Source organism: Geothrix sp. 21YS21S-4 (genome assembly GCF_030845995.1).
Lineage (GTDB): Bacteria > Acidobacteriota > Holophagae > Holophagales > Holophagaceae > Geothrix.
On record NZ_CP132719.1, the window covers coordinates 903914 to 1018095 of the forward strand.

95 protein-coding genes, 3 tRNA genes and 1 pseudogene (2 of these 99 running past the window's edge) are annotated in these 114182 nt (G+C 67.8%); 56 read left to right on the forward strand and 43 right to left on the reverse strand.

The window, feature by feature from the left end; all coding sequences use genetic code 11:
• The 6 genes from RAH39_RS04100 to RAH39_RS04125 all read left to right on the forward strand — a co-directional run.
• Nucleotides 1-835: the 3' portion of a S46 family peptidase gene (locus RAH39_RS04100; RefSeq protein ID WP_306591534.1), read on the forward strand. Its footprint begins 1232 nt before the window's first position; only the last 835 of its 2067 coding nucleotides appear in the window; the start codon falls outside the window, past its left edge; its stop codon occupies nucleotides 833-835.
• A gap of 114 nt (nucleotides 836-949) precedes the next feature.
• Entirely contained in the window at nucleotides 950-3037 is a 2088-nt protein-coding gene (locus tag RAH39_RS04105) for a S46 family peptidase (protein ID WP_306591535.1), read from the forward strand.
• Between the two features lie 115 nt (nucleotides 3038-3152).
• Complete coding sequence (locus tag RAH39_RS04110; RefSeq protein ID WP_306591536.1) at nucleotides 3153-3818, forward strand: Crp/Fnr family transcriptional regulator; 666 nt, start codon at nucleotides 3153-3155, stop codon at nucleotides 3816-3818.
• 182 nt (nucleotides 3819-4000) lie between these two features.
• On the forward strand, nucleotides 4001-5074 hold the full coding sequence (locus tag RAH39_RS04115) for an aldo/keto reductase (RefSeq protein WP_306591537.1): 1074 nt from the start codon (nucleotides 4001-4003) through the stop codon (nucleotides 5072-5074).
• Between the two features lie 135 nt (nucleotides 5075-5209).
• Entirely contained in the window at nucleotides 5210-5533 is a 324-nt protein-coding gene (locus tag RAH39_RS04120) for a hypothetical protein (protein WP_306591538.1), read from the forward strand.
• 189 nt (nucleotides 5534-5722) lie between these two features.
• Nucleotides 5723-6127, forward strand: a complete 405-nt coding sequence (locus tag RAH39_RS04125) for a VOC family protein (RefSeq protein WP_306591539.1) — start codon at nucleotides 5723-5725, stop codon at nucleotides 6125-6127.
• Nucleotides 6128-6274: 147 nt separating this feature from the next.
• On the opposite strand, the gene RAH39_RS04130 is transcribed toward RAH39_RS04125, so the two are convergent.
• Nucleotides 6275-7240 carry an IS3 family transposase gene (locus RAH39_RS04130; RefSeq protein WP_306591277.1) on the reverse strand — a complete coding sequence of 322 codons (966 nt, stop codon included), beginning with the start codon at nucleotides 7238-7240 and terminating at the stop codon, nucleotides 6275-6277.
• A complete protein-coding gene (locus RAH39_RS04135) occupies nucleotides 7123-7458 on the reverse strand; it encodes a DUF1153 domain-containing protein (protein ID WP_306590246.1) in 336 nt (111 codons plus the stop codon). Before RAH39_RS04135 ends, RAH39_RS04130 begins: the two co-directional genes overlap by 118 nt.
• Nucleotides 7459-7678: 220 nt before the next feature.
• On the opposite strand from RAH39_RS04135, the gene RAH39_RS04140 reads away from it, so the two are divergent.
• Complete coding sequence (locus RAH39_RS04140) at nucleotides 7679-8263, forward strand: YdeI/OmpD-associated family protein (protein ID WP_306591540.1); 585 nt, start codon at nucleotides 7679-7681, stop codon at nucleotides 8261-8263.
• A gap of 235 nt (nucleotides 8264-8498) precedes the next feature.
• Nucleotides 8499-8849: a DUF2200 domain-containing protein gene (locus tag RAH39_RS04145; protein WP_306591541.1), complete on the forward strand. Its 351-nt coding sequence runs from the start codon at nucleotides 8499-8501 to the stop codon at nucleotides 8847-8849.
• Between the two features lie 268 nt (nucleotides 8850-9117).
• Here the strand turns inward: RAH39_RS04145 and RAH39_RS04150 are convergent, their stop codons facing one another.
• The 5 genes from RAH39_RS04150 to RAH39_RS04170 form a co-directional block, all read right to left on the reverse strand.
• Nucleotides 9118-10566: a di-heme oxidoredictase family protein gene (locus RAH39_RS04150; RefSeq protein WP_306591542.1), complete on the reverse strand. Its 1449-nt coding sequence runs from the start codon at nucleotides 10564-10566 to the stop codon at nucleotides 9118-9120.
• 64 nt (nucleotides 10567-10630) lie between these two features.
• Nucleotides 10631-11767: an imelysin family protein gene (locus tag RAH39_RS04155; protein WP_306591543.1), complete on the reverse strand. Its 1137-nt coding sequence runs from the start codon at nucleotides 11765-11767 to the stop codon at nucleotides 10631-10633.
• Nucleotides 11768-11796: 29 nt separating this feature from the next.
• Nucleotides 11797-13080, reverse strand: a complete 1284-nt coding sequence (locus RAH39_RS04160; protein ID WP_306591544.1) for a hypothetical protein — start codon at nucleotides 13078-13080, stop codon at nucleotides 11797-11799.
• Nucleotides 13081-13363: 283 nt separating this feature from the next.
• On the reverse strand, nucleotides 13364-14185 hold the full coding sequence (locus RAH39_RS04165) for a nitrilase-related carbon-nitrogen hydrolase (protein ID WP_306591545.1): 822 nt from the start codon (nucleotides 14183-14185) through the stop codon (nucleotides 13364-13366).
• A gap of 174 nt (nucleotides 14186-14359) precedes the next feature.
• A complete protein-coding gene (locus RAH39_RS04170; protein WP_306591546.1) occupies nucleotides 14360-15427 on the reverse strand; it encodes an NAD(P)/FAD-dependent oxidoreductase in 1068 nt (355 codons plus the stop codon).
• A gap of 122 nt (nucleotides 15428-15549) precedes the next feature.
• Between RAH39_RS04170 and RAH39_RS04175 the strand changes: the two genes are divergently transcribed.
• The 6 genes from RAH39_RS04175 (at nucleotide 15550) to RAH39_RS04200 (ending at nucleotide 22830) form a co-directional block, all read left to right on the forward strand.
• Nucleotides 15550-15948 carry a hypothetical protein gene (locus RAH39_RS04175; RefSeq protein ID WP_306591547.1) on the forward strand — a complete coding sequence of 133 codons (399 nt, stop codon included), beginning with the start codon at nucleotides 15550-15552 and terminating at the stop codon, nucleotides 15946-15948.
• Nucleotides 15949-16015: 67 nt separating this feature from the next.
• A complete protein-coding gene (locus RAH39_RS04180) occupies nucleotides 16016-17398 on the forward strand; it encodes a TolC family protein (protein ID WP_306591548.1) in 1383 nt (460 codons plus the stop codon).
• A gap of 10 nt (nucleotides 17399-17408) precedes the next feature.
• On the forward strand, nucleotides 17409-18704 hold the full coding sequence (locus RAH39_RS04185; RefSeq protein ID WP_306591549.1) for an efflux RND transporter periplasmic adaptor subunit: 1296 nt from the start codon (nucleotides 17409-17411) through the stop codon (nucleotides 18702-18704).
• Between the two features lie 139 nt (nucleotides 18705-18843).
• Nucleotides 18844-22167: an efflux RND transporter permease subunit gene (locus RAH39_RS04190; protein ID WP_306591550.1), complete on the forward strand. Its 3324-nt coding sequence runs from the start codon at nucleotides 18844-18846 to the stop codon at nucleotides 22165-22167.
• A gap of 51 nt (nucleotides 22168-22218) precedes the next feature.
• Entirely contained in the window at nucleotides 22219-22455 is a 237-nt protein-coding gene (locus RAH39_RS04195) for a TRASH domain-containing protein (RefSeq protein WP_306591551.1), read from the forward strand.
• Nucleotides 22456-22569: 114 nt separating this feature from the next.
• Nucleotides 22570-22830: a YHS domain-containing protein gene (locus RAH39_RS04200; protein WP_306591552.1), complete on the forward strand. Its 261-nt coding sequence runs from the start codon at nucleotides 22570-22572 to the stop codon at nucleotides 22828-22830.
• A gap of 31 nt (nucleotides 22831-22861) precedes the next feature.
• Here RAH39_RS04200 and RAH39_RS04205 read toward each other — a convergent pair whose 3' ends face one another.
• Together RAH39_RS04205 and RAH39_RS04210 are read right to left on the reverse strand one after the other, a co-directional pair.
• Nucleotides 22862-23497 (reverse strand): NUDIX domain-containing protein, encoded by a 636-nt coding sequence (locus RAH39_RS04205; RefSeq protein WP_306591553.1) that lies wholly within the window; start codon nucleotides 23495-23497, stop codon nucleotides 22862-22864.
• Nucleotides 23494-25713, reverse strand: a complete 2220-nt coding sequence (locus tag RAH39_RS04210; RefSeq protein WP_306591554.1) for a RelA/SpoT family protein — start codon at nucleotides 25711-25713, stop codon at nucleotides 23494-23496. Before RAH39_RS04210 ends, RAH39_RS04205 begins: the two co-directional genes overlap by 4 nt.
• Nucleotides 25714-25919: 206 nt before the next feature.
• Here RAH39_RS04210 and RAH39_RS04215 point away from each other — a divergent pair, with 206 nt between their 5' ends.
• Nucleotides 25920-26702, forward strand: a complete 783-nt coding sequence (locus RAH39_RS04215) for a tRNA1(Val) (adenine(37)-N6)-methyltransferase (protein WP_306591555.1) — start codon at nucleotides 25920-25922, stop codon at nucleotides 26700-26702.
• Nucleotides 26703-26804: 102 nt separating this feature from the next.
• Here RAH39_RS04215 and RAH39_RS04220 read toward each other — a convergent pair whose 3' ends face one another.
• The gene (locus RAH39_RS04220) at nucleotides 26805-28262 is read right to left on the reverse strand and encodes a glycoside hydrolase family 130 protein (RefSeq protein ID WP_306591556.1); all 1458 of its coding nucleotides are present in this window, start codon (nucleotides 28260-28262) and stop codon (nucleotides 26805-26807) included.
• On the reverse strand, nucleotides 28259-30541 hold the full coding sequence (locus tag RAH39_RS04225) for a glycosyltransferase family 4 protein (protein WP_306591557.1): 2283 nt from the start codon (nucleotides 30539-30541) through the stop codon (nucleotides 28259-28261). Before RAH39_RS04225 ends, RAH39_RS04220 begins: the two co-directional genes overlap by 4 nt.
• Before the next feature lie 168 nt (nucleotides 30542-30709).
• On the opposite strand from RAH39_RS04225, the gene RAH39_RS04230 reads away from it, so the two are divergent.
• From RAH39_RS04230 to RAH39_RS04245, 4 genes are all read left to right on the forward strand, one after another.
• A complete protein-coding gene (locus RAH39_RS04230; RefSeq protein ID WP_306591558.1) occupies nucleotides 30710-31453 on the forward strand; it encodes a motility protein A in 744 nt (247 codons plus the stop codon).
• Nucleotides 31446-32120, forward strand: coding sequence for an OmpA/MotB family protein (locus tag RAH39_RS04235; RefSeq protein WP_306591559.1), 675 nt, complete (start codon nucleotides 31446-31448; stop codon nucleotides 32118-32120). The genes RAH39_RS04230 and RAH39_RS04235 overlap by 8 nt, the downstream gene beginning before the upstream one ends.
• A gap of 122 nt (nucleotides 32121-32242) precedes the next feature.
• Complete coding sequence (locus tag RAH39_RS04240) at nucleotides 32243-35884, forward strand: PKD domain-containing protein (protein ID WP_306591560.1); 3642 nt, start codon at nucleotides 32243-32245, stop codon at nucleotides 35882-35884.
• Nucleotides 35885-35923: 39 nt separating this feature from the next.
• The gene (locus tag RAH39_RS04245; protein ID WP_306591561.1) at nucleotides 35924-36622 is read left to right on the forward strand and encodes a hypothetical protein; all 699 of its coding nucleotides are present in this window, start codon (nucleotides 35924-35926) and stop codon (nucleotides 36620-36622) included.
• A gap of 52 nt (nucleotides 36623-36674) precedes the next feature.
• On the opposite strand, the gene RAH39_RS04250 is transcribed toward RAH39_RS04245, so the two are convergent.
• Genes RAH39_RS04250 through RAH39_RS04260 form a run of 3 tightly spaced genes read right to left on the reverse strand, consistent with a single transcriptional unit; the run spans nucleotide 36675 to nucleotide 40374 of the window.
• Nucleotides 36675-38045, reverse strand: a complete 1371-nt coding sequence (locus RAH39_RS04250) for a M20/M25/M40 family metallo-hydrolase (RefSeq protein WP_306591562.1) — start codon at nucleotides 38043-38045, stop codon at nucleotides 36675-36677.
• Nucleotides 38046-38053: 8 nt separating this feature from the next.
• A complete protein-coding gene (locus RAH39_RS04255; RefSeq protein WP_306591563.1) occupies nucleotides 38054-39565 on the reverse strand; it encodes a metallopeptidase domain-containing protein in 1512 nt (503 codons plus the stop codon).
• Nucleotides 39562-40374: a response regulator gene (locus tag RAH39_RS04260; RefSeq protein WP_306591564.1), complete on the reverse strand. Its 813-nt coding sequence runs from the start codon at nucleotides 40372-40374 to the stop codon at nucleotides 39562-39564. Before RAH39_RS04260 ends, RAH39_RS04255 begins: the two co-directional genes overlap by 4 nt.
• Nucleotides 40375-40514: 140 nt before the next feature.
• Between RAH39_RS04260 and lepA the strand changes: the two genes are divergently transcribed.
• Nucleotides 40515-42332, forward strand: a complete 1818-nt coding sequence (lepA, locus tag RAH39_RS04265; protein WP_306591565.1) for a translation elongation factor 4 — start codon at nucleotides 40515-40517, stop codon at nucleotides 42330-42332.
• A gap of 67 nt (nucleotides 42333-42399) precedes the next feature.
• Nucleotides 42400-44556: a protein kinase domain-containing protein gene (locus RAH39_RS04270; protein WP_306591566.1), complete on the forward strand. Its 2157-nt coding sequence runs from the start codon at nucleotides 42400-42402 to the stop codon at nucleotides 44554-44556.
• A 148-nt stretch (nucleotides 44557-44704) separates the two neighbouring features.
• Here RAH39_RS04270 and RAH39_RS04275 read toward each other — a convergent pair whose 3' ends face one another.
• The 3 genes from RAH39_RS04275 to ychF all read right to left on the reverse strand — a co-directional run bounded on the left by RAH39_RS04275 (nucleotide 44705) and on the right by ychF (nucleotide 48372).
• Nucleotides 44705-45871 (reverse strand): response regulator, encoded by a 1167-nt coding sequence (locus RAH39_RS04275; protein WP_306591567.1) that lies wholly within the window; start codon nucleotides 45869-45871, stop codon nucleotides 44705-44707.
• Between the two features lie 112 nt (nucleotides 45872-45983).
• A complete protein-coding gene (locus RAH39_RS04280; RefSeq protein WP_306591568.1) occupies nucleotides 45984-47174 on the reverse strand; it encodes a PilZ domain-containing protein in 1191 nt (396 codons plus the stop codon).
• A 97-nt stretch (nucleotides 47175-47271) separates the two neighbouring features.
• A complete protein-coding gene (gene ychF / locus RAH39_RS04285; protein WP_306591569.1) occupies nucleotides 47272-48372 on the reverse strand; it encodes a redox-regulated ATPase YchF in 1101 nt (366 codons plus the stop codon).
• Between the two features lie 129 nt (nucleotides 48373-48501).
• Between ychF and RAH39_RS04290 the strand changes: the two genes are divergently transcribed.
• Genes RAH39_RS04290 through RAH39_RS04305 form a run of 4 tightly spaced genes read left to right on the forward strand, consistent with a single transcriptional unit; the run spans nucleotide 48502 to nucleotide 49914 of the window.
• A complete protein-coding gene (locus tag RAH39_RS04290) occupies nucleotides 48502-48738 on the forward strand; it encodes an acyl-CoA carboxylase biotin carboxyl carrier protein subunit (protein ID WP_306591570.1) in 237 nt (78 codons plus the stop codon).
• Nucleotides 48739-48776: 38 nt separating this feature from the next.
• Nucleotides 48777-48989, forward strand: a complete 213-nt coding sequence (locus tag RAH39_RS04295; RefSeq protein ID WP_306591571.1) for an acyl-CoA carboxylase biotin carboxyl carrier protein subunit — start codon at nucleotides 48777-48779, stop codon at nucleotides 48987-48989.
• Nucleotides 48986-49129 carry a biotin/lipoyl-containing protein gene (locus tag RAH39_RS04300; RefSeq protein WP_306591572.1) on the forward strand — a complete coding sequence of 48 codons (144 nt, stop codon included), beginning with the start codon at nucleotides 48986-48988 and terminating at the stop codon, nucleotides 49127-49129. Before RAH39_RS04295 ends, RAH39_RS04300 begins: the two co-directional genes overlap by 4 nt.
• Nucleotides 49129-49914, forward strand: a complete 786-nt coding sequence (locus RAH39_RS04305; protein WP_306591573.1) for an enoyl-CoA hydratase-related protein — start codon at nucleotides 49129-49131, stop codon at nucleotides 49912-49914. Before RAH39_RS04300 ends, RAH39_RS04305 begins: the two co-directional genes overlap by 1 nt.
• A 58-nt stretch (nucleotides 49915-49972) precedes the next feature.
• Here RAH39_RS04305 and RAH39_RS04310 read toward each other — a convergent pair whose 3' ends face one another.
• From RAH39_RS04310 to RAH39_RS04330, 5 genes and pseudogenes are all read right to left on the reverse strand, one after another.
• The gene (locus RAH39_RS04310) at nucleotides 49973-51013 is read right to left on the reverse strand and encodes an SPFH domain-containing protein (RefSeq protein ID WP_306591574.1); all 1041 of its coding nucleotides are present in this window, start codon (nucleotides 51011-51013) and stop codon (nucleotides 49973-49975) included.
• A gap of 110 nt (nucleotides 51014-51123) precedes the next feature.
• The gene (locus RAH39_RS04315) at nucleotides 51124-51477 is read right to left on the reverse strand and encodes a hypothetical protein (RefSeq protein WP_306591575.1); all 354 of its coding nucleotides are present in this window, start codon (nucleotides 51475-51477) and stop codon (nucleotides 51124-51126) included.
• Nucleotides 51478-51521: 44 nt separating this feature from the next.
• A pseudogene (locus RAH39_RS04320) lies at nucleotides 51522-52699 on the reverse strand (GGDEF domain-containing protein).
• An 8-nt stretch (nucleotides 52700-52707) separates the two neighbouring features.
• Nucleotides 52708-53763 carry a 3-oxoacyl-ACP synthase III family protein gene (locus tag RAH39_RS04325; protein ID WP_306591577.1) on the reverse strand — a complete coding sequence of 352 codons (1056 nt, stop codon included), beginning with the start codon at nucleotides 53761-53763 and terminating at the stop codon, nucleotides 52708-52710.
• A gap of 65 nt (nucleotides 53764-53828) precedes the next feature.
• Complete coding sequence (locus RAH39_RS04330) at nucleotides 53829-54590, reverse strand: response regulator transcription factor (RefSeq protein WP_306591578.1); 762 nt, start codon at nucleotides 54588-54590, stop codon at nucleotides 53829-53831.
• 270 nt (nucleotides 54591-54860) lie between these two features.
• On the opposite strand from RAH39_RS04330, the gene RAH39_RS04335 reads away from it, so the two are divergent.
• Together RAH39_RS04335 and RAH39_RS04340 are read left to right on the forward strand one after the other, a co-directional pair.
• Nucleotides 54861-59978, forward strand: a complete 5118-nt coding sequence (locus tag RAH39_RS04335; protein WP_306591579.1) for a beta strand repeat-containing protein — start codon at nucleotides 54861-54863, stop codon at nucleotides 59976-59978.
• A gap of 40 nt (nucleotides 59979-60018) precedes the next feature.
• Nucleotides 60019-61131: an OmpA family protein gene (locus RAH39_RS04340; protein WP_306591580.1), complete on the forward strand. Its 1113-nt coding sequence runs from the start codon at nucleotides 60019-60021 to the stop codon at nucleotides 61129-61131.
• Between the two features lie 57 nt (nucleotides 61132-61188).
• Here the strand turns inward: RAH39_RS04340 and RAH39_RS04345 are convergent, their stop codons facing one another.
• On the reverse strand, nucleotides 61189-62109 hold the full coding sequence (locus tag RAH39_RS04345) for a formyltransferase family protein (protein ID WP_306591581.1): 921 nt from the start codon (nucleotides 62107-62109) through the stop codon (nucleotides 61189-61191).
• Between the two features lie 77 nt (nucleotides 62110-62186).
• Here RAH39_RS04345 and RAH39_RS04350 point away from each other — a divergent pair, with 77 nt between their 5' ends.
• Entirely contained in the window at nucleotides 62187-63245 is a 1059-nt protein-coding gene (locus RAH39_RS04350) for a transglutaminase-like domain-containing protein (protein ID WP_306591582.1), read from the forward strand.
• Between the two features lie 3 nt (nucleotides 63246-63248).
• Here RAH39_RS04350 and RAH39_RS04355 read toward each other — a convergent pair whose 3' ends face one another.
• The 3 genes from RAH39_RS04355 to RAH39_RS04365 are packed head-to-tail and all read right to left on the reverse strand — an operon-like array spanning nucleotide 63249 to nucleotide 66207.
• Nucleotides 63249-64061, reverse strand: coding sequence for an alpha/beta fold hydrolase (locus RAH39_RS04355; protein ID WP_306591583.1), 813 nt, complete (start codon nucleotides 64059-64061; stop codon nucleotides 63249-63251).
• 56 nt (nucleotides 64062-64117) lie between these two features.
• Nucleotides 64118-64636 (reverse strand): DinB family protein, encoded by a 519-nt coding sequence (locus tag RAH39_RS04360; protein ID WP_306591584.1) that lies wholly within the window; start codon nucleotides 64634-64636, stop codon nucleotides 64118-64120.
• Between the two features lie 47 nt (nucleotides 64637-64683).
• Entirely contained in the window at nucleotides 64684-66207 is a 1524-nt protein-coding gene (locus tag RAH39_RS04365; protein ID WP_306591585.1) for an acyl-CoA carboxylase subunit beta, read from the reverse strand.
• Between the two features lie 72 nt (nucleotides 66208-66279).
• Between RAH39_RS04365 and RAH39_RS04370 the strand changes: the two genes are divergently transcribed.
• Nucleotides 66280-67476, forward strand: coding sequence for an MFS transporter (locus tag RAH39_RS04370; protein ID WP_306591586.1), 1197 nt, complete (start codon nucleotides 66280-66282; stop codon nucleotides 67474-67476).
• Nucleotides 67477-67587: 111 nt separating this feature from the next.
• Entirely contained in the window at nucleotides 67588-68718 is a 1131-nt protein-coding gene (locus RAH39_RS04375) for an MFS transporter (RefSeq protein WP_306591587.1), read from the forward strand.
• 155 nt (nucleotides 68719-68873) lie between these two features.
• Here RAH39_RS04375 and RAH39_RS04380 read toward each other — a convergent pair whose 3' ends face one another.
• Together RAH39_RS04380 and RAH39_RS04385 are read right to left on the reverse strand one after the other, a co-directional pair.
• Nucleotides 68874-69641, reverse strand: a complete 768-nt coding sequence (locus tag RAH39_RS04380; protein WP_306591588.1) for an SDR family NAD(P)-dependent oxidoreductase — start codon at nucleotides 69639-69641, stop codon at nucleotides 68874-68876.
• Nucleotides 69642-69673: 32 nt separating this feature from the next.
• Nucleotides 69674-71029, reverse strand: coding sequence for an aminotransferase class I/II-fold pyridoxal phosphate-dependent enzyme (locus RAH39_RS04385; RefSeq protein ID WP_306591589.1), 1356 nt, complete (start codon nucleotides 71027-71029; stop codon nucleotides 69674-69676).
• Between the two features lie 142 nt (nucleotides 71030-71171).
• Between RAH39_RS04385 and RAH39_RS04390 the strand changes: the two genes are divergently transcribed.
• The 4 genes from RAH39_RS04390 (at nucleotide 71172) to RAH39_RS04405 (ending at nucleotide 75203) form a co-directional block, all read left to right on the forward strand.
• Complete coding sequence (locus RAH39_RS04390; RefSeq protein WP_306591590.1) at nucleotides 71172-72317, forward strand: acyl-CoA dehydrogenase family protein; 1146 nt, start codon at nucleotides 71172-71174, stop codon at nucleotides 72315-72317.
• A 406-nt stretch (nucleotides 72318-72723) separates the two neighbouring features.
• Nucleotides 72724-73047, forward strand: a complete 324-nt coding sequence (locus tag RAH39_RS04395; RefSeq protein ID WP_306591591.1) for a DMT family transporter — start codon at nucleotides 72724-72726, stop codon at nucleotides 73045-73047.
• Between the two features lie 203 nt (nucleotides 73048-73250).
• Complete coding sequence (locus RAH39_RS04400; protein WP_306591592.1) at nucleotides 73251-73454, forward strand: cold-shock protein; 204 nt, start codon at nucleotides 73251-73253, stop codon at nucleotides 73452-73454.
• 63 nt (nucleotides 73455-73517) lie between these two features.
• Nucleotides 73518-75203, forward strand: a complete 1686-nt coding sequence (locus RAH39_RS04405; protein ID WP_306591593.1) for a tetratricopeptide repeat protein — start codon at nucleotides 73518-73520, stop codon at nucleotides 75201-75203.
• A gap of 8 nt (nucleotides 75204-75211) precedes the next feature.
• Here the strand turns inward: RAH39_RS04405 and RAH39_RS04410 are convergent, their stop codons facing one another.
• A complete protein-coding gene (locus tag RAH39_RS04410; RefSeq protein ID WP_306591594.1) occupies nucleotides 75212-76093 on the reverse strand; it encodes a cyclic di-GMP-binding domain-containing protein, MshE-related in 882 nt (293 codons plus the stop codon).
• Between the two features lie 81 nt (nucleotides 76094-76174).
• On the opposite strand from RAH39_RS04410, the gene RAH39_RS04415 reads away from it, so the two are divergent.
• From RAH39_RS04415 to miaB, 3 genes are all read left to right on the forward strand, one after another.
• Nucleotides 76175-76798 (forward strand): hypothetical protein, encoded by a 624-nt coding sequence (locus RAH39_RS04415; RefSeq protein WP_306591595.1) that lies wholly within the window; start codon nucleotides 76175-76177, stop codon nucleotides 76796-76798.
• On the forward strand, nucleotides 76798-77499 hold the full coding sequence (locus RAH39_RS04420; protein ID WP_306591596.1) for a response regulator transcription factor: 702 nt from the start codon (nucleotides 76798-76800) through the stop codon (nucleotides 77497-77499). Before RAH39_RS04415 ends, RAH39_RS04420 begins: the two co-directional genes overlap by 1 nt.
• A gap of 201 nt (nucleotides 77500-77700) precedes the next feature.
• Nucleotides 77701-79005 (forward strand): tRNA (N6-isopentenyl adenosine(37)-C2)-methylthiotransferase MiaB, encoded by a 1305-nt coding sequence (gene miaB / locus RAH39_RS04425; protein ID WP_306591597.1) that lies wholly within the window; start codon nucleotides 77701-77703, stop codon nucleotides 79003-79005.
• On the opposite strand, the gene RAH39_RS04430 is transcribed toward miaB, so the two are convergent.
• Entirely contained in the window at nucleotides 79002-79874 is an 873-nt protein-coding gene (locus tag RAH39_RS04430) for an aldose 1-epimerase family protein (RefSeq protein ID WP_306591598.1), read from the reverse strand. The genes miaB and RAH39_RS04430 overlap by 4 nt on opposite strands.
• Nucleotides 79875-79929: 55 nt before the next feature.
• Between RAH39_RS04430 and RAH39_RS04435 the strand changes: the two genes are divergently transcribed.
• On the forward strand, nucleotides 79930-80472 hold the full coding sequence (locus RAH39_RS04435; RefSeq protein ID WP_306591599.1) for a hypothetical protein: 543 nt from the start codon (nucleotides 79930-79932) through the stop codon (nucleotides 80470-80472).
• Between the two features lie 4 nt (nucleotides 80473-80476).
• On the opposite strand, the gene RAH39_RS04440 is transcribed toward RAH39_RS04435, so the two are convergent.
• Nucleotides 80477-80560: transfer RNA gene (locus RAH39_RS04440), tRNA-Leu, on the reverse strand.
• Between the two features lie 47 nt (nucleotides 80561-80607).
• On the opposite strand from RAH39_RS04440, the gene RAH39_RS04445 reads away from it, so the two are divergent.
• Nucleotides 80608-81003, forward strand: coding sequence for a c-type cytochrome (locus tag RAH39_RS04445; RefSeq protein ID WP_306591600.1), 396 nt, complete (start codon nucleotides 80608-80610; stop codon nucleotides 81001-81003).
• Nucleotides 81004-81012: 9 nt separating this feature from the next.
• Entirely contained in the window at nucleotides 81013-83307 is a 2295-nt protein-coding gene (locus tag RAH39_RS04450) for an ATP-dependent helicase (protein ID WP_306591601.1), read from the forward strand.
• A gap of 9 nt (nucleotides 83308-83316) precedes the next feature.
• Here RAH39_RS04450 and RAH39_RS04455 read toward each other — a convergent pair whose 3' ends face one another.
• Nucleotides 83317-84234 carry a TIGR01777 family oxidoreductase gene (locus tag RAH39_RS04455; protein ID WP_306591602.1) on the reverse strand — a complete coding sequence of 306 codons (918 nt, stop codon included), beginning with the start codon at nucleotides 84232-84234 and terminating at the stop codon, nucleotides 83317-83319.
• A gap of 80 nt (nucleotides 84235-84314) precedes the next feature.
• Entirely contained in the window at nucleotides 84315-84542 is a 228-nt protein-coding gene (locus tag RAH39_RS04460) for a cytochrome c3 family protein (protein WP_306591603.1), read from the reverse strand.
• 176 nt (nucleotides 84543-84718) lie between these two features.
• Between RAH39_RS04460 and RAH39_RS04465 the strand changes: the two genes are divergently transcribed.
• Nucleotides 84719-86362 (forward strand): NAD(P)/FAD-dependent oxidoreductase, encoded by a 1644-nt coding sequence (locus RAH39_RS04465; RefSeq protein ID WP_306591604.1) that lies wholly within the window; start codon nucleotides 84719-84721, stop codon nucleotides 86360-86362.
• 85 nt (nucleotides 86363-86447) lie between these two features.
• Nucleotides 86448-87920: a polyphosphate:AMP phosphotransferase gene (gene pap / locus RAH39_RS04470; protein WP_306591605.1), complete on the forward strand. Its 1473-nt coding sequence runs from the start codon at nucleotides 86448-86450 to the stop codon at nucleotides 87918-87920.
• A 275-nt stretch (nucleotides 87921-88195) separates the two neighbouring features.
• On the opposite strand, the gene RAH39_RS04475 is transcribed toward pap, so the two are convergent.
• Entirely contained in the window at nucleotides 88196-89023 is an 828-nt protein-coding gene (locus tag RAH39_RS04475) for a pyruvate, water dikinase regulatory protein (RefSeq protein ID WP_306591606.1), read from the reverse strand.
• Nucleotides 89024-89046: 23 nt separating this feature from the next.
• Here RAH39_RS04475 and RAH39_RS04480 point away from each other — a divergent pair, with 23 nt between their 5' ends.
• From RAH39_RS04480 to RAH39_RS04500, 5 genes are all read left to right on the forward strand, one after another.
• Nucleotides 89047-90180, forward strand: a complete 1134-nt coding sequence (locus RAH39_RS04480; protein WP_306591607.1) for a sensor histidine kinase — start codon at nucleotides 89047-89049, stop codon at nucleotides 90178-90180.
• 9 nt (nucleotides 90181-90189) lie between these two features.
• Nucleotides 90190-91896, forward strand: a complete 1707-nt coding sequence (gene nadE / locus RAH39_RS04485; RefSeq protein ID WP_306591608.1) for an NAD(+) synthase — start codon at nucleotides 90190-90192, stop codon at nucleotides 91894-91896.
• 34 nt (nucleotides 91897-91930) lie between these two features.
• Nucleotides 91931-92017 (forward strand) — tRNA-Leu (locus tag RAH39_RS04490).
• 600 nt (nucleotides 92018-92617) lie between these two features.
• The gene (locus RAH39_RS04495; RefSeq protein WP_306591609.1) at nucleotides 92618-93022 is read left to right on the forward strand and encodes a bacteriohemerythrin; all 405 of its coding nucleotides are present in this window, start codon (nucleotides 92618-92620) and stop codon (nucleotides 93020-93022) included.
• A gap of 203 nt (nucleotides 93023-93225) precedes the next feature.
• Complete coding sequence (locus RAH39_RS04500) at nucleotides 93226-96366, forward strand: TonB-dependent receptor (RefSeq protein WP_306591610.1); 3141 nt, start codon at nucleotides 93226-93228, stop codon at nucleotides 96364-96366.
• Nucleotides 96367-96429: 63 nt separating this feature from the next.
• On the opposite strand, the gene RAH39_RS04505 is transcribed toward RAH39_RS04500, so the two are convergent.
• The 3 genes from RAH39_RS04505 to rpsU all read right to left on the reverse strand — a co-directional run bounded on the left by RAH39_RS04505 (nucleotide 96430) and on the right by rpsU (nucleotide 100869).
• Complete coding sequence (locus tag RAH39_RS04505; protein WP_306591611.1) at nucleotides 96430-97983, reverse strand: methyl-accepting chemotaxis protein; 1554 nt, start codon at nucleotides 97981-97983, stop codon at nucleotides 96430-96432.
• A 66-nt stretch (nucleotides 97984-98049) separates the two neighbouring features.
• A complete protein-coding gene (locus tag RAH39_RS04510; protein ID WP_306591612.1) occupies nucleotides 98050-100470 on the reverse strand; it encodes an endonuclease MutS2 in 2421 nt (806 codons plus the stop codon).
• A 192-nt stretch (nucleotides 100471-100662) separates the two neighbouring features.
• Nucleotides 100663-100869: a 30S ribosomal protein S21 gene (gene rpsU, locus RAH39_RS04515; RefSeq protein ID WP_306591613.1), complete on the reverse strand. Its 207-nt coding sequence runs from the start codon at nucleotides 100867-100869 to the stop codon at nucleotides 100663-100665.
• A gap of 147 nt (nucleotides 100870-101016) precedes the next feature.
• Here rpsU and RAH39_RS04520 point away from each other — a divergent pair, with 147 nt between their 5' ends.
• The gene (locus RAH39_RS04520; protein ID WP_306591614.1) at nucleotides 101017-102903 is read left to right on the forward strand and encodes a serine/threonine-protein kinase; all 1887 of its coding nucleotides are present in this window, start codon (nucleotides 101017-101019) and stop codon (nucleotides 102901-102903) included.
• Between the two features lie 98 nt (nucleotides 102904-103001).
• The gene (locus RAH39_RS04525; protein WP_306591615.1) at nucleotides 103002-103232 is read left to right on the forward strand and encodes a hypothetical protein; all 231 of its coding nucleotides are present in this window, start codon (nucleotides 103002-103004) and stop codon (nucleotides 103230-103232) included.
• 28 nt (nucleotides 103233-103260) lie between these two features.
• On the opposite strand, the gene RAH39_RS04530 is transcribed toward RAH39_RS04525, so the two are convergent.
• Genes RAH39_RS04530 through asd form a run of 3 tightly spaced genes read right to left on the reverse strand, consistent with a single transcriptional unit; the run spans nucleotide 103261 to nucleotide 105094 of the window.
• Nucleotides 103261-103506, reverse strand: coding sequence for a hypothetical protein (locus RAH39_RS04530; protein ID WP_306591616.1), 246 nt, complete (start codon nucleotides 103504-103506; stop codon nucleotides 103261-103263).
• Nucleotides 103503-104171: an SMC-Scp complex subunit ScpB gene (scpB, locus tag RAH39_RS04535; RefSeq protein WP_306591617.1), complete on the reverse strand. Its 669-nt coding sequence runs from the start codon at nucleotides 104169-104171 to the stop codon at nucleotides 103503-103505. Before scpB ends, RAH39_RS04530 begins: the two co-directional genes overlap by 4 nt.
• Nucleotides 104168-105094, reverse strand: a complete 927-nt coding sequence (asd, locus tag RAH39_RS04540) for an archaetidylserine decarboxylase (protein ID WP_306591618.1) — start codon at nucleotides 105092-105094, stop codon at nucleotides 104168-104170. Before asd ends, scpB begins: the two co-directional genes overlap by 4 nt.
• A 67-nt stretch (nucleotides 105095-105161) precedes the next feature.
• Between asd and RAH39_RS04545 the strand changes: the two genes are divergently transcribed.
• The 4 genes from RAH39_RS04545 to RAH39_RS04560 all read left to right on the forward strand — a co-directional run bounded on the left by RAH39_RS04545 (nucleotide 105162) and on the right by RAH39_RS04560 (nucleotide 109710).
• Nucleotides 105162-105752: a HutD/Ves family protein gene (locus tag RAH39_RS04545; RefSeq protein ID WP_306591619.1), complete on the forward strand. Its 591-nt coding sequence runs from the start codon at nucleotides 105162-105164 to the stop codon at nucleotides 105750-105752.
• A gap of 65 nt (nucleotides 105753-105817) precedes the next feature.
• Nucleotides 105818-106966 carry an ABC transporter substrate-binding protein gene (locus RAH39_RS04550; RefSeq protein ID WP_306591620.1) on the forward strand — a complete coding sequence of 383 codons (1149 nt, stop codon included), beginning with the start codon at nucleotides 105818-105820 and terminating at the stop codon, nucleotides 106964-106966.
• 40 nt (nucleotides 106967-107006) lie between these two features.
• On the forward strand, nucleotides 107007-107795 hold the full coding sequence (locus RAH39_RS04555; protein WP_306591621.1) for a sulfite exporter TauE/SafE family protein: 789 nt from the start codon (nucleotides 107007-107009) through the stop codon (nucleotides 107793-107795).
• Nucleotides 107796-107877: 82 nt separating this feature from the next.
• On the forward strand, nucleotides 107878-109710 hold the full coding sequence (locus RAH39_RS04560; RefSeq protein WP_306591622.1) for an acyl-CoA dehydrogenase: 1833 nt from the start codon (nucleotides 107878-107880) through the stop codon (nucleotides 109708-109710).
• 72 nt (nucleotides 109711-109782) lie between these two features.
• On the opposite strand, the gene RAH39_RS04565 is transcribed toward RAH39_RS04560, so the two are convergent.
• Nucleotides 109783-110154 carry a hypothetical protein gene (locus RAH39_RS04565; RefSeq protein ID WP_306591623.1) on the reverse strand — a complete coding sequence of 124 codons (372 nt, stop codon included), beginning with the start codon at nucleotides 110152-110154 and terminating at the stop codon, nucleotides 109783-109785.
• A 402-nt stretch (nucleotides 110155-110556) separates the two neighbouring features.
• On the opposite strand from RAH39_RS04565, the gene RAH39_RS04570 reads away from it, so the two are divergent.
• From RAH39_RS04570 to RAH39_RS04580, 3 genes are read left to right on the forward strand one after another with little or no spacing between them, the layout of a single operon-like run.
• Nucleotides 110557-112023 carry an aminotransferase-like domain-containing protein gene (locus RAH39_RS04570; RefSeq protein ID WP_306591624.1) on the forward strand — a complete coding sequence of 489 codons (1467 nt, stop codon included), beginning with the start codon at nucleotides 110557-110559 and terminating at the stop codon, nucleotides 112021-112023.
• A 2-nt stretch (nucleotides 112024-112025) separates the two neighbouring features.
• Entirely contained in the window at nucleotides 112026-112442 is a 417-nt protein-coding gene (locus tag RAH39_RS04575) for a GNAT family N-acetyltransferase (RefSeq protein ID WP_306591625.1), read from the forward strand.
• 52 nt (nucleotides 112443-112494) lie between these two features.
• A complete protein-coding gene (locus RAH39_RS04580) occupies nucleotides 112495-113268 on the forward strand; it encodes a class I SAM-dependent DNA methyltransferase (RefSeq protein ID WP_306591626.1) in 774 nt (257 codons plus the stop codon).
• 82 nt (nucleotides 113269-113350) lie between these two features.
• On the opposite strand, the gene RAH39_RS04585 is transcribed toward RAH39_RS04580, so the two are convergent.
• Together RAH39_RS04585 and RAH39_RS04590 are read right to left on the reverse strand one after the other, a co-directional pair.
• Nucleotides 113351-113441 (reverse strand) — tRNA-Ser (locus RAH39_RS04585).
• A 76-nt stretch (nucleotides 113442-113517) separates the two neighbouring features.
• Nucleotides 113518-114182, reverse strand: partial view of an aminoacyl-histidine dipeptidase gene (locus RAH39_RS04590; protein WP_306591627.1) — the 3' end only. 790 nt of this gene lie beyond the right edge of the window; 665 of the gene's 1455 nt are visible here — the last part of the coding sequence; its start codon lies off the right edge, out of view; its stop codon occupies nucleotides 113518-113520.

Sequence of the window (114182 nt, forward strand, 5' to 3'; positions counted from 1 at the left end):
GCTGGAGGCCCTCAAGGCGACGCTGAAGCGCCAACCCGCGGAGGAAGTGGCCGCTGGGACCCTGGTGCTCCAGATCGCCCTGGCCGGCGCCCTGGACGAGCTGGGCCCGGATCATCCCCTGACCCGCCAGCTGCTCGACGGGAAGACGCCCAAGGCCGCCGCGAAGGCCCTGTCCGCTGGGTCGCGTCTCGCCGATCCCGCCGTCCGGACGGCCCTGGCCGACGGCGATCCCCGCGCGATCCTCGAAAGCGGGGACCCCGCGCTGGTGGTGGCCCGGGGCCTGTCCGCGCGGCTGGAGGAGGTCCAGCGGAAGCAGCGGGCGCTCCAGGCCGTCGTCTCCGAGCACCTGGCGCGGATCGCCAAGGCCCGGTTCGCGGTCTACGGCACCTCGGCCTATCCGGACGCCACCTTCACCCTGCGGCTGTCCTACGGCGCCATCGAGACCTACCCGAGCGCGGGCACCCTGGCCCAGCCCTTCACGACCTTCGCGGGGATGTACGATCGCGCCGCCGCCTGGGGGCCGAAGGCCGAGGGCGGTTCCTGGGAGGTGCCGCAGCGCTGGTTGGCCCGCCGCGCTGCGCTCGACTTGTTCACGCCCTACAACTTCATCTCCACGAACGACATCATCGGCGGCAACTCCGGCAGTCCCGTGGTGGACAAGCGCGGCGAGCTGGTGGGCCTGGCCTTCGACGGCAACATCGAGAGCAACGCCGGCCGCTACTACTTCGACGCCCGCGTGAACCGCTGCCTGTCCGTGGACGTCCGCGCCATCGTCGAAGCCCTCGACAAGGTCTACGACGCCAAGCACCTCGTCGCCGAGCTGACGGGGAAGTGAACCTTCAACCGCAGATGACGCAGAGGGCGCAGATAAGGACAGGTCCTCGATTTTCTATCTGCGAAATCTGCGTCATCTGCGGTTTCCCTTCCTGAATTTGTTTTCGGAGTTCCCATGCGCCTCACCGCCCTTGCCCTGCTCCTGGCCCTGCCCGCGCTGCGCGCGGACGAGGGGATGTGGACCTTCGACAACATCCCCGTGCAGAAGATCAAGGCGAAGTACGGCGTGGCGCTGGAGCCTTCCTGGCTGAAGAACCTCCAGCTCGCCACGGTGCGCTTCCCCAATGGGACGGGGGCGTTCGTCAGCCGCGATGGGCTGGTGGTTACCAACCACCACGTGGGCCGTGACGCCATCGCCCAGATGTCCACCGCGGCGGCGGACCTGGTGCGGGACGGCTTCACCGCCGCCACCCGCGCTCAGGAGATCAAGGTGCCCGGCCTCGAGCTGATGATGCTGGTCTCCATGGAAGACGTGACGGCGAAGGTGAATGGCGCCGTGAAGCCCGGCGCCACGGACCAGGAGGCCCTGACGGCCCGGCGCAACGCCCTGGCGGACCTGCGGAAGGCCGACGAGGCGAAGACCGGCCTCACCTGCGAGCCCGTGACCCTCTACCAGGGCGGCGAATACTGGCTGTACCGCTATCGGAAGTTCACGGACGTGCGCCTGGCCGCGGCTCCCGAGCTGCAGGTGGCGGCCTTCGGCGGCGACCCCGACAACTACACCTACCCGCGCCACAACCTGGACTTCGCGCTGTTCCGCGTCTATGAAGACGGCAAGCCCTACCGCCCCGACGCCATCCTGCCCTTCAGCGCCAAGGGCGCGTCCATGGGTGAGTTGACCTTCATCTCGGGCCATCCCGGCACCACCTACCGCCAGCAGACCCACGCCCAGATGGCCTACGCTCGGGAGACCGGCATCCCCTTCCAGCTGCGCGCCATCGAGCGCCAGAAGCAGGCGCTCCTCGCGCTGTCCGCCACGTCTCCCGAGGCCAGGCGCCTGGCCGCCGAGGCCATCTACAGCCTGGAGAACGGCCACAAGCGCCTGAGCGGCCAGCTGCTGGGCCTCTCCAAGCCCGAGAACCTGGCGAAGGTGGCCGAAGCCGAAGCCGCGCTGAAGGCGGCCGTGGCCAAGGACCCCGCGCTGCAGGCCCGCGTGGGCGGGAGCTGGGACCGTGTGGCCCAGGCCGTGGCGCGCCAGAAGGCGCTGCTCGCGGAGGCCACCTACCTCGATACCGGCCGCGCCACGCTGGTCGGGCGCGTGGCCGCGCTGCGCCACGCCATCGCCCTGGTGCGCCTCGCCGACGAGACCGCCAAGCCCTCCGCCGAGCGCCTGAGCGAATTCAGCGAGGGCAACCTCAAGGCCACCCGGGCCCAGCTGCTCTCCCCCCGGCCCGTGCACAAGGCCATCGACCAGGCCCTCCTGGCCGCGGGCCTCGAAGAGGCGCGGCAGGCGCTGGGCGATGGCCATCCCTTCGTGAAAGCCGTGCTGGGCGGACGGACGCCCGAGGCCGTGGCCAAGGCCGCCGTAGAGGGCACGAAGCTGGATGACGCGGCGGTGCGCCGGCAGCTCGCCGAGGGCGGAAAGGCGGTGCTGGACGCCTCCGCGGATCCCATGATCCGGCTGGCGAAGGCGATCGACCCCTTCAGCCGCGCCATCCGCAAGCAGATGGAAGCCGAGGTCACCGGCGTGTTCAACGAGCAGGGCGGGCGCATCGCCGAGGCGCGGTTCAAGGTCTTCGGCAAGGCCCTCTATCCCGACGCCACTTTCACCCTGCGCCTGGGCTACGGTCCCGTCGCCACCTACGCCAACGGGACGGGCACCCTGGCCCAGCCGTTCACCACCTACATGGGGATGTTCGACCGCCACCTGGGCTGGGGCGGCAACGCGGCCGCGGCCGAAGGCGGCGTGTGGACGCTGCCCCAGCGCTGGCTGGACCGCCAGGTGAAGCTGGACCTCGCCACGCCCTTCAACTTCATCTACGCCTGCGACACCGTGGGCGGCAACAGTGGCAGCCCCGTGGTGAACGTCAAGGGCGAGTTCGTGGGCATCAACTTCGACAGCGTCTACGAAGGGCAGGGCGGGTACTACGTCTACGACGCCGACACCAAGCGCGCCGTCGCCACCGACGTCCGGGCCATCCTCGAAGCCCTCCGCAAGATCATGGACGCCGGGCACCTGGCGGACGAGGCGCTGGGCAAGTAGACGCGGACCGGGCAGGACCTTTCCCGGCGCGGACCCCCTCCGCGCCGGGGAGGCCCCTACCGCGGGAGCCCCGATGGGGCGAGGATGGCGGTGGAAGGACGGAGGAGGTGCCGCCATGCCCGTGCCGATGACGCTCGACCAGATCCGCTCCTTCGCCCTGGCGGAGATCAAGGCCCTGACCCTCGTCCATCCCGAGATCCGGCCGCTCCTCTACCGCGAGGGCGAGTGGCTGTTCCAGGAATCGGACGCCTCCAACAAGGTGTTCATCGTCCTTCGCGGCACCTACGCGGTGGAGAAGGAAGCCTCGGGCCTGGTGCTCGACGAGGTCACCTGCGACGCGGGACATTTCGCCATCGTGGGCGAGATGGCCTACCTGGGCGGGCAGAGCCGCACCGCCTCCGTCCGCGCCCGCACCGAATGCCACGTCCTGGTGTTGGTGCCCGCGCACCTGGAGACAGTTATGGAGCGGTTCCCCATGCTGACGCGCGTCATCTGCCGCCAGTTCGCCCTCCGCTTGAAGGCGGCGAACGAGACCATCCAGGAACTCCGGGCCGACCTCGCCTACCACGGCCACGGCGTCGAGCGCCCCGTGGTGCGGGACGCCAAGGCCCACCTGATCGTCCCCGGCAGCTGGAACCAGAAAGTGGGCCGCAAGGGCACCACCCTCTGCGGCCTGCGGATCCCCAGCAGCGAGTCCCTCCTGAACACCGGCGAACGCGTGGACTACTGCCCCGAATGCGAAGAGGCCCTGGCCCGAGGCGAGCACTGGGGAAAGGTCTGACCTTTCCAAAGGATTCACCACCAAGACACCAAGGCCACCAAGAACTGAATCAAATCTCCTTTTGCCTTTCTTGGTGTCTTCGCGCCTTGGTGGTGAGTTTTTTTCTCTGAATTTCAAATGCCCGGAAAAACCGAGGCCTCCTTTCGGAGCGATACTGGGGTCATCTATCCTCGGAGGCCGCCATGGCCGGCACCACCCGACGCGACCTGTTCAAGCTGGGCGCCGCCGCAGGCGCGGGCCTCGTCGCCGCCCGCCTGGGCGCCGTGGAAGAGGCCCTTGCCCCGTCCCTTTCCCCCGCGCCGGCGGGTGGCGCTCCCTTCAACCCGGCCACCGCCGCGACCATGCCCACCCGCAACCTGGGCCGCACAGGCCACAAGGTGGGCCTTTTCAGCCTGGGCGGCCAGGCGGCCATCGAGAAGCCGGACAACGAGGCGGCCGCCGTCCGGATCATCGAGCGGGCCCTGGACCTGGGCGTGAACTACCTGGACACCTCCGCCCGCTACGGGGGCGACGCGCGGTGGAGCGAGCAGTACTTCGGGAAGGTGATGAAGCGCCGCCGCCGGGAGGCCTTCCTCGCCACCAAGACCCACGACCGCACGGCCGACGGCTCCCTCCGCCTGCTGGAGACCTCCCTGAAGCTGCTCCAGACGGACCACGTCGACCTGTGGCAGCTCCACGCCATGAGCACCCTGGACGACGTGGAGAAGGTCTGCGCCAAGGGCGGCGCCCTGGAGGCCTTCCAGAAAGCCCGTGACCAGAAGCTGGTGCGCTTCCTGGGCCTCAGCGGCCACACCGACCCCGACGTCCTGGCCGAAGCCATCCGCCGCTTCCCCTTCGACTGCGTCCTGATGGCCCTCAACGCCGCCGATGCCTGGCACCTGCCCTTCCAGAAGACCCTCCTCCCCCTCGCCGTGGAAAAGGAGATGGGCATCATCGCCATGAAGATCCCCGCCCGCGGCCGCATCCTTGCCGGCGTCCAGCCTCCGCCCCCCGACCAGCAGCGCGGCCCCGCCAAACACGACCGCCCCGGCACCCTCACCATGCCCGAGGCCCTGCGCTACACCCTCACCCACCCCGTCAGCACCGCCATCATCGGTGTGGACAACCTCGCCCAGCTGGAAGAGAACGTGAGAATCGCTAGAGATTTCTTGCCCCTGAACGCCGCCGAGATGGAGGCCCTGGAGCAGAAGGTGAAACCGGTCTATGGGCAGGCGTCGTGGTACAAGCGGGATGCGCCGGCGAATCCGGGGAAATGAGCTTGTTAGCCACAAATGAGCACTGATAAACGGAGATAAAGCCCCGAGACTACAGGGTGCCGCTTTCAAGAGCGGCCTTTAGATACTGGAAGGGCGCTAAAATCGTCCAACAGCAACATCCGATGGAGGATAGAAATGAAAATTTTAATCCCCTTCATTCTGATTGGGCTTTTTGCCTGTACGGATCATCGGCGCAGTCCGGAGTCGGCTCAGGTCTACGACGCCCTTCAAATCTCGCCTTTGCAGCCGACCATCAAGACCGCTACGACTCAGCAATTCCAAGTCATCGGATTTGCTCCGCTACCAGTTGGAGACTACAACTGGACCAGCGACCACGGCAGCATCACCCCGCAAGGGGTCTATACCGCACCGCCATCCCCAGGCTCAGACAGAGTCATCGCTACTTCCAAGACCCGGAGCAGTGACGTGTATGTTGCCGTCATCACCGTTGCTCCTTGATGGCTTCGCACGAACGCCGTCGATGCCTAACCTCTCGCTCAACTCGGATCCCGCCTGCATTGTCTTCCCCTCACTCTCAATGTCTCGCTACCTCGGCTCCGCTCATCGCCTCGGCGCAGGCGGGGCCGGTTCGCTTCATTCGTTAGGCCGCATCATTATCGTCGCAACTTCCAGGTCAAGGAGATTGGCATGATCAACCAGATTTTCCTTACCCTCCCTGTCGCTGATCTCCAGAGGTCGGTCACCTTCTTCAAGGCGCTCGGATTTACTCACAATCCGCAATTCAGCGATGACACGGCTGCGTGCATCGTCATCAGCGATGCGATTTCTGTCATGTTGGGAACTCACGCCAAGTTCCGTGAGTTCACGCCTAAAGCCGTCTGCGATACCAGTCAGGCCGTCGAGGTTTTGATATCTCTCAGTTGTGAGAGCCGCGAAGAGGTTGATGAATTGGTCGCCAAAGCCCTTGCTGCTGGTGGTTCAACCTACGACAAACCCGAGGATTTTGGGTTCATGTACACCCACAGCTTCGTCGACCTAGATGGCCACGGTTGGGGGGTGCTCCACATGGTTTCCCAGCCTGAATCACAGTGATTTGCATCAACCAAGCCTGGATGTCTTGCGGTCTGACTTCTCGCTCAACTTAGACCCAGCCGCGAGCGGCGGAGTCCTTCTTCCCCTGGCAATCCAGTCGTCTCTTCTTGTAGTGCTCCCCTGATTGTTGGACAAGTTTGAGGGTTATCAGGCAGCGGGTTGGGGGTTGAGGAACGCCTCTCGGGGCGTCCGGTAGGCCAAGGCCTGGTGGGGCCTCTGGGTGTTGAAGTGGTCGATGTATCGGGCGATGACGGCGCGGGCTTCGCGGATGTCCTGGAACCGGTGGAGCCAGGCGCACTCTTCCTTGAACGAACGGATGAACCGCTCGCACAAGCCGTTCTGCTCGGGGGTATAGGGCGTGATGTATTCCTGCTTCAGGCCGTAGTCCTTGACCAGAGCCCGGTAGGCCCGGGAGCCGAACACGAGGCCATTGTCATGGCGGAGGGCGAGGCCCGGCGGTGCGCCGTGGGTCCATCCGAACCGGTGGATCAGGGCTTCTTCCAGAGCGCGTTCCGCATTCTGGGCCCTGGCCGTTCGATCCAGGCTCCAGCCCAGGACTTCGCGGGTGCAGCAGTCCAGGACGGGCACGAACGCGCACCAACCATCAACCCCGCATTCCACCAGGGCGATGTCCGTGGACCAGCGCTGGTTGGGGAACGGGGCAATGGATTTCGACCCCGGCACCCTTGGGCGCTTCCCCACGGCCCGCTGGCGGCAGCTCCAGCCCTTGATCCGCATGAGGCGGTGGATCTTCTTGCGATTGGTGGACTGACCCAGGCGATACCTCAACCAGGCCCATACCCGCCGGATGCCGAAGGTCGGGTGGGCCTGGATGATCTCGTGGACGGTCCTGGCCAGGGCCTCGTCCACCGGGCGATGCAGCTTCTCCACCTTGGGCTGGTGGTAGACCGTGGAGCGCGGCACACCGAGCACCCGGCAGAGGCGAGTCATCGGGATCTCCATCCCCGCCTCCAGCACATCGCACCGCACCGCATTCACGAGATCCCTTCCGGCAAGTCCTTGCCGAGAATGCGATGCGCTTTTTTTAGGATGTCCACCTCCAGCGCCAGCTCGCCGACCTTGGCTTGCAGGCGCTGCTTCTCGGCCTCCCACTGGGCCTCGCGGTCCCGTGGGTGGGTGCGCAGGGCCTCCGTGCCCTGGCTGAGGAAGTCGTCCTTCCACTGCTCCAACTCGGCCACGGTCAGCCCGTGCTGGCGGGCGGCATCGGCGGCCGTGATCTTTCCCTTGATCAGGTCCAGAACGACGGCGGCCTTCCTTTTGGCCGTCCATCGCTGGATATTCCCTTCGGGGAGGGGTTGGGTTTGGGACATAGGGGTTCTCCTGGTGAAGGACCTGAGCCCTCCGGAGCCGCCGCGCCAGGGTGCTTCGCTTCGGTCGGCCTACGGCCTCCCATCGCTTCGCACCCTGGCGGCTGGATATCATCCTTCTCGGCTCCTTATTGCCTGTCCAACCTCAGAGGGGGACGGAATATTCTCCGCTAATCGTCTTCGCTGCGGCTGGTCCGGTTAGCTTCATTCGTTAGGCCTTGCCATGTTACTCACGACCACGCTTGAACCTAAAACTCGGAAGGCTTGGCGCAACTGGCTTGAACAGTATCACGCTAAAGAAAAGGAGATTTGGCTGGTTTTCACAAAAGCCCATGTGGGTCAGCCAGCTTTTTCTTATAAAGATGCCTTGTCGGAGGCCCTTTGTTTCGGCTGGATCGACGGGGTACGCCAGCGAATCGACGACGAGAAGTATGCCCAACGTTTTTCCCCACGAACGAAGTCCTCTAAATGGTCCGCGGTCAATCTCTCGCTGGCCAAAGAACTGCAAGTGGCGGGGCTTCTCGCACCGTCCGGCGTTGCTTCACTCAGCCACGCGGAGTGCTCCCAGGCTGATTCCAGCAATCCCTCTGAACCTTTCCCCCCTGTCTGGTTTATGACCGCCATTCAGGCCGACCCCGTTGCATGGACCCATTTCCAGAACTTGCCTCTCTCCCATCAGCGGCGGTATGTCGGCTGGATCTCAGCGGCCAAGCGCGACGATACGCGAGGAAAGCGGATTTCCGAAGCCATCAGCCTCCTCAGAGAAAACAAGCGCCTCGGGTTGGGCCCAGGGGAAGTGCGGAAATGATTCTCCGGCTCCCGACGGACCTGACCCGGTGCTCGACTTGGGCCCTATCGCTACGCGCCAGTGTCCTCCAACCATTCAGCGCCTGTGTCCCCGCGATAATGGGCCGGTTAGCTTCATTCGTCAGGTCTTGATAAGTAGCGGTAGATCCTGTTCATTCATCATCGGGCTGGAACCTGAGGTGCTTCCGTTCGTTGGAAATCCGGAAACAAGATTTACCCAATCATCTGAGGTTGCTATGTCGACACGCCCCATCTCACAATTGCTGTTCACCACCGTCTATCCGCTCTACGTGCAAAAGGCAGAGCGCAAAAACCGCACAAAGGAAGAGGTGGACGCGATTATCTGCTGGTTGACGGGCTACACCCGTGATGACCTGGTTCGCTATGCGAACGTCAACATCAATTTCCAGGCCTTTTTCGACCAGGCGCCGGCGATCCATCCCAAGAGTTCGGAGATCAAGGGCGTCGTGTGTGGCGTTAGAGTGGAGGAGATCCAGGATCCCATTACCCAAAAAATAAGGTGGCTTGACAAGTTGATCGATGAACTTGCCAAGGGAAAATCCATGGATAAGATTTTGCGCTCATGACCTGCGGCGGGATGGATCGCCTTCCTTCATCGGACGTTGTCGGAGCTTTGCAGCGGCTTCCCAGGTTCAGATCCTAGTCATTCCTGAATGCCAAGGCATCCGTCGGCCGATTCTCGCGCATGGGGAGAATTCGAGCTCCTGATCGGTGTTTATCCGTATTCATCGGCGGCTTATTCTTGCTTTTCAATTTATAAACAATTCGAGGAAGGCTTGGAGGGCCTTCCCCGAATCCTACGCATGTCCCAGTAGACTGATTTTCGGTTGTTGTTTAGATCGCTTCCAAGAACTTGATCAGCGCTGCCCGCTGGCTCTTGGTCATGTTTCGGAAGGCTTCGCGGGAGGCGGTGCCTTCTCCGAAGTGCCAGAGGATGGCTTCTTCGAAGTTCCTTGCGCGGAGGTCGTGGAACATGTCGGTGTGGTTGGCGGCGATCTTCATCAGGCCACGGCCCCAGAGGGGGGTGGTCCGGAACAGGCGGGTGCGGCCTTTGTTCTCCTCGCCCATGTCGTGCATCAGGAGGTCGGTGTAGGGCCAGATCTTCTGGTTGGAGTAGCCGGGCATGGCGGCGTAGGTGCCGGTGGTCCAGGAGGGCTTGTGGCACTCGTTGCACTTGGCGCTGAAGAACAGGTTCTTCCCTTCCTTGACGGTGGCGTCGTCCAGGTTCCGGGCGGCGGGCACGGCCAGGCCGCGGTGCCAGATCATGAAGTCCTTCACGTCGCTCTGGGTGATCTCTTCCGGCTGGTCGGCCAGGAGGTCCGCGGCGCCCGCCGCGTCGACGATGCCCAGCTCCAGCATCTTGTTCACCCACTCGGGCGTGAGGTAGTTCTTGGGCTTGTCCTTCCGGGTGAGGTTGAAAATGCTGTAGAGGGCGTTGATGCCGGGGCCGTTTTCCAGGGTGGCACGGGCGCAGTTGAACGTGAACTTGCCGAGGTGCGGCTTGCCGTCGAAGGGCTCGGTGATCCACGGTCCGTGCTGGCCCTTGATGGAGCCCGGCGCGGCCTGCTGCCGGTCGTATTCGGCCATGATCGTCTCGTCGGCGATGGCGTCCAGCAACGCGGTGCCCGGGATTCCAATGGTCGCTTCCAGGCTGACCCGGTAGTTGTTGGGCAGCGGCAGGATGCAGTTGACCAGGGAGGCGGTCGGGGAGATCAGGGTCCCCTGGTACGGGAGGCCTTCGTTGTAGGGCGTGCCGTCGGGGTACTTGTTGTTGTAGGCGTCGACGAAGAGGTTCCAGGCGACGTCCACGCGCTCCACCGGCGGGATGAAGGGCGCGACGGCGTGGGTCTGCAGCATGTTGGTGAAGCCGGTGCAGATGCTTCCATCGGGGTTGTGGACGAACACGAGGTAGCCGTTGCCGCTCTCCACGTTGAGGTCGGTCTGGCGCCGGCCGCGCCCATAGCCGGGGTGGCAGCTCACGCAGCTCTTCCGGATGTAGACGGGTCCGAGGCCCGAGAAGGGCGTGCCGTTGCCGATGACGTAGGGCGTGTCGAAGAACGCTTCGCCGCGGCGGAAGGCCGCCAGGTCGGTGACGGCGGGGGAGGGCTGCTGATAGCAGCTGGCGGTGGTGTTGAAGACGGTCCCCATGAGCCCGCCCGCGTAGTATTCCTCGGACAGGGCGGCGGGGGGCGCGGCGGGCTTCGCGTCGTCGGACGAATTGCAGGAGACCAGGAGGAGCGGGCCCAGGCACAGCGGAAGCAGAAGGCGCTGATCAAGTTTCATAGCAGAATCCCATCGAGGAAAAGGGAGGGCGGGCCCAGGTTCGGCTCCGCCCTCCTGGATCGCGTTAGATGAGTGCCCGGACCTTGATCAGGGAGGTCCGCAGGTCGTTGCAGGCCGCGATGGCGGCCACCACCTTGGGATCGGTCGCGCTGAGGCGATCCTCGAAGCGGCCCATGGCGCCGATGGCGGTGATGGCGGCGGAGATGCGGGTGCGGATTTCGGCATCCAGCCCCGAGTTCTTCGCGGCCACGAACACGGTCAGCCCCTTGTTGCGGGTGCTTGCGTCCACGCCGCCGAGGTAGGTGTTTTCGACGCTGCGGATGTTGTTCTGGAAGTCGAGGGTGGAGTTCCAGCTGTACCAGGATTCCACGTCGAGGATGTTGCCGGTCGCGGCCGGGCCGGCGATCTTCGCGTTGCCCACTTCCTCGGAGATGTCGATGCAGCCCTGTAGGACGGTTCCCAGGGCGGCCGCGGGGGAGGAGAACCGGCTGACCGCGCTTCCCTGTCCGGCTTTGATCATCTCGTCGCTGTAGGGGAGGCTGGGAATGGAGATGCCCGCCTGGGTCAGGAACGCCTGCTTCTGGGCGGAAACCTTCGTGAAGCCGGCCCAGCTGGCTTCGAGCGTGATGGAGTCGTCCCTCAGCACTTCGGAAACCGCCTTCACGTAGGTGATCTCGGCGGCGGAGGGCAGGCCCGCGTTGGCCGCCGTCCGGGGCGCGCCGTTGCGGAAGAGGACGTACTCGATGGCGTGGAAGCCCTTGAGCGTCTCGTCGTAGTTGTTCCTCACGTAGGCGGCGTTGAAGCCCGTGATGGACCCGTTGGCGATCTTGGCCAATTCCTGGTCCAGCTTGTTCTTGTCCAGAGGCCAGGAATCCAGGGCGGGATCGAGGCTGTAGTAGTCCGCGGGGCCGAACAGGAAGGCCTCGCTCTTCTCCCACTGCTCGCGGGTCGCGGCCCAACGGTCGCAGGCGGTCTGCACGTCGGCCGCGGTGATGCCGGGGCCGAAGGTCTGGCAGGCCGCCGCCAGGGCCGTGGCCTGGTCCGACATGCTGCGGTAGGTGGGGATCACGGTGGTGTTGGTGAAACCATCCAGTAGGGACACGGTGTCGACGGGGGTCTCCGCCGTCTTGGAACTGCTGCTGCAGGCCAGGCCGAACACCAACGAGACTGCGGCCAACGGGGCGAAATAGCGTTTGTGCATGATGAACTCCTTCAATGGGTGAAAAAGGGTTAGAACATTCCTGCGAACATCACTCCAAGCGAAATGGTGTTTTCGGATTTATAGGGTTCTTTGAAAATGCGCTTTGAATATTCGCCCTTCAAAACGATCTTGTCGGTGGCGAAATAGTTGAAGCCGGCGGTGGCGACCTTCCTGGAATAGCGGGAATCCGCGAGGATCCCGGGTTCCGTTTTCTGCATGGAGTTGTAGTACTCGTACCGCACGAAGGGGTAGAGCTGGGAAGGGCCGCGCCCGTAGAACACGTCGTAGCCGGCTTCGATTCCGTAGGTCGTGGCGCCCGACGCCACGTTGTCCCGGGGCGAGGCCGACAGCCCCGGCAGGGATTTGTTGATGGCCGAGATCTCCTTGGAATCCCCCAGGCTTCCGAAGACGGAATTCACCCGCACGATCAGGCCGTGCTTGTTGTACTGCGCGTCGAAGGCGCCGATGGTGACGTTGCCGTCCAGCCCCTTGTACCGGTCGTACTTCAGGCTGTTCGCGGCGCTCTGGCCGGCATACCCGCTGAGCGCAAGGGAGAGGCCGTCCAGGGGGCGGTGCTCCACGCGGAAAGCGGCCGCCCAGCTGGAGGCGATGTTGTATTCGTAGGGCGACCCGCTGCCGCCCTTGATCCACTGGGACGACCCGAAGCCTTCCGCGCGGAGGCCGTTGACCAGGAGGATCTGATATTTGAAATGCTTCGTCTTGCCCCAGAACTCGATGCCGTTCTCGTGCCAGGTGAGGGGCAGGATCCGGTTCTCGCCTTCCGGCCGCAGCACGGTGAAGTACTGGTTCGGCAGATGGTTCGAATTCGTGCGGCCCACGGGGACGACCAGATGGCCGAAGCGGACATGGGCCCGGTCGGAAAAGGTCTTCTCCAGCCAGAACTGCTCCAGCACCACCTCGCCGCCGCGCTCGATCTCGTGTTCGAATTCGCCCGCCTCCTCGTTCTCCATTTCCAGCGCGGAGCCGGAGCCGCCGTGCTCGAATTCCACTTCGGTGGAGAACTTCCAGCTGTTCCCGAAGTCGTAGGAGGCGAACAGCACGAAATGCGGGATATCGGTGATCCCGCGGTTCTCCTTGCCAAACTTTTCCGGGTAGTTGTAGCGGTTCACGTCCGCCGAATAATCGAAGTGCTGGTACACCAGCTCGCCATATCCGCCCAGGATCAGCTTCTTGGCCGGACCTTGCGGTTCGTCCGCAAAAAGGTGGGGAGCGCACAGGAATACGGGCGCGAGCAGCGATAAACGGGCAAAGCGAGTTCTGGGGCCCTCATAAGGGCCTCTCGGCTTTTTCATGTTCAGGTTCCTTCCCAGGCCTTGGATCAGGCGGAATCGTCGTGCGATTGCGGAGGATTTAGGAGGCTGGTCAATAGAGAATGAGACCGAGTCTTAATATCCTCTTGCCGTGTTGGGCATACAAGACCGAGGGGTTGGGATGTGATTTCAATCACCTGATGAATTAAATCTATGGCCCGGCCTTCCCGCCGAGGCGGGCATATCCCGGCGGCCGAACGCGGAAAAGCTCCGGCCCCGCCTCGCGAAAGGGCCGGCTTCCCCGCGTCCGGAAGGCGCGCCGAATTTAGCTCCGGGGCTCGCCCGGGGAAGGGCGCTCCAGCCCCATATAGACTTCCGGCCTCCGGTCCCTCAGCGCCGGGAATCGTTCGCGCCAGGCCCTGAGGGCGGAAAGGTCGATGTCGCCCACCACCAGGCCTTCGGCGGCGTCGCCCTTCGCGACGGCTTCGCCGAAGGCGTCGTGGATGGCGGAGGCACCGGGATAGTCGAGGCCGAGGGCATCGCGTCCCACGCGGTTGGCGCCGCACACGGCCATCTGGTTTTCGATGGCCCGGGCGGCGAGGAGGGTGGACCAGGCGGAGATCCGCCGCGCAGGCCAGTTGGCGGGGATGAAGACGATCTCGGCGCCTTGGGCGGCCAACGCGCGGAAGGGCTCGGGGAAGCGCAGGTCGTAGCAGATCTGGAGGCCGCAGGGGACGCCGTCGAGCTCGAACACGGGGCAGTCGCCGCCGCCGGTGTAGTGCTGATGCTCCTCGCCGTAGGAGAAGGGGTGGATCTTGCGATAGGCCGCCACCAGGGCGCCGTCGGGTCCGGTGACGAAGGCGGCGTTGCGCGGGTGGGGCGCGTGGGCCTCCACCGCGGAGCCCACGAGGTAGAGCCCGAATTCGCGCGACAGCGCGGCTACGGCGTCCGTGGTGGGGCCGGGAATGGATTCGGCGAAGGGCTCCGGCGCCATGGTGAAGCCCAGCGTGAACAGCTCCGGAAACACCGCCACCCGCGCCCCCGCCCGCGCCGCCGCCTCCGCGAAGCCCCGCGCCCGGGTCAGGTTCGCCGCCGGGTTCTGCCAGACCGTAGCCTGCTGGACGAGCGCGACGCGGAGCATGGTCATGGAGAGATCCTAGAGGACAAAGCAACCGCGAAAGACGCGAAAAGGCGCGAAAGGGAAAAAGAAGAAAAGGATCACCGCCAAGGCGCCAAGAACGCCAAGAAATGGCACCGTTGGGGTTCTCGGCAGCCATCCTTTTCTTTTTTTCGCGCCCTTTTTGCGTCTTTCGCGGTTACTTCAGCTTTTGAACCGGGCGGGGTCCAGCGGTCCCGCGGTGGTCTTCCGCAGGTAGCAGTCGGCGGCGAGCTGGCCGACGGCGAGGCCGCTGGTCATGCCGTGGCCGCCGAGGCCGGCGGACCAGAAGAGGCGGGGGTTCCAGGGGTCCCAGCCGATGGCGAAGCGGCGGTCGGGGACGAAGGTCCGCAGGCCGGTCCAGTAGCGGGTGACGGGGCGGTCCGCGAGTTCCGGCGCCAGTTCCCGCAGGCTGGCGTAGAGGCCTTCGAGCACGGTGGGATCCGTATCCGGCTGGCGTCCGCGCGGGGGCAGGGGCGCGGCGGCCTCCTCGCAGGGGCACATCAGGACGCCGCCGCTTTCGGGGCGCAGGTAGAAGGGGCGGTCCACCCACCAAGCCCAGGGATCCTGCTGGGCGTGGGCGGCGGCGCTCCACACCAGGGAGCGGCGGAGGGGCGTGAAGGCGAGCTGCGATTCGGCCTGGGCGCCCAGTTCTCCGGCCCAGGCGCCCGCGGCGATGGCGACGGTCTTCGCGCGAAGGGGGCCGCGGTCGGTGTCCAGGTCGAAGCCGTCTTCCGTCGGCCGCAGGGCGGTGACCGCGCAGCCGAAGCGCAGATCCGCGCCGCCGGCCCGGGCGCCCTCGGCGCAGGTCCGCAGGAGCCCCGCGATGTCGATGACGCCATCCGCGGGGATCGCCAAGTGCTCCGCGGCCTTCAGGCCGGGCAGGGGGATGCCCGCGCCGCGGTGGACCTCCACGCCATGGCGGGCGGCCTCGGCCTCGAAGGCGTCGAGGGGGCCGGCTTCCGCGCTCACCAGCAATCCGCCGCCCTCGGTCATCAGGCCCGCTTCCGCGAGGCGGCGGCGCCCTTCCACCGTGAGGGCCGTGTGCTCGTCCCGGCCGGTGAGGGACCGCGCCACGGCGGCATTGTGCCCGCTGGCGTAGGTGCCGGGCTGATCCTCCCGCTCCAGGAGGACGATGCCGCGCTGGCCCGCCCGGGCCAGGTGGAAGGCGAGGCTCAGGCCGGCGATCCCGCCGCCGATGATCACCACGTCCGCCGATTCCGCCGCGCCCATGCGTTCATCCTAGCGCCCCGGGCCTCTCCCCACGGGACGCCGCGGACCCTGTGACATCGATCAAGGATTCCGTGTTTCCACACGGGTGGCAGGCCTATCATGGGGACTTCGGAGGTTCCTCCGTGCGGTCGATCCTGCGCGCCATCCTGGCCGTCGCGCTGCTCCTGGGCGGCGGGGCGGGGGACTGGGCGCCGGCGGCTTCCCGGGCGGCGCAGGCTCACGATTGCTGCTGCGGAGCGATGCCGCCCGCCGGAGCCGAGGACGCCTGTCCCTGCCCGCGGCCCGAGAATTCCCGCACGCCGCTCCGGGGCGCCTCTTCCGAGCGGTCCACGGTGGCCGTCCAGGCCGCCCTTTCGCAGACGGAACAGGCCGAGCGCCGCGCCGAACCCCGGCCCGAGCCCGCCGGCTGGGACCGTGCCGCCGTGCCGATGGCCGGATCCGCCCTCCTGCCCACGGAGGGTCGGGGGCGCGACCCCGATCTGGGGCGGCATCTGGCCGCGTTGAGCACCTTCCGGATCTGACCGGAACCGAGCGAAGCCATGCCTGCCCGCGGGGCGGGCCGTTCCCTCGTTTCCTCTCGGAGATCCCATGCGCGCCGCGTTGCGCCTGGTCCCGGCCCTGGTGCTCGCCGCGCCGGCCGGGGCGCAGGTCCCCCTTCCCGAATCCCCCTCTCCCGATCCCGTCCTCGAGGGCCTGCTGGCCGAGGCTCTGGGAGCCCATCCCGACCTCCAGAAGGCGGAAGCCGCGGTGCGGATGGAGCAGGAGCGCGTCCCCCAGGCGGGCGTTCTGCCCGATCCGTCGCTGTCCCTGGGCCTCCAGAACGACGGGTTCAAGGAACTGATGATCGGCAAGATGGAGACCAGCTATTACAGCGTGGCCTTCACCCAGCCCTTCCCCTGGCCCGGCAAGCGGGGCCTGCGGAAAGAGGCCGCCGCCCTCGGGGTGGACCTGTCCGAGGCCTCCCGCCGCCGCGTGCAGCTCGGGCTGGAGGCGGACGTGCGCCGGGGCTACGCGGCGCTGCTGCTGGTGCGGGACCAGAAGCGGCTGCTGGACCAGCAGGCGGTGTTCCTGGAACAGGCCGAGCAACTGGCCCGCACCCGCTACGAGGTGGGGCAGGGAACCCAGGGCGACCTCCTCCGCGCGCAGTTGGAGCGCACCCGCCTTCAGCAATCCGCCTGGGCGCTGGAGGCGGAGGAGCGCACCGCCCTGGCGGTCCTGAACCGGCTGCGGCAGCATGAGCCCGCCGATCCCATCGCCACCGCTTCCCTTCTCGCCGACCTGCCGGAACCCGCGCTCCTGGCCCCTGCGGACGTGGAGACCCTCAGCCCCGAACTGGCGGGCGCCCGTGCCGGCGTGCGCCAGACGGAAAAGCTGCTGGACCTGGCGAAGCTGGACCGGCGGCCGGACTTTGCCGTCACCGCCGGGATCATGCCCCGGGGCAGCCTGGAGCCCATGTGGCAGGTGGGGGTGAGCATCTCGCTGCCCATCTACGGCCGCCACAAGCAGCAGCGGGCGGTGGCCGAGCACGAGCACCACCGCCAGGGGCAGGGCGCCGAGGTGGAATCCGTCCGCACCCTCCTCCGCCAGCGCACCGAGGAGCGCGCCATCCAGATCCAGCTCCTGCGCCGCACCCGGGACCTCTACCGCCAGGGCCTGCTGGTGCAGAGCGAGGCCGCTTTCAAGGCGGCGCTGGCCCAGTACGAGGGCGGACGCGGCGCCTTCCTGGGGGCCCTGGAGGCCCTGAACGGCTGGGTGGGCGACCAGGGCGCCTATCTCCAGGCCCTGGCCCAACTCCAGGCCCAGCACATCGCCCTGCGGGAAGCCGCCCTCGGCCCCACCGCGCCCGTCACCGGCGGCGCCCTCGCCTCGGCCAGCCTGACCGGCGCCGCCGCCATGCCGTCCGCTTCCCGATCCGCCTCCGCCAAGGCCGGCCAAGCCTCCGAGGCCGGCCCCGCTTCCATGAAGATGTAGGAGATCCGCCATGACTTCCGATCACCCCTCGTTCGACGCGCCCGCCCGCTCCGGATCCCCCCTCCGCACCCTGGGCCTCGTGGCCCTGGGGCTGGCGGCCGGGGTCGGCGGCACGCTCCTCCTGCGGCCCGCTTCCAGCCACGCCCATCTCCCGGAGGCCGCGGCCGCCCCCAAGAAGCAGATGTTCCACTGCCCCATGCACCCCCAGATCATCCAGGACCATCCGGGCACCTGCCCCCTCTGCGGCATGGACCTGGTGCCCATCGAGGGGAACGGCGAGGCCGGGCCAGGACTGGAAGGCCACGCCGCGGTCACCATCGACGCCGAGCGCCAGCAGTTGATCGGCCTGCGGACCGAGACGGCGGCGGAAGGCCAGGTCGGCGGCGAATTGAAGACCCTCGGCCGGGTGGCCGTGGACGAGACCCGGGTCCGCAAGGTGACCGTGAAGGTGGAGGGCTTCGTGGAGAAGCTCTTCGTGGACTTCGTGGGCAAGCCCGTGGCCAAGGGCCAGCCGCTGTTCAGCTTCTACAGCCCCGAATTCGTCAGCGCCCAGCGGGAGTATCTGCTGGCCCTGAAGACGCAGAAGGCCCTGTCCGGCGGCACGCTCCAGCAGTCGGGGGGCGACCTGCTGGAGTCCGCCCGGCGGCGGCTGCTCCTGTGGGACGTGCCGCAAGAAGCGCTCGATCGGCTGGAGCGGACCGGCGAAATCCAGCGGGCCCTTACCCTCCGCAGCCCCATCTCGGGGGTGGTGACCGCGAAGAACGTGGTGGAAGGCGCGCGGCTCACGCCCGCCGACGTGCCCTTCGAGATCACGGACCTCAGCCGGGTGTGGGTCCTCGCGGACATCTACGAGGCGGAATTGGGGCGCGTGAAGGCGGGGCTCCCCGCGGAACTGAGCCTTCCGGCCGCCGCCGGCAAGGCGCTGCAGGGCCGCATCGCCTTCCTGGATCCCGTGATGGATCCCAAGACCCGCACGGCCAAGGCCCGTCTGGAGTTCGCGAATCCGGGCGGCATCCTCAAGCCCGAGATGTTCGGGGACGTGACGATCAAGGGGCAGGCCCGCAAGGGGCTGCTGGTGCCCCTGGACGCGGTGCTGGACGCGGGCGCCACGAAGGTGGTCTTCGTCGCCCTGGGCGGCGGGAAGTTCGCGCCCCGGGAAGTGACCACGGGCACCACCACGGGCGAGAAGGTGGAGATCCGCTCCGGCCTGGCCGCCGGCGACCAGGTGGTCGTCCGGGCCAACTTCCTGGTGGATTCCGAATCGCGCCTCAAAGCCGCCCTGGCGCAGCTGACGCACAAACACTGATTTGGATCGCCACGGATGAACACGGATGAACGCAGATCCGCGCACGAGATGGATGACATGAACCTTACCGACCTGCTTTTCCATCTGTGTCCATCCGTGTTCATCCGTGGCCCCCGACTCTCTTTCGATGGGACATCCCATGACTAGCCACACCGCCTATGATCCCGAGCACCCGACCTTCCTCCAGCGGATCATCCGCTTTTCGGCGGAAAACCGCTGGCTGGTGATGGCCGCGTCGGTGGTCCTCCTGGCCATGTCCTTCTGGACCATGCGCCACATCCCCATGGACGCCCTGCCGGATCTCAGCGACACGCAGGTGATCGTCTACAGCAAGTGGGACCGGAGCCCGGACCTCGTCGAGGACCAGGTCACCTACCCCATCGTCACCAGCCTCCTGGGCGCGCCCAAGGTGAAGGCGGTGCGCGGCCTGTCCGACTTCGGGTTCTCGTACGTCTACGTGATCTTCGAGGACGGGACGGACATCTACTGGGCCCGCAGCCGTGTGATGGAGTACCTCTCCAAGATCACCTCGAACCTCCCGCCGGGCGTCCAGACCTCCATCGGCCCCGACGCCACGTCGGTGGGCTGGATCTACCAGTACGCCCTGGTGGACCGCAGCGGGAAGCACAGCACGGATGAGCTGCGCTCCCTCCAGGATTGGTTCCTGCGCTACGCGGTGCAGAGCACGCCCGGCGTGTCGGAAGTGGCCACCGTGGGCGGCCAGGCCAAGCAGTTCCAGGTGCAGGTGGATCCGCAGAAATTGGCGGCCTACCGCATTCCCCTGGACGCGGTGATCGGCGCCGTGAAGGGCGCCAATTCCGAAGCCGGCGGGCGCCTGGTGGAATACAGCGGGCGGGAGTACATGGTCCGGGGCCGGGGCTACGTCCGTACCACGCAGGATCTGGCGCAGGCGGTCCTCAAGGCTGAGAACGGAACCCCCGTCCGGCTGGGCGAAGTGGCCACCGTCACGCTGGGGCCCGAGATGCGGCGCGGGCTCGCGGACCTGGATGGGCAGGGCGATGTGGTGGGCGGGATCGTGGTCATGCGCCAGGGTGAGAACGCCCTCAACGTGATCGAGCGGGTGAAGGCCAAGCTCGCCGAACTGAAGCCGGGCCTGCCCGAGGGCGTGGAGGTGGTGCCCGTCTACGACCGCTCCGAGCTGATCGAGAACGCCATCCGCACCGTGAAGCACAAGCTGATCGAGGAAATGATCGTGGTCTCGATCATCATCCTGATCTTCCTGTGGCACGTTCCGTCCGCCCTGGTGCCCATCATCACGATCCCCGTGAGCGTGGCGCTGGCCTTCATCCCCATGTACGGCATCGGGCAGAACGCCAACCTGATGAGCCTCGCGGGGATCGCCATCTCCATTGGCGTACTGGTGGACGGGGCCATCGTGGAGGTGGAGAACGCCTACAAGAAGATCCAGCAGTGGATGGACGCCGGCCGGCCGGGCAGTTTCTACGAAGTGCGGCTCGCCGCATTGATGGAGGTGGGACCCAGCGTCTTCTTCTCCCTGCTGGTGGTGGCGGTGAGCTTCATGCCCATCTTCACCCTCCTCGACCAGGAAGGCCGGCTGTTCAAGCCCCTGGCCTACTCCAAGAATCTGGCCATGGCCATCGCCGCGATTCTGGCCCTGACCCTGGATCCGGCCATGCGGATGCTGTTCGCGCGGGTTGAGCCCTTCCAGTTCAAGCCAAGGTGGCTGGCCTGGACGTTCACCCAGGTGGCGGTCGGCAATTACTACGCCGAGGAGCAGCACCCCATCAGCGTGTTCCTCCACCGGATCTACGAGGGGCCCTGCCGCTTCGTGGTGAAGCACGCCAAGGCGACGCTCATCGTGGCCGTGCTGCTGGTGCTCGGGACCATCCCCGCCTTCGTGAGCCTGGGCAGCGAGTTCATGCCGCCCCTGAACGAGGGGACGCTGCTGTACATGCCGTCGACCCTGCCGGGCCTCAGCCAGACCGAGGCCCAGGGCATCCTCCAGGTGCAGGATCGCCTGATCCGCACGGTCCCCGAAGTCGCCCGCGTGTTCGGCAAGGCGGGCCGCGCCGACACCGCCACGGACCCGGCGCCGTTCTCGATGATGGAGACGGTGATCGTGCTCAAGCCCGAGGACCAGTGGCGCGCGAAGCCCCGCTGGTACAGCTCCTGGGCGCCGGATTTCGTGAAGTCCGCCCTCCGGCCCTTCTGGCGGGACCGCGTCACCCAGGAGGAGATCGTGGCCGATCTGGACCGCGCCGTGCGGCTGCCGGCCATTCCCAACGCGTGGACCATGCCCATCAAGGCGCGGCTGGACATGCTGAGCACCGGCATCCGCACGCCGGTGGGCCTCAAGATCAATGGCGCGGATCTCGCCACCATCGAGCGGGTGGCGGTGGACGCCGAGCGCATCCTCCAGGGCGTGGCCGGGACGCGCAGCGCCTTCGCCGAGCGCACGGCCCAGGGCTACTTCCTGGATTTCGTCCTCAAGCGTGAGCAGCTGGCCCGCTACGGGCTCAGCGTGGAGCAGGCCAACATGCTGGTGATGACCGCCATCGGCGGCGACAACCAGAGCACGGTCTTCGAGGGTCGGGCGCGCTACCCCGTGAACGTCCGCTACGCCCGGGATTTCCGCGAGAGCCCCGATGCCCTGAAGCGCGTGCTCATCCCCACGCCGGCGGGCGCGGTGATTCCCATGGAGGAGATCGCGGACCTGAAGTGGGCCCAGGGTCCGGCCATGATCCGCGATGAGAACGGGCAGATGAACGGCTACGTCCTCGTGGACTTCGACACCGCCAAGATCGACGTGGGCAGCTACGTGCAGCACGCCAAAGCCGCGGTGGAGAAGGATCTGAAGCTCCCCGCGGGCTACAGCCTCACCTGGTCCGGCCAGTACGAGAACATGCTGCGCGTGAAGGAGCGGCTCAAGGTGATCCTGCCCATCACACTCGTGCTGATCTTCGGGCTGCTCTACGCCAACACCCGCAGCGCCTTCAAGGCGTCGGTGGTGATGCTGGCCGTGCCGTTCAGCGCCATCGGCGCCTTCTGGCTGCTGTGGGCCCTGGGCTACAACATGAGCATCGCCGTGTGGGTGGGGCTTATCGCCCTCATGGGGCTGGACGCCGAAACCGGCGTGTTCATGCTGCTGTTCCTCGACCTCAGCCACGACGAGGCGAAGCGGGAAGGGCGCCTGCGGACCACCGCGGACCTGGTGGAAGCCATCATCCACGGCGCCGTGAAGCGCGTGCGCCCCAAGGCGATGACGGTCTTCGCGGCATTCATGGGGCTGCTGCCCATCATGTGGAGCACGGGCACCGGCGCCGACGTGATGAAGCGGATCGCCGCGCCCATGGTGGGCGGCCTCGCCACCAGCTTCCTGCTGGAGCTGCTCGTCTATCCCGCCATCTACTATCTCTGGAAGCGGAAGGACGTCGTGGAGGGTCCCCTCACCCCGGCCTCGCCCGCGCCCGTCCTGCCCTGACGCCCCTCTCCCGGGGCAGCGGCCCCGGGACTTTTTCCCCAAGGAGTTTCCATGTTCTCTGCCCTGCTGACCCTGGCCCTCGTGGCCGCTCCCGGCGCCAAGCCGGCGCCCGCCACCAACGCCACCTGTCCCGTCCTGGGCGGGAAGGTGACGGAGACGTCCAAGACCGTGGTCGTCCGCGGCCGCGAGTACCGCTTGTGCTGCGCCGGGTGCGACACCCAGCTGCTGAAGGATCCCGATAAGTATCTGGATAAGAATGGAATGCCGAAAAATACCAAAAAGAAATGAGCAAAATATGGCGTCTATAGATCTTTCTGCCTAAGCGCGGCGGGAGGGCGAGGGGTATGCTGGGCGGGCCCGCAGGTGATCCAGCCTCCGCGGTCTTTTCCAAAGGAGTCACCCATGTTCCATAGCGCCCTCCTCGCCGTCGCTGTCCTCACGGCCCATCCCCAGACCCAGCCCGCGACCAACACCACGGATCCCGTGTGCAAGATGACCGTGGATGCGCAGACCGGCCAGACCGTCACCGTCCGCGGCCGGGAGTACCGCGTGTGCAGCAAGGCCTGCGCGGACGCGCTTCAGAAGGATCCGGACAAGTACCTCGACCGCGACGGCAACCCCCGCGCATCGCACGACGAAACCAAGCCCCACCAGCACGAGTAACCAGCGGCCCGGGTCGAAAGGGGCGGTCCCGTTAGCGCGGGACCGCCCCTTCCATGCAGGCCTTCAGAACGTCCAGCCACCCCTTCAGGACAAAGGCCGTGGCGCCCCACAGCGGCGCCTGGGGCAGTTCCAGCCGGGGCACGTCGAGGGTGACCCCGTGGCGCGTCAGCCGCTCCACCGTCCAAGGGGCGTCCATCAGGGGCGCCAACGGCAGGAGGAGGGCCTGTTCGAGCTCGTGGTCGAGGCAGAACTTCGGGTGCGGGTCCTCCCAGCGGAAGAACACGGGCGTGAAGCGCACCCGGGCCTTGGCCACGCCGTCCGGGAAGCAGCCCAGCTCCCACAAGCCCTCGGTGACGCCGATCTCCTCGGCGACCTCGCGCCGCGCGGTGGCCGGCAAGTCCCGGTCCCGCAGCTCCGCCATTCCGCCCGGAAAGGCGAGTTCCCCCGGATGGTGGGGCGCGCCGAATCCCCGCTGAACGAGCACCAGCTTGCGGGCGCCGGCCGCGTCGCCCCAGAGGATCACCCCCACGGCGGCCCGGCGGGGATCCTCCGGAATGCGGAGGCTCAGCCGATGGGGATTCGGGCCCAGGTGGGGGCGGCGGAGGCTTTCGGAAATGGCAGGCCACGGAACCGGCGGCGCGTCGTCCGGGGGGCGCCAGGCGCTCACTTGATCTTCCCGAAGACCGAGCCCCTCACCCGCTCCACGGTGTAGACGCCGCGGATCCGGCGGAGGCCGGCCATCAGCTCCACGAGGTGCGCCCGGTCCCGGACCCGGAGGGCGATGTGGAACAGGCCCGCGCCCTCTTCCGTGGCCGATCCGTGGAAGCGCTGGACGTTGATGCCCACCCGCTGGATGCCTTCCGAGATCGCGGCCACCATCCCGGGGCGGTCCTCGGTGGTGAGGGCGATCTCCGTGTCGTAGAGCTCGGTGCCGTGCTTGCCCCAGGCCACGTTCACCCGGCGCTCGGGATGGAGGGTGGCGGTGTTCAGCTGGGGACAGTCCGCCCGGTGGATGGCCGTGCCGCGGGCGCGGGTGATGTAGCCCACCACCTCGTCCCCCCAGATGGGCTTGCAGCAGGCGGCCAGGGCGTAGAGGATCCCGGCGGTGTCGCCGACCACCACGGAATCCATCAGGTTGGAGGTGTTCTCCTTGGGCTTGGCCCGCTGGGGCTCGGGCACCAGGGGATCCAGCAGCTTGTGGACGGTCACCCGGCCGAAGCCCAGGGCGGCGTAGGCCGCGTCCCAGTTGGCCAGCTTCAGTTCGGCCAGCCGGACGTCCAGCTTGGCCTGGGATTCGGGATCGTCCAGCCGGATGCCCCGGTTGCGGGCGTCCCGCTCCAGCCGCTCGCGGCCCAGGGTGACGGCGTGGGCGCGCTCCTCCTCGCGGATGAACGCCTGGATGCGGCTCTTGGCGCCCGCGGACTTGACGAAGCCCAGCCAGTCGCGGCTGGGGCGGTGGTCGGGGCGGGTGAGGATCTCCACCCGATCGCCGTTCTGGAGGGTGTGCTTGAGGGGCACCATCCGGCCGTTGACCTTGGCGCCCACGCACCGGTGGCCCACCTGGGTGTGGATGGCGTAGGCGAAATCGACGGGGGTGCTGCCCTCCACCAGGCTGCGGAGGTCGCCCTTGGGCGTGAACACCTGGATGCGGCCGAAGGTGAGCTCCCCCTTGAGGTTGGCCACCAGGTCGCGGCTGTCCTGGGCGTCCTGATGCAGTTCCACCATCCGGCGGAGGAAGGCCACCTGGTTGATCTCGGAGCGGTTGGCGATCCGGCCGTCCTTGTAGGTCCAGTGGCTGGCGATGCCGGCCTCGGCGTGGAGGTGCATCTCCTCCGTGCGGATCTGGACCTCGAAGATGTCGCCCGAGCTCATCAGCACCGTGGTGTGGATGCTCTGGTAGCCGTTCTCCTTGGGCAGGCTGATGTAGTCCTTGAACTTGCCGGGCACCGGCCGGTACAGCCCGTGGACCAGGCCCAGCGCCGTGTAGCAGCTGGCCCGGTCGGGACAGATGATCCGGTAGGCCAGCCAGTCGTGGATGTCCTCGAAGCCCTTGGCCTGGGCGCCCATCTTCTTCCAGATGCCGTACAGGTGCTTGATCCGGCCGTAGACCTGGGCCGAGATCCCCTGCTGGCGGAGGATGGCCTGGAGCGAGCCGTGGATCTCCTGGATGGTGGCGTGGAGCTTGATCCGCTTGGCCTCGACAGCCGCGCGCAGCTCCTCGTGGGCGACGGGCTCCAGCTGGCGGAAGGCCAGATCCTCCAGTTCGAGGCGGACCGCGCCCATGCCCAGGCGGTTGGCCAGCGGGGCGTACAGCTCCAGGGTCTCGCGGGAGATCCGCCGGCGCTTCTCCTCCTCCATGACGCCGAGGGTCTTCATGTTGTGCAGCCGGTCCGCCAGCTTCACCAGCAGGACGCGCACGTCCTTGCCCATGGCCACCAGCAGCTTGCGGACGTTCTCCGCGTTGAGCAGGTGCTTGTCCGTGAAGGCCAGCTTGCTCATCTTGGTGAGGCCGTCGACGATCTCGCCGATCTCCTCCCCGAACTGGGCCTTCAGCTGGGGAAGGGTCATCAGGGTGTCTTCGACCACGTCGTGGAGCAGGCTGCTGGCCACACTCACGGCGTCCAGCCGCCAGTCCGCCAGGCTCTGGGCCACGGCGAGGGGATGGAAGAAATAGGGCTCGCCGCTCCGCCGGAGCTGGGTGGCGTGCATGTCCCGGCCGATGGTGTAGGCCCGGCGGAGCAGGGCCACGTCGCCGTTGGGGTGGTGCCGGAGGAAGGCCGCCTTCACGCGGTCGAACGCCCCATCCAGGGTCAGGCAGGCGTCGCCTTCGCAGGCCAAACCCTCCCCCTCGCGGAAGATGGGTTCCGGGGCTTTCCCAGACACGGCCATGTCCGAGTGTCGCGCAGAGGCCGGGTCGATGCCAGGCGGAAGTGCGGGAAACAGGAGGGAAGGATTTCGAGTTGGAACCGCAGATGCCGCAGATGGCGCAGATGCGTGAAAGACTCTTGGACATGACGCGCCGCGGGACCCCCGACCACGCCCCCAGCTACAAAGGCTGGGCCCGGCCGGGGCCTGTCCCGCCCGGAGGGATGGAACCGGAAGCCGGCGAGACTCTGGACGGCCTCTGCGGGCATTGGCGGATCTTCCAGCTGGCCAAGGGGAACCGCTTCAGCGTCGACGACCTGGTGACGGCCTGGTACGCCACCACGTGGTGTCCCCGGGCGGACCGCATCGCCGACCTGGGCTCGGGAATCGGGAGCGTGGCGCTGCTGTCCGCCTGGCGTTGTCCCGGCGCGGAGGTGCACACCGTCGAGGCCCAGGAGGCGAGCTTCCGGCTGGCGGGCAAAAGCATCCGCTACAACGGCCAGGCGCACCGGATCTTCCCCCGGCTGGGCGACCTGCGGGATCCAGCCCTGTTCGAGGATCAAGCGCCCTTCGACCTGGTGACGGGAACGCCGCCCTACTGGCCGGAGGGCCAGCGGCTGCCCGCCGCCCATCCCCAGTCCGTTCCCGCCCGGTTGGAGGTGCGCGGGAGCATCGCCGACTACGCGGCCGCGGCCGCGCGGATCCTGGCGCCCGGGGGAATCTTCGCCTGCGTCTTCCCCAACGACCAGCGGGAGCGCGCCCTGGCGGCGCTGGGCGACGCCGGCCTGCTCTGCCTCCATCGCCGGGAGATCGTGTTCAAGGAGGGCGAGCCCTACGGCCTGGACGTCTTCGCCGCCGGCCGCCGGGGCGACTATCCGGCGGACTTCGAGATCCGGGCCGCGTGCCCCGAGGTCGAGGCCCCCATCCTCATCCGCCGCGCGGACGGCAGCGTGGATCCCGGGATCGCGAGGGTGAGGCTCGCGGTGGGATTCCCGCCGGGGCTGTGAGGCGGAGTCGGATCCGAAAAATAAAAGATCACCACCAAGGCACCAAGAAAAGCCGGGATCGATTTCCAGGCCGTTCTTGGGGGTGAGACGGGGCTTTGCCCCTCAGCCTTTCAGCGCCGCCAGGAGGTCGTCCAGGGAGACGCTGGCGATGGTGGTGACGCGGTCGCTCATGGCGAAAGGGAGGATCAACTCCCGGCCGTGGACCAGTCCGCCGCAGCTGTAGACGACGTTGGGCACGTAGCCTTCCCGCGTGGTCCCCTCGGGCTCGATGAGGGGCTCGCGGAGGCGCCCGATGACCTTGGTGGGATCGTGCAGATCCAGGAGGGCGGCTCCGATGCAGTACTTCCGCAGGGGGCCCACGCCGTGGGTGAGCACCAGCCAGCCGGCTTCGGTCTCGATGGGCGACCCGCAGTTCCCGATCTTCACGGACTCCCACATTTCGGCCGGGCGCAGGATGACCTGGGAGTCGGACCAGTAATGCGGATTGTCCGAGAACATGAGGAAGAGGTTCTCGTCGTCCTGGCGGGACAGCATCGCGTAGGTGCCGTCGATGCGGCGGGGGAAGAGGGCCATGCCCTTGTTCTGGATGCCCGCGCCGCTCAGGGTCAGCACCCGGAAGTGGAGGAAGTCCTGGGTCTCGATCATCTGCGGGAGGATCGCCTGGCCGTTGTAGGCGGTGTAGGTGGCGTAGTACATCGACGACCCGTCGTCCTCCACCACCCGGACGAAGCGGGCGTCCTCGATGCCGTTGCTCTCGTTGGTGGAGACCGGGAAGATGATCCGCTCGCTCATGGCCAGGCTGGCCGGGAAGGTCATCTCGTAGTTCGAGTCCGCCAGCCACTGGATGCCGCGCAGCGCGTTGTTGAGGTCCGCCGTGACGGGCCGGACCTCCCGGCGGACGCGCAGCATGCTCCGGCTGAGGGCGCTGCGGCTGAAGCTCTCGCCCAGGGGCGCCATCACGGAGGTCGTGTGGCCGTTGTCGAAGCCCATCTCGTGCAGCTTGACCAGGAATCCAGTCTTCCGGTACGTGGGGTCGGCGTTCAGTTCGGGAAGGGTCACGAAGGGGGAGACGGGATCCAGGCGCACCTCCCCCTGGGGATCGATGAGGCCCGTCCGGAACTCGATGGAGGAGATGTGGCCTTCCCCCGTGGCGCGGAGGCTCATGATGAACCGCAGGCCGCCTTCGGGGACGCCCTCCTGGTCCGGGTGGGGCACCAGCGAGGGGTTGAACAGGGCGGCCGATTCCAGGGAGTACTCCCCGGAAAAGAGCGCGCCGATCAGCAGCTTCCGTTCCCGGGAGAGGGGACGCTGGGTGAACACGTGGGGCAGCACGCGCTCGTAGTTCCCCATCAGCGCGGCTTCGAGGCCCAGGTGGCCGGGGGAGAACTCCGCGAGCATGGCCTTGAGGGTGCGCGCGGTCTCCTCCTCGCTCAGCGCCAGGGCCCGCCCGATGATGGCGATGAGGCGGTGGGTGCTGGAGGGGATGAAGGGGCGGACGATGACCCGTCCGCTCTGGGGGACGAGCAGGATGTCGTGGCGACGGATGCGGATGGCGCTCATGGGGCCCTGTCGGGAAGGACGCCGGTCAGGTGGCCGGCGAAGGTCATCTCCGCGCGGGAGAGGTGGAAGGCGAGGGTGGATTCCGCGCCCTGGTTCTCGTTGGCCCGGTCCGGGTGCAGGCCGTCGCTGCATCCGCCGCTGCCCGAGTCGTAGACAGTGATGCCGAGGTCATTGCGGCCCAGGAACCACTCGAACGCCCGCTTCGCCTCGCGCAGCCACAGGGTGTCGTGGGTGGCCCGGTAGGCTTCCAGGCACGCGGAGATCATGGCCTGGGCCTCCACGGGCTGCTGGTCGAAGTAGGCGTGGGCGCCTCCCCTTTCGTAGAAGCCGCGGTTGCCGATGGGGCGGAAGTGGCCCGCCTGGGTCTTCTGGATCGAGGCCAGCCAACGGAGGGACTGGAGCCCGATCTCCATGGCCTCGGTGTGCAGGGGGCCCTGCCCGCCCAGGAACAGGGCCTGGCACAGCCGCGCGTTCTCGTAGGTGGCGGCGGGCTCGAACCAGGGCCAGTCCTCGGAGGCGCAGCCCTTCCACAGGGCGATGAGGCGGCGCGTCAGGAGGTCGCGGGGGCCTTCCAGGTCCGTGCGCTCGGGGTGGAGGCGGAGAAGTTCGTGGATTCCCAGGAGGGTGAAGGCCCAGGCCCGTGGGGAGGTGAACCCTTCCACCGCGCCCAGCCCCGCCTCGAAGAGCTGCGCGGACAGTTTCCGGTGCCCCTCGCTGCGGGAGCGGCAGGCCCCGGTGGCGGTGGCCCACAGCGCGCGTCCGTGGCAGTCCTCGCTTCCCACCTCCTCCATCCACTGCCGGCCGTGGCTCATGAAATTGCGGAAGCGCCCGGTCTTGCGGTCCAGGGCGGCCGACAGGAAGGCGAGGTAAGTGGTGGCGAGGCGGGGCAGGTTCTCCAGCGAGGACCGTCCGCCCAGTTCGTCCAGCAGGATACACAGGAGGAACGCGCGGGCGTTGTCGTCGGTGCAGTAGCCCTCGTGGAAGTTCGGCACGTTGAAGGTGGCGTGCTGCAGGATGCCGGTGGAATCCGTCATGTCCACGATGTGGTCGAACCGGAGCGGCGGCAGGTCGTAGGGCCGGCTGGCGAGCGTCCACGCCGCGAACGCGGAGCGGGACTTGGCCTTCCGGTCGATCCGCGCCCGCCGGAACGACTCCAGGTAGCGCTCGGCCACCGCGGACCAGATCATCTCGCGCCCCCGCCGGTGGGCCGCCTCGCCGGTCTTCTGCAGCCGGACGGGATCGTCGAGGTAGGCGCACACGCCCTCCGCGATGGCGGTGGAATCGCGGAAGGGGACCAAGATCCCCCGCCCGTCGGCCAGCAGTTCCTGGGCGTGCCAGTAGGGCGTGGACACGACGGCCTTGCCCGCGCCGAACACGTAGGACAGGGTGCCGGAGGTGATCTGGGCCTCGTTGAGGTAGGGCGTCAGGTAGATGTCCGTTGCCCCGATGAATTCCTTGAGGTCGTCCAGCGATACGAACCGGTCGTAGAAGATGACGTGTTCCTTCACCCCGCAGTCCTCCGCGAGCCGCTCCAGGCGGAGGCGGTAGCTCTCGCCGTCGCGGGCCACCAGGTGGGGGTGGGTCGCGCCCAGGATGAGGTAGACCACGTTGGGGTGGCGCTTGACGATGGTGGGCAGCGCCTCGATGGCGTATTCGATGCCCTTTCCGGGCCCCAGCAGCCCGAAGGTGAGCAGGACCGTGCGGCCCTCCACCCCGAACTGCGACTTGTAGAAGCTGGAGTCCGTGAAGGGCATGTCGGGGATGCCGTGGGGGATGATGTCCAGCTTGCCCTCGGGCACGTCGTAGACCTCCCGCAGGATCTCCGCGCCCTTCTGGGCCATGACGATCAGCCGGTCGCTGCGCTGGATCAGCTCGTCCATCACCCGGCGCTGCGCGGGATTGGGATCCCGCAGGATGGTGTGCAGCGTCGTCACCACCGGCATCCGGATCTCCCGCAGGAGGGTGAGGAGGTGGCTCCCGGCCGGTCCACCGTAGATTCCGAACTCGTGCTGGATGCACAGCACGTCCGCGTTGTTGAAGTTCAGGAAGTCGGCGGCCCGGCGATAGGAATCCAGGTCCTTCTCCTCCACCTCGAAGCGGACCCGCGGCGGATAGCGGTAGGGATCGGGCTGGTCGTTCATCGCCCCGGCGAAGCACAGGGACGACGGCGCCGCCGCGGCCACCGCTTCGCACAGGTCGTGGGTGAAGGTGGCGATGCCGCACAGCCGGGGGAGATAGCCTCCGAGAAAGGCGATTCGTTCGGGCGGAGTGGAATTCATCAAGCCGTTCCTCTCGTTCGATGCAGGGCCGCACGACGCGCAAATTGTATAAAAAAGATGCTATCACATTCAAGGGGCGCGGTCGGGGAGCAAAGTTGGGCCGGGTCGGGGCCCCGTCCGATAAGCTCAGCCAGAGGCTGATCCATGGATCGAGGGAGTTTCCTGGGAGTGTTGCTGGGGGTGACGCTGCTGGCGGTGGCCATCGGCATCGGCCCGAATCCCCGCATCTTCTTTCATCCCGCCAGCACCATCGTGGTGGTGGGGGGCGTGATCGCCGCCACCCTGATCCGCTTCCCGCTGGAGCACGTGAGCTACGCGTTCTCCATCGCCAGCCGCGCCTTCTTCACCCGGGCGCCGGAGACCCAGGCCCTGGTGAACCAGATCGTGGGCCTTTCGCAGCGGGCGCGCCGGGAAGGGCTGCTGAACATGGAAAAGGCCATGGACGTGGAGGGCTTCCTGGCGAAGGGCCTGCGGATGGTGGTGGACCGCGCCGAGCGGACGCACATCCACGCCGTCCTGGCGCAGGAGCTGCGCGCCACGCAGGACCGCCACCACCAGGGGCAGGAGATCTTCCGGTTCATCGCCCTCAGCGCGCCCTCCTTCGGGATGGTGGGCACCCTCATCGGGATGGTGCAGCTGTTCGCCAGCATCAAGGACCCCTCCAGCATCGGCGGGGCCATGGCCCTGTCCCTCCTGTCCACCCTCTACGGGGCGGTGATCGCCTACCTTCTGGCCATCCCCATCGCGGGAAAGCTGGAACTGCGCAGCAAGGAGGAACTCCAGCTCAAGCAGATCATGCTGGAAGGCGTGATGGGCATCGAGGCCGAGATCCATCCCTCCGCCCTGGAGGCGCAGCTGTCGGCCTTCCTGGCCCCCAAGGAGCGGGGCGCGGATCGGCGGATGCGTGGGTAACCAGGCCCCCGTCCGGTTCGCCCGCCGGAAAGCGGATCTCGAATCCCTCTGGCTGGTGACCTTCGCGGATCTGATGGTCCAGCTGATGGCCTTCTTCGCGCTGCTGTACTCCTTCTCCGTATCCGATCAGGCCAAGCTCCAGCAGGCTCTCCAGTCCGTGCAGAAGGCCCTGGGGGTGAAGCCCGTGGCGGGGGACGGAATCCTCCCCGGCTCCACGGGACTCGATCCGGCCCGGGCCGCCGACCTGGAGAAACTCCTCAACGACGCCCAGGCCGTGGACGGTCCCGAGGTGGGCACGCGCCTCCGCTTCGTCAGCTTCCGCGGCGCGCTGATCTTCGGAGAGGGCAGCGGCGTCCTGGCGCCGGGCAGCGACGTGCTCCTGGTCCGCCTGTCGGAACTGGCGAACCGCTACCAGGGCTTCACCCTCGTGTGCGAAGGCCACGCCGCTCCGGGAGAGCGGAGGCACGGGGGCGGGGATGCCCTCGACCTCAGCGTCCAGCGGGCCCTGGCGGCCCAGCGCTACCTGGTGGATCTGGGGGTTCCGGCGGCCCGGGTGACGTCCGAAGCCCGGGGCGACAGCCAGCCCGAGGGGGACGGCAGCACGCCGGAGGGCCGCGCCCTCCAGCGGCGCGTCATGTTCCGGTTCCAGCGCGTGGCCGAGCGGTAGGCCTCTCCCGAGGCGCCGCGTTCTTATGGACCCAGCTAGGTTCTCGGCCTAAAGTGGCTTAAACCGTTCGTCGCATGTTTTCCGGAGCCCATCCGAAATCCCCTGCTGTGTGGAGGCCCCCGATGCTCAATCGCAGGTTTTTCTATTCTCTCGCCGTGACGGCAGTGGGCATCGTCGGAATGGGTTGCGGCGGAGGCGGCAAGGGCGGCGCCACGCCTGGCTCCGGCCAAGTGCAGAACAACGCCCCGACGGTCAGCGGGTTCACCTGCGCTCCCGCCGACGCGACCCTGAACCCCTACATCAATTATTCGTTCACGGCCAGCGCCTCGGATCCGGACATCGGCGACAGCGTGGCCGTCTACACCTGGGATTTCGGCGACGGCTCCGCCCAGGTCACCAGCGCTTCCGCCACGGTGGCTCACGCCTTCAACAAGGGCACCCTGGATCCCGCCGTCGGCGGCTCCGTGGCCGTGAAGGTCCGGGCCACGGACACGCGGGGATTGAGCGGCGACTGGGTCACGAGGCCTTTCATCGTGACGGGCCAGACGTCTCCGGTGACCGTCACGTTCCTGTCGCCCGCTTCCGCCGTGTCGCTCCAGGTGGCGAACACGGGAACGGTCTCCCAGGCCTTCCAGATCCAGGTGACCGACACCGCCGGCGGCACCGTCAGCGCGTCCGGCATCGCCTTCCAGGTGGGTGATCCCGTGGCCGGGGCCTCGATCGTCAGCACCACCGACGACGGCGGCGGGAAGTTCACCATCACCGCCCAGTATCAGCCCGGCGTCGTGGGAACGAGCCGGACCGCCACGCCCAGCGTGGTGGTGACGGACTCCAACGGACTGTCGAGCCCCTCCGTGACCGGCCCGGTCGTCACCCTGGCGACCACCGGCCCCAACACCGTGCCCACGGTGGCCGTGACCGCCCCCGTTTCGCCCACCACGGCCGTCTATTCCAGCGTCAAGGCGGCCCTGAGCTTCACCCTCACGGACCTGGACGGCGATCCCGTTTCCTATTCCGTGAACTGGGGAGATGGGACCACGGCGGACGCGGGCACCGCCACCACGGGAACCGCCGCCGGCGCCCCCATCAATTTGACCCACGCCTATCCCGACACTTTCACGGCCACCACCCGGAACGCGGTGGTCACCATCGCCGCCCAGGACAACCGGGGCGGCGCCGCGACCTCCCAGACCCGCACCTTCGCGGTGACCTACAACACCTATCCTGTCGCCATCGTGTCGTCGCCCCAGGCCAGCGGCACCTTGCCGAGCCAGACGGAGTTGCCCAGCAACGCCTCCACGGGTCTTTATAACCCCGCCACCAGCACCAGCCCTGACTTGGTGGTGATCCCCGCCGGCGGCAGCCTGGCCTTCAGCGGCTCCGCGACGACTCCGGCCAGCGGCGGAACGATCAGCTACCAGTGGAGCTTCCCCGGCGGCGTGCCCTCCAGCTCCACGCTGGCGACCCCGACCGAGGTGGTGTATCCCGGCGTCGCCGGCCAGATCACGCCCTACCTCGCGACCCTGACCGTCACCGACGACCTCAGCCGCGCGTCCTCCGCGGGATCCCCCGCCAACCTGGCTCCCCCGACCCCCAAGAGCTATCAGAAGTGGGTGATCGTGGACGGGTCGCATACCCAGAACTTCAACCTGAGCTTCCTTTATCGCCAGCGGGTGGAGACGGGATCGGACGTCTTCGCGCCGGCCACCCTCGCCGCCAACGGCTACGGCGCCACCGTGCAGATCTTCCAGGACGGCCAGTTCACCTCCGTCGCCGTCAAGGACCAGACCAGCCACGCCGTGGTCCAGATCCCCGTCCGCTCGAACCTGCCCTTCTACGTCAAGGTGCCCGCCTTCGGTTCCGACACCCACGGCTACCTCGTGCGGATCCCCAACGCCCCCACCGGCCCCTACGCCGATGCCTCCCTCGGCACCACCCTGGGTTCGGGCTCGACCTTTGGCTTCGGCGACGCCGGATCCACCAGCGGACCGTGGAATCCCACGCTGCGGGTGGTGACGGCGCAGGGATTTGGGACGGAAGTCTCGGCCGTGGGGCAGCGGCGGATGCAGGGCAGTGTCCAAGGAGGAGGGCCATTCGCCTTTAATCTGCTCGGGGCCCCGGGCCCGGTGGCACCCAATGTCCGCTGGATGGACCGCCTCTCCATTTCCGGCAGTGACGCCACCGGGGCCACCCAGTGGGTCCAAAACTCCAACAACGCTGGCGCCTTCAGCGGAATCCCGGCCTACCAGGAATTTAGCGAGTGGACCCTCTTCCCCAAGACGTGGACGGACGCGTCGGTGGCGCCCAAGCTCCAGAATTTCGACACCACCCCCGGCACGCCGACGGACATGGGCTTCATCGTCGACTACCCCACCTATTCCGCCACCACGAAGACGTCCGATGCCTATTCGGTCACGGCATTGCAGGCCTTCCGCGTCCCTGCAAGTACCTCCGACCCCTATGACTTCAATGCCGGTGCCAATCCATTCAGCGATCGGAGCCATGAAGTGGGAGATCCGGACGGGCCTCCGACGGGGGGCCTGACCGTGGGCTTGAATGCGACCGACTACACCACGGTGGGTGCAGGGGCGGTTCCCTCCTTCCTGAATGCCATCGTCCATGGCTTTCAGGGCACCGTGCCCCTCGGGGGCGGCATTCAAGGATTTGTGGTTCCCTTCGATGCCAATGATCCGAACCGATTACCGGACAAGAGCTTGGTGGGGAGCTTCAATAACATCATCAGTGTTTTCTCCTACGCGGACTACCTCTGGTCCCGGGTGTGGGCGCGGCCTTTCCCCTTGAACCGCGCTTCTCTCAACGCTTCGGCCACCTATTCCGGGATGGCCGGATTCAGTGGCTTCCTCTACGCCAATCCGCGGGATCCGAATGGCGATCCGATATGGCCGAAGAGCCTTACGGCTATCAGTCCCGACAACAGCAGGATCGACCTCACCGCGAACGGCTACACGACCTTCGACGCCTCTCAGGCGCCGGTGGGGATCGGGGGCACGACACCTTCTTCCGCGGGTGTGGGCCATTTCTACTGGACGGCGTACACGCCCTTCTACTCCGCAGCCGCTGGCTCCGTCATCAGCCGCACATGGCTGGCGGACGGAAATGGCTTGTTCCCTACCGCCTTCGCGGGCGCTTCCACCAACGGGGATGCGCTGAGCGCCTGGGGCTTCACACCGCCCATCAACCTGGTGGTGGACAAGCGGGGCCGCGATGCCACGGGCGCCCTGAGCGGCCAGTCCTCCGGCGGCTACCGCATCACCTGGTTCAACCCCACCAAGGACGCGGGCGGGAACGTGGTGCCGCCCGACTTCTGGGTGGTGGACATCCAGGCCAACGGCGCCACCCAGGACTTCATGCTGCCCGCCAACTACCCCACCACCCAGCTCGTGAGCAACTCGGTGCTGACGGACGCCCGGACCTTCCTGCCGTCCGGCGCCGCCACCTATCAGAGCGGCGATACGGCGGGCCCCGGCTACTGCTGGTTCGACCTGCCTGTTGAGCTCCGGCCGACCAGCGGAACCGCCGTTATCACGGTCTTCGCGGTGAAATCCCTCCACACCAATGCCAGCGTCAACTCCGCCCAGCGCGCGCTCAACCGGACCGACTGGATCGAGGCGGTGAAGACTGCCACGCCCAACGTGAAGGTCCTGACGCTCTCCGGCGACGTGTCCTTCGGCCACAAGATCGTCTTCAACTATCCCTGGGACATCGTGGTCGCGAACAGCGCCCAGACCTTCGTCGCGCCCTGATTCCATCCCATTTTTCTTCCACCGTCCAACGGAGGATCCGTGAATCATTCGAAGTTGCTCGCCTGCCTGTTTGCTGCCGGGGTCCTGTCCGCCCAGACGCCGGGGGAGGAGATGGGGAAGATCCAGGTGTTCGTCGATTCGACGTCGTTCCAGGCCTATGACCTCGCCAGCGTGGGCGGCTACACCTTCTCCGACAAGGCGAAGGAGCAGGTCGGCGTGGGGCTGCGCCTGATCATGCCCTTCCCGGAGGCTCCCAACTGGGATCTCGAACTGGGCGGGCGCTTTCCGGAGAAGTCCAAGTTCCAGCTCAACGCCACCGGCGGCGGGGCCTCCGTGAATAACACCAGCACGGATCTGCACTATTCCTGGTGGGGCGTGGGCGTGGGCTATTCCCTTCGTCCCTCGGCGGCCTTTGAGGTGGGCTTCCATCTGGAAGGTCGGGGCGAGAATCTGAAGGTGGCCGGCACGACCTACGCCACCAACGCGGGAATCCCATCGACCTACCCCGCTGCGCAGAGCGTGACCTTCTGGCGGCCCTGGGCCCGGATCAGCGCGGAATTCGCAATACCTACGCAGAAGACCTGGACGCCCTACTTCGGAGCCGATGTCTCGGGCGCCCTCAAGAAGACCGACCAGAAGGGCATCCAGCTCCTCACCGACAGCATCCACGACGACACGACCCTCAAGTCCATGGCGCCGCGCTGGAACGCCTCCGTCTACGCCGGCCTGCGGTTCTAGAAGCAAAGCTCTTTTTGTGGAAACGAAGGCCTCCGTTCGGAGGCCTTCGTTTCTATTGGAACCTGACGTTCGATTGGGCCAGGGCGTAGGCGAAGGCCGCCAGGGCGGCGGCGTTGTGCGCCAGGTCGTCCTTGTCCACTTTGTCCAGCGTGTCGGCGCGGCTGTGGTGGATGTCGAAGTAGTGGGCGGCGGCGTGGCCCACGCCGATCCCGGGGACGCCTTCGGCCACCATGGGGCTGATGTCGGCGCCGGATCCGCCCAGGCGGAACTCGATGGGGCCGAAGGATTCGAGAGCCGCTCCGACGCCTTTGAGGGACTCCAGCGCGGCCTGCTTGGCTTCGGGCGTGGCTTTCCGCAGTTCCAGGCTGAAGGATTTGATCCGCTCGCTGCCGGAATCGGTTTCGAAGGCGGCGACGATGTTTCCCAGCTCCGCCCGGTGGGCGTCGCGATAGGCCTTGCCGCCGCGGAGGCCGTTCTCTTCGTTGGTCCACAGCACCACGCGGAGGGTGCGGCGGGGCTGGAGGCCGAGGGTTCGGAGGAGCCGGGCGGCTTCCATCACCATCACCGTTCCGGCGCCGTCGTCCTGGGCGCCCTGGCCCACGTCCCAGCTGTCCAGGTGGCCGCTGAGGATCACCACTTCCTCGGGCTTCTCCGTTCCCCGGATCTCGCCGACCACGTTGGCGGAGGGCGCGTCGGGAAGGGTCTTCGCGCCCATCTCCAAGTGGAGGGAGATCCGCTCCCCGCGGGCCTGCATCCGCCGCATCTGGGTCGCGGCTTCCAGGGTGACGGACGCGGTGGGGATCTTGGGGAAGGCCGGATCGTAGTCCATGGCGCCGGTGTGGGGCGTGTCCAGGCTGACGGGCCCCACGGATCGCACCAGGGCCGCGACGGCCCCGTGCTTGGCCGCCCGGGCCGCGCCGTCGTGCCGGTAGACCACCGTGCGGCCGTAGCCCTGGTAGGGCACGTCGAAGAGGACGATCTTCCCCTTCACTGCGGCCCCCAGGCGGTCCAGGTCGTCGAAGGAATCCACCACCACCACGTCCGCCGTGAGCCCGCCCTCCGGCGTTCCCACGCTGCCCCCCAGGCCCAGGATGTTGAGCGGCTGGGGCAGGGGGGAAAGCATCCGGGCGGATTCCTCCCCCCGCACCCAGTGGGGCACCATCGCCGGCTCGGCATGGACGTTCGACAGGCCGGCGGCTTTCATCCGGTCCTGGGCCCAGGCGATGGCTTTGTCCAGCTGGGATGAACCAGACAGGCGATGTCCAATGTGATCGCACAGCCACGTCAGGTCCTCGTGGGCGCCATGGGTGCGGAACGCCTCCGTCCGCAGCCGCTCTGCGGTGGCTCGACCCGCGTCCGGTGCGGGCTGGGCGCCGAGGGTGACCGCGGCGAGACAAAAGAAGAGGCGGTGGGAAAAGTTCATGCCTCATCTTACTTGGTAGTTCGTTCCTTTCCCACCAACTGTAGCTTCACCCGCATGCGGCCGCGGGCGTCGGTCTCCAGGACTTCCCACGCCAGGGGTCCGCTGCGCCCTTTGGGATTCTCGCCGGGGCCGAGGTTGAAGGCCGCGTCGTCGAGCTGCCACAGGCCCAGCGGAAAGCGCGGCTTGGGCGGTTCCGGGGTTCCAGGGTGGGCATCCACCACCCGCATGGGGCCTCGCGGCACGTCGGGGCTGAGAAGAGCGGGGTCGACCAGCGCCACCAATAGCCCTTCGTAGCCGGGACCGAAGCGCCCGCCCACGCGACCCCGCTCGAAGCCCCAGGGCCGGCGGACCTCCAGGCTGAAGAAGCGGCCCTTCTTCCGAGGGTCGGGCACCGTCACCCACTGCGGATCCGCGCCCGGCGCGCGGGAAGCGGGAGCGATCCAGCCCTCCCAGACGCGTCCCTTCAGCGTGACGTGGGGAACGGTGCCGCGGAAGCGGCCGCGGTACCACAGGTCCGACCGCACCCAGGCCGTGGGATGCGAAGGGCTGTAGCCCGTGTCCTCCACCCAGGGCCCTTCGGCGGGATGGGAGCGGTCCCAGCCGCGGTACTGCCCCGCGTCCATCAGGTCCCAGATCCCGGCGGTGAGGGGGCCGCCGTCCTCCAGGTAGAGGTCGTCCACGCGATGCTCGCCCATGGCGTGGAAGGCCTCGTGGACGATATTGCCCAGGGGCACTTCCTCGGTCATGAACAGCAGCGGCCAGCGCCGCATGCGCGCCCAGGGCAGGGGAAGGAGGAGGCTGCCGGCCTTGAGGTGGGCGTCCTCCGCGGTGATCGACTGGGGCGCACCGGGCGTGATGATCCACAGGTGGTCGGGCTTGCCGTCGGGTTTCTCCGCCCCCGTGCGGTTGTCGAGGCGGTCGCAGGCGCCCAGGGCCTCGCCCCGCAGCCGCTCCAGGACCCACTCGGCCATGGCCGCTTTCCGAGCGTTCGTCCGGGGGCCCGGGAAGTCCGCGCTGCGCAGCTTGAGCAAGCGGCCCTCCACCAGCGAAAGGGCGCCCTTGCTCACTTCGTAGAGGTAGTTCGCGGCGCTGGCGACGCCTGGCCGGCGGGAGAAGAGCAGTTCCCGGAGGGCGCCGTCCGGCAGCTTCGAGGGCTCGTCGGGGAAATCGAGGCGCACTAGGAGGACGGCCTCCTCCCGGTGGTCGGGCCGCGGCTGCAGAACGATGTCTTCGCCCCACTCCGCCGCGGGAACGAGGTCGCGCGTCCAGCCGTCCTTCTCCACCACCAGCACGCCGTCCCCGGGATCCAGATCGAGGCGGAAGCGCCCGTCCGGGCCACTGAGGGCCACGGGGAGATCCCCCGCGGGCGAGATCCGGGGCTGGCGATCCGGGTAGATGCGGACGTCCGCCAGACCCCGATGCCCGTCGGTGATGCGGCCCTCGCGGACGGCGGCCTGCGCGACCGTTCCCCAACCCGCGGCGAGGAGCCCGAAGGCGGCCGCCCGCAGGGCGCGGTTCATGCTCCGCCGGCGAGCTGCTGGAGGTGGGCGAGCTTCGCCAGGAGGCCGACGCGGCGGCGGGTCTCCGGCGCGGCCAGGGGCTTCTCCAGGGCATCGGCCAGGGGTGCCTCGGCGCGGGCCCAGGTCTCCAGTTCGCCGGGGCTGTGGAGGAGCAGGATGGGAATGTCGCGCAGGTCCTCGGCTTCGTGCATGGCGACCGCCAGGGCCTCGGCGCTGCCCTCAAGCAGGTCCGTGTCCAGGACGAGGACGTCCGGCCGGTGGGCCAGGATCTGGGCGCGGGCCTGGCTTTCGCCCTGGGCCTCCAGGAACGCGGCCAGATCCTTCCCGAAGTGGTTCTGGACCTGGGAGCGGACGAGGGCGCTGGTGGAGACCACCAGGACCTTGGCCTTGGCCGGAGGAAGCGGCGCGGCGAAGCTCCGCGACAGGCCGCGGATCCGGAGGTGGGTCTGGACCCGCACCTGGAGCAGGAGCGTGTTGGCGGGCTTGCGGAGGAAATCGTCGGCGCCCGCCGCGTAGCTGCGGTCCTTGGCGTCGCGGCTGAGGGCCGTGAGCACGATGACGGGAATGTCGGCGGTCGCCGGGTCGGCCTTGATCAGCTCGCAGGCCTTGAACCCATCCATGGAAGGCATCACCGCGTCCATGATCACCAGGTCGTAGTCGCCTTCGCGCAGGCGGTCCAACGCCTCCTGGCCGTTGGCCGCGGCCTCCAGCCGGTGCCCGAGGGGCTGCAGCTGGGCCTCGATCTGGCGGCGCTGAAGGGCGTTGTCCTCCACCATCAGGATGGTCATGGGGGACGCGAACTGGGACAAGCTGGCTCCTTGTTCTCGTGACCTTCGAGGGTAAAGGACGCCGGGGTTGGGAGCAACCGCCGCCTGGGCCGAGATGCCGGGAAAACCCCGAAGACAGCGGGACTTCTCAACGGTAGGATGGAGGGTTCGAGGTTGCCCTAGTGTCCGATCCAGCGCTCATCCGCAATTTTTCCATCGTCGCCCACATCGATCACGGCAAGTCCACGCTGGCGGATCGCCTGCTGGAGTTGACCAAGACCGTGGCCCACCGCGACATGCAGGCCCAGATCCTGGACGACATGGATCTGGAGCGGGAGCGCGGGATCACCATCAAGGCCCACGCGGTGACCTTGAAGTACCTGGCCCAGGATGGAAAGACCTACACCCTGAACCTGATCGACACGCCGGGCCACGTGGATTTCACCTACGAGGTGAGCCGCAGCCTCGCCGCCTGCGAGGGAGCGATCCTGGTGGTGGACGCCACCCAGGGCGTGGAGGCCCAGACCCTGGCGAACACCTACCTGGCCCTGGAGAACGGGCTGGAGGTCTTCCCGGTGCTGAACAAGACCGACCTGCCCAGCGCCGACCCCGAGCGCGTCCTGGAGCAGATCGACACCGTGATCGGGCTGGTGGACACGGCCCACGCCGTCAACGTCAGCGCCAAGACCGGCGCGAACTGCGAGCAGGTGCTCGAGCAGATCGTGAAGTGCGTTCCGCCGCCCCAGGGTGATCCGGCCGCGCCGCTCCAGGCCCTGGTCTTCGACTGCTACTACGATTCCTACCGCGGGGTGGTGAACCTCATCCGGGTGGTCAACGGCACCCTGAAGGCCGGGGACCAGATCCGCTTCATGTCCACGGGCAGCGAGCACCGGGTGGACGAGATCGGGATCTTCGATCCGAAGATGGACAAGCAGGATTCCCTGTCCGTGGGCGAGGTCGGCTACCTGGTGGCCAACATCCGGCAGCTCGCCGACGTGAAGGTCGGCGACACCGTGACCCACGCTGTGACCCTCACGACCAAGCCGGCCACCGAGATGCTGAAGGGGTTCAAGGAGATCCAGCCCGTGGTGTTCGCGGGGATCTTCCCCACCTCCAGCGACGACTTCGAGAACCTGCGCAACGCCATGGACAAGTTGCGGCTGAACGACAGCAGCTTCACCTACGAGCCCGAGACCTCCACGGCGCTCGGCTTCGGCTTCCGGTGCGGCTTCCTGGGCCTGCTCCACATGGAGATCGTGCAGGAGCGGCTGGAGCGGGAATTCGACCTGGATCTCATCACCACGGCCCCCAGCGTGCGGTACCACGTCCACTTGACCGACGGCACCGAGACTTCCGTGGACAATCCCTCCAAGCTGCCCCCGCTCCAGAAGATCGCGAAGATCGACGAGCCCATCATCGAGGCCACGATCCTCACCCGCACGGATTTCGTGGGCGGCCTGATCAAGCTGTGCGAGGAGCGGCGCGGCATCCAGCAGAAGCTGGAATACGTGAGCCAGGATCGCGTGATGCTGGTCTACGAGCTGCCCCTCAACGAGGTGGTGCTGGACTTCTACGACAAGCTCAAGTCCATCTCCAAGGGCTACGCCAGCTTCGACTACCACATGAAGCACTACACGGAGTCCGACCTGGTGAAGATGGACGTCCTGGTGAACGGCGAGGCCGTGGACGCGCTGTCCATCCTCGTCCACCGCACCAAGAGCCAGTCCCTGGGCCTCGCCCTCTGCCAGAAGATGAAGGAAGTGATCCACCAGCAGATGTTCGACGTCGCCATCCAGGCGGCCATCGGCAGCAAGATCATCGCCCGCACCAACGTGAAGGCCCGCCGCAAGGACGTGCTTGCCAAGTGCTACGGCGGCGACATCAGCCGTAAGAAGAAGCTCCTCAACAAGCAGAAAGAGGGCAAGAAGCGCATGAAGTCCATCGGCAGCGTGGAGATCCCCCAGGAGGCCTTCCTGGCGATCCTCAAGGTGGACAGCTAGGAGCCGACCGGTCCCGGAAGCCGCCTTCCGAACTGGACTGACGCCGCTTTTCGGCCGATAGGGATCCATGCGGGAACGACTGGGGAAATTCCACGTGGTGCGCCTTCTGGGGAAGGGGACCATGGGCGAGGTGTACCTGGGCCGGGATCCCAAGCTGGGGCGGGAAGTGGCCCTGAAGATCATCTCGAGCGGAACCGCTTTCGGGGAAGAAGCCCAGGCTCGGTTCGAGCGCGAGGCCCAGGCCGCGGCGATGCTGAACCATCCGCACATCGTCACCGTCCATGAATTCGGCGAGGACGAGGGCCTCCACTACCTGGTCATGGAATACATCGCGGGGGAGGACCTCGACGCCCTCATCCGGCAGGGGCAGGTCTCCAAAGCGGAACTGCTGGAGGCATTGGCCCAGGTCTGCGAGGGCCTGGGCTACGCCCACGCCCAGGGCGTGGTCCACCGGGACATCAAGCCGGCCAACATCATGGTGGCGCGGCATGGGAAGCGGTTGCAGGCCAAGCTGATGGACTTCGGCGTGGCCCGCATGGGGCCGTCGGGCCTGACCCAGGCGGGCACCTGGATGGGAACCGCCAGCTACATGGCGCCGGAGTACCTGGATTCGGGAGCCGCCTCCGCGGAATCGGACCTATTCGCCCTGGGCGTGGTCCTCTACGAGATCCTCGCGGGCGGACGGAAGCCCTTCGAGGGCGAGACGCCCACGGCGGTCCTGAACCGGATCCTGCTCCATCCCCCCGATCCCCTCCAGCCGTCGGACCTGCTGGGCCTTCCCGAAACCCTCGCCGAGGTGGCGGAGCGGGCCCTGGCCAAGAGTCCGGCGGCCCGCTACGAGGGGGCCGAAGCGCTGGGGGCGGCCATCCGCCGCGCCCTCGCCACCCATTCACCCGCTCCGCCCAGCACTGGATCCGAGACCCCCGCTCCGGTTCCCCGGCCGGAGAGCAGCGGCCCGGGGCTTCGGGTGGGCAAGGCGGGGCAGGGGCAGTGCCTCAGCTTGAAGGTGGCGCTTCGCCAGGTCCCGCCCGGCGGCGAGATCCAGATCCTCCCGGGGGTCTATCGCGAATCCGTGGTGGTGGACAAGGCCGTGACCCTCGCCTCCCTGGGCGGTCCCGGGGAAGTGGTGCTGGAGGGCCATGGCGGCCCGGCGGTCCGGATCCAGGCGCCGGACGTGGTCCTGAAGGGCCTGACGCTCCGGGCCCCGGAGGGCGAGGCGGCGGTGCGGCTCACAGGAGGAACCTCAGCCCTGGAGCACTGCGTCCTCGAAGGAGGAGGGGCGGGTGTGGAGATGGAGGGGCCGGGGACGTCAGCCGTCTTCCGGGAATGCGCCTTCACGTCGGGCGCGCGGGGACTGGCGATCGGCGAGGGCGCCCAAGCCCGCGTCGAAGGGGGGAGCTTCTCGGGATTCCGGGAAGTCGGGCTCCTGGTGGGTTCCGGCGCCCAGCTTGCCGCGGCGGGGGTGGACGTGGGCTCCGACGATGGCGTGGCCGTCCGGGTCCAGGCCCGGGGCCGCGCCGCGCTGGAGGCGTGCGGGTTGTCCGCGCCCGCGGGCTCCGTGGAGGTGGAGCCGGAAGGCGACGTCCAGTTGACCCGTTGCCGGCTGATGGGCAGCCGGTTCGCGGGCCTGCTGGCCCTGGAGCGGAGCCATGCGGTTCTGGAGGATTGCGATTTGGGGAACCACGCCTGCGCCGGGGGCCACGTCCTGGCGGGGGCCAACGTGGTCTTTCGCGGGTGCCGGTTGGCGGAGAACGCCGGCTTCGGGCTGTCGGTGATGGATCGGGGCCTGGCCACGCTGGAGGGCTGCGCCGTCCGCGCCAATGGGGGCGCGGGCCTGCTCATCCACCACGGGGCCACGGTCCAGGCGCGCGGATGTTCGTTCTCGGAGGGCCAGTCCCTGGGGGTGGACTGCGCGGAAGGCGGCCAGGGTGTGTTGGACGGGTGCGAGATCCTGGGGAACGCCGGCGCGGGCGTCCAGGTGGAATCCGGCGGCAGCCTGCTCCTGGCCCGCTGCACGCTGAAGGACGGGCGGGACACGGGCCTCCTCCTCCTGGAGGATTCCCAGGTCACCCTGGAGGAGTGCGTGGTCCATCGCAACGCCCGGGGCGGCGTCCTGCTGGCCAAGGACGCGGCGGATCCCGTGATGCGGGGCGCCAACCGGATCGAGGACGGCTTCCAGCGGGTGGACGCCCAGGGGCAGGTCGTGAAAGTCGCGCCCCTCTGATTACCCCGCGGCTCTCAAGAGCTAAAGCACCTGCTCACCACCAAGACACCAAGGGCTCCAAGAAAAGCTGTCGGGACCCGACGCTGCTCTTGGGGCCTGGGTGGTGATCTTTGCCTTTTGAGGGCAGACCCCTCGGAGCACACCGACCTCACCGCCCGAAGGTGTCGCTCCAGCGCCGCGCCATTTCTCCCAGGCCGATGGAATCCAGGTAGAGCTCGTCCATCTTGGCGGTGCCGAACAGGGCGTGGTACGCGTGGCCCCCGGAAAAGCTGTCCGCCAGGTGGACGGCCACCGTGGGGGTGAAGATCCGGGAGCTCTCGAAATTGGGGAGGTGATGCCACACCACGGGGCGGATGACCTCGTCGGGCAGGCCCCACATGCTGAGGAGGTAGGCCCCCACTTCCCCGTGCGACACGCCGAAGACCTCGTACTCGGCGCTGGAGAGCAGCAGCCCTTCATCCTGGATCAGCGCGCTCACCCGCTGGTATTCCTCGGGGAAGCGAGAGCCCATCACCAGGATTCCCGCGTCGTGCAGCAGCCCTCCCGTGAAGGCGGCCTCCTGCACTTCCCGCGGGGCGCCCGCGAGGACGGACAGCTGGCGGGCGGTCTGGGCCACGTGGATCGTGTGGGCCCACATGTGGTTCACGTTGAAAGGAGTGGATTCGAAGCGGCCCAGCCCCTGGAAGAGGCCGGTCTGGAGGAGCAGCCCCTTGAGGGCCTCGGTCCCCAGGTGCATGACGGCGTCCGGGATTCCCACCACCTTCTTCCGCAGGCCGAAATAGGAGGAATTGACGACCTTGAGGATGGCCGAGGCCATTCCCGGGTCCTTCTCCACCAGCCGCCCCAGTTCCTCGGGACCCGCGTCCCCATCCTCCAGGCGGGCGCACACGTCCCGGTACAGCGGCGGGAGGGCGGGCAGGTGGTCGATGCCCGCGGCGAACTCGGCGACGGCCTGATTGGCAAGGGCGTCCCCCAGGGTGCTGGTTTGGATCAGGACGTGCTTCAGGAAGTCGGGGTTGCAGGGCTTGGCGATGAACTGATGGCTCACCCCGACGCATCGGAGGGCCGAGCTGTGGTCCAGGTTGCCGGAGAGGACCAGCCGCACCGTCCCGGGATGGTGCTCCATGACCCACTTCAGGAATTCGGGTCCCTCCATCTCCTCCATCCGGATATCCGTCATCACCACGTCGAAGGGCTCGCGCTCCATCCGCGCCATGGCCTCGCGGGGGGTGGAGACGAACTCCATCTCCCACTGGTGGCGCAGGCCGCGGAGTGCCCGCTGGAGTCCCTGGAGGGTCAGGGGCTCGTCATCCACGATCAGGAATCGCCTTTTCCGGATGGTCATATCCCTGCTTATCGGTAATAGCCGGGTTTGCCAACCCCCCAAATCGCTTTTGACATCCTTCATGCCTGAAAAAGCGGTCCGTTCAGAACCCCGCGAGCTCATCCAGCACGAGCAGCCAGGCGGTTTCGGCGGCGGCGGGCCACTCCACGGGGCGAAGGAAGGGCTCCGCCGTTTCCGGCAGGGGAGCCTCGCGATGAAGGAGCGCGATGCCCAGATCCCCGCGGTCCCCCAGCAGCGCACGCAGCTCCTCGAGGGGCGGTGCGCCTTCCGCCGCTTCCACGAGCAAAAGCCGGCCCGGAGCACCCTGGTTGGCCCGGAGCAGGTCCCGGGCCGCATCGAGGGAGGCCGCGACCTCCAGCCGGAGGTAGCCGGCCCCGGCCAGGACTGCCAGGAGGCCTTCTCGGTCTGTGCCCGGCCGCAGGGCGAGGATGACGGGCGCGCTCCGCCGTCGCAGGCGGAGGAGCGCGTCGGGCGTGAGGGCGCCCGCGGGATCCATGCGGGTGGCGGGCCCCTGGGCCACCTCCGCCTTCGCTCCCGGGCGCGGCGCCGGCGCGGAGGGCCCGGAGACGCTGGAGGCCTTCTGCATCTGCTCGCGGATGGTGATCACGTCCTGGAGCAGCCGCAGTTCCGAATCCTTCAGGTCCATGAACTGGACGCCCACCGTGATCTCTCCGTCCCGTTCCCAGGCGTTGGCCACTCGGCCTCGCCCCTCGAACAGGGGGTGCTTGGGAAGGTCCCGGATCTTCAACTGGGGCAGTTCCTTCCCGCGCTCGAAGAAGCCCGTGCCCGGCGTCACCCGCAGGTGGTCGTCCAGCCGCAGGATCCGGTCCACGCGGAAGGCCAGGCCGCCCAGGGAGAGATTCACGAGGGGCCCCGCCAGCCCGTAGCCCGGCCAGCCCGCGTCCTGGGCCGTGACGTAGGCCTTCTCCCGGGGGCGGAAGGGGTAGCGCTTGTGGGCGCGCCGGTCCGACTGGACCATCTGGGTGGGCAGCGTGAAGCGGTACAGCAGGTAGGATTCCCGGCCCATGAACGTGATGGGGGCCTCGAACCGCTGGTCCCCCAGGGCGAACAGCATCTCGAAGGGCGCCCCGGCCGCCATTTCATGGGGCAGGGGCCGGATGAGCCGAAGGTGGAGCAGCCCATTTTCCTGATCCAGGTGCTTGACGGACGCGGTGTAGGGGAGGGTATGGGTGCCCTCCACCTTGATGGGGAACTCCGCCTCGGCCTGCAGAAGATCGAGCAGAGCCTTGCGGATCTGTGCGGGGTCATCCACGGGGGATCCCCGCCGGGCCTCACCGCTCGATTTGGGCTGATTCATCGATTCCTACCCGCTTTCCAAGAGATCGGGTGCGGGAGAGGGCGGAATGAGTTCAGACGTTGAACAGGAAGTGCATCACGTCGCCGTCCTTCACGACATATTCCTTTCCCTCGGTCCGCATCTTTCCTGCGTCCTTGGCGCCCTGCTCCCCCCGGGCCTGGATGAAATCGTCGTAGGCGATGACCTGGGCCCGGATGAAGCCCTTCTCGAAGTCCGTGTGGATGACGCCCGCGGCCTGGGGGGCCGTGTCGCCCTTGCGGATGGTCCACGCGCGAACCTCCTTCACGCCGGCGGTGAAGTAGGTCTGGAGTCCCAGGAGGTCGTAGCTGGCGTGGATCAGGACGTTGAGGCCCGGCTCCGACAGCCCGGCTTCCTCCAGGAAGAGGGGACGGTCCTCTTCCGGAAGATCCTGGATCTCGGCTTCCAGCTTGGAGCAGATGGGGATGCAGGGGGCGTGGCGCGCGGCGGCCAGTTCCTGGAGCTTCCGGTAGTGGGCATTGCCTTCGGGGTTCCGGATGTCCTCTTCCCCGATGTTCCCCACGAACAGGGTGGGCTTGAGGGTGAGCAGGCCGTAGGACTTCACGAGGGCGCGGTCCTCCGCGGAGAGGCCCGCGGTGCTGGCCCAGTTCCCGTCGTTCAGCGCGGCGTAGAGGCGCTCCAGGACGACCACCAGCGCCTGGGATTCCTTGTTGCCGGTTTTGGCCACCTTGCGATGCCGCTCCAGGCCCTTCTCCACGCCATCGAGATCCTTGATCACCAGCTCGGTTTCGATGATCCCCAGGTCCCGCTCGGGGTTTACGCCGCCCTCCACGTGGGTGACGTTTCCGTCCTCGAAGCAGCGCACCACCTGCACGATGGCGTCCGTCTCCCGGATGTGGCCCAGGAAGGCGTTCCCCAGCCCCTCGCCCTTGCTGGCGCCCCGCACCAGGCCCGCGATGTCCACGAATTCCTGGGCCGCGGGCAGGATGCGCTGGGGCTTCACGATGTCGGCGAGGGCCGCCAGGCGCGGATCCGGCACGTCCACGACGCCGGTGTTGGGCTCGATGGTGCAGAAGGGATAGTTGGCCGACGCCGCGCCCGCGCGGGTGAGGGCATTGAAAAGGGTGGACTTTCCCACGTTGGGTAGACCCACGATGCCACAGGCGACAGCCATGCCTTCCTCCAAGCCCTCCAGTATCCCAGAGAGCAGATGTGACGAAAAGAACGGGTTCCAACCCTTGCGCCGGGCGCGGGGCCGCCATACTCTCCCGGCCAAGGTCGCGGCAAGGCGGAAGGGGGCAGCATGATCGTGCGGGCGGAATGGCCGGGGTATGTGGTGGACGTTCTCGTCCGGCCCGGCCAGGAAGTGGAGGAGGACGAGCCCCTGATGATCCTGGAGGGGACGGACGTCTCCCGGACCTCCTTCTACATCAACGCTCCCGAGGGCGGAAGGGTGCGGGAAGTCCTCATCGAAGAGGGGGATTTCGCCTACGAGGATGACGATCTGGTGGTGATCGGCGACTCCGACAAGGACGAATAGCGGGCTAGACTGGGCCATCGTCTGCGAAGAGGTGACCGATGGCCGTGGTGCGAGCCGAAATGGCGGGCAAAGTCCTGGAAGTCTGCGTCGCGCAAGGCGATGCCGTGTCCGAGGACCAGGATCTGGTGATCATCGAGTCCATGAAAATGCAGATTCCGGTGGGCAGTCCCCAGGATGGAACGGTCCAGAAGGTCTTCGTGGCCGCCGACCAGTTCCTGAATGAAGGGGATCCCATCGTCGAACTTTCGTGAGGCTTTTCGTGCGCGGAATGCTGGATGCCGAGAAGATGCGGATCCCCGTGGGCAGCCCCCAGGAGGGAACGGTCCAGAAGGTCTCCGTGAAGGCCGACCAGTTCCTGAACGAGGGGGATCCCATCGTCGAGCTTTCGTGATGGAAATCCGGGTCGAAGCCCTGGCGGGAGCCGACGCGGGGATCGTTCTTCTGGGCCTCGACCGTCCGGCGGCGAAGAACGCGCTGGGCCGCCAGCTCCTGGCCGAATTCCGGCAGGCCCTCGCGGGCTTTCGCGCGGATCCCGCTGTCCGGATCGTTCTCGCCCATAGCCTGGTTTCCGGCGTCTTCTGCGCGGGGGCGGATCTCAAGGAGCGAGCGGAGATGTCCCCGGAAGAGGCCGCGGCCTTCGTCCAAGGCCTGCGCGACGCCTTCACGGAGCTGGAAGACCTGCCCATGCCCGTGATCGCCGCCCTGGAAGGCGCCGCTTTCGGCGGGGGATTGGAACTGGCGCTGGCGGCGGATCTGCGGGTGGCGGGTTCGGCCGCGAAGTTGGGACTGGTGGAAACCTCGCTCGCCATCATCCCGGGAGCGGGCGGCACCCAGCGTCTCCCGCGGCTGATCGGCGCCGCGCGCGCCAAGGAGCTGATCTTCACCGCCCGGCGCCTGGATGCCGAGGCTGCGGGTCGGTTGGGCATCGTAGACCGCGTCGTGCCCGCGGGCGAGGCCCTGGCCGCGGCGCTGGAATTGGCGCGGGAGATCCTTCCCAATGGTCCTGTGGCCCTGCGGATGGCCAAGCGGGCCGTGGACCGCGGGATGGACCTGGACCGCGACGCCGCCCTGGCCTGGGAGCGGGAATGCTACGCCCAGGTGCTGCCGACGCGGGACCGGCTCGAGGGGCTGGCCGCGTTCCGGGAAAAGCGGAAGCCCCACTACCGCGGGGAATGAGTTCCTAAACGGCCGGGGCGGCTCGCGCCGCCCCGGAACCGAGTGGAATTGGGGGTCTTCAACCCATTCCGTGCTTCTTGAGAACCGCCGTCCGCTGGGTGTCGTACTCGGCCTGGCTGATGAGCTGCCCGTCGAACAGCTCCTTGAGGTCCGTCAGTTCCTCCTTGAGGGACTTTGCGGGTGCCGCCGCCGCGGTCGAGCTTCCGGCGGGGAAGGTCTGCTGCCCCATCTGCTGCTGGGCGCCGGCCATCTGCTGGCCCATCATGTTCCCCATTCCGAAGCCCACGCCCATGCCCATTCCCAGGCCGGCGACGCCGCCGGGGTTCTGGGCGGCGAGGGGGATGCTGTCGGCCACCTGCATCTGGGTGTAGGCGCCCATGACGGGAGCCATCATCCCCACGCCGGTGCGCTTGTCCATCATGGCTTCGACTTCTTCGGGGAGGCTGACGTTCTCCACGAAGAACTTGGACAGCTCCAGGCCCATGGTTTTGAACTCGTCCTGGAGCCGCTGGCGCACCAGGTCCGAGATCTCGTCGTACTTGGCCGCCAGGTCGAGGGCGGGAATCTTGGCCTCGCCCAGGGCATCGGTGAAGCGGCTCATGATGGTCTTGCGGAGCTGCTCGGAGATGTCGGGCACCGTGTAGACGCCGTTGGTGCCCACCAGCTGGCGGATGAAGGTGGCGCTGTCCACCACCTTGATGGAGTAGATCCCGAAGGCCCGGATGCGCAGCATCCCGAAATCGGCGTCCCGCATCATGATGGGATTGGACGTGCCCCACTTCAGGTCGTTGTAGAGCTTCGTCGAGATGAAGTAGACGTCGCTCTTGAAGGGGCTCTCAAAGCCGTACTTCCAGCCCTTGAGGGTGGCGAGGACGGGCAGGTTCTGGGTGGTGAGCCGGTGGGTGCCGGGCTTGAACACGTCCGCGAGCTGGCCTTCGTTGACGAAGACGGCCTCCTGGCCCTCCCGCACCACGAGCTGGCCGCCGTTCTGGATCTCCTGCCCCCGCATGGGGAAGCGCCACGCGAGCGTGTCGTTGGAGTCGTCCAGCCATTCGAGAATGTCGAGGAATTGGGCTTTGCCCCAGTCCATCAGACCCATGTGTGGTTCTCCCTGTGGCATCGGCCACATGTACGATTCTAGGGGGCCCTTCAAGGGGCGCAGGGGCCCGATGCGGAAAAACCGGCGAACGGCCCGCGGGGATCGGCGGTCTACCGGGTTCCCCGGAGCGACCGGATCGGACTTTCTTCCCGGCTTCCGCCCGGCTGGTCGATCCGCGTCTTGCTGTGGACCATCCGGGTATCCGAGTCGAGGACGCACCGCCAGCCGCGCGTTTCGCCCGGGACGCGGAGATCCACCTCCCAGCCGCCGGAGGCCCCATTCAGCGGAATTCGGCGGGCCGTGACCGCCCGGCCCCCGGTCTCACGCTCGGCGATGGCCTTGGCTTCCTTGGCGCTCCGGATGGTGCCGGTGTTCTTTTTGGGGGATTTGGCGGTGCCGGCGCACAGGATAAGGGAAGGGACCGACGCCAGGAGGACGCCGAGGGCCAGGGAACGGGATCGCATGAGGAGCTCCGGGGATTTGGGAGCATGGTACGGCGGATTTCGTCCTATTCGGCGAAGGAAAAGGTCTGCGTTCCCATCACCTGGTTCCGGCCTTCGGCCTTGGCGCGGTACAGGGCCTGGTCCGCCGCGGCGAGGAGGGTGGGATAGTCCGCGGGGCCGTGACCCTCGTAGACGGCCACTCCGAGGCTGACCGTGAGGGGAATGGCCGCCCCATTCCACGCCACCGGTTGCCGCGCGAGCAGCTCCCGCAGCCGTTCGCCGGCGACGAGCGCCGTGGACTCGTCGGCTCCCGGCAGAAGGATGCAGAACCCTCCCCCCCGTAGCGGCCGAACAGGTCCGAAGGGCGCAATTGACTGCCGGCGAGGGCGGCGAAGTGGCGGAGCGCGGCGTCTCCGCCGCCATGGCCGTGGGCGTCGTTGAAGTCCTTGAAGTGATCCAGGTCGGCCATCAGGATGCCGCAGGGAATGCCCTGTCGTCGGCAGGTCCGCAGCAGCTTCTCCGCTTCGGCGTCGAGGGTCCGCCGGGTGAGAAGCCCCGTGAGGCCGTCCGTCCGCGCCGTCCGGCGGAGCTCCTCCACCAGGCGGTGGCTGAGGAGGATCGCCAGCCCCAGGGACTCGAAGGGCCCGAGCATCAGGGCGACGAAATACTGGGCGATGTGCATGCCGTGGAGCAGACTTTCGTGCCCCGGCCTCGCGGCCATCAGCCCGGCGGCGAAGAAGCCCGCTCCCAGGCAGGCGTCCGCCAGGAACAGGATGGACACCAGCCGCGTGCTGGCGGCCAGTCCCTTGGGCGCGTGGCGGTGGAGGGTCCAGGCCGTGGCGAGGCTCCAGAGGCTGCAGGTCACGATGACGTTGAGGGTGCGGATTTCGATGGATGGCCAGCCCCACAGAAAGAGGGCCTGGATGCCGAGAAACACGGCGAGAATCCCCGCCACGGAGACTCGGCGGCGCCCCGGGCGGCCGCAGAACTCCCGGACGCCGAGCCACGTGAACGCGTTGCCGAGGCACACCAGCCCGTTGCCCGCCACGACGGGCACGGCGTCCAGCACCGCGCCGCGCAGGCCGAGGAGGACGGTGGCGCCGGCGAGGAGCCACAGCGCCTGGATCCACTTCCGGAGGCCCGGTTGATCCCCCAGGAAGGCGCCCATGGCCGTGAACGCCAGGACGAGGGCCACGCTCACCGTGAAAGCGGCTGCCGCCAGGGTTTCCAGATGGAAGGTCATGCCGGGACTCAGGCGCGGTAGAGCGCCGCGCCCCAGTGGAGGCCGGAGCCCAGGGCCGTGAATGCCACCAGCATTCCCGGCCGGATCTTTCCCTCTTCCCTGCACTCGTGGAACAGGATGGGCAGCGTCGCGGCGGTGGTGTTGCCGTAGCGCTCGATGTTGTGCGGGACCTTTTCGGGCGGAAGGCCCAGGGCTTTCTGGACGCCTTCGATGATCCGGAGGTTGGCTTGGTGGACCAGGACCAGGTCTAGCTCCTCCACGGCCACGCCCGCCTCCGCGCAGACCGCCCGCACCGCCTGGGGCATGAGGGTGACCGCGGACTTGAACACGTCCTTCCCGGCCATGAAGGGGAGGGTCTCCCCCGCCGCGATCTGCTCGGGCGTGACGAAGGGCCGCCGCTTGAAGCTGGCGCCCGTCATGGTGAGGACGCCCGCTCCCGTGCCGTCCGTGAAGAGGCGGGTCTTGAGAAGGCCGGTGCCTTCCTCCCGGGTTTCGATCACCACGGCCCCCGCTCCGTCCCCGAACAGGACCGTCCGGTCCCGGCTCAGCGTGTTCTCGGCGCGTTCGGCGTCGGTGATCTCGCGCGGGGAGCGGCCGATGAGCGTGTCCCATCCCAGGTGCCAGGGCATGAAGGGCGAATGCACCTCCGCGCCCACCAGCAGGATCCGGCGGTACCGACCGCTCTGGAGGAGCACGTCCGCCAGCTCCAGTCCGTAGAGGAATCCGCTGCACTGCTGGCGGAGGTCGAAGGTGGGGATGTTCGGGAGCCCGAGGGCTGCCTGGAGCAGAGGACCGTTGCCGGGAAGGAGGTAATCCGGCGTCATGGTGGCGAAGATGACCGCGTCGATGTCCTCGGGCCGGAGGCCGGCATCGGCCAGGGCTTGGCTGGCGGCGAGGACGCCCAGATCCGTCGAGCCCTGGCCGGGGTCGGCATAGCGCCGCTCCTCGATGCCGCTGCGGACGCGAATCCACTCATCCGAGGTATCCATCAGTCGGGACAGGGCCTCATTGGTGACGACGTGCGGAGGCAGGCCGATCCCCGTTCCTGTGATGACGCTTCCCATGCGGGCTCCTGGCGTGAGGCAAGAGCCCAGGATAACGGAAAGGGAAAGGCCGCCTGGCTGGGGCGCTATCGGGCGGTTTCGCAGGCTTCCGGAACTTCCCCGACGAAGGCATAGCCTTGGCCGTGCCGGGCCTGGATCGGAAGGGGGACGTCGGGGCTGGCCTTCCGGACTTTGGCGCGGAGGCGACTGAGCATGGTTTCCATCCGGCGCATGGCGTACATGTCCGGAACCTGCTCCAGCGCCCGGGACAGCCGCTCCCGCGGGATGACGGTTCCCGGTTCCTGGAAGAGAGGGGCCAGAAAGCGGAGTTCGTTGTCGGTGAGCGCCACGCTGGCTCCCGAAGGCGTCCGCAGGGCGGATCGCAGGACGTCGAGCTGCCAGTCGGCAGAGGCCGGGGCCGATCGATTCAATCGGAGCCGCCGCTGGAGGCCCCCCATGGCCGAGACCAGTTCGCGCAGGTCCACCGGCTTGGTAAAGTAGAGATCGGCGCCGCAGTCCAGGCCCTGGATCCGGTCGTCCATCTGGTCCCGGGCGGTGAGCATCACGATCCCGAGATGAGGGCGCTCCCGATGGAGGCGGGCCGCGATGGAATAGCCGTCTTCGCCGGGAAGGCCGATGTCCAGGATGAGGATGTCGGGGTCGTGCGAGGCCAGATAGGCCGTGAGCGCCGCGCCATCGGGCACGCCGTGGACCCGGATGCGATAGGTCCCCAGTCCCGCCACCAGGTGATGGCGGGTGAGGGCGTGGTCCTCGCAGACCACCACGGACAGCTCCTGGTCCGGAGTGGGGCGGGAGATATCGGGTTGAGGTTCGCGGGAGGTCATCATGGCCGGCTCTTCCATCGCTGGGCCTGGTCCGGGCCGTTCTGAAGTGTACCAATCTCTCTCTTATTCGGGCGGGAGGGCCTGCGGGGCATCACGGTATTTTACCGTTTTCTATCCTGACTCTTACCTCTTCAGTATAAACGCAGTAAACGCGAAGATTGGCGTTCTGCCTGTGAGAAAGTGTGAGGAAAAGGTGATCCCGAATTACCCAAACTAAAAAAGTCCTACGGCCTTTCCGATCGAGATGCATTGCGCTACGTCCAGGAGCACCCCATGCGTTTTCCCGCCAAACCCCTGCAGCTGACTCTCGCTTTGGCCCTTTCCGCTTCGGTGGTGGGATCCCTCGGCTGCACGAGCAGCTCGTGGTGCGCCGACTGCGACAAGGCGACCCCCATCATGGGGCTGAATTATCAGCCCACCAATACCTACGGAACGGGCACGGCCATCGCCGTGAATCCGCCCAATCCCTCCGGGGGAACGCCGGCGCTCTATGAAGTGGTGTCGGGAACCCTTCCCCCCGGTCTGACGCTGGACCCGGCCACGGGCCGGATCACCGGCACCCCGACCGCGCCCGGCGTCTACGCCATCACCATCCGGGCGACCAACGGTGCCAACGTCGCCACCCAGACCATCGAGATCGTCGTCGCGTCTTCGCTGCCGCTGGTCGTGGAATATCCCACGCCCCAGACCTTCCCCGCCGCAGCGGCGATCGATCCCCAGGCCCCGATCCTGGTGGAGGGGACGCCTGGCATCAGCACGTCCTACGCCGTGACGGGGGGGACCCTGCCCGCGGGTCTCATGCTGAACGCGGATGGCAGCATCACGGGAACGCCCACCGCTCCCGGCATCTATTCCTTCACTGTGACAGCCACCAACGGGGCCCGCACGGCTTCGGAGACGCTCGCCTATACCATTACCCCCGCCGGCAGCCTGGGTCTCGCCTATGGGACGCCCCGCACCTTCCTCGTGGGGACCGCGGTGCCCACCCAGCCCGCCACCCTGATCAATCAGACTCCCGGGATCACCAGCAGCTATGCCGTCACTTCGGGCAGCTTCCCGGCGGGACTCACGCTCAACCCCTCCACCGGCGACATCACCGGAACGCCCAGCGCCATCGGCTCCTATACCTTCGTGGTGACGGCGACCAACGGCAGCCGCTCCATCCAGTCGAGCGTCACCTACATCGTGACTCCGACCGTCGCCGTCACGCTGAGCTATCCCACTCCGCGGACCTTCATCGCCGCCACGGCCATCTCCGCCCAGGCGCCGACCCTCACCAACCTCACCCCGGGTGTCGTCACCACCTTCGTGGTATCGGGCGGCACCTTGCCCGCTGGACTGACGCTGAATGCCGACGGCACCATCAGCGGCACGCCGACCACGCCGGGCGTGTCCACCTTCAGCGTGACCGCCACCAACGGGGCCCGGACTGCGGTTTCCAGCCAGACCTACATCGTGACCTCCGCATCCGCGATGACCGTGAGCTATCCCTCGCCCCAGACCTTCGTCGCCGGGACGGCCATTTCCGGTCAGGCGCCCACCCTGGGCAATGTCACCCCCGGACTCACCACCACGTATGCATTGACCTCCGGCACGCTGCCTGCGGGCCTGACGCTCAATGCCGACGGCACCATCACCGGCACGCCCACCACTTCCGGCGTCTACAGCTTCACCGTGACCGCCACGAACGGCGCCCGGACGGCCGCCATCACTCCGAGTTACATCGTCACTCCCGCCGCGCCTCTGACGGTGGACTACGGCACCCCTGGCCCCTTCACGGCCGGCGGACCCATCAGCCTCCCAGCGCCCGCCGTGACCAACCCCACTCCCGGACTGACCACGACCTACGCCGTGACCTCGGGCACCCTGCCTCCGGGAGTTACGCTGAACGCCGACGGCACCCTCACCGGAACGCCCACCACCCCCGGCGTCTACAACTTCACCGTGACCGCCACCAATGGAGGCCGAACGGCGACTTCGACGCTGAGCTTCGTGGTGCCTCCTGCGGCGGCTCTGACGGTGGGCTACACCACGCCCCAGACCTTCACGGCCGGAACCCCCATCACCGCCCAGAGCCCCAGCGTCGCCAATGAGACGCCGGGAGTGACCACCACGTATGCAGTGACCTCCGGGGCTCTGCCGGCCGGGTTGACGCTCAACGCCGATGGCACCCTCACGGGAACCGCGACGGCAGCCGGCGTCTACGCCTTTACCATCATGGCGACCAACGGGACCCGCACCGCCACCGCCAGCCCCACCTATATCGTGACCCCTGCAGCGGCTCTTGCTGCAAGTTATTCCACGCCTCAGACCTTCACGGCGGGAACGCTCATCACGGGGCAGATTCCCAGCGTCGCCAATGAAACTCCCGGCCTGACCACCACCTATGCGCTGACTGGCGGGGCTCTGCCCGCAGGGCTGACGCTGAATGCCGACGGGAGCATCACGGGGACGCCCACGGTTCCCGGCGTCTACAGCTTCGCCGTGACCGCCACCAATGGCGCTCGGACAGCCCTCGCTTCCTCGAGCTACACCGTCACGCCCGCCGCGGCATTGACGGTCAGCTACACCACGCCCCAGACCTTCCCCGCCAACACCATGATCGCCGCCCAGTCGCCCACCATCGGCAACGCCACACCCGGCGTCAGCACCACCTATGCGGTGACCAGCGGTACCCTCCCGACCGGCCTGACCCTGAATGCCGACGGCACCATCACGGGGATCCCCACTGCGCCGGGTACCTACGCTTTCACTGTGACCGCGACCAACGGAACGCGCACGGCGACGGGCAATGCGAGCTACACCATCAATGTGGCGGCTCCCACCTCCGTGAATTACGCCACTCCCGTCACGTATACCTCCGGATTCGCCATTCCGCAGAATTCCCCTTCGCCTTCGGGCGGAACGCCCAGCAGCTATACGGTGGGGGGCGGCAGTCTTCCGCCGGGGTTGACCCTCGATCCCAATACGGGCGTCATCAGCGGGACTCCCACGGCGTCGGGTTCCTTCTCGGTCACCATCAATGCCACCAATACGGCCGGCGGCGTGAACCAGACCTTGTCCATCACCGTGCTCCAGGCGATGTCGGCTTCGTTCTCCGCGAACCCCTCCCTCGTGTCGGTGGGCCAGTCCTCCTCCCTCACGCCGCTTTTCTCCGGCGGAACCGGGACGGTGGATCAGAGCATCGGTGCAGTCACGTCCGGCGGTGGTATTCCCACCGGCGTCTATTCCGGCACCGGCACCTACACCTACACGCTGACGGTGGTGAATTCCGCGGGCGCCACGCTGACCCGCACGGCCGTCGTCACGGTGGTGAACGCTCCAGTGAATTCCGTCGACATCAACGTCCCCAGTGGGGGAACCACTACCACCGTCAACAACCCCAGTGATCCTCTCAATGGCCTCACCGTGACCGTGCCCAACCAGGGCTCGGCGGTATGCAATCCCACCACCCTCACCGTCACCCGCGAGGTCGGCCAGTCGCTTCCCGGGTCGCTCGCCACGGGCGTGATCGCCGTGTCCGATCCCTGGACCTTCAGCAGCACGGTCGGCTATCCCTTCCGGATTCCCATCACCGTCACGCTGCCCTACGACAACAGCTCCCTTTCGGGCAGCGACCTCCCCGTGCCCTTCTATTGGGACCCTGCCTACGCCAAGTGGGTGTCCACGGGCTTCAAGTCCATCGATACCACCAACCACCTCGTGACTTTCACGACCCTCCTGCCCGGTCAGTACGCGGTTCTCGCCATTCCCGGCCTCAGCGGTGCCCTCTCCACCCAGAGCCTCGGCTTCGCCAACGGGACGGACAGCTGGTTCCAGCCCAACCAGGGTGTCTTTGACATCCCCGGCAGCGCGGGCCTTGGCATGAGCTCCTTCGCCTCCTGGTATTTCAACTTCAAGAAGAGCTCCAACGGGAACGCCGGACTCTTCTCGCAGTTCCTCCAGGGCGTTGCGAATTCCGCGGCGGACGACGTCAACGCCCGCGCCCTCATCAGCCGCCTGGGCAATGGCACCCTGGAGAGTTGGAACCAGCTCTGGACGCAGGGCGCCTATTCCCTCACCAACGTCCAGACCGGCCTGGCGCTCATCACCGGCCTGCGGGTCACCGGTCAGCCCCAGATCTTCTTCATGAGCGAAGCCCGTCCCGCGACGGACAACGCCATGGCCACCCTCATCACCGGTTATGACCTTTCCACGAACAAGTTCGGGGTGCTCGATCCCAACTATCCCGGAATGCCCCTCACCATCACCTGGAACAGCGGCACGGGAGCCTTCACTTCCTACGATCGCGCCGCCGGTTACGTGCCCACCTTCACTCAGTACGCTTTCGATGGCCAGACCAGCATCCACCGCCTGTCCGACTATGAGCGGGTGTTCAACGGCACCAACGAAGGCTGGACGAACCCGCCCTACGCCACCATCGCCGTCGCGGACGTCTCCGCGGTGACGACGCCCACCAGCGGTACCTACAGTGTTCCGAGTGCCTCCAACGTGACGGTCAGCGGTTCGGTCACCAACGGGGACATTAACGCGAGCCACATCTACTGGAGCCAGAACGGCGGCGCCAAGACTCCGGTCGCACTTTCCTCCGGGGCCTTCAGCTTCACGATTCCCGCATTGGCGGATCCCTACGGCACCCGCATCTCCCTGGAGACCACGGCCAATCCCTGCGATCCCACCTTCGCGTCGACGGGCTATACGGAGTTCAATGCGAAGGAGACGGGACGGACGCCCTGGTTCCCCAACATCTGCTTTGAATCAGGATCCACCAATCCCTGGACTCTTCAGCAGGGTGGGAACTCTGGTATAGGCTATCCCGCTTCGGTGTCGTGGAATCCTTCCGGCGATCTCAACAACTATGCGATCAGTTGGACTGGTGGCAGCGTCGATAGCGCCATTGTGAACGTAGGCAATGACGCCAATGTGCCCTCCATCTCGCAGGTCTACGACGGCACCAGTGCGTTCCGTGTGAACAACGCGGCGACGGGGGCCCACATCAGCCGCCTCTATCAGACGATCACCGTGCCCATGGACGTGAGTTGGCCCAAGCTCAGCTTCTTCTGGGCCGCCGTCATGCAGAATGCGGGACACAGTGCCGACCAGCAGCCCTTCGTGGACATCCTGGTGGAGGACATGAGTGTCACCAGTGGGGGCATTCCTGAAGTGGTCTACTACAAGCACTTCTATGCCAATGATCCCAGCTATCCGGGATGGATTCCCGGGAACGGTGCCGGCGCCACGCAGTGGTATGGCATCAACTGGCAGCAAGTCACCCTGGCCAACCTCATCGCTCGGAAGGGACACAACCTCCGAATTCTCATCATGGCGGCTGACTGCAACCAGGGCGGCCACGGCGGCTATGCCTACCTCGACGGCGTGAGCTGCAACTGATCCTTCCGACGGACCACTCTTTCGATTCCCAGGAATTCCCATGAAGAACCTGATTGTCCTGTCCTGTCTCGCCGCTCTGCCGCTGTCGGCGGACCCGGCCCCGCCGCTGGAGCGCTTCGGCTGGGCACAGGTCCAGGGGGCCTTCCTCTCCCAGGAGAACTCGGCCTGCGTCAAGGACGCCACTGGCTTCGGCCTCGGCATCGGCCACTGGGTCTCTCCCCGCTGGGGATGGGAACTCAGCTACCTGAACGCCCGGCTGGAGCGGGAAGGCAACCTGTGGAAGGCCAAGGAGGATCACCTCGACGCCACGGCCCTCTTCCGGCCCTTCCTGGCGACGGGTCGCTGGATTCCCTTCCTGCGGGCGGGGGCCGGTGCTTCCCGCTTGGAAAGTCCTCTGTCCCTGACGGATCGTGCCACCACCCGGCTGAACCTGATGGCCGGCGTGGGGACCCAGGTCCTGTTCGGCTCCCAGGGACTCGGCAGCCTCGAAGTGCGCGCCGTGACGGTGGAGACTTCCACCCGCCGCCAGGAATTCCAGGCACTGGTGGGATTCGGCGTGCGGTGGGGCGCCCCCGTTGCCGTGGCGGCTGCGGTGGTGCCTGCGGCTCCGCCCACTCCTGAGCCCGCTCCGGCCCCCGCGCCGGAACCGGTCGTGGCTCCCGCGCCTCCGCCGGCTCCCGAGCCCGCTCCCGTGGTGCCTGCCCCTGCGCTGGTGGTCGCCCCCGAACCCGCGCCCCTGCCCGCGAAGATCATCCTCGGGGACGCGGTGCTCCACTTCCCCAACAACGGCGATGCCCTGGGAGTGGAAGCCGAGGGCGCCATCCAGGCGGTGGCGAAGCAGCTCAAAGCCTATCCCGGCGACTACACCCTGGTAGTGACGGGCCACACGTCCAGCCTGGGGAGCAAGGCCCACAACAAGACTCTCTCCCTCCGCCGCGCCAAGTCCGTGGCCAAGATTCTGGTGGCGTCGGGCATCCCCGCCGCGAAGATCACCACCGAGGGCGTGGGCCCCGACCAGCCGGTGGCGGACAACGCCACGCGCGAAGGTCAGAGCCGCAATCGCCGCGTGGAGATCGAGGTCAAGACGCCCCAGCCCGTGGAGAAGATCCGCCTGGAAACGGGCGTGGTCGATGCCCCCGCAGCCCGTCCCTGATTCCTGCGGGCTCCATGCGAACGCCAGCTCCGGTTTCCCCGGGCTGGCGTTCGACGTTTAGGCCTCCGGAAGCCTGAGGTTCCGCAGAATCGCGACGTGCTCGCTCGGGCGATCCGTCCTCACGCCGTCGGCCCGGAGGGCGTGGAGCCTGAGGGCGCCGTCGGAGAAGCCCACCAGCACGCCCTCGCCATCGCTTCGGAAATGGCCGGAGGGGCAGGACGCAACGGCGGGCAGGGCCCAGGCGATCCGGACGGTGCCGTCGGGGGTCTCCAGGAAGGCATTAGGCCAAGGATCGGCCACGGCCCGGATCTGGTCGAAGGCCTCCTGGACGGTCATGGCGAAGTCGAGCCGGGAATCCGCGGGCTTCCGCCCTCCGAAATAGCTGGAGGGGCCGAGGGTCCTCTGGTCGACGAGAGACGTGGAGCCGTCCACCAGGCCCGGAAGGGCCTCGCGCACCAGCTTTCGGCCGGCTTCCGCGGCTTTCAGGGTGAGGCTGAGGGCCGTTTCGTCCCACTCGATGGGCAGGTGGGCCTGGGCGACGATGTGGCCGTCGTCGGGCTTGGGCGTCATGGCGTGGAGCGTGACGCCGGTTTCGGCCTCCCCTTTCACCAGCACCCAGTTCAAGGGAGCCCGCCCCCGGTAGCGGGGAAGCAGGCTGCCGTGCAGGTTGTAGGCGCCCAGTCGCGGCACGTCCAGGAACCGGGCCTGGATCATCTCCCGGAAGTAGAAGCTGAACAGGAAGTCGGGCCGCAGCCCGCGGATGGCCTGGAAGACGGCCTCCTCATTGAAGGAGGGCGCCATGTGGATGGGGATGCCGTGGGCTTCGGCCACCGCGGCGGGGGGCGTGAACCACTGTTCGTCGGGTCCCTGGGCATAGGTATAGAGGGCCTTCACGTCGACGCCGGCCTCCAGCAGGCCCTCGAGCGCGGCGGTCCCGACGCTGGAATAGGCGCAGACGACGGCGGTTGGCTTCGGCATGGTTCCCTCCTTTCCCAGGATCGCATAAGCCGTTGAATTCCCTGTCCGTAGGCCTATCGTGGTCCCGGGGGTGGTCCGTGCTCCGTCGCGTCCTTCCTTTCCTCCTCGGCGCCGTCCTGCTGGCGGGGGCGGAAGATCCCTTCGAGCCGCCGCCCGAGCTGGCGGCCTACACCCGCCAGCGGACCTTGGGGCAGCAGGGGAACGCCGGGAAAGTCGCGGTCCTGCTGCGGTCCTTCTTCGCCCCGAAGGAAGAAGGCGGACTGGGCATCGAATACGACAACGCCTATACCCGCACGCCGCGGGAGACCTGGCGGGACCGCAAGGCCAACTGCCTCAGCCTGACGGCCCTTTACGTGGCGGCCTGCCGGTCCATCGGGCTGGAGGCCCGCTACGGCGAGTCCCTGCGGATCAGTCGTTGGCGCCGGGTCGGAAGCACCGTCCGCTACGAGCGCCACGTGGTCGCCGTCGTGGCGGGGGGCACCATCGGGCAGGAGCTGGTGGCGGATTTCCTGCCGGAGGTGCGGAAAGGGGCGCAGCTCATCGCGTACCTGGAGCCCAGGCGCGTGGAGGCGCTCTTCTACAGCAACCGCGCAGTGGAGCTCCTGGCGGAGAGCAAGCCCGAGGAGGCCCTTCAGGCGGCGCATCGGTCCATCGAGGTGGATCCCGGGCTGGGAGTGGGCTGGAACATCCTGGGCGTGGTCCAGCGCACCCAGGGGACCGATGCCGAAGCCGAAGCCTCCTTCCGGAAGGCGCTGGAGGCCGATCCCCGGGATGGCGCTCCCTGCGGGAATCTGGAGAGCCTGATGCGGGCCCAGGGGCGGGATGCGGAGGCGCAGACCTTCCGGGAGCAGGGACTGGAGATCCGCAAGCGCGATCCCTTCTTCAATGCCTTCCTGGCCGAGGAAGCGCTGGGGGACGAACACTGGGCCGAGGCCGACAAGCGCATCCGGCAGGCCATCCGCCTGCTTCCGCAGGAGCCCGAGTTCTACCTGGTCCAGGCCCGGATCCACCTGGCCCAGGGCCAGACCAAGGACGCCATCAAGGCCCTGGAGAAGGCGCGGAAGTGGTCGCTGCCGGACATGCAGTCCCGCTTCGACAGCAAGCTGGCGTTGCTCAAGAACCTGAAGCCGGCCTAAGGATCAGCGTCCCAGCCCCGCCTCGAAGGCCCTGAGAGCCGTCAGGAAGGATTCGGGCGCATCCCACATGATCCAGTGCCTGGCAGAGGGGACATGGATCGCCCGGAAGGTTGGCAGGCCCTTGAATCCATATTGGGCGAGGGTTTCCGCCTCTTTGGCCGGATCGGCCTCCCGGGGGCCCGCCGCCAGGTGGAGCACGGGCAAGCGCAGCTGGGCTTGGCGCGAGGCGAGGGGATCCCGGGTCATGGCCCGCAGGTAGGCCTGGAGGGCCGGCGTGGGCACCAGCTGGGCCTCGGCCACGAGGCGCTGGGTCTGGGCGGGACCGGCGGTCATGCGGCCGAAGAAGGCCGTCAGGGCCGGGGCGGGATCCTTCGCCAGCGCCACGGCGAGCGGTTCCATGTAGGCCTCCGGGACGGCGCCGAGGAAGCTATCCACCAGCAGCACGCCGCGGAAGGCGCTGGGATCGTCGAGGGCGGCGCGGGCCGCGAGGGGGCCTCCCATGGAGTGCCCCACCACCAGGCACGGCACGAGCCCTTTCTTGCGGACCAGGGCGGCCAGGTCCTTCGCGATCGCCCCCATGTCCGCGCGACCGTCCGTCACTGCGGGTCCGGGCGTTCCGCCGCTTCCCGGAAGGTCGACGCTCAGAACCGTGTGATCCCGAGCCAACTCGCCGGTCACCCCCGCCCAGACCTCCTTGTTCCCTCCGAAGCCGTGGATCAGCAGGACACCGGGACCCTGGCCGACCTTTCGGAACGACGGGACGGCGGCATCCAGGCACAGAGCGGTGCAGCACAGCACAAGCGCACGGAACAGCACGGGAGCCTCCGACAGACGATCCAAGAATGGTTTCGGTGGGCTTCTGGACCCGGGGATCAGACCCGCGGAGCCTCCATCCCGAATCCGGCCCAATCCTCCTTGGCGGGGCCGTAGAGGCCCGGCACGCGGAGGCCCGCCTGCCGCATCAGGACGGTCATCTGGCCGCGGTGGTGGGTCTGGTGGGTGACGAGGACGAACAGCGCGAAGGCCCCGGTCCAGGTTTCGCCGTAGAGGGTGAAGTTCCGCCCCAGTTCGGTGTTGCTCCAGCTTCCCAGATGATCGAGCAGGGAATCGCTCACCGCGCGGTAGGCTGCGATGATCTCGGCCATGGTCGGCGGAGGCGGGGCGATGAACCCGTCAGAACCCAGTTCCACGGGACCCTTGACCTTGAGTCCCAGGTTTTGCGGAAGTTCCAGGACCGTCTCCACCAGGTGCCACGCCATCCGCCGCAGGTCGCGGTGCTGGGGATCCACTGCCTGGTGGGCGGCGGCGTCGGGAATGGCCGCGAAAACCGCCAGGGTCTTGTCGGCCTCCTGCTGCCAGATGGTCTTGAAGTCGTCCACGCGACGGAACATGGGGTCTCCTGGGGGGTGCGAAAAGAATAGCGCGCCCGAGGCGGGCTTCAGACGGGTGTGACGCTCCGCCGCTTGAGCGGCCATGGATCGCGGCGGCGGGCGCGGGCGAGGCGGGCGGCGAGTTCGGCGCGGAGGCCCGCGGGGTCCACGATGGCGTCCACGTGCAGCTCGGCGCCCAGCTTCTTCAGGTCGATGTCCTCGTTGTATTCGTCCCGGAGCTGCTGGACGTAGGCGGCGCGCTCGTCTTCGGGCTTCTCGGCGATCTTGTTGGCGAAAACGGCGTTCACGGCGGCCTCGGCGCCCATGACGGCGATGCTGGCGGTGGGCAGGGCGAGGGTGGCGTCAGGATCGAAGCCGGGTCCGCTCATGGCGTAGAGGCCCGCGCCGTAGGCCTTGCGGACGACCACGCAGAAGCGCGGGGTGCTGCATCCGGCCATGGCGCTGATCATCTTGGCGCCGTGGCGGATGATGCCCTGTTTCTCGACGGCGCTCCCGATCATGAAGCCGGGCACGTCGCTGAGGAACACCAGGGGGATCCCGAAGGCGTCGCACAGCGTCATGAACCGCGTGGCCTTGTCCGCGCTGTCCACGAACAGGACGCCGCCCTTGACCCGCGGCTGGTTAGCGAGGATGCCCACGGGCCGGCCGTCCAGCCGCGCCAGGCCGGTGATGATCTCGCCGGCGAACAGCTTCTTCACTTCCAGGAAGCTGCCTTCGTCCACCAGGCCTTCGATGAAGTCCTTCATCTGGAAGGGCGAGTTGATGTCGCGGGGCACGAGGTCGCCGAGGGGCTTGGCCTTCGGCGATACGGCTTTCGGATCGGCCAGGGGCAGCGCGGCTTCGCAGTGTGCGGGGAAATAGGCCAGGTACCGCCGGCACAGGTCGATGGCCTCCTGTTCGGTCTTGCACAGGAAGTCGCCGCAGCCGCTGACGGAGCAGTGCATCTTCGCGCCGCCCAGGTCCTCCAGGCTGATCTTCTCGCCGATGACCATCTCGGCCATGCGGGGCGAGCCCAGGTACATGCTGGCGTTGCCCTCCACCATCACCACCACGTCGCAGAAGGCGGGAATGTAGGCGCCGCCGGCGGCGGACGGTCCGAACAGCAGGCAGACCTGGGGCACGAGGCCCGACAGGGCCACTTCCATGTGGAAGATGGTCCCGGCGTGGCGGCGGCCCGGGAACATGTCGAGCTGGTCCGTGATCCGCGCCCCCGCGCTGTCCACGAGGTAGAGCATGGGGACCTTCATCCGGAGGGCCGTCTCCTGGATGCGGATAATCTTCTCCACGGTGCGGGCGCCCCAACTGCCCGCCTTGATGGTGCTGTCGTTGGCCATCAGCGCCACGGGCCGGCCGCCGACCAGCGCCGTGCCCGTGATCACGCCGTCCGCCGGAAGATCCTTCTGGAGCGCGTTGGCGAACAGCCCGTCCTCCACAAAGCTGCCCTCGTCCACCAGCAGGCGGATGCGCTCCCGGGCGAAGAGCTTGCCGGCCTCGGCATTCTTCTCGTGGGCCTTGGCGGAGCCACCTTTCCGGATGCGCTCGGCCTCGGAATGGAACTGTTCCATCTGCATGCGGACCTCGAAGGAAGGGGATCCCCAGGATAGCGAGGGCGCCGCGCGCCGACGGCGTGCGATCCTGGGAAGGTGCATGACGCGGGCGAATCGGAGCGGGCCGGGTTCCTGACGGGGGCTTTTCTCGTGGTCTGCGCGTTCTACTTTCTGGTGTTCGCCGCGGGCTACCAGCTCTTTCCCGTGGTGCCCCTGCGCCTGCGAGAGTTCGGCGCCAGCTTGGCGGAGAGCGGGCGCTTCCAGACCGCGTTCATGCTGGGCTCGGGGTTCGGCGCCCTCGTGACGGGGCCCCTGGCCGATCGTTTGGGCCCGCGGCGGGTACTGCGGACGGCGTCCCTGGCGGTGGTGGGCATCCTGGTGGCCTACGCGTTCCTGGACGTGCGGTGGATGTTCTACGTCCTGGCGCCCCTCCACGGCCTGCTGTGGTCGGCGCTGCGGACCGCTTCCGTCGCCAAGGTCGGCGGGATCCTTCTGCTGAAGCACCGCGCCCAGGGGCTGTCGCTGTTCGGATTGACCGGTCCCGCAGGGGTGGCGGTGGGGCCGCTGGCGGGGCTGTGGCTCATGCCGCGCGTGGGCTTCTCCTGGATGTTGATCCTGCTGGCGGGCGTCTTCCTGTCGCTGCACCTGCTGATCGGCGTGCTTCCGGCCGAGGCGCCGCGCGAGATCGAGGCCCCGCGCCTGTTCCAGCGGCCCGATCCCCACGTGTGGGGGCCGGTCGCCGGAATGATGCTGCTGGGCCTGGGCTTCGGGCCGCTTCCGCCGTACAGCGCCCAGGAGGCGAAGGTCCTCGCGCTGGCCTGGCCCTCGGCTTTCCTTACCTGCTTCGCCCTGGGGATGATGGCCATCCGCGGCCTGCTCGCGCTGACGGGCATGGGCCGGCGCCCCGTGGCGCTGCTTCCCGCCATGGCGGCCCTCGCCGCCGGGGGCTACGGGCTGCTGGCCTTCCTGCCTGGGGACCTGGGCCGGCACGTGGCGGCGGGCCTGGTCTACGGCGCCGGCTACGGGATGGTGCACACCCTGATGCTCACCCACCTGATGGAGACCACGCCGCCCCACCGCCGGGGGGCGGCCACCGGCGCCTTCTTCTTCGCCTTCGACGCCGCCACGGCGCTGGGGGCGCTCGGGCTCGGCTGGATCATGGAGCACGGCGGGTTCCGCAGGGGCTGGGCGGTCGGCGCGGGGGTGATGCTCCTGGCCGTGCCCGTGGCCCGCCGCATCGCGCAGACCGGCGGGGCGACCGCGCCGGAGCCCTCTGCCATCTTGGAAGGATGAAGGATCTTTCCCAGACCCGACCTCGCCTTCTCACTCGCAGCTTCGTGCTCGTCTGGGCCCTGACGTTCGTGACGTTTTTCTTCGCCCTCCGGGCTCAGAGCTGAATCGCCCATGTCCCGACCCCGCCTCCTCACTCGCGGTTTCCTGCTCGTCTGGGCTCTGACGTTCGTGACGTTTTTTGCGGCGTTCCAGCTCTTTCCCACGGTGCCGCTGCGGCTGCGCGAACTGGGGGCGAGCCTCGCGGAAAGCGGCCGGTTCATGAGTCTCTTCACCGCGGGAAGCGCCCTGGGGGCCCTGTTCACGGGAGCCCTGGGCGATCGTCTGGGCCACCGCCGCCTCGTGGTGGTCTCGGCGCTGCTGTTCGCCCTGTTCCTGGGGGCCTACGGAGGATTGTCCGTGCGCTGGGGCTTCTACGTCCTGGCTTTCCCCCACGGCATCGTGTGGTCCGGACTTCTCACGGCCACCATGGCCTCGCTGTCCCAGGTGCTGCCGGAGGATCGGCGGGCGGACGGCCTCAGCCTCTACGGTCTGGCCAGCCCCGGCGGCGTCATCGTGGGTCCCGTCCTGGGACTGTGGATCCAGCAGCGGTGGGGCTTCGCGCCCATCGGATGGTATCTGGCGGCCCTGTTCGTTCTGCTCGGTGCGCTGGGCAGCGTTCTTCCCAAGGATCATCCCCACGGCCGGGCGAAGGGCTTCCAGTGGCCCGGGAAGGCCGTGCTGATTCCCAGCCTGGTGTTCTTCTGCGTGGCCCTCGGCTACGGCGCGCTCGGGAGCTACACGGCGCAGGAGGGGCTGGCCCTGGGACTGCCGCTGCCTTCGGCTTTCCTCTCCTGCATGGCGCTGGGCATGGTGCTCATGCGGGTGATCATGCTGCGCCGGGGCTTCGGGACGCGTCCCATCCGCCTGCTTCCAGCGATGCTGAGCACCGCGCTGGGGGGCCTGGTGCTGCTGGCGCTTCTTCCCGGCGGGACGCTACGGCACGTCGCCTCCGCCCTGGTCTACGGCGCAGGCTACAGCATGATCCACACCCTCATCAACGCGAAGCTCCTGGAATCGGCCGATCCCCAGCGCCGCGGCTCGGCGTTCGGCGCGCTGCTGTTCGCGTTCGATTCCGGCATCGGCCTCGGCAGCTTCGCCCTGGGCTGGGTCATCGGCCACTCGGGCTATCGGGCGGGGTGGGCCCTCGGGGCCCTCGCGGTGGCCGCGTCCCTGCCTTTGGCGCGGCGGCTGAGCCGGAGCTGATGAGGCGGGAAACCGCGAAAGAGCTAAAGATCACCACCAAGACACCAAGACACCAAGGGCGCCAAGAAAGGCCAGGTCAGGTTTCGACGAGGCTCCTGGTGCTCTTCGTGTCTTGATGGCGAGAATGCGTTTTGGGTGCCTGATCGCCGCCGATCTCAGGCGCGGCGGTGCACCTTCTGGGCGGAGGCCTGGTCCACGCACTTGACCAGCATCTGGTCGATGTTCACGTGATCGGGGAGCATCAGGCACCAGCGCACGCACTCGGCCACGTCGTGGGCGCTGAGGGGCTTCACGCCCTTGTAGACGGCCTCGGCCTTGTTGTCGTCCTTGAGGCGGACGGTGGAGAACTCGGTCTCCGCCATCCCGGGATCCACGGACGTGACGCGGATCTGCTCGCCGTTCACTTCGAGGCGCAGGCTCTGGGCCATGGCCTTCACGGCGAACTTGGTGCCGCAGTAGACGCTGCCGCCCTCGTAGGGCTGGTGGCCGGCCACGGAGCCGATGAAGAAGACGTGGCCCCAGCCCGCTTTGCGGAGGTGCGGCAGGCCGGCGCGGACGGTCTTCACCACACCCTCGATGTTGGTGCGGACCATGGCTTCCAGGTCCGCGTCGGGGGTCTCCCACATCTTGAAGGTGCCGCTGGCGAGGCCGGCGTTGGCGATGAGGACGTGGATGCCGCCCAGGGCCTGGGCCGCGCCCGCCGTGAAGGCGTCCACGCTGGCGCTGTCCTGGACATCCACAGCGGCGGCGTAGGTCTTCACCCCGTGGGCCTCCGCCAGTTCCTCCGCCAGGGCCTGGACGCGGTCCAGGCGGCGGGCGCCCAGGGCGAGGTGGAAGCCTTCGGCGGCGAGCGCGCGGGCCATGGCTTCACCGAAGCCGCTGGACGCGCCGGTGATCAGGACGACGGGATGTTCGGGGCGCATGGGAACTCCTAAAGGCATTGAGCGAGTGTAGGTCAGCGGTAGTTCCGATGGAATTCGGCCAGGGCGTCCACGACTTTCCGGATCTTCTCCGTGGGCGGCAGGATGGTGGTCCGGAAGTGGGCGGTGCCTTCCGCCTGGCCGAAGCCCGAGCCGGGCACCACGCAGATGCCCGTCGCTTCCAGCAGGGCCATGGCGTACTCGGAATCGGTGCGGCCGGCAGGGAGCTCGACGCTGGGAAAGGCATACATCGCGCCCGCGATGACGTTGCACCGGATGCCGTCGATCCGGTTCAGGCCCTCGGCGAGAAGGGTGGCCCGCTGCCGGAGGGCGTCCAGAATGGCGGCCTTCTCCGCCGCGTACTGGGGGTGCGACGGCGTGCCCGACTTGGGGGGGCGCACCATGGCGTAGGTGGCGGCCTGGCCCGCGAGGTTGGCGCACAGGCTCACGCTCTGCAGCTTGAGGATCTGGGCCATCACGTCGTCGGGCACGTTCCGGCACTCGAAGTAGCCGCCGCGGACGCCGCACTCGCCCAGGAAGCCCTTGGAGCAGGAATGAAAGCTGAACAGCGACACGTCCTTCGCGCCGCGCTGGTGGAGGACTTTGGCGAAGGAGGTGAACGCGTCGCCGGGGAGGTAGACGTTCTCCTGGTAGACCTCGTCGGCCAGGATGGACAGGCCGTGGGCCTTCGCGAAGTCGACGATCATCGCGATGTTGGCTTCGTCCAGGACCGCGCCCGTCGGATTGCCGGGGTTGATGACGCAGATGGCCTTCACCCGCGTTCCCTCCGCTTCCGCCTGGGCGAAGGCCGCTTCGAGCAGCGGGCGGCTCAGCTTCCACCCCTCCGCTTCGTCCAGGTAGTAGGGCACCATCCGGCCCTCGTACAGGGTGATGGTCGCCGAGTAGAGGGGGTACTGGGGAATCGGCACCATGATCCCGTCGGCGGGCCCGCCGATCAGGAGGCGGAGGATGGTCTGCACGCCCTTGCTGGCGCCGTCCGTGAGGAAGATGGCGTCGGGATCCGCGTCGATGCCGTCGCGCTCGCGGATGAACTCGGCCACGGCCTCACGGATGAAGCGCACCCCGCGGCTCTCGCTGTACGCGCCGAGCCCGTACCGGGTCCCGGCGAGGATGGCCTGGGCCGCCGCCACCACGTCCGCGGGGAACGCGTCCGGCGCCAGCTCCGCCAGGGCGGGGTATTCGCAGAGGGCGAGGATCTGGCGGTTCCAGCTGAGGGCCTTCTGGCCCAGGGACTGGGGGTTCCCGATGTTGCAGTAGACGATCTCGCGGCCCTGGCGCTCCAGCTCGGCGGCCCGCGCGACGATGGGTCCGCGCACCGCGTATTCGGTCTCGAGGACGGCGGTGCCCAGGTCAGCCAAGCGGATGGTCATGTCAAATCTCCCGCTCCGCAGTGTACCCGCCGGTCCCCTGTGACCTCGATCATCCTGACTTTGCGTCAAGGTGCGCGGCCTTCCGGCCCGGCGATAGACTGGACCTTCCGTTCCCATTCCCAACACCTTCCGCGAGGCGTCCATGCTCGGTTTTTCGCTTTTTCCCGAACAACTGGCCGAAAAAGAGCGGGCCCACACCTTCGCGGAGAAGGTGATGCGCCCCGTGGCCCGCAAGTACGACGAGACGGGGGAGTGGGCCGTGGACGTCTACAAGACGGCCTTCGACTACGGCTACCTCCAGGCCCTGGTGCCCGAGGATTGCGGCGGGCCCGGGGCCTCCCAGATGGAGGAGGCCATCGTGTGCGAGGAACTCGCCTGGGGCTGCGGCGGGCTCTACACGTCCATCATGGCCAACGGCCTGGCGATGACGCCCCTGCTCGTCGCGGCCAGCCCCGAGCAGAAGAAGAAGTGGCTGGGGATGATCGCGGAGGAACCCAAGTTCGCGGCGTTCTCGCTGTCCGAGCCCAACGCGGGGTCCGACGCCGGCGGCATGAGCTGCCGCGCGGAGAAGCGCGGCGACAAGTACATCATCAACGGCACCAAGTGCTACTGCACCAACGGCGGCTACGCCGACTGGTACTCGCTCTTCTGCAGCACCGATCCCACCAAGGGCGCCCGCGGCACCAGCTGCATCGTCGTGCCCCGCGACACGCCGGGCCTGGTGGTGGGCAAGGCCATGGACAAGATGGGCCAGCGCGCCAGCAACCAGGTGGAGCTGTACTTCAACGACGCGGAAGTGCCGGTGGAGAACCTGCTGGGCAAGGAGGGCATGGGCTTCGTGATCGCCATGAAGACCCTCGACCAGACCCGCGCCGCCGTGGCCGCCGGGGGCGTCGGCGTGGCCCGTGCCGCCTACGAGATCGCCCTCCAGTACGCCAAGACCCGCATCCAGTTCGGCCAGCCCATCTTCGCCAACCAGGCCATCAGCTTCATGCTGGCGGACATGGCCAAGAAGATCGAAGCCAGCCGCCTGCTCACCTGGCAGGCCGCGTGGATGACCGACAACGGCATCAAGAACTCCAAGCAGAGCGCCATCGCCAAGACCTTCGCCACCGACACCGCCATGGAAGTCAGCACCGACGCCGTCCAGATCCTCGGCGGCAACGGCTACAGCCGCGAGTACCTGGTGGAGAAGTGCATGCGGGACGCCAAGCTCCTGCAGATCTATGAAGGGACGAACCAGATCCAGCGCCTGGTGATCGCCAAGGAAATCCAGCAGGGGAACTAGGCGCTGGATCGTCCGGGTCGCGAGCGGACGGCGCGGGGCGCCGTTCCGAGCGGGGCCCCGGCGTTCGTCCATAACCAGATCCAGCGCCTGGTGATCGCCAAGGAAATCCAGTAGGGGAACTAGGCGCGGGATCGTCCGGGTCGCGAGCGGACGGCGCGGGGCGCCGTTCCGAGCGGGGCCCCGGCGTTCGTCCATAACCAGATCCAGCGCCTCGTGATCGCCAAGGAGATCCAGCAGGGAAACTAGGCGCGGGATCGTCCGGGTCGCGGACGGCGCGGGGCGCCGTGCCGAGCGGGGCCCCGGCGTTCGTCCATGACCAGATCCAGCAGGGGGATGGACCGTCTCCTGGGATAAGGTTTTCTTCGAGGAAGCGGCCTGGGGCCGCTTCCTCGCATCAGGAGCGCCCATGCGCAGCTGGAGTCTGCTGGTCATCGCGGGATTGCTGGAAACGGCCTGGGCCGTCGGCCTGAAGTACACGCAGGGCTTCACGCGGCCGGTGGCCTCCCTCCTGACGGGCATCGCCCTGGTTGGGAGCATGGCGCTACTGGGGCTCGCGACCAAGGACCTGCCCATCGGAACGGCCTATCCGGTGTGGGTGGGCATCGGCGCTTTCGGGGCCGCCGTTCTGGGCATGGTTCTTTTCAAGGAGCCGGTCACCTTATCCAGGATCTTTTTCCTAATCCTGCTCATGGTGGCCGTGGCTGGACTGAAGGTCTCCTCGGGGGCATGACGCCATTTTGGGTCTTGATGGACGCAATACCGGACCTTAAAATCGTTTCAGCACCCCTTCTTTACCAGCTCAAACCATCGTGAAAGCGGATTTCCCTGCGGAACCCGGTTTCCTCCGGGCGCAAGCCCCCGCGGTCCGCACGCCTGGTGCGTGTCGCGCGATCAACCTCCAGGCGCGAGGGGCCCGTCCCCGGGAAGAAAGTCATGTCCGAAGGCACCGTGAAGTGGTTCAACGCCGAAAAGGGTTTCGGCTTCATCACGCCTGACGAAGGGGGAGGCGACGTTTTCGTCCACTATTCCGCCGTGCAGGCCAAGGGATTCCGCACTTTGGAAGAGAAGCAGCGGGTGAGCTTCGAGGTGGTGCAGGGCCCCAAAGGCCCGCAGGCCGCCAACGTCAGCAAACTCTAGTTTGAACCGTTTTTTTCTGGGCCCCGGTTTTGTCCGGGGCCCGTCGCGTTCCATACTGGCTCCATGACGAAGGTCCTGCCGAACCTGCGCCCGCTTTGGATCCTCCTGCTGGTCCTTCTGGCCGTGTTCTTTTCGATGGAAGGCTTCCGGCAGGAGCCCCGCTTCGGGTGGATCCTGGCGGCCACCCTGGCGGCGGGGACCTGGGCGGGTTGGGCCGTCCGGCAGGCGTGGGTCTATCCCGCCCTGCTGGAGAAGGCGGAGGCTCTCTGGAGCCGCGGAGGACCGGCCTCCGCCGTGGCGGAATCCCTGGCGCGGGCGCCGCTGGCCACCGGCGAATTGGGCTACCGGATTCTCCTCCTGCGCGGGGCCGCGCACCACGCCCTGGGCTACCGCGACCGCGCCTGGCTCGATCTCCTGGAGGCCCAACTGGCCCGCCTTCCGCTGTGGAAGCGGCTGCTGGCGGGATACGCTTTCCGGCGCCTGCCGAAGGTTCCGTCGGCGCGGCGCGTGGCCTGGGGCGAGCGCCTGATCCGCCTGGTGCCCCGCATGGCGCGGCTCCGGCACCTCCAGGGCATCCTCGTCCTGCGGGCCGCCAAGCCCGATTCGCTGACGGAGGCGTGGGCCCACTTCGAGGCCGCCCTTCCCCTGGCCTGGGACGATCCGCTGCTGCTGGAGGACCTGATGCTCGCGGGCTTTCAGCACGGTCGGGAGGACGTGGCCGAGCAGGCCCTGACGGTGCTCATGGCGCGCCACGGGGATCCGCGGCTTCCCTGGGACCGGGGCGCCGCCGCCATGCACCTTCTCCGGAAAGGCCGCCCGGCCGAAGCCCTGGCCCTCATCGGAGGATTGCCGCCCGAACGGCGCGGCCAGCCGCTGCTGTGGTTGGCCGACAGCGTCGCCCGCCGCCGGCTGGGGGATCTGGAGGGCGCGTGGCGGGTGGTGGAAGCCGCCGTGGAGGCCCATCCGAAGGTGTTCCGCCTGTGGATGGAGCGGTACCAGATCGCGCTGGAGCTCCAGCGGGAGGGAGAGGCCCTCAGCAGCCTGGAGCGTGCCTGGAAGGCCGTTCCCGAGGGCACCGAAGGGGAATCCGAGCGGCAGGAGTGGCATCTCCGTCGCGCGGAGTTCGCCTTCTGGTGGGAGGATCTGCCGGGCTTCGCGAAGGAACTGCTGGAGAAGATCCCCGCCAACCAGCGGGGGGAGCACCATCCACCGCTCCTCCTCCAGGTGCGGGCCGCCGTCGGCGAGTACGAGGCGGCCTACGCCGAGGTGACGGAGCTGCTGAAGGCGGCGCCGGACGATGTGGATCTGCTGCTTCTCCAGGCGGACTGTCTGGCGGGGCTGGAAGCCTGGGAGGCGCTCCTGCCCTTTCTCGACGGCCTGGGAGAGGGCTGCCGCGTCCAGTCGGCGTTCTGGCACCTGCGCGGGCTCGCCCAGGCGAACCTGGGCAACCATCTGCCCGCGCGGCTGGACTTGGAGCGCGCCGTGCGGATGGATCCCCGCCGGCCCCGCTACCTGCTGGACGCCGGCCACGGATGCGCGGAGCTGGGCGACTGGGACCGCGCCGAGAGCCACTGGCGCCAGGTCCTCCAGGTGGACGGACATTCCGAGGAGGCCCTCATCCACTTGGCCGAAGCGCGGCGCGAGCTGGAGGACACCGACGGCGCCCGCCGCTACCTCCGCGAGTGCCTGCTGCACCATCCCGACAGCGAGGACGCCCAGGTGCGCCTGGCCGAACTGGAGGCCAACTAGGCCGCGCCTCAGCCGATGTGGTCGTCGTCCCTCAGTTCGCCGGATTCGATCAGGTTGGACAGGAGGCGCTGGAGTTCGTCCTGCCCGATGACGCCGCGGCGCTGGAACAGCTTGATGAGGCCCATCACCAGGGTGCGGGTGTGGTAGGTCTCCAGGCGCGGCACGGTGTCGCGCAGGGTGCGGCTGTGGATGAGCTCCGGCGGCACCGCGGGGATGGCGGGCGGGGGCGGCGGCGCGGGCGAGGCGCCCTCGAACAGGCCGAAGGGATCGATGTTCACCGGCTGAGTGGGCATCCGGTCGCCGCTGAAGAAGGGATCCGGAGAAAAGCCCGATTCCGCGGGAGCGGAAGGCACCGGTAGGGGCTGGAGGCTGAAGGTCACGGGCAGCGCGTCGTCCACCGGAGGATGGGAGTTCACTTCCACGGTGAGGGCTCCGCCCGTCGAAGGGCCGTCCACGCGGCGGTAGAGCTCTCCGATCGCTTTCCGAAGGGCGCTGTGGGAGGCCACCACGGGCTGGATGTGCAGGCCGGAGGCGAACCGGGCGCTGTCGATGGCGTTCAGGTCCGAGGGATCCGACATGGCCAGCACCAGGGCCTTGGGTTCCTTCACCGCCACCGGCAGGACCGTGAACTGGTCCGCCAGGCGGTGGGGCACGAGCTTGAGCACCTGGGGCGGAACGTCGAGGTTGCGGACGTCCATCTGGGGGACGCCCGCCTGGCGGCTGAGGAAGTCCATCAGCACTTCCTCGCTGATGTAGCCCAGGGCCACGAGGTTGCTGCCCAGGCGCCCCCGGGCGATCTTCTGGTGGGTGATCGCGCTCTGGAGCTGCGCCGGGGAGATGAGGCCCGCTTCCACGAGCAGTTCACCCAATCGCTTGATCGTTTGCTGCATGGTGGATCCTGAGGGAGTGGTGCACAGAAGGTCATCTCCAAGGTAACTTCTTTCAAGGCTTTTTGCTCGGCCGGAGGGGGCATGGACACCGAGGAGCTGTGGCGGGCGGCCTTGCACGACTTCAACAACCTCATGGCGGGGCTCCAGGGCGTCCTGGACCTCAGCGATCCCGGCCTTCCGCTGGATTCCCGGAACCGGCTGCGGCTGGGCTCCATCCTCGAGGACGGCAAGACGTTGGTGGCCATGGCCCGTGCCCTCGCGCTGAGCCGCATCCCCGACGCCGGGCTGGCCGCCTGGGGGGAGTGGGAAGCGGGTCTCCGCCATCGCCTGGTGCCCGTGGCCGACCTGTTCCGCTGTCCGGTGGACCTGGTGGATGCGGGGGCGGCCACCTATCCCTGGCCCGCGCCCCTGTTTCAGGACTGGGCCCTGGCCTTCACCCGCCAGCTCCTCCCGTGGGCCGTGCCGGGTCCCCTGCGGCTGGAAGCGGAAGTGGGGGAGAACGGATGGGAGCTGCGGTGGATCACCGACGCGCCGCTGCCCTCGGCCCTCCAGTTGTCGCCGCCCGCGGACGCCCTGCGGAACCTTCCCTCCTTCTGGCTGCGAAGCATGGCTGACCAGCTGCGCCTGACGGTGAAAGCCGAAGGCGGAGCCATCCGGATCCGAATGCCCCTCCCGGTGGTGGACGGCCAGATCCGGGTGTCCTGATGCCGGAGGTTCCCCCACTTCGGATCCTGGTGGTGGAATCCGCGCTTTCCGAGGCCGGTGAGGTCCGCGAGGGCCTCGAAAGGATGGGCCTCGGCGTCCACTGGGCCGACAGCGGCGCGGAAGCGCTCGCGCTGTGCGGAAGCGAACCCTTCGACGCCGCGGTGCTGGATGCGGCGCTCCCCGACATGTCCGGCGTGGTGTGGGTGCGGCGCCTGCGGGAGTCCGGCGATCCCCTGCCGGTGATCTTCCTCTCCGCCCAGGCCGACCTGGACGATCGCCTCCGGGGCCTGGAAGCCGGGGCGGACGATTACCTGGCGCGGCCCTGCGGCCTTCCGGAGATCGCGGCCCGGGTGCGGGCCGTGGCGCGGCGCGGGCGGGGAAGGGCCCCCCAGGGGCTCGTCCATCTGGCGGACCTGGTGTGGGACGCGCGGCGCCGGCACATCAGCCGGGCCGGACGGCGCATCGATCTCACCCTGAAGGAATACGCCCTTCTGGCCCTCCTGCTGGAGCACGTGGGCCGCGTGGTATCCCGCCAGGAGGTGGCGGAGGTGGTCTGGGGAGCCCAGGTGGTGGACGGCAACGCCATCGACGTCCAGATCGCGCGCCTCCGGCGGAAGGTGGACCATGCGCACCCCGTCAAGCTGATCCACACGCGCCGGGGCATCGGCCTCGTCCTGGAAGTCCACCCCGCCTTCGCCTGATGCGGGAAGGCGCTTCCGGAGGCTTGCCGGTACAATTGGAGGTTTGGATGAGGCTATGAAGTTCCACATCGAGACCTGGGGCTGCCAGAACGGGGCCCCCTCCGCGGGCCGGCGCAGCCGGGGCGCGGGAGCGTCGTGCGGGGCACGGCGCGATCGGGGGGTGGTCCCCTTCATCCAGCGGCGCCAGGTTCGAGGCCTCTCATGAAATTTCACATCGAAACCTGGGGCTGCCAGATGAACGACCACGACGGCGAGAAGCTGTCGGGGCTGCTGTCGGCGGAGGGCTTCGAGGCCGTGGATTCGGCGGAGGAAGCGGAGCTGGTGCTGCTCAACACCTGTTCCATCCGCGAGAAGGCGGTCCACAAGGTCTATTCGGAACTGGGCCGGCTGCGCGAGGAGAAGCAGCGGCGGCCCCTGCTGGTGGGCGTGACCGGATGCCTGGCCCAGCAGGAGCAGGCGGCCCTGTTCAAGCGAGCGCCCCACGTGGATTTCGTCCTGGGGACCATGGCCCTCAAGCAGCTGCCGTGGCTGGTGGCCGAGGCCCGCGCCGGCAAGGCCCGGGTGATGGACGCGGGCGAGTATCCGGACAACCACCTCTTCCCCGCGTCGGTGGCGCGGCGGCGGGACACGGCCAAGGCGCTCGTCACCATCACCGAGGGCTGCGATCACGCCTGCACCTACTGCATCGTGCCCACCACCCGCGGCGCCGAGCGCCACCGGCCCTTCCAGGACGTCCTCGCCGAAGTGCGCGGCCTGGTGGAACGGGGCTATCGGGAAGTGGAACTCCTGGGGCAGAACGTCAACAGCTACGCCGGCGGATGCACCTTCGCGGACCTGCTGGACCGCGTCTCGGAAGTGGACGGCCTGGAGTGGATCCGCTTCACCACCAGCCATCCCATGAACTTCACCCGGGACCTGGCGCAGGTCCTGGCGACCAATCCCAAGATCGCGCCCTTCCTCCACCTGCCCCTGCAGAGCGGGAGCGACCGGGTGCTGCGGCGGATGCGGCGCGAGTACACCATCGCCGAATACCTGGAGCGCCTGGGCTACCTGGGGGATCACCGCGCGCGCATCGCCCTCAGCACCGATCTCATCGTGGGCTTTCCTGGCGAGACGGACGAGGACTTCGAGGCGACGATGCGCGTGGTGGATGAGGTGGCCTTCGACACCTCCTTCAGCTTCGTCTATTCCCCGCGGCCAGGCACCGCCTCCCTCCGCCTCAAGGACGACCTGCCTCCGGCGGTGAAATCGGAGCGCCTGGCGCGGCTCCAGCGGCGGCAGGCGGAACTGACCCTGGCCAGCAACCGCCGGTTCGTGGGGCGGGAGATTCCCGTGCGGATCGAGACCCACGGTCCCACCGAACACGGGTGGTGGCTGGCCCGCAGCGGCGATTGGAAGACCATCCACCTGGCGGCCGGACCGGGCCGCGAGCTGCCGTTCGGGGAATTGGTGACGGTCCGGATCGTCCAGGCCAGCCCGCACTTCCTCGGCGCCGAGCTGGTCTAGGCTCCAGCTGAAATCGTGAGCGACCAGCGGCGGACGGCGCCGGCGGGAAGGATGAAACCGCCGGGCTTGTCGGCGAATTCGCCTTCCCAGTCCGCGGGGTCCGCGTAGCCGTCCCAGGGTTCGATGCACAGGAAGGCGGGATCGGGATCCGGCTTGGACCACAGGCCCAGTTGGGAGAAGCCCTCCCAGCGCAGCTCCAGCACGGATCCGCCTTCCGCCTCGAAGCGGAGGGCGCGGCTGCGGAGCTGGTCGAAGATCAGGGCGTCGTCCGCGAACAGGCTTTCGTCGAGGGGCAGCGCCCGCCCTCGAACCGGACTGGGCCGCGGCGCGGGATCCAGCAGGCCCTCCGGGGTGAGCCGGTGGACGAGTGCGGGCTCCTCCGCCTCGAAAACCAGGCGGTGGGCGGCTTTGGGCGTGTCGGGGGCGAGGGGCCAGCGGAAGGCCGGATGCAGGCCGAGACTGGCCGGAAGCGGATCCGACCCCGGGTTGTGGAGGACGATGTCCATTCGGAGAGCGCGTTCCTCCAGCGTCCAATCCACTCCGAGGGCGAAGGCAAAGGGGTAGGCGGCCCGCGTTTCCTCGTCGTCCCGCAGCTCCAGCCCGCAGGCGGCATCCTCGCGGCGGATCCAGGCGAAGGTCCGGTCCCGGGCGAAGCCGTGGCGGGGGAGGGAATAGTCGCGGCCTCCGTGCCGGAAGGCGTTTCCCTTCACCTGGCCCACGATGGGAAAGAGCAGGGGGGCGCACCGGGGCCACAGGGGGCCGCCGTCCCACAGCAGTTCCCGGCCGCCCAGGCGGAGGGAGCGCAATTCGGCGCCCTCGGCGGCGACGGTGGCCGCGGCGGATCCCGCGTGCAATTGGTGGATGTCCATGGGGTCAGGTTATCGGACCGTGGTAGATTTGGCCCCCTAGCCTCCGGGAGCAGACATGCCTTTCACGGCGGACGTCATCGCGGCGACCCTTCACGCGCCTCTCGCGAATGTGGAGCAGCACTGGCCGCTGGTGACGGAGGCGCTGAAAGCCCTCCAGATCCTCGATTCGGGGACGGAAGTGGCGGCCATCGCGCTCATCGGGACGGAGAGCTACCTGTTCGCTCCGGAGCGCCAGGCGGGCAGCGAGGCCTATTTCCGCCGGATGTACGAGTTCAAGCGGGCCCTGGGGAACTCGGAGCCCGGCGACGGGGCGCGGTTCGCGGCCCGGGGATTCATCCCCCTCCGCGGCCGGACGGAGTACGCCCGCTTCGGGAAGCTGGTGGGCGTGGATCTCGTCGCGGATCCCGAGCAGGCGCTGGACCCGGCCGTGGCGGCGCGGATCCTGGCCTACGATTTCATGCTCAAGGGCGTGCCTCCCGCGGCGGCGGACGGCGACTGGGTGAAGGTCCATCGGCTGGTGCGCGGCGACCTTTCCGGGTGGAAGCGCTTCAACGGGATCCTGATCCCCCTGCTGAAGCTCCAGGCGGAGCAGGACTGAAAGCTGGTGCGCCCGGAGGGACTCGAACCCTCACGCCTTGCGGCAAGCGATTTTAAGTCGCTGGCGTCTGCCATTCCGCCACGGGCGCGCCTTTCCAGCCTAACGGGGCGCGGGAGGCCGTGGTAGCGTTCGCCCATGCGTCTTCTTTCCGCCGCGCTGCTGCTCGCGCTCCTGCCCCTCCGCCTGGACGCCCAGGGGCGGGATCTCAGGGCCTTCTACGGCGAGCGGTGCGCCGTCTGCCACGGCGCGGACGGGTCGGGGAAAGGCCCCGGCGGAACGAAGCTGGGCGGCCGCAACCTGGCGGATCCCCGGTGGCTGGCGCGCCAGGAGGACGGCGCCCTGGTGGCTTCCATCCTCAAGGGACGCGGCGCCATGCCCGGCTTCAGCCGCCAGCTCGCGGAGCCCGAGGCGCGGCGCCTGCTGGCGGAAGTGGTCCGGCCCTTCGCCTTGAAGAAGAAGCCCGAGCGCCCCGCCCGTGAGCGGGCCGAAGGGGAGAAACCCCGCGCCGCGGAACCGGAGGCGGGCCGATAGGATGAAGGGATGCTCGACGCCTCCCCCGACCGCTCCGCCCATCCCCTGCTCCACAACCTGAACGAGCCCCAGCGGGAGGCCGTGCAGCACGCCCGGGGACCGCTTCTGCTGCTGGCGGGCGCGGGCTCGGGCAAGACCACGGTGATCACGCGGCGCATCGCCTGGCTGATCGAGGAGGAGGGCGTGTCCCCCGGGTCCATCCTGGCCATGACCTTCACCAACAAGGCCGCGGAGGAGATGCGCGAGCGCGTCCAGCGGCTGGTCTCCGTCCCCGCCTCGCAGATGTGGGTGAGCACCTTCCACAGCTTCTGCACCCGGATCCTGCGGCGCGAAGGCGACCGCACGCCCGTGGGGCGGGATTTCGTCATCTTCGATCCGGCCGACCAGAAGAGCCTGATGAAGCAGGTCCTGGCGGAGCTGAAACTCCCGGAGAAGCAGTTCCATCCCCGCCGGGTGCTGGAGCTGATCTCCGACTTCAAGAACCGCTGCCTGCTGCCGGAAGAGGCGCGGGAAGAGGCCCTGGACCCCTGGACGCGCAAGGCGCTGGAGGCCTATGACCTCTACCAGAAGGGGCTGAAGAACCATCGCGCCTGCGACTTCGACGACCTGCTGCTCCACACGGAGCGCCTGTTCCGCGATCCCGCGATGCAGGCCGTCTACGGCGACCGCTTCCAGTTCATCCTCGTGGACGAATACCAGGACACCAACCGCGCCCAGTACCTCCTGGTGCAGCACCTGGCCCGCCGCCACCACAACCTGTGCGTGGTGGGCGACGAGGATCAGTCGATCTACGGATGGCGCGGCGCCGACATCCGCAACATCCTCGACTTCCAGCGGGACTTCCCTGAGGCCCTCCGCATCGAGCTGCTGCAGAACTATCGCTCCACGAAGAAGATCCTGGACGCAGCGTCGGGCGTGATCTCCAACAATTCCCAGCGCGTGGAGGGCAAAGGTTCGCTCAAGACGGATCTGGGGGAGGGCGAGTCCATTCAGTTCAAGCTGACGGAGGAGGGGCGGCTGGAGGCCGAGTGGGTGGCCCAGCGCATCCAGGAATTGCGCTACCGGGAGCCCGAGGCCAAGGTGGCCGTCCTCTACCGCGCCAACTGGCAGTCCCGGCAGATGGAAGAGGCCCTGCGCGCCCAGAACATGGCCTACCGCCTGGTGGGCGGCGTGAAGTTCTACGAGCGGCAGGAAGTGAAGGACCTGATCTCCTACCTGCGGCTGGTGTCGAACCCCTTCGATCTGGTGAGCTTCCGCCGCTGTGTGAACGCCCCCACCCGCGGCGTGGGGCCCACCACTCTGGGGAAGATCGAGGCGGCCATTCCCGAGGGCGGGACGCCCCTGGAGGGCCTGGGGCTCCTGCTGCGGTCGGGCGACCTGAAGGGCCGCGCCCAGCGCGAGCTGGGCAAGTTCCTCGACTTGTTCCGCCGGGCCGAAAGCGAGCGGGAAGTCCTGGGCCTGGCGGGCATCGTGAAGTGGGTGCTCCAGGAGAGCGGCTACCTGCAGAGCCTGGAGGACGAAGCGACGCTGGAGGCCGAGGGTCGCATCCGCAACCTGGAGGAATTCCTCAGCGCCGCCGCCGAATCCGAATCCCTGGGCCTCCGCCTGTCGGAATTCCTGGACCGCATCACCCTGGCGGCGGACGCGGATCAGTTGGAGGAGGCCGCGCATCTCAGCCTGATGACCATCCACTGCGCCAAGGGGCTGGAGTTCCCCTTCGTGTTCGTCATCGGCATGGAGGAGGACGTCTTCCCCAACCGCAACGCCCGCGAGACCCCGGAGGGCCTCGAGGAGGAGCGGCGGCTGTTCTACGTGGCCATCACCCGCGCCCAGCGCCGCCTGACCCTGAGCGCCGCGCGCCGCCGCCGCGTGATGGGCACCGAGATGCTGGCCATGCCCAGCCGATTCCTGCGGGAACTCCCCCCGGAGGCCCTCACCACGCCCATCCGATGGGGCACCGAGATCTACCAGGCCGGCGAGGGCGTGCGGCCCGGCAGCTCCTTCAGCCGCGGATCCGGCGGCGTCTCCGTCGCCACCGAACTCCAGCGCATCCGCAGTTTCTTCGACCGGGTGAAGGAGCCGTCCCCCGCCGCCGCTTCCGATGACCCGGCGCCGGTGGAGGTCTCCGAGCCCCAGGATCCCAGCGCCTTTTCGCCGGGCACCCGCGTCCGCAGTCCGCGATTCGGCGAGGGTACGATCCTCGCGACCACGGGGCGGGGCGATGGGCTGACCTACACCGTCCGCTTCGACCAGGGCGGCGACAAGCGGATCATGGCCCGGTTCGGAGGGCTGGAGCGGGCCTGAGTTCCGGGATCAGAGGAGATCCTCCAGGGCCGAGAGGGCCGTGGGGAAGCGGAACCGGAAGCCCTGGGCCAGGGCCCGGGAGGGAACCGCGAAGACCCCCCGCAGCAGGAGCTCATCGGCCCTCTCGCCCAGCGCCACCCGGAGGAGCGCAGCGCTGATCGTGCCGGGCACAGGCAGCAGAGGGCGATGGAGGCTCCGGGCGAGGAGGCGCATGAAAGCCGCCTGGGCGAGGGGCTGAGGCGCGACGGCGTTGAAGGCGCCCCGCCAGCCGGGATTGCGCGCGGCCTCCAGCAACAGCGCCACCAGATCATTCCGGTGGATCCAACTGAACCCCTGCTGTCCCGATCCCAAGCGGCAGCCCTGGAACCAGCGCACTGCCCCGGCCATCTTCGGCAGGGCTCCTCCTTCCTCAGCCAGGACCACGCCCAGCCGCATCCGCACCACGCGGATGCCGAGGGCTTCGGCGCCCCGGGCTTCCTCCTCCCAGGCCGCGCAGGTTTCGGCCAGGAAGCCGGTGCCGGCCGGCGTCTCCTCATCCGCGGGGGCCGCGTCGCGGGAGCCGTAGTAGCCCACGGCGGAGGCGTTCACCAGGACAGGAGGCGGGAGGGCGCATTCCGCCAGGGCGGCCACCAGCCGCCGCGTGGGGAGGCTGCGGCTGTCCCGGAGCGCGGCCTTCCGGGTGGGGGTCCACCGTCGGTCCGCGATGCCCTCCCCGGCCAGATTGAAGACCGCATCGGCCCCGCGAAGGACGGCCGGCAGGTCCTCCCAATCCCGGGCTGCGGCTCCGGGTGGAAGGGAAACGCTTTCCGGTCTTCGCGACAGGACCGTGACACGGGCGCCGTGGTCGAGGAGCGCCGTCACCAGAAGCCGGCCCACCAGCCCCGACCCGCCGGCCACCACCGCGCCCTTCAGGCTTGCGGATTCCATGGGACGCTCCGGGAAGGATTGTCACAGGAATAAAAAAACGGCGCGGGAAAACCCGCGCCGTCTCGATTCACCGGGAAGAACTACTTCTTGGTGGTGGTCAGCTTGCCGTCGGCGTAGCCGTGGCAATCCTTGCACTGGTTTTCCTTGTACTTCGCGACCATCTTGGCGGCGGCGGGGATGAACTTCTTGTCCTTGGGCGCGCCCTCGTGGCAGACGGTGCACTTGGCGCCCTTCACGGTGGTGGGCTTGGCCAAGACGGGGACGGCGCAGATGAGCGCGGCGGCGAAGAAGGAAAGCGAACGGCGCATGGGGTCTCCTGAGTGCTTCGAGCCAGAGTTGGAAGGCACGGAAGTCATCGAACTGGAACCACTCTAACCCGATTGTCACGGGTTTGTATCGAAGAGATTCCGTCTCGATTTGGAGGTGCCGGAGTACGCTGGAGGCCTGGCTTTGGGTCCCGGCGACCCCTTCCGCCGAGGCGACCATGCGCTACCTGCTCTCCAACCTGATGCTCAACCTGGGGGAGGAAGCGCTGGACTTGGCGCAGCCCCTCGCGCACGCCCTGGGCGGCGCGGCGCGGGACTACCGCGCCGTGGTCCTGGAGCGCCGCAGCCTGGATGCCCGTCACAAGGGCGCCATCCGCTTCCTGGTGGCCCTCAGCTTCGATTCGGATCGACCGTTGGAACCGGGTGCCTTCCCCGGGGGACTCAAGCTGGATCTCGCGCCGACGGCCGCTCCCTACGCGGTGGCGCCGCCGCCGCGCAGGCCCCGCGTGGTGGTGGTGGGCAGCGGTCCCGCCGGGACTTTCTGCGCCCTGCGCCTCCTGGATTACGGGATCGAGCCCGTGGTGCTGGAGCGCGGGCCCGCCATGGGCGAGCGGGTGAAGGCGGTGGCGGGCCTGTGGACCGACGCGATCCTGGATCCCGAGGCCAACGCCCAGTTCGGCGAAGGCGGGGCCGGAACCTTCAGCGACGGCAAGCTCACCACCCGCATCGGCCATCCCGCGACCCGCTACGTCCTGGAGGCCTTCGTCCGCTTCGGGGCGAACCCGCGCATCCTCTACCTCGCGAAGCCTCACGTGGGCACGGACGTGATCCGCCGCTGCGCGGTCCTCATCCGCAAGGAAGCCGAGGCCCGCGGCGCCCAGTACCGCTTTCGCGCGCGCCTGGCGGACATCCGGTTCGATGCGGAAGGCCGCGTCCAGGCCGCGGTTCTGGAGAGCGGGGAGGAGCTCCTGTGCGAGGCCCTGGTCCTGGCGCCGGGCCACAGCGCGCGGGACACCTTCGAGATGCTGCACCGCCACGGCGTGGCCATGCGCCAGAAGGCCTTCGCCATGGGCGTGCGCGTGGAGCATCCCCAGGATCTGATCGATCGCGCCCAGTACGGCCCCAGCAGCGGCCATCCGTCGCTTCCTGCGGCGGACTACAAGCTGGTGTGCAACTTCGGGGTGAACCGCGCCGCCTACAGCTTCTGCATGTGCCCCGGCGGCGAGGTGATCCAGTGCAGCAGCGAGGCCGGCGGCGTGGTCGTGAACGGGATGAGCAACGAGAAGCGCGATTCCGGCTTCGCCAATTCGGGGCTGGTGGCGAAGGTGAACACCGCGGATTTTGGGAGCGACCACCCGCTGGCCGGGATGCGCTTCCAGCGAACCTGGGAGCAGGCCGCCTTCCGCGCGGCGGGAGAGACCTACGGCGCCCCGGCCATGGCGGTCCAGGATTTCCTGAAGGGCCGCGCCACGGGCCGCCTCCCGCGGACCAGCTTCCGGCCTTTCGCGGTGGCGGCCGACCTGCGGACCTGCCTGCCGGAGTTCGTGCGGGAGCAGCTGGCCGGCGCGCTGCCCGTCTTCGACCGGAAGATCCACGGATTCACCAGCCGCGACGCCGTGCTGCTCGCCATCGAAAGCCGCACCAGCAGCCCGCTCCAGCTCCTCCGGAACGAGGACGGCCAGTCCGCGTCGCATCCGGGCCTGTACCCCTGCGGCGAGGGCGCGGGCTTCGCGGGCGGGATCACTTCCGCCGCCGTGGATGGGATCCGCGTGGCCGAATGGATCGCCCAGTCCGCCGGAGCTCCGCCGTTCGCGCCCTTTGAGAAGCAGGTGCGCGCAGGGGACCTGGCCAACGAATATTGAACCCGCGACTCCCGGGGTTCGGCCCGCACGGAATCCGCTATCGTGGCTTCCAAGCGCAGGCCCGGCACTCCCATCCGGAGGAACCATGTTCGAATCCGCGGAACTCGGCCATAGGATCGACAAGGAGGTCTGGGACCGAGAGGTTCCCGCGCTTCGCGAGGCGCTGCTGAACGCCCAGTTCGAGCTGGCGTCCGCCGGGTTTCCGGTGATCCTTTTGGTGGCGGGCGTAGACGGCGCCGGGAAGAGCGAGACGGTCAACACCCTCAACGAATGGATGGACCCCCGCCACATCGAGACCCACGGCCTGGATGCACCCTCCGAGGAGGAGCTGGAGCGGCCCCACATGTGGCGCTACTGGCGCCTGCTGCCGCCCAAGGGGAAGATCGGGATCTTCGACGGCTCCTGGTACACGTGGCCCATCCGGGAGCGGGCCCACGGCCGCACCAAGACCTCGGAACTGGATCAGGACCTGGCGCGGATCGCCCGGTTCGAGCAGATGCTCATCCAGGAGGGCGCCCTGGTCCTGAAGTTCTGGATGCACCTCAGCAAGGACGCCCAGCGGAAGCGGCTGAAGAGCCTGGAGAAGGACCCGCGGACGCGCTGGCGCGTGACCTCCCGGGACTGGAAGCACTTCGAGATGTACGACGCCTTCCGGGGCGTGGCCGAACGGGCCCTCCGGGCCACCAGCACCGGCGAGGCGCCGTGGATCGTGGTGGAGGCCACCCAGGCGCGCTATCAGCGGCTGACCGTGGGGAAGATCCTTCTGGAGCGCCTCCGGGCCCGGCTCGACCAGCCGGCTCCCCCCGTGATCCAGCCCGCGGCGCATCCGCCCGCCCGGCCCGTGGACACGGTCAATGAGCTTCGCGCCCTCGACCTCACGAAGCGCCTGGAGCCGAAGGAATACGAGGACGAACTCCTGACCCTCCAGGGTCGGCTGAACGTCCTGGTCCGGCGGCCGGCCTTCCGCAAGCGCGCGGCGGTCCTGGTGTTCGAAGGCATGGACGCCGCGGGGAAGGGCGGCAGCATCCGGAGGATCACCCAGGCCCTGGACGCCCGGACCTACCGCATCCATCCCATCGCCGCGCCCACGGAAGAGGAACGTGCCCAGCCCTACCTGTGGCGCTTCTGGCGGCAGCTCCCCCGCTGGGGCCGGCTCGCCATCTTCGACCGGAGCTGGTACGGCCGCGTCCTGGTGGAGCGGGTGGAGGGGTTCTGCTCCGAAGCGGACTGGCGCCGGGCCTACGGCGAGATCAACGATTTCGAGGATCAGCTCGCCCGCAGCGGCGACGTGGTGGTCAAGTTCTGGCTCTCCATCAGCCAGGAGGAGCAGCTCCGCCGGTTCGAGGCGCGGCAGGCGACGGCCTTCAAGCACTTCAAGATCACCGACGAGGACTGGCGGAACCGGGAGAAGTGGCCCGCCTACGAAGCCGCCGTCTGCGACATGCTGGACCGCACCAGCACGGAAATCGCGCCGTGGACGCTCGTGGAAAGCGAAGACAAGCGCTACGGCCGCATCAAGATCCTGAAGACGCTGGTCGCGCGGCTGGAGGCGCTGTAATACGAATGCATGTAAATCCGAATCTCCAGGAAAAGCCACATCCAAAGCGGAGGAGAACGGAGTGCCAGAGGAAAGCAGAGATGTTTCTCTCCGCTCTTCTCCGTCCTTCCGTTTACGTGTCTTGGCGGCGCGGATCCTCAACGCTCCATGACAGGGCGATTTACAGGCTGGACGTCAAGGACACCCATAACCGCGTCAGCGGGAAGAGCCCTTTTCTTGGTGTCTTCGCGTCTTGGTGGTGATTCTTATCTTTTGAACGCCAAGCGGCATAAGGTCTAGACGGCGCGTTCCTTCCCGAACACGCGGTCCAGCACGAGGCCGGCGGTCTCCTCGATGCTGCGGCCGGTCACGTCGAGGACGGGCCAGCGGCGATGCAGGCGGAACACCCCGTCGGCGTAGGCGAGTTCTTCCAGGATGCGGCCCAGATCGCTGTAGTTGTCGGCGCTGCCCGTGGCGCCCAGGCGCTTGAGCCGGTAGGCGCGGATCTCCTGCAGGCGGTCGGCCTGGATGGTGAGGCCTACGATCCGGCCCTGGGGGATGTGCTCCAGTTCCGCGGGAAGGGGGATGCCGGGGACCAGGGGCACGTTCATCACCTTGTAGCCCTCCATGGCGAGATACATGGAGAGGGGCGTCTTGCTGGTGCGGCTGATCCCCACCAGCACGATGTCGGCGTCCGCGAGGCCGCCCATGTCGATCCCGTCGTCGTACTTCTGGGCGTATTCGATGGCTTCGATCCGGCGGAAGTACTTGTCGCCCACCGCGTGGAAGCTGCCGGGCCGTTCCTCGGGCCGCTCGCGGAGGTAGAGAGCCAGGGTGTCCAGCAGGTTGCCGAACAGGTCCACCTGGGTGAGGCGCAGCTCCGCGCACCGGTCCGCCAGGTAGACGCGCATCTCCCGCGACACCGTGGTGTGGATGATCACGGCGCGCTTTTCGCCGGCCATCTGGACCACCCGATCCACATCCTCCCGGGACCGCACGTTCTGGAAGCGCCGCACCAGGGCCGAGCTCTCGCCCTTGGAGAACTGGGTCAGGGCCGCCTGCACCATCCGGTAGGCGGTCTCCCCGGAGCCGCCGGACACCACGTAGATGGGCTGTCTGTCCATGGGATTCAGCATACCCTGGGGCCATGGCCCCGCTTTCCCACGTCCTGGCCTGGCTGGCGCTGGTCCTGCCGTTCGCGGCGGTGCTCGCCGCCTTCGTCCTCCTCCTGGTCCGCTGGAGCCGCCTCCGGCGGGCGGCGGATCCCGAATCCCTGCTGCTGACGGCGGTCTCGGGAAGCCTGCGCGAGCGCGGCGAACTGGCGGCATCCCTGGGCGAGCTGCGCACGGTCCACGAGCGGATCCTGGACGCGCTGCCGACCGGCCTCCTGTGGGTGGACCAGCGCCAGCGGGTGGCGGCCCTCAACCGCCACGGACGGGATCTCCTGGGCGTGACGCCCGGCGTGGCGGGCCTGGAGGCGGGCTTCGTCCTGGAGCCCTTTCCGTGGCTGCGCGAAGCGCTTCTGCAGGATCCGGGTCCGCCCCTGCGGCTGGAGGCTGGCGGGCGCCGCTGGCGGGTCCAGCGCATTGAGGCCCCGGATCGCGTGGGAGCGCTCCTCCAGTTCGAGGACATCACCGAGGCGGAGCAGGAGGAGCGCCGGCGGCAGCTGCGGGAGCGGTTCGCGGAACTGGGCGAGATGACCGCCGGCGTGGCCCATCAGTTGAAGAACGGCTTGGCCGTGCTCAAGGGACAGGGCCAGCTCCTCCAGCGGGAAGGACACGGAGCCGCCGAGGTGCTGCTGGAGGAGACGGCCGATCTGGAGCGGCTGGTCCAGCGCTTCCTCCAGTGGGCCAAGCCTCTGGAGTCGGCGGCGGAGCCCCTCCGCCTGGAGGAAGCCGCCGCCCAGGTCGTGGCGGAAATGAAGCGCCGCCCGGTAAGCCAAGGAAGGCAGTTGCTGGTCCAGGGCGAGGGCGGAGCGGTGGGCGATCCGGTGTTGTTGCACCAGGCGCTGGTGAATCTGCTGGAGAACGCCTGCCAGGCGACGCCCGTGGGGGGCCGGATCACGGTGGCCGTCGCCGAAGGCCGGCTGGACATCCTCGACGAGGGGGCAGGACTGGGCGAGGAGACCGCCGTGCGGATGCTCCGCCCCTTCGAGAGCGGACGGCCCGACGGGACGGGGCTGGGCCTGCCCCTCGCCCTCAAGTGGCTCAACGCCCAGGGCGCCGACCTCCGCCTGGCGCCGCGTCCCGAAGGCGGCACCCGCGCGGAGATCCGCTGGTAAGTTGATGCCATGCGCATCGCCCTGCTCCAGCTCAACGCCCGCCTGGGGGATCCCGAAGGGAACGGCCGTCGGCTGGAGGCCGCCTACGCGGAAGCGGTGGCCGGCGGCGCGGAGTTGGCCCTGGCGCCGGAATTGGCGATTCCCGGTTACCTGCTGGAGGACCGCCTGTGGGAACCGGGCCTGCGGCGGCGCGTCGAAGCCGAATCCCACCGGCTGGCCGCGCGATCGGGAACCGTTCCCCTAGTCTTCGGCACGGCCCGGCCCGCGCCGTCCGGGCGGCTGTGGAACGAGCTGTGGTGGTGCGAAGGGGGGGCGCTGCGCCACTGCGCGCGCAAGCGGGTGCTGCCCAGCTACGATGTGTTCGACGAGCACCGCTACTTCGAGCCGGACCTCGCGCCCCAGCCGCTGGTGCCCTTCCGCGGCGAGCGGGTGGGGCTGTCCATCTGCGAGGACCTGTGGGCCGATCCGCAACTGGGCGGCACGCCGGTGGCGTACGGCCTGGATCCCATCGCCGACCTGGCCGCCGCGGGCGCCACGCTGATCCTCAACGCCAGCGCCAGTCCCAGCTTCCTGGGGAGCTGGCTTCCTCCGGGCCGGAGCGCCCCCTGGGCCGTGCCGTCGAAGGACGCCCAGCGCCGCCGCCTCCTGTCGGGGCTGGCGAATAAGCACGGCATTCCCATCGCCTACGTGAGCCGCGTGGGGGCCGAGAGCTGGCTGCTGTTCGATGGCGGCTCGGGCCTGGCCCTGCCGGATGACCGCTGGCAGGGCGGGGAGCCCTTCCAGGAGGGCGCCCTGTTCACCGATCCGGCTGATGCGGGCGACTGGCGGAGCGTGGAGGACGCGCGATGGCTGCGGAAGGCGCTGGTGACCGGGCTGCGCGACAACCTGGCCAAGCAGGGCATCGAGGCTCTGGTGCTGGGGCTCTCCGGCGGGATCGACAGCGCCGTGGCAGCTGCCCTGGCGGTAGAGGCCCTCGGTCCGGATCGAATCCTGGGAGCCGCGCTGCCCACGCGCTTCAGCAGCGCCGAAAGCTCGGCCCTGGCCGAGGAGCAGGCCCGCCATTTGGGATTGGCCTTCCTTAGCCTCGATGCGGACGCCCCCTTCGCGGGGTTCTCGCAGGCCCTGGGCGAGGCGCTCCCGGGCCGGGCCTTCGGCCTCACGGACGAAAACCTCCAGAGCCGCAGCCGCGGCAGCCTGCTGATGGCGCTCACCTCCGAGTTCGAGGTCCATCAGCGGCTCGGCACCGAGCGGATGGCGGTCCTGAATACCGGCAACAAGAGCGAGGCGGCCACGGGCTACTTCACCCTCTACGGCGACGGGATCGGCGCCTTCGCCCCCCTCGGGGACTGCCTGAAGGCGCGCGTCTACGCCCTGGCCGGTGAACTGGGCGCCGCCGTCCCCCGCGGCGTGGTGGAACGGCCTCCCACGGCGGAGCTGCGCCCCGGCCAGACGGACGAGGCCAGTCTCCTGCCCTATGCCCAACTGGACGCCATCCTGGGAGCGGTCCTCGAAGCGCAGCGGCCGGAGGAAGCACTGGCCGACGATCTGACCCTTCTGCTGGAAGGCCCCGCCCTCGAGCAGGCCCGCGCCGCCCTTCCGCGGATCCTGGCCCTCCTCCGCCGCACCGAGTTCAAGCGGCGCCAACTGCCCTTCGCCTTCAAGGTGAGCCCCAAGGCCTTCGGCGTGGGCCGCCGGATCCCGCTCACGGCGCTATGAAAGGGCCCCAGCCTTGCGCTACGCTAGGTCCCAGGCCGGTGTGGCGAAATGGCAGACGCGGCGGACTCAAAATCCGCTTCCCCTTAAAGGAGTGTCGGTTCGAGTCCGACCACCGGTACCAACGGTTTGGCCCTCTTTTGAGGGCCTCGTTTTTTTAGGAGGAATTCCTGGCGGTTACCGCAGGGGAATGAGGGGAACGCGCGCCGGAAAGATGCGCGCCTTGGCTCTGGGTTTCCCTCCGCACGCGAGCGATTCGAGTCATGCCCTGGGCACCGGAAAGATTTCTGCAATAGGGTTGGGCTCTCCGTCTAAAACTTGGGCCGCGCGCTGAGCAGACTTGGAATCTTCGAAGCAGTTCGGCAGGCTGGAGAGAAGACAATACTCTGACCCTTCAATCTGCACCAAACTGCCATTCCCCCTGAAGCCTCAGAATTTTTTTGTCCGGAGATGGCATTCCGGGCTTCACTCTCGGCCTTGTTGCGGCCATGGCCGTGCTCCTGGAATTCACTTCCTTTAAGGGACTGTCCGTTCAAGTTGAGGATCGCCGGCGATTGGACTGCCTTCTTCCTGTATTTCATGAGAGAAATGGGTCAGAATTCACTTGATATTCCGATCTTCAAAGGACTACAGTCAACCGTCGCCGGCATGAGCCGGATCCCCACAGGGGTGCGTCCGGATGGACGCCGCGCCAGCCGATGGACAGGGAAGGGGGTCTGGGGTCATGGATGTTGTGTGGAACACCCGCTACAACACGGGCATTCACATCATCGACGAACAGCACCAGGATCTCTTCGCCACCATGGATCGCCTGCGGAAGGCCGTCCAGGTTGATGCGGGCCGGCAGGCCATGGAGGAGCTCCTGTCGGATCTCATCCTTGCTTCGGAGCAGCACTTCAGCACCGAAGAGGCCTTCATGGCCAAGTACGGGTATCCGGACCTGACGCAGCACGTGGCCGAGCACGCCTCCATGCTCACGAGCCTCCAGGAACTGCGGACCAAATTCCGCGAGAATCCCCAGGCCCTGGCCGTCCTCATCCCGACCTTCATGGAAGGCTGGCTGAAGCACCACATCAGCGACGGCGATTTCGGATTCGTCACCTTCCTCAAGGCGCGGAACCTGGCCTAGCGGCGGCGCCCTCGAATGGGTCGATAAAACCGTCACAGCGGTGAAAAATCTATCGAAATTTGCTAGCACGCATGTGTTCCCAAAAAGGCTCTTGAAGGCTTGATCCGGATTGGTGATCCTGGCCCATTCCCTCCGTCACGGCTTGGGGGCGTGTGCCCACGGATCCCGAGCCCATCCGGCCGAATCGGCCTCAGGAGCAACGCATGAACTCCCGCTGGACCCGCTTTACCTTGACGGCCCTGGCCTGCGCCACGGTCGCCTCGGCCCAGACGTCCTCCACCGCAGGCGCCGTCCGCGGCGCGATCAAGGACAAGAGCGGCCGGCCCGTGGCCGGCGCGAGCCTCTCCCTCCGCAACCGGGAGACGGGCTTTACGCGGACCGCCACGTCCAATGCCCAGGGCGAATACCAGATCGGCCTCCTCCCCGTGGGCAGCTATGAACTGACTGTCGCCGCCTCGGGATTACGGACCCTGAAGGATGCCAATCTGACCGTTTCGCTGGGCCAGAGCACCATCGCCAACTTCAGCCTCGACCGCGCGGACGCCGCGGCCACCGTGGAGGTGGTCGGCGCCTCTACCGGCGTGGACGCCAAGGAAGTGAACGTGATGACCAGCGTGGATTCCGCGGTGATCGAGGCGGTGCCCCTGGTCAGCCGCAACTTCACGGATGTGGCCAAGCTGTCGCCGGGCGTGGTGTCCGGGAACGGGAACCGGCTGGTGGTCGAGGGCGGGCGGCAGATCTTCAACGCCGTCCAGATCGACGGCGCCAGCACCAATTCCGCGTTCTTCAACGAGCAGCGCGGCGGCGTCTACACGCCCTTCATCTTCGGGGCGGACACCATCAAGGAACTCCAGGTCGTGACCAACGGGTACGACGTCCAGTACGGCCAGGCCGGCGCCACCATCAACGCCGTGACCAAGACCGGCACCAACGAGTTCTCCGGCAGCGCCCTCTACCAGATCCGCCGGACCAATTGGAGCGCCGCGCCGCGGGCCGTGCCCTTCGATCCCAACAATACCTTCAACACGCCGGCGAACCTCCAGCGCTTCAACGATTCCACCAACGTGAACTTCAACGTGGGCGGGCCCATCGTGAAGGACAAGCTGTGGTACTTCCTGGGCGTGGAGCGCTACAACAAGAGCATCACCGCCAACCCCATTCCGACGACGATCAGCGCCGGCGCGGGTATGACGCAGACCGACTTCAACAACCTGGTGGCCAGTCCCCTGGGCGGCGTTCTCACGAACCGGAATGGGCTCACGCTGGCTCAGGAGCTGGGCAATCCGGGCGCGGGGATCCCGGCCCACGCCTATCCGATGGAAAACACCAACACGGTGTACTTCGGGCGCCTGGACTACGCGCTGAACGAGAACCACCGGTTCGTCCTCCGCCTCAACTACCAGACGATGACGGACACCCTCAACAACACCAGCGCGAACTCGAACAACGCCGAGAGCAACAACATCCCCACGAAGACGAACTCCATCAGCTGGGTGCTGGAAGCCAACGACATCTGGACGCCCGAGCTGTTCACCGAGAGCCGGCTTCAGCTCGCCCGCGAGGCGCGCCCCATGCGCAACAACTCCGTGGCGGGCGTGCCCTCCCTGGAAGTCCCCACCAGCGCCAGCTTCATGGCCTTCGGCACCAAGACCTCCACGCCCCGCGAGAGCAACGAGAACACGCTGCAGTTCTTCAGCGCGACGACGTGGACCCACGGCGACGTCCAGGTGAAGGGCGGCCTGGACCTCATGAAGGTCGACGTGGACAACCAGTTCTTCCAGAACAACGCCGGCCGCTTCCAGTTCGGAACCTACGGCGCCGCGGCGGACTGGGCCAACGGTACGCTGGGAGCCGCCAACAACGGCGCCATCACCTATTCGGGCGCGGTCAGTCCCTACAATGGCCGCATCCTGATGTGGACCAAGACCAGCAGCTTCTTCGGACAGGTGCAGTACTCGGGCCTCCTCGACAAGCGCCTGACGCTCACCGGCGGCCTGCGGACCATCAACCAGACGTTCTCGAACAACCCGGCTCCCAATCCCAATTTCCAGGGGCTGGACCAGGCCACCAAGGCCGATGCGGTGGATCCGCGGTTCGCCTTCAGCTTCGACGTGGACGGCCAGGGCCGAACCGTGGTGCGCGGCGGCTACGGTTCCTTCAGCAGCCCCACGCCGCTGCTGCTCCACTCCAACACGATGACGGGCAACGGCCAGATCATCACCAACTACAGCTTCTCGCTCAACCGCGCCAACGCCGCGAACCTGGCGCTGTTCAATTCGGGGCTCCTCAGCGCCTCGAACCTGATCAACGGCAGCGCCATGCGCAAGCTGTCGGATTCCGAGCTGTCCACGGTCGCGGCCCTTCCGCTCTTCACCGCGGGAGCGTCGTCCACGTCCCTGTGGGATCCCGACAACAAGCTCTCCCGCTCGAAGAAAGCCAGCCTCGGCGTGGAGCATGACCTGGGCAACAACCTCGTCCTGGGCCTGACCGCCACCTACGTGAGGTACGAGAACCTGCAGCGCTTCGAGAACATCAACCTGGGCCAGACCGGAGGCCACGCCTACGAGGACGGCTACGCCCCCGGCCTCGACGCGTGGAGCACTGCCGCGCGACCCAACTACGCCATCATCCGGGGCCATCGCGTGGACTTCAACCGCGCGTCGGTCACGCCGGGGAATCCCGTCGGGGGCTTCAGCGACGTATACCTGGTCCGTACCGACGGCTGGGGCCACTACCGCGGTCTGAGCTTCTCTGCAAAGAAGATCTGGAACGACAAGACCGGCGTCATCGCCAACGTGACCTACTCCAAGGCCCAGGACACGGGCTCCTTCGAGCGCGGAACCTACACGTCCGCGAATTCGAACTTCAGCAGCGAGCTGGGGGCCTCCCTCACCCCCGATCCCCAGAATCCCGCCTCCAACTACGGCTACGGGGACAGCGACCGCCGCTGGGTCGCCAACCTCGTGGCCTATTTCCCCATCGTGTGGGGGATCGAAGGCTCCGTCCGGGGCCTCTACCAGAGCGGCCTGCCGTATTCCGCCTACCTCGCGGCGGATTCCAACGGCGACGGGATGGCCAACCACTTCGCGCCGGGGCACACCCGCGGCGACGAGCGGCAACCGGGCTATACGCAGTTCGACCTCCGCGTGAGCCGGAATTTCAAGGTCTACGGGCGCTTCGAGATCGAGGGGATCATCGACGTCTACAACGTCTTCAACAAGGCCGACTACAGCGTCCGCTCCCCCAACGGCTACATCGTCTCCAACGCGGAGTACGGCCAGTTGGGAACGGTGAGCAAGGACAAGACCCGCGAGGTCCAGCTGGGCATCCGCCTCAAGTTCTGACCCCGCGCCTCCCAACAAAAAGCCCCGCGTTCGCGGGGCTTTTTGTTGGGCTTTGCCGGTGGTTCAGATCCTGAACCGCGCCACCAGGGAGTTGAGCTGCTCGGCCAGGTGGCTGAGCTCGTCGACGGTGCGGGTGGATTCCTTGATGGTGGCGGCCATCTCCTCCATGGCCGCGGCATTCTGCTCCGCGATGGCGGTGAGGTTGCCCATGGCGGACACCACGGACTGGCTGTCCTGGCTCTGGGCCTGGCTCTGGCCGCCGATGGTCTTCATCCGCTCGGCGGAATCGGTGATGGCGCTCTGGATGCTGTTCAGGGCGTCGCCGGCGGTGTTCACCATCTTGGTGCCGTCGGCGATGGCGCGGTTGGAGGTCTGGATCAGGGCCGTGATCTCCTTGGCGGCCGTGGCGCTGCGCTCGGCCAGCTTGCGGACTTCCTCGGCGACCACCGCGAAGCCCTTGCCGTGCTCGCCGGCCTTGGCGGCCTCGATGGCGGCGTTGAGGGAGAGCAGGTTGGTCTGGTTGGCGATCTCGGTGATCACCGTGAGGATGTTGCCGATCTGCTTGGAGTTCTGGTTGATGGCCTGCATGCCGGAGATGGCGCTGCCGACGGCGGTGCCGCCCTTTCCGGCCGCCTGCTGCGCGCCCTCGAAGACCTGCAGGGCGTCGGAGACGTTGGAGTTGACCACCTGGGACGCGCCGGCGATGCCCTGGACGCTGGAAGTGGTGGTGGAGACGCTGGCCTTCTGGTTCTCCGCGGACTGGGCGATGCTCTGGGCCGTGCTGTGCATCTCCGACATGCCCGCGGACATCTGGAGGGTGCCCGACGCGATGTTGGTGGAGATGGCCATCACCTGCTGGACGATCTGGTGGATGTTGTCCACGAAGCGGTTGAAGTGGCCCGCCAGGGCGGCGATCTCGTCGTCCCCGTGGACGTCGAGCCGCGCGGTGAGGTCGCCCTCGCCTTCGGAGATGTCCCGCATGCGCTTCTGGATGTTCTCCAGCGGCGTGACGATGGCGTTGCCCAGCAGGAACGCCGCGGCCATTCCGGCGCCCAGCATCAGGAGGGCCAGGACGGCCATGCCGAGGAGGGCTCCGGCCTGATCCGTGCGCAGCCGGTCGCGGTTGGCCAGGAGCATCAGGTAGGACTTGGTGGGCGCGCCCTCGATCTTCACGAGCGCCCCGACCACCAGGTAGCCGTTCTTCTCGAAGCTGAGGTTCTCCTTGCTGAGGTCCTTCTTGGCGGCTTCCGCAAGGAAGGCCTCGGCGAAGGGGGTCAGGTCGATCTGGGACGTCTTGGCCTTGGACTTGGTCACGACCTTGGCGGCGCGGGTGGCGGCGTCCTGGGTGATGAGGGCCGCCTGGGTGATGTCGTGGTCGTCCTTCATGCCGTCCAGACCGCGCTCCACCAGCCCCAGATCCTCGAACTGAACGCCGGACTGGATGCCGTCGGACACCAGCGACGCCAAACTGCTGGCCTTCAACTGGAGACCGTCGTTCAGGGCGCTGTTCAGCCGCCAGAGGGAGAAGATCGTCGCCGCGAAACTGAGCACCACCGCCAGCGCGAGGATGGAATACAGCAGCTTCTTGCGGACGTTGAGGTTGTTCCAGAAGGCCATGGACGCCCCTACATGAGGTATGTCTTTATCATCGGGCGATGGGCCGCCCAGGTTGAATTGTGGCCGCTATTTCAGCGTGATGACGGTGGCTCCCGCCCCCCCCTGATTCTGGGGGGCGTCCTCCACCCGCGCGATGCCCGGGTGCCCGCGCAGCGCCTCACGGACCGCGGCTTTCAATTTTCCGGTCCCATGCCCATGGACGATGCGGATAAATCGCCGCCCGGCCGCCAGGGCCTCTTCGACAAAGCGATAAATCTCGCTGTCCACGTCGTCGCTGGCCCGGCCGATGAGGTTGATCTCGGATTCCACGTCCTGGACCTCCGCGCGCACCCTCACCCGGCCCGAGGGCCGGGGGGCGGCTTCCCGGGCGCCGATGGGCTCCAGTTCGCCGAGGCGGCACTCGAGCCGCCGCCCCTGGGGCGTTTCGAGCACGACGCGGTCCCCCTTCAGAGACGCGACCTTGCCTTCGACGCCGAGGCCCCGGTGGCGGGCGTAGCCTCCCTCGCGAACCTCGCGGGGGGGCGCCGGCTGGGATTTGGCGCCCCGGGGCGCCAGCTCGGTCTCGGCGAGGCGGGTGAGCTGCTTCACCCGCTCGTGGGCCTCCGTGCCCAGCCGGTCGGCGTTGATCTCGGCGGCTTTCTGGCGCTCCTTCAACTCCTTCACGAGCCGCTTGCCCTCGTAGTCGAGGAAATCCAGCACCCGCGCCACTTTCTCCTTGGATTCCTTCTGGAAGCTCTCCCGCTCCAGCCGGAGCTTCTCCTCCCGCTGGCGGAGGATCTCGCGGTCCTTCTCGGCCGCCGCCTCGCGCTGGCGCAGGGTTTCGGTCTCCTCCAGCAGGCGGGTGCGCTCGGCCTCCAGCTCGCGCAGGAAGTCCCGCCAGTCCTGCTCGCGCTTGCCCAGCACCCGGTGGGCGTGCTCCAGCACGGGTTCCGGCAGGCCCAGCTTGGCGGCGATGGTGAGGGCGCGGCTCTGGCCGGGCTGGCCCACCAGCAGGCGGTAGGTGGGCGCCAGGCGATCCTCGTCGAACTGGACGGAGGCGTTCTGGAACCGCGCGTGGCGCAGGGCCCACTGGCTGATTTCGCCGAGGTGGGTGGAGCAGAGGATCCAGCAGCGGCGGCGCGACAGCGTCTGGAGAAGGGCGACGCCGAGAGCGGCGCCTTCCTTGGGATCGGTCCCCGTGCCCAGCTCGTCCAGAAGCACCAGCCCGCCGTCGCGGACGTGCTTCAGGATCGCCTTCAGATGCAGGATGTGGCTGCTGAAGGTCGACAGGCTGCCGGTGATGGTCTGGTGGTCGCCGATGTCGGCGTGGAGGCTGGGCAGGGCCGGGAAGCTGGAGCCCTCCCGCGCCGGCACCGCGCACCCGCAGGCGGCCAGGGCGGACAGGAGCCCCACGGTCTTGAGGACCACGGTCTTGCCGCCGGTGTTCGATCCGGAGATGACCAGCCCCGGCTTTTCCGCCTCCAGCACGAGGTTCAGGGGCACGACGGGGTGGGGCAGCGGCTCCAGGCCCATGCTCTCGCGCACCGCGGGCAGGAGCAGCGGATGGCGGGCCTCCAGAAGGCACAGGCGCCCGCGCTTGGGATCCGGCTCAAGGTCCGGCAGGCGGCCGTCGCACAGCGCCGCCCAGCGGAGGAGCGCGATCCCTTGGTCCGCCTGGGCCTGGAGCGCCCGCCAGCGGGCGAAGTCCTCCCGCCGGACGCGCAGGTCCGCCAGGAGTTCGCGCAGAAAGGCCTGCACCGCCTGGGCGTAGTCGCGGTCCGCTTCCACGAAGGCGTTGTTGAGGGGGACGGCCTCCATGGGCTCGATGAACACGGTGGCGCCGCTGCCGCTGCGGTCCAGGACGAGACCGGGCATCAGGCTCCGCCGCTCCTGGCGCACGGGGAGGCAGAACCGGCCGTTGCGCTCGACGACGGTGGCCTCGTTGAAGGCGTCGGGCGAGCTGCGGAGCAGCTTCTGGAGCTTGGCCTGCACGGCCTGGAACGCGTCCTGCCGCGCGCGGTGGAGGCTGGCGAGCGCCGGGATGCGGAGGGGATCCAGCTGGCCGTCGGCGTTGAAGCTCTTGGCGAGGCGGTCCGCCAGCGGCGCGGGATCGGGAAGCAGGGCCGCCGTCACCTGCAGGCGGTCGATGCCCAGGTGGACCCCGTGGGGCGCGGGCCGGGTCTCCGGCCAGGGAAGGGACGCGAGGCTCTGGAGCAGGCGGGACATGGCCTTCAGCCCGTCCCGCAGCTGCCGCCAGTGCTCGGGCAGCAGCCATCCCGCCGGATTGAGCAGCTCGTCGAGGGACTCGTCCATGGCGAGGATGGGCAGGAGGTCCGGCGACTGCGTCCACAGGTTCTGGAGCTCCATCTGGTGCAGCCGGCGCAACCCCGCCAGCCCGTCCCAGGGATGCATCGCCCCGAGGGCCGCCTTCGCCGGCGCCGTCCGCGCCCCCGACTGCACCAGCCGCGCGGCGTCGGGGAATTCCAGGGCATCGAGTTCGCGGTTCATCGGAGCGCCTTCAACCTCCTCTTCCAGTAGAACAAAAAGGCCCGCATCCGCGGGCCTTTCAAGTGCAGTGCGAACGGCTGCGGCGAGTATCAACCGATCAGGCGACGCTCCTGTGCGAGGCGCTTGAGGGTCTTCTTCTCGGTATTCGCTTTGCTCATACGCGAGACCTCACGCTTTTAGCGTGCGGCTGAATCAACCGATCAGACGACGCTCCTGTGCGAGGCGCTTCAGGGTCTTCTTACGGGCGGCAAGCATCTTCCGCTTGCGCTTGGTGCTGGGCTTCTCGTAGTGCTGGCGCTTCTTCAGCTCGCTGAGGATGCCGGACTTTTCGCACTTCCGCTTGAAGCGGCGAAGGGCGAACTCGAAGGTTTCGTCTTCTTTGACCTTGACCAAAGGCATGTGGATGCACCTCCTTTCCCGTGGATTTCGGATCGGGCCTGCCGGGGCAGTCCGGGCCGAACGAACAGCTTACCGCAGGCGGGCGGCGATGGCGAGGCGCAAAACCTCCAGCTACTCTGGATCTTTCACGGGATCTTCCGGAGGACCATGTCGCGCCCCCTGCTTCTCCTTGTGGACGGAGAACCCCTGCGGACTCCGGGCCTGGCGTCCGCCCTGGAGAGCGACGGGTGGACCCCGCGGTGGATCCACGCCTCGGAAGCCGGGGAATTCCTGCGGATGGGCATGGAACCGGCCCTCCTCGTGATGGGTCCCGCCGCGCCGCGCAGTCTGGCCCACCGCCTCCGCGAGCGCCGCCCCCGCCTCCCCGTGGTGACCCTCTCCCACGGTGGGGATGACTCCCTTCCGGACGATCTCGAGATCCAGGGCGCGCTGGACGGCCTCGCGTCGGAGGCGGGCATCCTGGAACTCCTGCGCCGCCATCGCCCGGAACCGGCGGGCCCCGCCGCTCCCGACCTGTTCGGGGACCTTCTGACCGAACTCGAGAGCGAGCCCGGAGGGGCCTTCTCCCCCGGCCCCTTCGCCCTGTTCGAAGGCCCGGGCCGTGCGCCCGGCCTGCCCGCGCCGCCCGCGTTCCAGGCGCCCCTCAGCGCCGCGGACATCTTCGGGTCGGTCCTCGAGGAACTGGATGAGGTGGAAGCCCCTCCCGCCGGAAAGCCGGCCCGGGTTCTGCCTCCGTCCGCTTCCGAGGCGGGGATCACGTCGGACTTCACCCTCAGCGGATTGGCGGGCGTCCACGATCCCTTCGATCGGTCCGGTCTCTCCGTTCCGGTCCAGGCGCCCGCTTCGGCACCCCGTCCCGCCGTTGAGGCACCGGAGGCTCTGGAGGAATACGGGAACTACTTCCTGCTGGAGAAGATCGCCGTCGGGGGGATGGCGGAACTGTTCAAGGCCCAGCAGCGGGGGGTTCAGGGGTTCCAGAAGATCGTGGCGATCAAGCGGATCCTGCCCCACTTCAGCGACAACGAGGACTTCGTCACGATGTTCATCGACGAGGCCAAGCTGGCGGCCCAGCTGACCCATCCGAACATCGTCCAGATCTTCGACCTGGGGAAGGCGGGGAGTTCCTACTACATCGCCATGGAGTACGTGAACGGTCGGGATCTCCGCACGCTTTTGAGGCGGGCACGGGAACACGAGGTCCACATCCCCGAGCAGGTGGCCGCCTTCATCGTGATGAAGGTGGCGGCGGCCCTGGACTACGCGCACCGCAAGCGCGGCTTCGACGACCGGGAGCTGAAGCTGGTCCACCGGGACGTCAGCCCCCAGAACATCCTGCTTTCCAGCGAAGGCGCGGTGAAGCTGGTGGATTTCGGAATCGCCAAGGCCGCCACCAAGGCCAGCCACACGGTATCGGGCGCCCTCAAGGGGAAGCTGCTCTACATGAGCCCCGAGCAGGCCACGGGCCAGTCCCTGGACAACCGCTCGGACGTGTATTCCCTGGGGCTCGTCCTGTTCGAACTGCTCACCCGGGAGCGGTGCTTCCAGGCGGATACCGAATTGGGGGTCCTGGAGAAGGTGCGCCTGGGCCGCATCAGCGACCTCAACACGCTGAATCCTGAGGTCTCCCAGGAAATGGCGGCCATCGTCAACCGCGCCCTGCAGAAGGGCGTCGACCACCGCTACCCCTCGGCCCGGTTCATGGAGCGGGACCTGCGGGACTACCTTCAGCGCCAGGGCTCGCCCCTCGTCGAGCACGACGTGGCCGAGTACGCCAACACCCTCCTCAATGGAACGCGAGAGGACCTGGAGCGCCTGACGGCGGCCCGGTTCCAGGTCAGCGGAAGCACGACCGGAGCCGACCGGACGCTGGGCGCCCGGTCGATGGGATCCGCGCCCCGGCCCGCCGCTCCGGCGCCCGCTCCGGACCTCCCGCTTCCGAAAGCCGCCGTCGCCCGCCCGCGTTGGATGCTGCCCCTCATCGTGGCGCTCGCCGCGCTCCTGGTGGGGCTCCTCCTCCTGGCGCGCATGTCCTGAACGGATCCCGCCGGGTTGTGATGAACCTCAACGCGCCGGTGGAGGTAGACTCGGGATCTCTCTCCCCTTTTCGACCCCATTCCCTGCCGGAGCATCCCATGGATCTGAGCCAGGACCAGAAGGCCTTCTACGAGACCACCCGCGAGCGCTGCCGCTCGGAGGTGACCCAGATCAACAACACCATCGCCTCCGAGGTCCAGCGCGTGAAGGATCTCCTCACCAGCCTGAGCAACCGGAAGACCGCCGTGCTCCAGATGTACGGCGCGGCCTGCGACGTGCTGGGCGAAGGGAACGACCTCGCCGAAGAGTCCATCGACATCGAGTTCTAGCGCTCCGCCGTCGTTGCCGCGGCGGCCCCTATTCGTGGATCTTCATCAGCGGGGCGGCGCACTTCTGGCAGTTGCTCTGGTGCGGCGGGTTCTTCTTGCCGCAGTGGCTGCACACCAGGATGTGGACCTGCTTCCGGCGCCAGATCCGCAGGTACAGGATCCCCAGGATCAGCACCAGCAGGCCGCCCTTCTGCCACGGCTGGAGGAGGATGCCCGTGGGGCTCTCCTTGGGCTTGGGGGGCTGCTCTTCGAGGCTGAGGGTGGGCTGTCTCATGATTCGGGGCTTTCATCCGGCAGGGCGGCGTCCTGGATTCCCGCGCCGAAGAGGCCGTCCTCGGGAAGGGCCGGCTCCAGCGCCGCGAGGGCTTCGGCCTCCAGCCGCCCTTCGCCGAAGTCCGACAGCTGCGGCAGATCGTGGAGGCTCTTCAGTCCGAAGTGGAGGAGGAAGGCCTGGGTGGTGGCGTAGGTCATGGGCCGGCCCACCACGGGCTTGCGGCCCGCGGGCGTGATGAGCTGGCGCTCCATCAGGCTCTTCACCTGGTTGGCGCTGCTGGTGACGCCCCGGATGGCGTTCAGCTCCGTGATGGTGATGGGCTGCCGGTAGGCGACGATGGCCAGGGCCTCGATCTGCGCCGGCGTGAGCCGTCCGCTGCGGGTGGTGGTGACGAGCCGCGCCACCATCTCGCGGTAGATGGGACTGGTGGCCATGCGCCAGCCTCCGCCCACCTCCATCAGCCGCAGTCCCGAGGGACCGTCCAGGCGCTCCTGCAGCTTCTCGATTCCCTGGAGCAGCGCGCCGTCGCCGAGGCCCGTGAGTTCCCGCAGCCGCGCCAGGTCGAGCACCTCGCCCGCGGCGGTGAACAGGGCCTCCAGGGCGCCGGGCAGGTTGCCGCCTTCATCCCACAGGGGCTCGTGATGGAAGATCTCCTGGTCGTTCACCGGCAGGCTCCCAGCCGCTGCCCGACCTGGACCGCGCCTTCCGTCCGGAGGGGCGTCCACGCCTGCGCCCGCGGTCCGCCCACGAGCAGGACCACCGTGGATCCGAACTCGAAGGTGCCGAGGTCGTCGCCGGGAACGCAGGGCAGGGCGTCGACGGGAAAGCCGCCGTCGCGGGGAAGGGTTCGCCCACCCAGCCACCGCGGATCGATGACCACGCCGCCCACGTGGGTGGCGCCCACGAGAACCGCCGCCACCTCCAGCCCCTCGCAGGCGCCGGTGCCTTCCGCCATCCAGACGGCGCGGCGGTTGCGCTCGTAGAGGCGGGGGACGCTGCCGGTGCTGGCGTCGTTCACCGGCCACAGCTCGCCTTCCACCCGGCTGACGGCGGTGACGCGGCCTTCGAGGGGGACGTGGATCCGGTGGTAGTCCTTGGGCGAGAGGTAGAGGGTGAGGAAATGCCCGCCCTCAAACCGTCCGGCGTTGCGCTCGTGCTTCAGCAGCTCCGCCACGCGGTACGGCAGGCCCTTGGCCTGGATTGCGGTGCCCGCGTCGATCCGTCCGCTGGCGATGATCCGCCCGTCCACGGGGCTGTTCAGGTACCCGTCGGTGGGCGCGTCCTGGGGGCGGATGCCGGGCCTCAGCCGCCGCGTGAACAGGGCCTGGAGGCTGGGATAGTCAGCGAGCGGGAATTCCGCGTCGGACAGGGCGATTCCGTAGTGGCGGGCGAAGCCGCCGAGAAGGGGGTCGCGCCAGGACGCGGGCAGGGGGCGCGCCGCGACCCATCCCACCACCCGGGAGCCCAGGCGCTTGGGATAGAACCCGAGCAGGCGGAGACCCAGGGGGCCCGGCGTCCAGACCAGCACGTAGATCGCCCAGAGCAGGGCGAGAACGAGCGCGACGCGCGCGGGCGGAGGCCAGGACAAGTGCATCTCCCCAGAATACCCGCCATGGCCGTCGGTCGCCCCGGGTCGCCCTGGATAGGATGGCCCCATGCGATGGACGCGCCTCACTCCCGCCGACGGCCACTGGATGCCCTGGAAGAACGGGGGCGGCCGGACCCTGGAGCTGGCCGTGGATCCGCTCGGCGCCACCCTCGCCGAAGGCTTCCGGTGGCGGCTCAGCACCGCGGAGGTGGCCGTTTCTGGGCCGTTTTCCGCTTTCCCCGGCGTGGACCGTCTTCTCCTGCTGCTGGAAGGCGAGGGCTTCCATCTGGACTTCGGAGCTCATGGGCAGGTGGCGCTCCGCGAGGTTCTCTCGCCCGTCGCGTTCTCCGGCGATTGGCCCGCATCGGCGGAACTGGTGGACGGGCCCTGCACGGACTTCAACGTGATGGTCGACCGCCGGCGATGCGCGGCGCGGGTCGAGGCTTTCCGCCTGGATGCGCCGCGAGCCCTCGCGCTGGGCGCGGCGACGGTGCTGGTGTTCGTGGCGCGGGGCATCGCGTCGGCACCGGACCTGGGCCTCCACCTGGGGCGCCGCCACACCCTCCGCATCGACGGCGGAGCAGGAACGCTCTCCCTGGCACCGGGCCTGTGTGGCGCCGATGTGGTGGTGACAAGGCTAGATTCCATCAATGCGTAGATTGTAGGTTTCCGGCAGGCGGCTCCGTGGTAGCGTGGCGCCCACACCCACCCACCGGAGGAACCATGAAGATCAGGATCCTGTCGTCGCTGGTGGCGCTCGGAATCGCCCTGCAGGCGCAGACGCCGGTGAAGATCGGCGTCATCAACTGCGTGACGGGCACCCAGGCGCCCATCGGGGAGTACATCGGAAACGGCTACAAGCTCGCCCTGGAGGACCTCCAGAAGAAGGGCATCAAGGTCGAGATCGTGTCGGAGGACGACACGGGCAAACCCCAGGTATCGATGTCGGCCTTCGAGAAGCTGGCCACCCGGGACCGCGTCGCGGCGGTGGTGGGCCCGTACAGCTCCGCCTGCGCCAACGCCGTGTCCAAGCTGGCGGAGAAGTACAAGGTGCCGCTCCTGGTGCCCGTGGCCTCCAAGGAGGACATCACCCGCCAGAACCAGAAGTTCGTGTTCCGCCTGAGCGCCACCACCGAGGACTACGCGTCCATCCTGATCTCCATGGCGCAGAAGCTGGGCAAGCCCAAGACCATGGCCATCCTGAACGAGAACACGGATTTCGGGACCTCCGGCGCCAAGTCCGCCAAGGCCTACGCGGCCCAGGCCGGCCTCCAGGTGGTGATCGAGGAGGCCTACGCCGCCGGTTCGCCCGACTACCGCTCGACCCTGGCGAAGGTCAAGGCCGCCAAGCCCGACCTGGTGTTCATGGTGTCCTACGTCGCCGACGGCATCCTGCTGATGCGGCAGGCGCGGGAAGTGGGCCTTCAGCCGCAGGCCTTCCTCGGCGCCGGCGCCGGCTTCGCGTCCTCCGAGTTCGCCCGGGAGCAGGCCATTTCCCACGGCGTGTTCTCCAGCACCCAGTGGACGGCGGACGTGAATTGGAGCGGGGCCAAGGAGTTCGGGAAGCGCTATAAGGCGAAGTTCGGCAAGGATGAAGTGCCCTACCACGCGGCCAACGCCTACGCCTCCATGATGGTGATGGCAGAAGCCGCCGCGAAGGCGGGCGGCGACCGGGAGAAGCTGCGGGCCGCCCTTCGCGACGGGCAGTGGGACGGGATCATGGGCCCCGTGAAGTTCATCGACTACAACGGCTACACCAACCAGAACCAGCACCAGATGCTGGTGGAGCAGATCCAGAACGGCCGGCACGAGACCGTCTGGCCGCCGAACTACGCGACGAAGAAGCCGCTGTATCCCTTCCAATGGAAGTAGCGGCTTTCTGACCGCTCCGCGGGGCTGTCATCGTAAAGGGATGCACCCCGGACACGCCCTTACCGTCATGGCCGCGGCCTTCACCGCCGGCGCGATCAACTCCATCGCGGGGGGAGGGACGCTCGTCTCCTTTCCCTCGCTCCTGGGCATCGGCCTCACGGGCCAGCAGGCCAATGTCACCAGCACGATCGCCCTGTGGCCGGGCTCCATCGGCGGCTTCTGGGGCCACCGGGAGAACCTGGCGGGCACCCGGGAATTCGCCCTGCGCCTGATGCCCGTCTCCCTTCTGGGCGGGGCGCTGGGCGCCTGGCTGATGCTGGTGACGCCCCAGAAGGTGTTCGATCACCTCGTCCCCTGGCTCATCCTGGCGGCGACCGTGCTGCTGGCCGCCAACGATCCCGTCAACAAGCTGCTGAAGAAGGTGGGCGGCCACGACCGGACCTCCGGCTGGTGGATGGGCGCCATGGTCTTCCAGTTCATCGTGGGGATCTACGGCGGCTACTTCGGCGCGGGCATCGGGATCCTGATGCTGGCGGCCCTCAGCCTCCTGGGGCTCACGGACATCCATCAGATGAATGGCCTCAAGAACCTCCTCGCCCTGTGCATCAACGGGGTGGCGATCTTCGCGTTCCTGCTCACCGAATTCCTGCGCCATCCGGGCAATGTCCAGTGGGTCCTTGTCGGCCTCATGGCGGTGGCTGCGGGCCTGGGCGGGCTGTTCGGATCCCACATGGCCCACCGCGTGGGCCGCACCACGGTCCGGGCGGGCGTTGTCACCATCGGATTCGTCCTGACCGCCTGGTACTTCTACAAGACCTACGGGATCTGAGGCGTCCGGCGAACCTACCCGAGGATGGGGCTTGGAGCAGGGGAATTCCCGGCGAAGAATGGACCATCCCCCCGGAGGTCCCATGAAGTACCTGGACGATTCCCGCGACATCAAGTTCAACCTGTTCGAGTGGCTGGATCTCGACGCGGTGCTCGGCTCGAAGGCCTACCCCGACGTGGACCGCGACCAGCTGGACATGGTTCTGGACGAGGCGCTGAAAGTGAGCCGGGGCAGCGTCGCCGCCTGCAATGAGGCCGGCGACCGGATCGGCGCCCGCTTCGACGGCGGCCGGGTGACCCTCCCCGAGGGGTTTGCCGAGGCCTACCGGGACCTGGCGGAGGGAGGCTGGATCAGCCCCACGGTCAGTCCCGAGTTCGGCGGGATGGGCCTGCCGGAATCCGTGGGCACCGGGATCAGCGAGTACATCCTCGGCGCCAACACGGCCCTGGGCCTCCAGGTTCTCCTCAGCCGCGGCGCCGCCCATCTCATCGAGTCCTTCGGCACCGACGACCTCAAGGCCACCTACTGCGAGCGGATGCTCAGCGGCGAATGGACGGGGACGATGTGCCTCACCGAAGCCGGCGCCGGCAGCGACCTCGGCGAGATCAAGACGAGGGCCGAGCGGCAGCCCGACGGCAGTTACCTGATCACCGGGGAGAAGATCTTCATCACCAGCGGCGACCACGACCTCACGCCCAACATCATCCACGCCGTCCTGGCGCGGGTGCCGGGCGCGCCGACCGGGCCCAAGGGCCTCAGCCTGTTCGTGGTGCCCAAGGTGCGGGTGAACCCCGACGGCTCCCTGGGCGAAGCCAACGACGTGGCCTGCGCCGGGATCGAGCACAAGCTGGGCATCCACGGCTCGCCCACCTGCAGTATCGTGTTCGGCGCCAACGGCGGCAGCCGGGGCTTCCTGCTGGGTGAGGAGGGCCAGGGCCTCAACCTGATGTTCCAGATGATGAATGCCGCCCGCTACGAGGTGGGCGTCCAGGGCCTGGGGATCGCCTCCGCCGCGCACAAAGCGGCCCTGGCCTACGCCCGCGAGCGGCTCCAGGGCAAGCTGTTCTCCGAGAAGGCCGGCGCGCCCGCGCCCATCGTCCAGCATCCGGACGTCCGCCGCTCGCTGCTGACGCAGGCGGCCTACGTCCAGGCCATGCGCGCCATCGTCTCCTTCACCGGCTGGTGCATGGACATGGCCCACGCCGCGGAGGGTGAAGCAGGGATGCGCCACCAGGGCTTCGTGGAGGTCCTCACACCTGTGTGTAAGGCCTGGTGCTCGGATTGGGGCTTCCGCGTCACGGAGTGGGCCCTCCAGACCCTGGGCGGCTACGGCTACACCATGGACTACCCGGCAGAGCAGTACCTGCGCGATTCCAAGATCGCCTCCATCTACGAAGGCACCAACGGCATCCAGGCCCTTGACCTGGTGGGCCGCAAGTTCCGGATGCAGGACGGCCGTCCCCTCAAGCAGCTTCTGGCGATGGCGGGGGAAACGGCCCAGTCTCTGGCCGCGGATCCCGTCCTCGGCGGATCCGCCCGCCAGCTGGGCGCCGCGACGAAGGTCCTGGCGGAGGCGCTCACGGAGATCCCCGCCCGCGAAAACGGCGTCCTGCTCACCGTCCTCAACGCCGTGCCCATCCTCGACATGCTGGGCCACGTGCTGGGCGGCGCCTTCCTCCTCCAGCAGGCCCGCACCGCCGAAGCGCGCCTCGCCGACCTCCTGAAGGCGCGGAACGTCGATCCGGAGGACGCCGCCGCCCGCCGCGCCACCCTCGAAGCCAGCCCCGACGCCGCCTTCTACCACAACAAGATCCAAGCCGCCGTCCTCTTCGCCCACCGCGGCCTCCCGCAGGTCGCCGCCCAGGTGGTGGCGCTCAAAGCGGGCGAGGTCGCGGCGATGGAGGCGGTGCTGTAGAGGTCGGAGCTCCCAGGAGCGGATATGAAAAACGCCCCGGAACCCCCGGGGCGTTTTTATAAAACTGGCGACTTATCCCACGCGCTTCATCATGAGGGGAATACCCCCTTCCTTGGTGAGGATGAGGGAACCATCTTCCTGGAGCTGGGCCGTGATCGCGGCTTTGTCAGGCCCTTCTCCCACGGTGAATTCCACCGCATTGCCAATTTCCTTCACGATGGTCAGCTTCTTATCAAACTTCTCGCCCATCGCGATGCCTTCGTACTTTCCCTGCAGGAGGTCGATCTTGACGGTCATCAGATCGTTTTGCCAGGTCCCTGCAAGTTTGGAAACCACGGCGGAATGAGCCGGCTGGCCGGAGATGCTGCTTGTCTTATCGCAGGCGAAGCTCAACAGCCCGATGAAGGCTGCGGCCAAAACCAACGTCAGGGTGGACTTCTTCATACTGCCTTCTAAAATGCGAAATTATTCTCGTATGCAATGAGTAGATTATCTTTTTGTATGTAATTCGAAATGTTTGTGCTGCATTCCCTTGAAATCCACCTGAAGAGTTACCTTGATCAAACTTTGCCAACCAACTCTTAATGACGCGTGAATTTGCTGATATGGGGAAATCAAAAAATCCGCATATCAGCCTTTTCTTATGGATTCGGTTTGGGTGGGGAAGGAATCCTTGAATGATCGGCAAGCCTCTTTGGACCAGTCGAATGCTTCTTCGTCGCAAGAAAGTCATCAGGGGCGGAAGAAACTGCTTCTGAATGGAATTCAACTGGTCGAATCAATTTTCGTAGCTTCTGCCCATTCCTAGCCAGCCAAGGAAGGGTAATTTCTCTCCTGGAGTCGAGAATGCTGCTGCGTCTGCGCGAGACCGGAAAGGAGCCCAAAGGACGCCAGATCGTGGCGCAGATCCGGCGGCTCATCCAGCGGGGGCATCTGAAGGCCGGCGAACGGCTGCCGTCGACGCGCCGGCTGGCGGAACAGCTCGGCCTGCACCGCGGCACCGTGGCCTCCGCCTACCAGGAACTGTGGGCCCTGGGTTGGCTAGATCTCCGCCCGGGCGTTCAGCCGCGGGTGCGCCTCCGCGAGGCATTGGTGGAGTCGTGCCGCGAGGAAGGGGGCGCCTTTCCCTGGACGGAGCGCCTGGCTTTGCCGCTCCGCCTACGGATTCCGGCAGCCCAGCGCCCCCTGGATGCTGGCACGATCTCCTTCCTCGATTTCAGCATGGACCCGCGCCTGATGCCGGTGGAGCCCTTCGCCCGCTCCCTCCGGGCCGTGGTCCGGCGCGAGGGAACCGAGGCTCTGTCCTATGGCGACCCTCAGGGGCAGCCGGGGCTGCGGGCTTGCCTGGCTCAGCGCCTCGGGCAGCACGGGGTGCGGATACGACCCGAGGAGGTGCTCATCACCCACGGGGCTCAGCAGGCTTTGGATCTGGCGCTGCGGGGTCTGGCGCGGCCCGGGGACGCGGTGGTGGTGGAGTCCCCCACCTACAACCAGATGCTCAGCCTTCTGGAATTGCACGGCCTCCGCGCCCTGGCGATGCCGGAAGGGCCCCGCGGCGTGGATCTTCCGGCGCTGGAGACCCTGATTCAGAAGGAGCGGCCCGTTCTGCTGTACCTCATGCCCAGCTTTCAGAATCCCACGGGCCGATGTCTGGACCAGGCCGCCCGCGAGACGCTGCTGGCCCTCTGCGAGCAGCAGGCGCTTCCCATCCTGGAGGACGGCTTCACCGAGGAGATGAAGTACTTCGGGCGGCCCATCCTGCCCATGAAATCCATGGATCGGACTGGCCTGGTGCTCTACGCAGGCACCTTCTCGAAGGTGCTTTTTCCGGGCCTCCGCCTGGGCTGGCTGGCGGGAGCTCGCCCCTGCGTGGAGGCCCTGGCGGCGATCCGGCGCACGGGCGAACTGGGGCCTTCGCCGCTGCTGCAGGATGCCCTGGAGGACTTCCTGCGGAAGGGGCACTACGACCAGCATCTGGCCCGGCTCCACCGGCGGTTCCGCCGGCGGATGGAAACGGCCCACGCCGCATTGCGGCGGGAACTGGATCCGGCCCATGTGTCCTGGGAGGCGCCCAGCGGCGGCTACCTTCTCTGGCTGGAGGTGCGCGGGCTTCCCGATGGTTTCGACCTGGAGGGCCGGCTCCGGCGCTTCGGCGTGGCGGTCCGCGGCGGGGACGCCTTCTTTCCGGAGCCGCCGAAAGGCCGTCACTTCCTCCGCCTCTCCATCTCCAACCTCGACGAGGAGGAGATCGCCGAGGGCGTGGCTCGCCTGGGCCGCGGCCTGCGGGCCCTGCTGGCGGAGGCCGGGAGCTGATCATGGACCGATGCGACCTCTCCTTCGATCCCGCGCGGTTCCAGTTCGACCGGATCCACGCCCTGCTCAGCCACTCGTACTGGACCCCGGGCCTCGGGCGCGAGCGGGTGGAGCGGGCCTTCGCCCACAGCTTGGCCATCGGCGCCTTTCACGGCACCGAACAGGTGGGCTGCGCTCGTCTGGTGACGGACCGCACCAGCTTCGGCTACCTCGCCGACGTCATGGTCCATGAGGCTCACCGCAGCCGGGGCCTGGGCCGCGCCATGACGCGGGCCCTTCTGGACCATCCGGAGGTCCGTACCCTCCGCCGCATCCTCCTGGTCACTCGGGACGCCCACGGCCTCTACGCCGCTTGCGGGTTTGAGCCCCTGGAGGATCCGGCCGCCTTCATGCAGATCCATCGCCCCTTTCAGGGCTAACACCCTCCTTCCTCCCTTCCGTTCGCGCGGCCCCGCCGCGCCTGGAGCCGCCATGGCCTTCGCCAACGCCTACGACGACGAAACTCGGGCCGCCTCTTATGCCGAGCTGGCCTTTCCCGGCACCTACCACCTGGCCTTCCGCGACCTGCCCGGCCTGCTGGGCATGCCGAACGGACGGGCCCTGGATTTCGGGTGCGGGGCAGGGCGCTCCACCCGTTTCCTTCAGCGACTCGGCTTTGCGGTCGAAGGCGTCGACATCTCCGAGGCCATGCTGGCCGAGGCCCGGAGTCGGGATCCAGAGGGAAGCTACCACCGCGTGCCGGACGGCGACCTCTCTCTGCTAGCGGACGGGCGCTACGCCACGATCCTCTCGGCCTTCACCTTCGACAACGTCAGACCGGAAGCGAAAGGTGCGCTGATCGGTCACCTGGCGCGGTTGCTGGAGCCTGGAGGCCGATTGTTGAACCTCGTGAGTTCCGAGGAGCTCTACCGGATGGAGTGGGCTTCCTTCTCGACGGCGCCTTTCCAAGGGAATCAGCGTCCCTTGCCGGGCGATGAGGTCTTCACCGTGATGAAGGATGTGGCGGATGCCCGCCCGGTGGCTGACATCTTCTGTCCAGAGCGGGACTATCTCGCCCTTTACCGTGCCGCGGGCTTGGTCCGGCTCCAAGCCCACCGGCCCCTGGGCCGCCCTGACGAGCCTTTCGAATGGATCAGCGAGTTGACGACGGCCCCCTGGCGCATCGACGTGCTGGAGCGCCCAGCGGCATCGTCTCGCCCGGCCGCCCTGGGCCGGGTCTGGGGCTCCCGGTTTGGGCCGTGTTGATTTATCCGCCGTATTCCCCTTAACAAGAGAATTTCGCAGAAAGACGAGAAAGCCCGCGAAAGATGGATTCGCGGGCTTCTACTGGCGGAGAGTGGGGGATTCGAACCCCCGAACGGCTTTTGACCGTTACACGATTTCCAATCGTGCTCCTTCAGCCACTCGGACAACTCTCCAGGGCTTCGCGCCGGGGCGCGGGAACGGCAAGGTTAGCACGGCCCCGGGCCTGGGCCAAGGGCCGTGAATGGCGAGCTACACGGCTTCGAGGACGGCCACCAGCAGCTTCCAGAAGTTGCCGACGGAGGGGATGCTGACGTGCTCGTCGGGGGTGTGGACGTCCCACATGTTGGGGCCGAAGGACACCATCTCCATGGCGGGATACTTCTCGCCGATGAGGCCGCATTCCAGTCCGGCGTGGATGGCCTTGATCGCCATGGGCTTGCCGAAGGCTTTCTCGTGGACCCCCGTGACCACCTTCACCAGCGAGGCATTGGGCTCGGGCTTCCAGCCGGGGTAGCCGTCGCCGCGCTTGACGGCGAAGCCTGCGAGGCGGCAGAGGGCCTGGACGCGGTCCGCGATGGCGAACTTGGCGCTTTCGACGGAGGAGCGGTGGCTCAGGCTGACTTCGACCTCGTCGCCATGGGTGGCGATCATGGCCAGGTTGGTGGAGCTCTGCACCAGGCCGGGGATGTCGGGGCTCATGGCGACCACGCCGTGGACCATCCCGAAGAGGAAGTCGGCGACGGCTTCCGCGTCTTCGACGGCGAAGGCCTGGGCGGGAGCCTCGGAGGCGGGGCTCAGGTCGAGGGTCAGGCCCGGATCGAACGCGCCCAGTTCGTCCTGGATCTCCTTCTGGAGGGTGGCCAGCGCGGCGCGGAGCGCGGCTTCCCGCTGGGGGGCCATGAAGACCGTGGCGG

Bases quoted from the DNA above. Each gene is read 5' to 3' on its own strand.
- RAH39_RS04200 (WP_306591552.1), top strand. From the start codon at position 22,570: ATGTTCCATAGCGCCCTCCTCGCCGTCGCTGTCCTCACGGCCCATCCC.
- RAH39_RS04430 (WP_306591598.1), bottom strand. From the start codon at position 79,874: ATGGACATCCACCAATTGCACGCGGGATCCGCCGCGGCCACCGTCGCC.
- RAH39_RS04455 (WP_306591602.1), bottom strand. From the start codon at position 84,234: ATGGAATCCGCAAGCCTGAAGGGCGCGGTGGTGGCCGGCGGGTCGGGG.
- RAH39_RS04250 (WP_306591562.1), bottom strand. From the start codon at position 38,045: ATGAACTTTTCCCACCGCCTCTTCTTTTGTCTCGCCGCGGTCACCCTC.
- RAH39_RS04215 (WP_306591555.1), top strand. From the start codon at position 25,920: ATGGAACCGGAAGCCGGCGAGACTCTGGACGGCCTCTGCGGGCATTGG.
- RAH39_RS04530 (WP_306591616.1), bottom strand. From the start codon at position 103,506: ATGAGACAGCCCACCCTCAGCCTCGAAGAGCAGCCCCCCAAGCCCAAG.
- rpsU (WP_306591613.1), bottom strand. From the start codon at position 100,869: ATGCCTTTGGTCAAGGTCAAAGAAGACGAAACCTTCGAGTTCGCCCTT.
- RAH39_RS04360 (WP_306591584.1), bottom strand. From the start codon at position 64,636: ATGTTCCGTCGCGTGGACGACTTCAAGACCATCTGGCAGCAGGAGGCC.
- RAH39_RS04580 (WP_306591626.1), top strand. From the start codon at position 112,495: ATGGCCTTCGCCAACGCCTACGACGACGAAACTCGGGCCGCCTCTTAT.
- RAH39_RS04335 (WP_306591579.1), top strand. From the start codon at position 54,861: ATGCGTTTTCCCGCCAAACCCCTGCAGCTGACTCTCGCTTTGGCCCTT.
- RAH39_RS04445 (WP_306591600.1), top strand. From the start codon at position 80,608: ATGCGTCTTCTTTCCGCCGCGCTGCTGCTCGCGCTCCTGCCCCTCCGC.
- RAH39_RS04565 (WP_306591623.1), bottom strand. From the start codon at position 110,154: ATGAAGAAGTCCACCCTGACGTTGGTTTTGGCCGCAGCCTTCATCGGG.
- RAH39_RS04160 (WP_306591544.1), bottom strand. From the start codon at position 13,080: ATGAAAAAGCCGAGAGGCCCTTATGAGGGCCCCAGAACTCGCTTTGCC.
- RAH39_RS04475 (WP_306591606.1), bottom strand. From the start codon at position 89,023: ATGGACAGACAGCCCATCTACGTGGTGTCCGGCGGCTCCGGGGAGACC.
- RAH39_RS04170 (WP_306591546.1), bottom strand. From the start codon at position 15,427: ATGGGCGCGGCGGAATCGGCGGACGTGGTGATCATCGGCGGCGGGATC.
- RAH39_RS04495 (WP_306591609.1), top strand. From the start codon at position 92,618: ATGGATGTTGTGTGGAACACCCGCTACAACACGGGCATTCACATCATC.
- RAH39_RS04390 (WP_306591590.1), top strand. From the start codon at position 71,172: ATGCTCGGTTTTTCGCTTTTTCCCGAACAACTGGCCGAAAAAGAGCGG.
- RAH39_RS04570 (WP_306591624.1), top strand. From the start codon at position 110,557: ATGCTGCTGCGTCTGCGCGAGACCGGAAAGGAGCCCAAAGGACGCCAG.
- RAH39_RS04310 (WP_306591574.1), bottom strand. From the start codon at position 51,013: ATGGGTCTGATGGACTGGGGCAAAGCCCAATTCCTCGACATTCTCGAA.
- RAH39_RS04500 (WP_306591610.1), top strand. From the start codon at position 93,226: ATGAACTCCCGCTGGACCCGCTTTACCTTGACGGCCCTGGCCTGCGCC.
- RAH39_RS04220 (WP_306591556.1), bottom strand. From the start codon at position 28,262: ATGAGCGCCATCCGCATCCGTCGCCACGACATCCTGCTCGTCCCCCAG.
- RAH39_RS04480 (WP_306591607.1), top strand. From the start codon at position 89,047: ATGGCCCCGCTTTCCCACGTCCTGGCCTGGCTGGCGCTGGTCCTGCCG.
- RAH39_RS04400 (WP_306591592.1), top strand. From the start codon at position 73,251: ATGTCCGAAGGCACCGTGAAGTGGTTCAACGCCGAAAAGGGTTTCGGC.
- RAH39_RS04420 (WP_306591596.1), top strand. From the start codon at position 76,798: ATGCCGGAGGTTCCCCCACTTCGGATCCTGGTGGTGGAATCCGCGCTT.
- RAH39_RS04465 (WP_306591604.1), top strand. From the start codon at position 84,719: ATGCGCTACCTGCTCTCCAACCTGATGCTCAACCTGGGGGAGGAAGCG.
- RAH39_RS04255 (WP_306591563.1), bottom strand. From the start codon at position 39,565: ATGAACCGCGCCCTGCGGGCGGCCGCCTTCGGGCTCCTCGCCGCGGGT.
- RAH39_RS04185 (WP_306591549.1), top strand. From the start codon at position 17,409: ATGACTTCCGATCACCCCTCGTTCGACGCGCCCGCCCGCTCCGGATCC.
- RAH39_RS04405 (WP_306591593.1), top strand. From the start codon at position 73,518: ATGACGAAGGTCCTGCCGAACCTGCGCCCGCTTTGGATCCTCCTGCTG.
- RAH39_RS04150 (WP_306591542.1), bottom strand. From the start codon at position 10,566: ATGAAACTTGATCAGCGCCTTCTGCTTCCGCTGTGCCTGGGCCCGCTC.
- RAH39_RS04525 (WP_306591615.1), top strand. From the start codon at position 103,002: ATGGATCTGAGCCAGGACCAGAAGGCCTTCTACGAGACCACCCGCGAG.
- RAH39_RS04135 (WP_306590246.1), bottom strand. From the start codon at position 7,458: ATGTCCCAAACCCAACCCCTCCCCGAAGGGAATATCCAGCGATGGACG.
- RAH39_RS04550 (WP_306591620.1), top strand. From the start codon at position 105,818: ATGAAGATCAGGATCCTGTCGTCGCTGGTGGCGCTCGGAATCGCCCTG.
- pap (WP_306591605.1), top strand. From the start codon at position 86,448: ATGTTCGAATCCGCGGAACTCGGCCATAGGATCGACAAGGAGGTCTGG.
- RAH39_RS04375 (WP_306591587.1), top strand. From the start codon at position 67,588: ATGTCCCGACCCCGCCTCCTCACTCGCGGTTTCCTGCTCGTCTGGGCT.
- RAH39_RS04340 (WP_306591580.1), top strand. From the start codon at position 60,019: ATGAAGAACCTGATTGTCCTGTCCTGTCTCGCCGCTCTGCCGCTGTCG.
- RAH39_RS04290 (WP_306591570.1), top strand. From the start codon at position 48,502: ATGATCGTGCGGGCGGAATGGCCGGGGTATGTGGTGGACGTTCTCGTC.
- RAH39_RS04555 (WP_306591621.1), top strand. From the start codon at position 107,007: ATGCACCCCGGACACGCCCTTACCGTCATGGCCGCGGCCTTCACCGCC.
- RAH39_RS04295 (WP_306591571.1), top strand. From the start codon at position 48,777: ATGGCCGTGGTGCGAGCCGAAATGGCGGGCAAAGTCCTGGAAGTCTGC.
- nadE (WP_306591608.1), top strand. From the start codon at position 90,190: ATGCGCATCGCCCTGCTCCAGCTCAACGCCCGCCTGGGGGATCCCGAA.
- RAH39_RS04155 (WP_306591543.1), bottom strand. From the start codon at position 11,767: ATGCACAAACGCTATTTCGCCCCGTTGGCCGCAGTCTCGTTGGTGTTC.
- RAH39_RS04380 (WP_306591588.1), bottom strand. From the start codon at position 69,641: ATGCGCCCCGAACATCCCGTCGTCCTGATCACCGGCGCGTCCAGCGGC.
- RAH39_RS04115 (WP_306591537.1), top strand. From the start codon at position 4,001: ATGGCCGGCACCACCCGACGCGACCTGTTCAAGCTGGGCGCCGCCGCA.
- ychF (WP_306591569.1), bottom strand. From the start codon at position 48,372: ATGGCTGTCGCCTGTGGCATCGTGGGTCTACCCAACGTGGGAAAGTCC.
- RAH39_RS04450 (WP_306591601.1), top strand. From the start codon at position 81,013: ATGCTCGACGCCTCCCCCGACCGCTCCGCCCATCCCCTGCTCCACAAC.
- RAH39_RS04415 (WP_306591595.1), top strand. From the start codon at position 76,175: ATGGACACCGAGGAGCTGTGGCGGGCGGCCTTGCACGACTTCAACAAC.
- RAH39_RS04125 (WP_306591539.1), top strand. From the start codon at position 5,723: ATGATCAACCAGATTTTCCTTACCCTCCCTGTCGCTGATCTCCAGAGG.
- RAH39_RS04330 (WP_306591578.1), bottom strand. From the start codon at position 54,590: ATGATGACCTCCCGCGAACCTCAACCCGATATCTCCCGCCCCACTCCG.
- RAH39_RS04305 (WP_306591573.1), top strand. From the start codon at position 49,129: ATGGAAATCCGGGTCGAAGCCCTGGCGGGAGCCGACGCGGGGATCGTT.
- RAH39_RS04410 (WP_306591594.1), bottom strand. From the start codon at position 76,093: ATGCAGCAAACGATCAAGCGATTGGGTGAACTGCTCGTGGAAGCGGGC.
- RAH39_RS04165 (WP_306591545.1), bottom strand. From the start codon at position 14,185: ATGACCATGCTCCGCGTCGCGCTCGTCCAGCAGGCTACGGTCTGGCAG.
- RAH39_RS04240 (WP_306591560.1), top strand. From the start codon at position 32,243: ATGCTCAATCGCAGGTTTTTCTATTCTCTCGCCGTGACGGCAGTGGGC.
- RAH39_RS04325 (WP_306591577.1), bottom strand. From the start codon at position 53,763: ATGGGAAGCGTCATCACAGGAACGGGGATCGGCCTGCCTCCGCACGTC.
- RAH39_RS04395 (WP_306591591.1), top strand. From the start codon at position 72,724: ATGCGCAGCTGGAGTCTGCTGGTCATCGCGGGATTGCTGGAAACGGCC.
- RAH39_RS04510 (WP_306591612.1), bottom strand. From the start codon at position 100,470: ATGAACCGCGAACTCGATGCCCTGGAATTCCCCGACGCCGCGCGGCTG.
- RAH39_RS04385 (WP_306591589.1), bottom strand. From the start codon at position 71,029: ATGACCATCCGCTTGGCTGACCTGGGCACCGCCGTCCTCGAGACCGAA.
- RAH39_RS04575 (WP_306591625.1), top strand. From the start codon at position 112,026: ATGGACCGATGCGACCTCTCCTTCGATCCCGCGCGGTTCCAGTTCGAC.
- RAH39_RS04545 (WP_306591619.1), top strand. From the start codon at position 105,162: ATGCGATGGACGCGCCTCACTCCCGCCGACGGCCACTGGATGCCCTGG.
- RAH39_RS04105 (WP_306591535.1), top strand. From the start codon at position 950: ATGCGCCTCACCGCCCTTGCCCTGCTCCTGGCCCTGCCCGCGCTGCGC.
- RAH39_RS04195 (WP_306591551.1), top strand. From the start codon at position 22,219: ATGTTCTCTGCCCTGCTGACCCTGGCCCTCGTGGCCGCTCCCGGCGCC.
- RAH39_RS04315 (WP_306591575.1), bottom strand. From the start codon at position 51,477: ATGCGATCCCGTTCCCTGGCCCTCGGCGTCCTCCTGGCGTCGGTCCCT.
- RAH39_RS04435 (WP_306591599.1), top strand. From the start codon at position 79,930: ATGCCTTTCACGGCGGACGTCATCGCGGCGACCCTTCACGCGCCTCTC.
- RAH39_RS04505 (WP_306591611.1), bottom strand. From the start codon at position 97,983: ATGGCCTTCTGGAACAACCTCAACGTCCGCAAGAAGCTGCTGTATTCC.
- RAH39_RS04180 (WP_306591548.1), top strand. From the start codon at position 16,016: ATGCGCGCCGCGTTGCGCCTGGTCCCGGCCCTGGTGCTCGCCGCGCCG.
- RAH39_RS04365 (WP_306591585.1), bottom strand. From the start codon at position 66,207: ATGCAGATGGAACAGTTCCATTCCGAGGCCGAGCGCATCCGGAAAGGT.
- RAH39_RS04460 (WP_306591603.1), bottom strand. From the start codon at position 84,542: ATGCGCCGTTCGCTTTCCTTCTTCGCCGCCGCGCTCATCTGCGCCGTC.
- RAH39_RS04145 (WP_306591541.1), top strand. From the start codon at position 8,499: ATGTCGACACGCCCCATCTCACAATTGCTGTTCACCACCGTCTATCCG.
- RAH39_RS04345 (WP_306591581.1), bottom strand. From the start codon at position 62,109: ATGCCGAAGCCAACCGCCGTCGTCTGCGCCTATTCCAGCGTCGGGACC.
- RAH39_RS04520 (WP_306591614.1), top strand. From the start codon at position 101,017: ATGTCGCGCCCCCTGCTTCTCCTTGTGGACGGAGAACCCCTGCGGACT.
- RAH39_RS04270 (WP_306591566.1), top strand. From the start codon at position 42,400: ATGCGGGAACGACTGGGGAAATTCCACGTGGTGCGCCTTCTGGGGAAG.
- RAH39_RS04120 (WP_306591538.1), top strand. From the start codon at position 5,210: ATGAAAATTTTAATCCCCTTCATTCTGATTGGGCTTTTTGCCTGTACG.
- RAH39_RS04140 (WP_306591540.1), top strand. From the start codon at position 7,679: ATGTTACTCACGACCACGCTTGAACCTAAAACTCGGAAGGCTTGGCGC.
- RAH39_RS04110 (WP_306591536.1), top strand. From the start codon at position 3,153: ATGCCCGTGCCGATGACGCTCGACCAGATCCGCTCCTTCGCCCTGGCG.
- miaB (WP_306591597.1), top strand. From the start codon at position 77,701: ATGAAATTTCACATCGAAACCTGGGGCTGCCAGATGAACGACCACGAC.
- RAH39_RS04560 (WP_306591622.1), top strand. From the start codon at position 107,878: ATGAAGTACCTGGACGATTCCCGCGACATCAAGTTCAACCTGTTCGAG.
- RAH39_RS04190 (WP_306591550.1), top strand. From the start codon at position 18,844: ATGACTAGCCACACCGCCTATGATCCCGAGCACCCGACCTTCCTCCAG.
- RAH39_RS04225 (WP_306591557.1), bottom strand. From the start codon at position 30,541: ATGAATTCCACTCCGCCCGAACGAATCGCCTTTCTCGGAGGCTATCTC.